At 70.8% G+C, this 90683-nt stretch carries 79 protein-coding genes, 1 tRNA gene, 5 pseudogenes and 1 riboswitch; of the genes and pseudogenes, 48 read left to right on the top strand and 37 right to left on the bottom strand.

The window, feature by feature from the left end:
* Window positions 1-189 precede the first annotated feature (189 nt).
* Entirely contained in the window at window positions 190-594 is a 405-nt protein-coding gene (locus C3488_RS13790) for a tautomerase family protein (protein ID WP_103839693.1), read from the top strand.
* Between the two features lie 238 nt (window positions 595-832).
* On the opposite strand, the gene C3488_RS13795 is transcribed toward C3488_RS13790, so the two are convergent.
* Window positions 833-1378, bottom strand: coding sequence for a hypothetical protein (locus C3488_RS13795; RefSeq protein ID WP_258053408.1), 546 nt, complete (start codon window positions 1376-1378; stop codon window positions 833-835).
* Between the two features lie 368 nt (window positions 1379-1746).
* Between C3488_RS13795 and C3488_RS13800 the strand changes: the two genes are divergently transcribed.
* Both C3488_RS13800 and C3488_RS13810 read left to right on the top strand, forming a co-directional pair.
* Window positions 1747-3324: a serine/threonine-protein kinase gene (locus C3488_RS13800; RefSeq protein ID WP_258053409.1), complete on the top strand. Its 1578-nt coding sequence runs from the start codon at window positions 1747-1749 to the stop codon at window positions 3322-3324.
* A 611-nt stretch (window positions 3325-3935) separates the two neighbouring features.
* Window positions 3936-4973: a YihY/virulence factor BrkB family protein gene (locus tag C3488_RS13810; RefSeq protein WP_103839696.1), complete on the top strand. Its 1038-nt coding sequence runs from the start codon at window positions 3936-3938 to the stop codon at window positions 4971-4973.
* A 106-nt stretch (window positions 4974-5079) separates the two neighbouring features.
* Here C3488_RS13810 and C3488_RS13815 read toward each other — a convergent pair whose 3' ends face one another.
* Window positions 5080-6102: a Gfo/Idh/MocA family protein gene (locus tag C3488_RS13815; protein WP_103839697.1), complete on the bottom strand. Its 1023-nt coding sequence runs from the start codon at window positions 6100-6102 to the stop codon at window positions 5080-5082.
* 471 nt (window positions 6103-6573) lie between these two features.
* On the opposite strand from C3488_RS13815, the gene C3488_RS13820 reads away from it, so the two are divergent.
* Window positions 6574-7578 carry a substrate-binding domain-containing protein gene (locus C3488_RS13820; protein ID WP_103839698.1) on the top strand — a complete coding sequence of 335 codons (1005 nt, stop codon included), beginning with the start codon at window positions 6574-6576 and terminating at the stop codon, window positions 7576-7578.
* A gap of 118 nt (window positions 7579-7696) precedes the next feature.
* Here the strand turns inward: C3488_RS13820 and C3488_RS13825 are convergent, their stop codons facing one another.
* Window positions 7697-8698 (bottom strand): LacI family DNA-binding transcriptional regulator, encoded by a 1002-nt coding sequence (locus C3488_RS13825; protein ID WP_103839699.1) that lies wholly within the window; start codon window positions 8696-8698, stop codon window positions 7697-7699.
* A 216-nt stretch (window positions 8699-8914) separates the two neighbouring features.
* On the opposite strand from C3488_RS13825, the pseudogene C3488_RS13830 reads away from it, so the two are divergent.
* The 8 genes and pseudogenes from C3488_RS13830 to C3488_RS13865 all read left to right on the top strand — a co-directional run.
* Window positions 8915-9136 (top strand): annotated as a pseudogene (locus tag C3488_RS13830) (PfkB family carbohydrate kinase); the annotation flags it as partial.
* Between the two features lie 47 nt (window positions 9137-9183).
* Window positions 9184-9453 (top strand): annotated as a pseudogene (locus C3488_RS13835) (5-deoxy-glucuronate isomerase); the annotation flags it as partial.
* Window positions 9453-10919 (top strand): thiamine pyrophosphate-binding protein, encoded by a 1467-nt coding sequence (locus tag C3488_RS13840; RefSeq protein ID WP_103839701.1) that lies wholly within the window; start codon window positions 9453-9455, stop codon window positions 10917-10919. The pseudogene C3488_RS13835 and the gene C3488_RS13840, both read left to right, overlap by 1 nt.
* A 29-nt stretch (window positions 10920-10948) precedes the next feature.
* Complete coding sequence (locus C3488_RS13845; protein WP_103839702.1) at window positions 10949-12448, top strand: CoA-acylating methylmalonate-semialdehyde dehydrogenase; 1500 nt, start codon at window positions 10949-10951, stop codon at window positions 12446-12448.
* Between the two features lie 28 nt (window positions 12449-12476).
* On the top strand, window positions 12477-13427 hold the full coding sequence (locus C3488_RS13850) for a TIM barrel protein (RefSeq protein ID WP_103839703.1): 951 nt from the start codon (window positions 12477-12479) through the stop codon (window positions 13425-13427).
* Window positions 13428-13436: 9 nt separating this feature from the next.
* Window positions 13437-14858, top strand: coding sequence for a sugar porter family MFS transporter (locus tag C3488_RS13855; RefSeq protein ID WP_103839704.1), 1422 nt, complete (start codon window positions 13437-13439; stop codon window positions 14856-14858).
* A gap of 31 nt (window positions 14859-14889) precedes the next feature.
* Window positions 14890-15909 carry a Gfo/Idh/MocA family protein gene (locus C3488_RS13860; RefSeq protein WP_103839705.1) on the top strand — a complete coding sequence of 340 codons (1020 nt, stop codon included), beginning with the start codon at window positions 14890-14892 and terminating at the stop codon, window positions 15907-15909.
* A complete protein-coding gene (locus tag C3488_RS13865) occupies window positions 15906-16772 on the top strand; it encodes a sugar phosphate isomerase/epimerase family protein (protein ID WP_103839706.1) in 867 nt (288 codons plus the stop codon). Before C3488_RS13860 ends, C3488_RS13865 begins: the two co-directional genes overlap by 4 nt.
* 97 nt (window positions 16773-16869) lie before the next feature.
* Here C3488_RS13865 and C3488_RS13870 read toward each other — a convergent pair whose 3' ends face one another.
* From C3488_RS13870 to C3488_RS13880, 3 genes are all read right to left on the bottom strand, one after another.
* Complete coding sequence (locus tag C3488_RS13870) at window positions 16870-17553, bottom strand: OsmC family protein (protein WP_258053410.1); 684 nt, start codon at window positions 17551-17553, stop codon at window positions 16870-16872.
* Between the two features lie 201 nt (window positions 17554-17754).
* Entirely contained in the window at window positions 17755-18591 is an 837-nt protein-coding gene (locus C3488_RS13875; RefSeq protein WP_103839707.1) for a universal stress protein, read from the bottom strand.
* A gap of 132 nt (window positions 18592-18723) precedes the next feature.
* The gene (locus C3488_RS13880) at window positions 18724-19824 is read right to left on the bottom strand and encodes a hypothetical protein (RefSeq protein WP_103839708.1); all 1101 of its coding nucleotides are present in this window, start codon (window positions 19822-19824) and stop codon (window positions 18724-18726) included.
* A 264-nt stretch (window positions 19825-20088) separates the two neighbouring features.
* Between C3488_RS13880 and C3488_RS13885 the strand changes: the two genes are divergently transcribed.
* The 3 genes from C3488_RS13885 (at window position 20089) to C3488_RS13895 (ending at window position 22237) form a co-directional block, all read left to right on the top strand.
* Entirely contained in the window at window positions 20089-20979 is an 891-nt protein-coding gene (locus C3488_RS13885; protein ID WP_103839709.1) for an LLM class F420-dependent oxidoreductase, read from the top strand.
* Between the two features lie 94 nt (window positions 20980-21073).
* On the top strand, window positions 21074-21640 hold the full coding sequence (locus C3488_RS13890) for a cysteine hydrolase family protein (protein WP_103839710.1): 567 nt from the start codon (window positions 21074-21076) through the stop codon (window positions 21638-21640).
* A 129-nt stretch (window positions 21641-21769) separates the two neighbouring features.
* Window positions 21770-22237, top strand: coding sequence for a hypothetical protein (locus tag C3488_RS13895; RefSeq protein WP_103839711.1), 468 nt, complete (start codon window positions 21770-21772; stop codon window positions 22235-22237).
* 16 nt (window positions 22238-22253) lie between these two features.
* On the opposite strand, the gene C3488_RS13900 is transcribed toward C3488_RS13895, so the two are convergent.
* Window positions 22254-23132: a hypothetical protein gene (locus C3488_RS13900; RefSeq protein WP_103839712.1), complete on the bottom strand. Its 879-nt coding sequence runs from the start codon at window positions 23130-23132 to the stop codon at window positions 22254-22256.
* Between the two features lie 205 nt (window positions 23133-23337).
* Between C3488_RS13900 and C3488_RS13905 the strand changes: the two genes are divergently transcribed.
* Window positions 23338-23511: a CsbD family protein gene (locus C3488_RS13905; protein WP_103839713.1), complete on the top strand. Its 174-nt coding sequence runs from the start codon at window positions 23338-23340 to the stop codon at window positions 23509-23511.
* A gap of 67 nt (window positions 23512-23578) precedes the next feature.
* Here the strand turns inward: C3488_RS13905 and C3488_RS13910 are convergent, their stop codons facing one another.
* From C3488_RS13910 to C3488_RS13920, 3 genes are all read right to left on the bottom strand, one after another.
* A complete protein-coding gene (locus C3488_RS13910) occupies window positions 23579-24031 on the bottom strand; it encodes a DUF6098 family protein (protein ID WP_103839714.1) in 453 nt (150 codons plus the stop codon).
* Between the two features lie 162 nt (window positions 24032-24193).
* Complete coding sequence (locus tag C3488_RS13915) at window positions 24194-25183, bottom strand: aldo/keto reductase (protein ID WP_103839715.1); 990 nt, start codon at window positions 25181-25183, stop codon at window positions 24194-24196.
* Between the two features lie 361 nt (window positions 25184-25544).
* Window positions 25545-26357 (bottom strand): SAM-dependent methyltransferase, encoded by an 813-nt coding sequence (locus tag C3488_RS13920; RefSeq protein WP_258053411.1) that lies wholly within the window; start codon window positions 26355-26357, stop codon window positions 25545-25547.
* 250 nt (window positions 26358-26607) lie between these two features.
* On the opposite strand from C3488_RS13920, the gene C3488_RS13925 reads away from it, so the two are divergent.
* The 6 genes from C3488_RS13925 to C3488_RS13955 all read left to right on the top strand — a co-directional run bounded on the left by C3488_RS13925 (window position 26608) and on the right by C3488_RS13955 (window position 33631).
* Window positions 26608-27846: a PP2C family protein-serine/threonine phosphatase gene (locus C3488_RS13925; RefSeq protein ID WP_374955417.1), complete on the top strand. Its 1239-nt coding sequence runs from the start codon at window positions 26608-26610 to the stop codon at window positions 27844-27846.
* Between the two features lie 100 nt (window positions 27847-27946).
* A complete protein-coding gene (locus C3488_RS13930; protein ID WP_103839761.1) occupies window positions 27947-28906 on the top strand; it encodes a LysR family transcriptional regulator in 960 nt (319 codons plus the stop codon).
* An 841-nt stretch (window positions 28907-29747) separates the two neighbouring features.
* Window positions 29748-30680 carry an ATP-binding cassette domain-containing protein gene (locus C3488_RS13940; protein ID WP_031116491.1) on the top strand — a complete coding sequence of 311 codons (933 nt, stop codon included), beginning with the start codon at window positions 29748-29750 and terminating at the stop codon, window positions 30678-30680.
* Complete coding sequence (locus C3488_RS13945) at window positions 30680-31528, top strand: hypothetical protein (protein ID WP_103839719.1); 849 nt, start codon at window positions 30680-30682, stop codon at window positions 31526-31528. Before C3488_RS13940 ends, C3488_RS13945 begins: the two co-directional genes overlap by 1 nt.
* Before the next feature lie 136 nt (window positions 31529-31664).
* Entirely contained in the window at window positions 31665-32963 is a 1299-nt protein-coding gene (locus C3488_RS13950) for a sensor histidine kinase (protein WP_103839720.1), read from the top strand.
* Window positions 32960-33631 carry a response regulator transcription factor gene (locus tag C3488_RS13955; RefSeq protein ID WP_103839721.1) on the top strand — a complete coding sequence of 224 codons (672 nt, stop codon included), beginning with the start codon at window positions 32960-32962 and terminating at the stop codon, window positions 33629-33631. The genes C3488_RS13950 and C3488_RS13955 overlap by 4 nt, the downstream gene beginning before the upstream one ends.
* A 303-nt stretch (window positions 33632-33934) precedes the next feature.
* Here the strand turns inward: C3488_RS13955 and C3488_RS42570 are convergent.
* From C3488_RS42570 to C3488_RS13975, 4 genes and pseudogenes are all read right to left on the bottom strand, one after another.
* Window positions 33935-34096 (bottom strand): annotated as a pseudogene (locus tag C3488_RS42570) (lipocalin-like domain-containing protein); the annotation flags it as partial.
* 31 nt (window positions 34097-34127) lie between these two features.
* On the bottom strand, window positions 34128-35066 hold the full coding sequence (locus C3488_RS13965) for an NAD(P)H-dependent oxidoreductase (protein ID WP_103839722.1): 939 nt from the start codon (window positions 35064-35066) through the stop codon (window positions 34128-34130).
* 91 nt (window positions 35067-35157) lie between these two features.
* A complete protein-coding gene (locus C3488_RS13970) occupies window positions 35158-36051 on the bottom strand; it encodes an alpha/beta hydrolase (RefSeq protein ID WP_103839723.1) in 894 nt (297 codons plus the stop codon).
* Window positions 36052-36091: 40 nt separating this feature from the next.
* Window positions 36092-37312, bottom strand: coding sequence for an NAD(P)/FAD-dependent oxidoreductase (locus C3488_RS13975; RefSeq protein WP_103839724.1), 1221 nt, complete (start codon window positions 37310-37312; stop codon window positions 36092-36094).
* A 202-nt stretch (window positions 37313-37514) separates the two neighbouring features.
* On the opposite strand from C3488_RS13975, the gene C3488_RS13980 reads away from it, so the two are divergent.
* Both C3488_RS13980 and C3488_RS40490 read left to right on the top strand, forming a co-directional pair.
* Window positions 37515-38429: a LysR family transcriptional regulator gene (locus tag C3488_RS13980; protein WP_258053412.1), complete on the top strand. Its 915-nt coding sequence runs from the start codon at window positions 37515-37517 to the stop codon at window positions 38427-38429.
* A 535-nt stretch (window positions 38430-38964) separates the two neighbouring features.
* On the top strand, window positions 38965-39126 hold the full coding sequence (locus C3488_RS40490; protein WP_181139010.1) for a hypothetical protein: 162 nt from the start codon (window positions 38965-38967) through the stop codon (window positions 39124-39126).
* Between the two features lie 111 nt (window positions 39127-39237).
* Here the strand turns inward: C3488_RS40490 and C3488_RS13990 are convergent, their stop codons facing one another.
* From C3488_RS13990 to C3488_RS14005, 4 genes are read right to left on the bottom strand one after another with little or no spacing between them, the layout of a single operon-like run.
* Complete coding sequence (locus C3488_RS13990) at window positions 39238-39645, bottom strand: hypothetical protein (RefSeq protein ID WP_258053413.1); 408 nt, start codon at window positions 39643-39645, stop codon at window positions 39238-39240.
* The gene (locus tag C3488_RS41540) at window positions 39642-41732 is read right to left on the bottom strand and encodes an integrase (RefSeq protein WP_103839763.1); all 2091 of its coding nucleotides are present in this window, start codon (window positions 41730-41732) and stop codon (window positions 39642-39644) included. Before C3488_RS41540 ends, C3488_RS13990 begins: the two co-directional genes overlap by 4 nt.
* A gap of 41 nt (window positions 41733-41773) precedes the next feature.
* A complete protein-coding gene (locus tag C3488_RS14000; protein ID WP_103839726.1) occupies window positions 41774-43507 on the bottom strand; it encodes a hypothetical protein in 1734 nt (577 codons plus the stop codon).
* The gene (locus tag C3488_RS14005) at window positions 43504-45036 is read right to left on the bottom strand and encodes a site-specific integrase (protein ID WP_103839727.1); all 1533 of its coding nucleotides are present in this window, start codon (window positions 45034-45036) and stop codon (window positions 43504-43506) included. The genes C3488_RS14000 and C3488_RS14005 overlap by 4 nt, the downstream gene beginning before the upstream one ends.
* A 44-nt stretch (window positions 45037-45080) precedes the next feature.
* Between C3488_RS14005 and C3488_RS14010 the strand changes: the two genes are divergently transcribed.
* Complete coding sequence (locus tag C3488_RS14010) at window positions 45081-46700, top strand: collagenase (protein ID WP_258053414.1); 1620 nt, start codon at window positions 45081-45083, stop codon at window positions 46698-46700.
* Between the two features lie 87 nt (window positions 46701-46787).
* On the opposite strand, the gene C3488_RS14015 is transcribed toward C3488_RS14010, so the two are convergent.
* The 4 genes from C3488_RS14015 to C3488_RS14030 all read right to left on the bottom strand — a co-directional run bounded on the left by C3488_RS14015 (window position 46788) and on the right by C3488_RS14030 (window position 49262).
* A complete protein-coding gene (locus tag C3488_RS14015) occupies window positions 46788-47576 on the bottom strand; it encodes a DUF429 domain-containing protein (RefSeq protein WP_181139011.1) in 789 nt (262 codons plus the stop codon).
* Between the two features lie 43 nt (window positions 47577-47619).
* On the bottom strand, window positions 47620-47997 hold the full coding sequence (locus tag C3488_RS14020; RefSeq protein ID WP_103839729.1) for a DUF3566 domain-containing protein: 378 nt from the start codon (window positions 47995-47997) through the stop codon (window positions 47620-47622).
* A gap of 29 nt (window positions 47998-48026) precedes the next feature.
* Complete coding sequence (locus tag C3488_RS14025; protein ID WP_103839730.1) at window positions 48027-48569, bottom strand: hypothetical protein; 543 nt, start codon at window positions 48567-48569, stop codon at window positions 48027-48029.
* Between the two features lie 282 nt (window positions 48570-48851).
* Window positions 48852-49262, bottom strand: coding sequence for a four-helix bundle copper-binding protein (locus tag C3488_RS14030; protein ID WP_103839731.1), 411 nt, complete (start codon window positions 49260-49262; stop codon window positions 48852-48854).
* 417 nt (window positions 49263-49679) lie between these two features.
* On the opposite strand from C3488_RS14030, the gene C3488_RS14035 reads away from it, so the two are divergent.
* Window positions 49680-50279 carry a TetR/AcrR family transcriptional regulator gene (locus C3488_RS14035; RefSeq protein ID WP_103839732.1) on the top strand — a complete coding sequence of 200 codons (600 nt, stop codon included), beginning with the start codon at window positions 49680-49682 and terminating at the stop codon, window positions 50277-50279.
* Window positions 50276-51259, top strand: a complete 984-nt coding sequence (locus tag C3488_RS14040) for a GNAT family N-acetyltransferase (protein ID WP_103839733.1) — start codon at window positions 50276-50278, stop codon at window positions 51257-51259. The genes C3488_RS14035 and C3488_RS14040 overlap by 4 nt, the downstream gene beginning before the upstream one ends.
* 222 nt (window positions 51260-51481) lie before the next feature.
* On the opposite strand, the gene araD is transcribed toward C3488_RS14040, so the two are convergent.
* The 7 genes from araD to C3488_RS14075 all read right to left on the bottom strand — a co-directional run bounded on the left by araD (window position 51482) and on the right by C3488_RS14075 (window position 60942).
* Window positions 51482-52210 (bottom strand): L-ribulose-5-phosphate 4-epimerase AraD, encoded by a 729-nt coding sequence (araD, locus tag C3488_RS14045; protein WP_103839734.1) that lies wholly within the window; start codon window positions 52208-52210, stop codon window positions 51482-51484.
* 28 nt (window positions 52211-52238) lie between these two features.
* Window positions 52239-53756 carry an L-arabinose isomerase gene (gene araA / locus C3488_RS14050; protein WP_103839735.1) on the bottom strand — a complete coding sequence of 506 codons (1518 nt, stop codon included), beginning with the start codon at window positions 53754-53756 and terminating at the stop codon, window positions 52239-52241.
* A 55-nt stretch (window positions 53757-53811) separates the two neighbouring features.
* The gene (gene araB, locus C3488_RS14055) at window positions 53812-55494 is read right to left on the bottom strand and encodes a ribulokinase (protein ID WP_103839765.1); all 1683 of its coding nucleotides are present in this window, start codon (window positions 55492-55494) and stop codon (window positions 53812-53814) included.
* 214 nt (window positions 55495-55708) lie between these two features.
* Window positions 55709-56728, bottom strand: coding sequence for an ABC transporter permease (locus tag C3488_RS14060; RefSeq protein ID WP_103839736.1), 1020 nt, complete (start codon window positions 56726-56728; stop codon window positions 55709-55711).
* A complete protein-coding gene (locus C3488_RS14065; RefSeq protein ID WP_258053415.1) occupies window positions 56725-58320 on the bottom strand; it encodes a sugar ABC transporter ATP-binding protein in 1596 nt (531 codons plus the stop codon). The genes C3488_RS14060 and C3488_RS14065 overlap by 4 nt, the downstream gene beginning before the upstream one ends.
* A gap of 2 nt (window positions 58321-58322) precedes the next feature.
* A complete protein-coding gene (locus tag C3488_RS14070; protein ID WP_258053416.1) occupies window positions 58323-59447 on the bottom strand; it encodes a substrate-binding domain-containing protein in 1125 nt (374 codons plus the stop codon).
* A gap of 487 nt (window positions 59448-59934) precedes the next feature.
* Window positions 59935-60942, bottom strand: a complete 1008-nt coding sequence (locus C3488_RS14075; RefSeq protein ID WP_103839738.1) for a substrate-binding domain-containing protein — start codon at window positions 60940-60942, stop codon at window positions 59935-59937.
* Between the two features lie 708 nt (window positions 60943-61650).
* On the opposite strand from C3488_RS14075, the gene C3488_RS14080 reads away from it, so the two are divergent.
* Window positions 61651-63147, top strand: a complete 1497-nt coding sequence (locus C3488_RS14080; RefSeq protein ID WP_374955418.1) for an arabinofuranosidase catalytic domain-containing protein — start codon at window positions 61651-61653, stop codon at window positions 63145-63147.
* 229 nt (window positions 63148-63376) lie between these two features.
* Here the strand turns inward: C3488_RS14080 and C3488_RS14085 are convergent.
* Window positions 63377-63450: transfer RNA gene (locus tag C3488_RS14085), tRNA-Pro, on the bottom strand.
* Between the two features lie 99 nt (window positions 63451-63549).
* On the opposite strand from C3488_RS14085, the gene C3488_RS14090 reads away from it, so the two are divergent.
* The 3 genes and pseudogenes from C3488_RS14090 to C3488_RS14100 form a co-directional block, all read left to right on the top strand.
* A complete protein-coding gene (locus C3488_RS14090; protein ID WP_103839739.1) occupies window positions 63550-64074 on the top strand; it encodes a DUF309 domain-containing protein in 525 nt (174 codons plus the stop codon).
* A gap of 47 nt (window positions 64075-64121) precedes the next feature.
* Complete coding sequence (cobF, locus tag C3488_RS14095; RefSeq protein ID WP_103839767.1) at window positions 64122-64892, top strand: precorrin-6A synthase (deacetylating); 771 nt, start codon at window positions 64122-64124, stop codon at window positions 64890-64892.
* A gap of 29 nt (window positions 64893-64921) precedes the next feature.
* Window positions 64922-65143 (top strand): annotated as a pseudogene (locus C3488_RS14100) (HIT family hydrolase); the annotation flags it as partial.
* 18 nt (window positions 65144-65161) lie between these two features.
* On the opposite strand, the gene C3488_RS14105 reads toward C3488_RS14100, so the two are convergent.
* Window positions 65162-65899 (bottom strand): cobalt-precorrin-6A reductase, encoded by a 738-nt coding sequence (locus C3488_RS14105; protein WP_103839768.1) that lies wholly within the window; start codon window positions 65897-65899, stop codon window positions 65162-65164.
* Window positions 65900-66002: 103 nt separating this feature from the next.
* Here C3488_RS14105 and C3488_RS14110 point away from each other — a divergent pair, with 103 nt between their 5' ends.
* Window positions 66003-66782 (top strand): HAD-IIA family hydrolase, encoded by a 780-nt coding sequence (locus C3488_RS14110; protein WP_181139012.1) that lies wholly within the window; start codon window positions 66003-66005, stop codon window positions 66780-66782.
* 1 nt (window position 66783) lies between these two features.
* Here the strand turns inward: C3488_RS14110 and C3488_RS14115 are convergent, their stop codons facing one another.
* Both C3488_RS14115 and C3488_RS14120 read right to left on the bottom strand, forming a co-directional pair.
* On the bottom strand, window positions 66784-67557 hold the full coding sequence (locus tag C3488_RS14115; protein ID WP_103839740.1) for a sulfite exporter TauE/SafE family protein: 774 nt from the start codon (window positions 67555-67557) through the stop codon (window positions 66784-66786).
* 171 nt (window positions 67558-67728) lie between these two features.
* Window positions 67729-68922: a thiolase family protein gene (locus tag C3488_RS14120; RefSeq protein ID WP_103839741.1), complete on the bottom strand. Its 1194-nt coding sequence runs from the start codon at window positions 68920-68922 to the stop codon at window positions 67729-67731.
* Between the two features lie 168 nt (window positions 68923-69090).
* On the opposite strand from C3488_RS14120, the gene C3488_RS14125 reads away from it, so the two are divergent.
* The 11 genes from C3488_RS14125 to C3488_RS14175 all read left to right on the top strand — a co-directional run bounded on the left by C3488_RS14125 (window position 69091) and on the right by C3488_RS14175 (window position 79567).
* On the top strand, window positions 69091-69348 hold the full coding sequence (locus tag C3488_RS14125) for a WhiB family transcriptional regulator (protein WP_103839742.1): 258 nt from the start codon (window positions 69091-69093) through the stop codon (window positions 69346-69348).
* Complete coding sequence (locus C3488_RS14130; RefSeq protein WP_103839743.1) at window positions 69345-69827, top strand: Dps family protein; 483 nt, start codon at window positions 69345-69347, stop codon at window positions 69825-69827. Before C3488_RS14125 ends, C3488_RS14130 begins: the two co-directional genes overlap by 4 nt.
* Before the next feature lie 43 nt (window positions 69828-69870).
* A complete protein-coding gene (locus C3488_RS14135) occupies window positions 69871-70209 on the top strand; it encodes a DUF3140 domain-containing protein (RefSeq protein WP_103839744.1) in 339 nt (112 codons plus the stop codon).
* Window positions 70210-70216: 7 nt separating this feature from the next.
* Window positions 70217-70873 carry an endonuclease gene (locus C3488_RS14140; protein ID WP_103839745.1) on the top strand — a complete coding sequence of 219 codons (657 nt, stop codon included), beginning with the start codon at window positions 70217-70219 and terminating at the stop codon, window positions 70871-70873.
* Between the two features lie 226 nt (window positions 70874-71099).
* Complete coding sequence (locus C3488_RS14145) at window positions 71100-72431, top strand: jacalin-like lectin (RefSeq protein ID WP_103839746.1); 1332 nt, start codon at window positions 71100-71102, stop codon at window positions 72429-72431.
* Between the two features lie 91 nt (window positions 72432-72522).
* Window positions 72523-72617, top strand: a riboswitch (TPP riboswitch).
* Window positions 72609-74024 carry a cytosine permease gene (locus tag C3488_RS14150; protein WP_103839747.1) on the top strand — a complete coding sequence of 472 codons (1416 nt, stop codon included), beginning with the start codon at window positions 72609-72611 and terminating at the stop codon, window positions 74022-74024. Its footprint overlaps the riboswitch before it by 9 nt.
* Window positions 74021-74818 carry a bifunctional hydroxymethylpyrimidine kinase/phosphomethylpyrimidine kinase gene (gene thiD, locus C3488_RS14155; protein ID WP_103839748.1) on the top strand — a complete coding sequence of 266 codons (798 nt, stop codon included), beginning with the start codon at window positions 74021-74023 and terminating at the stop codon, window positions 74816-74818. Before C3488_RS14150 ends, thiD begins: the two co-directional genes overlap by 4 nt.
* A 111-nt stretch (window positions 74819-74929) precedes the next feature.
* Window positions 74930-76186: an arsenic transporter gene (locus C3488_RS14160; protein ID WP_103839749.1), complete on the top strand. Its 1257-nt coding sequence runs from the start codon at window positions 74930-74932 to the stop codon at window positions 76184-76186.
* 159 nt (window positions 76187-76345) lie between these two features.
* Window positions 76346-77788, top strand: coding sequence for an NADP-dependent phosphogluconate dehydrogenase (gene gndA, locus C3488_RS14165; RefSeq protein WP_103839750.1), 1443 nt, complete (start codon window positions 76346-76348; stop codon window positions 77786-77788).
* A 139-nt stretch (window positions 77789-77927) separates the two neighbouring features.
* Window positions 77928-79325, top strand: a complete 1398-nt coding sequence (gene lpdA, locus C3488_RS14170; protein ID WP_103839751.1) for a dihydrolipoyl dehydrogenase — start codon at window positions 77928-77930, stop codon at window positions 79323-79325.
* Window positions 79322-79567, top strand: a complete 246-nt coding sequence (locus C3488_RS14175; RefSeq protein WP_308460667.1) for a hypothetical protein — start codon at window positions 79322-79324, stop codon at window positions 79565-79567. Before lpdA ends, C3488_RS14175 begins: the two co-directional genes overlap by 4 nt.
* Here C3488_RS14175 and C3488_RS40100 read toward each other — a convergent pair.
* Window positions 79520-79831: a hypothetical protein gene (locus C3488_RS40100; protein WP_146067862.1), complete on the bottom strand. Its 312-nt coding sequence runs from the start codon at window positions 79829-79831 to the stop codon at window positions 79520-79522. The genes C3488_RS14175 and C3488_RS40100 overlap by 48 nt on opposite strands.
* Before the next feature lie 675 nt (window positions 79832-80506).
* Between C3488_RS40100 and C3488_RS40495 the strand changes: the two genes are divergently transcribed.
* The 5 genes from C3488_RS40495 to C3488_RS14200 all read left to right on the top strand — a co-directional run bounded on the left by C3488_RS40495 (window position 80507) and on the right by C3488_RS14200 (window position 88572).
* A complete protein-coding gene (locus C3488_RS40495; RefSeq protein WP_181139013.1) occupies window positions 80507-80674 on the top strand; it encodes a hypothetical protein in 168 nt (55 codons plus the stop codon).
* Between the two features lie 120 nt (window positions 80675-80794).
* The gene (locus tag C3488_RS14185; protein WP_103839753.1) at window positions 80795-82846 is read left to right on the top strand and encodes a family 43 glycosylhydrolase; all 2052 of its coding nucleotides are present in this window, start codon (window positions 80795-80797) and stop codon (window positions 82844-82846) included.
* 157 nt (window positions 82847-83003) lie between these two features.
* Window positions 83004-85313, top strand: coding sequence for a beta-L-arabinofuranosidase domain-containing protein (locus C3488_RS14190; RefSeq protein ID WP_103839754.1), 2310 nt, complete (start codon window positions 83004-83006; stop codon window positions 85311-85313).
* A 94-nt stretch (window positions 85314-85407) separates the two neighbouring features.
* Window positions 85408-86832, top strand: coding sequence for a non-reducing end alpha-L-arabinofuranosidase family hydrolase (locus tag C3488_RS14195; RefSeq protein ID WP_103839755.1), 1425 nt, complete (start codon window positions 85408-85410; stop codon window positions 86830-86832).
* Between the two features lie 93 nt (window positions 86833-86925).
* A complete protein-coding gene (locus tag C3488_RS14200; protein WP_103839756.1) occupies window positions 86926-88572 on the top strand; it encodes an RICIN domain-containing protein in 1647 nt (548 codons plus the stop codon).
* Window positions 88573-89194: 622 nt separating this feature from the next.
* On the opposite strand, the gene C3488_RS14210 is transcribed toward C3488_RS14200, so the two are convergent.
* The 3 genes and pseudogenes from C3488_RS14210 to C3488_RS41545 all read right to left on the bottom strand — a co-directional run bounded on the left by C3488_RS14210 (window position 89195) and on the right by C3488_RS41545 (window position 90639).
* A complete protein-coding gene (locus C3488_RS14210; RefSeq protein WP_103839757.1) occupies window positions 89195-90301 on the bottom strand; it encodes a ricin-type beta-trefoil lectin domain protein in 1107 nt (368 codons plus the stop codon).
* A 126-nt stretch (window positions 90302-90427) separates the two neighbouring features.
* Window positions 90428-90553 (bottom strand): annotated as a pseudogene (locus tag C3488_RS14215) (Beta-galactosidase C-terminal domain); the annotation flags it as partial.
* The gene (locus C3488_RS41545) at window positions 90529-90639 is read right to left on the bottom strand and encodes a beta-galactosidase (protein WP_258053419.1); all 111 of its coding nucleotides are present in this window, start codon (window positions 90637-90639) and stop codon (window positions 90529-90531) included. The pseudogene C3488_RS14215 and the gene C3488_RS41545, both read right to left, overlap by 25 nt.
* Between the last annotated feature and the right edge of the window lie 44 nt (window positions 90640-90683).

A 90683-nucleotide genomic window follows, 5' to 3' on the forward strand; every position in this document is an offset into this window, starting at 1 on the left:
ACTACGACGGCTGGGTCCACTTCTCCGAAGGACTGCCGGAGATCCAACTGGCCTTCCACGAGGCCGGCCTGTCCTCACTGCTACGGGTCGCGCCCCACGGCGCATGGGTGCCGCTGCTGCCCCGTTGAACCTCCGCACCGACCGGCGAGACAGCGACCGCCGAGTACAGACAAGCAAGGAACGAAACGCATGCCACTCGTACGCATCGATCTCATCCGCGGACGCCGTCCCGACGACGTCACGGCCATCGCCGACGCCGTGCACCGAGCGCTGGTGGACGTGCTGGAGATCCCCCAGCGGGACAGGTTCCAGATCATCTCGGAGCACGACGCGGACCATGTCATCGCCCTCGACGCCGGTCTGGGCTTCGAGCGGACCGATCGACTGGTGATGATCCAGATCTTCACGCAGTCGGGGCGCGCCACCGAGGTCAAGCAACTCGTCTACCGGACCATCGCCAAGCAGCTGGAACCCCTCGCCATCGCCGGCGAGGACGTCTTCATCAGCATCATGGAGAACGGCCCTCAGGACTGGTCCTTCGGCCACGGGCGTGCCCAGTACACGGAGGGTCTCCTGCCCGTCCCCGGCAGCTGACGACGGCGGCGGCTGACGGTGTCCGCCGAGGACGCCTCTGCCCGCCGATGATCGGAGGCTGCCTCGTCACGGCCGCCATGCCGGCCGGCCGGTCGCGCGACCGGCCGGCGTCAGGCGCCGAGCGCGGCGCGGAGGGTGCCGGCCATCGGATCGAGGGCCTGCAGGAGACAGGAGCCGACCCGCCGCGTGCCGAACGGCACGCGGCGGGTCGCAGAGGTCTGCCCGGGGGACGCGCCCGTCAGCAGCCGCCGCAGTTGTAGTAGAGGACGTCCCAGTGACTGCCCTCGTCGGTGTAGACGTTGCCCGAACCGGACGTCCACATCGGGTAACCGTCGCCGCGCAGGCCGGAATAGCCGAAGTAGGTCTTGATGTAGTTGCCGATGCAGGTGTACTTGCTGTAGTCGAGCTTGTAGCCGTTCCAGTGCGAGTACGTGCCGCTGGCGTGGCCGGTCTCGGTGCCGCCCGTGATGTTGAGCGCGCAGCCGCTGGCCTTCTTCAGGGTGACGGCGCCCTGAGCGGTGGCGAGGTTGAGCTGCTCGAACGACGTACAGGTGGAGTTGTAGCGGTTCGTGCAGTTGCCGGACGAGGACCAGGTGATGCCGGCACTGCGGAACATGCTCTCCGCCTGGGCCTGGGTCAACTTGGTGACGGCGTACGCGTTGTCCGAGGAGGCCAGGCCCACTCCGGGCGCGAAGAGCACCGTCAGGACGAGGGCCAGGAGGCCCGCCACGACCCGGGCTCGCGGTTGCAGCCGAGGGCGGAACTGGGCGGCGTGACTGCTCATTCGGATTCCTCCTGCTGATGCCGACGACGGTGTGCAGGTGGCGCATCAGGGAGTGTGCCGGAGTCTACACGCGTCCACCAGTAGGCGTACGTGTACGCGTCAACAGAGGGTCGACAGTGGACACGCCCGGGACGGCCCCGGCCCACTGCTGCCGCCTCCTCCTGCGGTCCACCGGAGCGCACAGCGCCAGCAGCGGTCGCGGCGCTGCACCCCGCGGCGGGCGGCGACGCACGAGACGCCGCTCGAAGAAGCGGTCCGTCGGCTGTCCGGACAGCGGGTTCTCACCTGCAGCCGTGCGGGATCGCACAGATCCGCGCGTTATTGTGACGGCCGAATCGAAGGTGGACCGATCTGGCGGAGGGCACACAGTGTCGGACGAGGGGCGGCTGGTCGCCGGCCGGTACCGGCTCACCGAGCGGATCGGGCGTGGCGGCATGGGCACCGTGTGGCGCGCCGAGGACGAGGTCCTGGGCCGGCAGGTCGCGCTCAAGCAGCTGCACGAGCCGCCCCACCTGTCCCCCGACGAGGTCACGACCCTGTACGAGCGCACCCGCCGCGAGGCCCGCATCGCGGCCCGCGTCGTTCACCCCAACGTGGTCGTCGTCCATGACGTCGTGGAGGACGACGGGCGGCCCTGCATCGTCATGGAGTACGTTCCGGCGCTCACGCTCGGCGAGCTGCTCAGGGACGGCCGTACGGTCTCGCCCGAGGAAGCCGCCCGCATCGGACTGGGCATGATCGCCGCCCTGAGGGCCGCGCACGCGGCCGGTGTGCTGCACCGTGACGTCAAGCCGGGCAATGTCCTGCTCGGTGCCGAGGGCCGGGTGGTCCTCACCGACTTCGGGATCGCCACGACGGCCGGTACGTCGACGCTGACGAGGACCGGCGAGATGGTCGGGTCCATCGATTTCATGGCCCCGGAGCGGATCCGCGGACAGAAGCCCGGCGCGGCGTCCGACCTGTGGTCGCTGGGCGCGACGCTGTACCAGGCGGTGGAGGGACGACCGCCGTTCCGCCGGGACACCGCAGTGGAGACGGCGTACTCCATCGCCGTGGACCCCTTGGAGCCCATGAAGCACGCCGGAGCTCTGGAGCCGCTGATCCAGGCCCTGCTGTTCAAGGAGCCCGGTGAGCGGCCGTCGGCGGAGCAGACGGAGAGAGCACTGCGCACCGCCCTGTCCGGGGCGCCGGCCGACGTGGTGCCGGCGGCGCCGGCGGAGAGGCACACGGGCAGGACGGCTGCCGTCGCCGCCTCATCCGGCGGCCATGAGCGCGACGCGGACCCGACGGCCGGGGTGGCCTCCGCCGGGCCGACGTCCACCCGGTCCGGCAGCGTCGAGCGGTCCCGGGGCCGGACGGGCAAAGTTCTCGTGGCCGTGGCCCTGGCCGTGGCGTCGGTGGGCGCGGCCGTGCTCTACGCGACCTCGCAGCACGCCTCGGACGCGCCCGACGCCCGAAAGACCCGCCGCGCCGCCACCGCGACCGATGCCCCGTCGCCCGTGCCAGAGGGCTACCACCAGGTCAGTGACGAACGACTCGGCGTCTCTCTCCCCGTCCCGGACGGCTGGAGGGCCGGCCCGCGCACCGGTGACGAGGTCACCTACACCGACCCGACGGGTCTGGCCGGCATCACGATCGGCACGGTGGACCCCGCGGGGGCGAACCCCGAAGCACACTTCCTGGACATCGAGACGAACACGAAGGGTAACTATCCGACGTACCGGAGGCTGCGGATGCAGCAGACGACGTTCCGCGGGGAGCCGGCGGCCGTCTGGGAGTTCACCTTCAAAGGCCGCGTCCGCGCTTTCCGCGCCGTCGATCTCGGTTACGGCCGGGAAGGCGGCCGGGAGTACGACATATATCTCTCGGCCCCGGAGGCGAAGTGGGACGCCTACCGACCCGTCTTCGACCACGCTCGAGACGGATTCGCCGCCACCGGTTCCTGAATTCACGACCGGCCACGGAGTGCCTGGATGTCAGGGCGTCGGCGTGACCGCGGCGGAAGGCGCGAACAACGCCAGCTGATCAATGATCCACGGGTCGGAAACAGCCAGCTGGTCCGCGATCCACGGGTCAAGGGGACGACCGTCCGTCCGAGGCTCCCCGACATGACGGTGGCCTTCACTCCGGTCTCGGGATCCGTCGTGGACGGCGACGGCGTTCAGATCCTGGACGGCAACCGTCCTGACGGTGGAGCGGCCGTCCACCTGGGGGGTGGCCGCGGCAGCCGGTCCCCCGACGGCGAGGAGAGCGCTTCCGACGAATATCACGGAAACACCTCCGGTCCCGATACGCCGCATGAGCTTTCCCATGGTCTCTCTCCTTGCACAGTCCGCTGGTATGCGACTGCTCACGATCAAATGTGCCGGGTTTCGGCGTCACCCAAGCTACGCACCTCGACATAGTTGAACAATAAACGAGAGCGTGAAACACCTCACCGGAACGCCTGGGAATAGACGGCGGGGCCAGCCCGGCAATCACCGGCTTCGCGAGTCGAAAAGTGCCGACCGAGACCGCGTACGCGGGTGAATCGCCGGGCTCGGGATACCCGGCGGGTATGGCTCGGCTACCGAAGTTGCGACACAGGGGTCACATGGATCGCGGCGAGGAGCGGTTCGGGCCGGGGCCCGAGGTGGAGCGTCGGGCCCCGGACGCGCCGACGAAGCTGCCCCGGCGGTCGTGGGGCGCGGTGCTGAAGGGCTCGCTGCGGGAGTTCAAGAACGACGAGCTGACCGACCGGGCGGCGGCGTTGACCTACTACGGGGTGCTCTCACTGTTCCCGGCGCTGCTGGTGCTGGTGTCGATGCTGGGTCTGACCGGCGGGTCGACCACCGACCAGGTGCTGGCCAATGTCAAACAGTTCGCCCCCGGCCCGGTGCGCGACATCCTCACCCGGGCCGTACAGCAACTGCAGGGCAGCACCGGCACCGGTTCGGTGATGGCGGTCGTCGGTGTGGTGCTGGCGGTGTGGTCGGCGTCCGGCTACGTGGCCGCCTTCATCCGTGCGGCGAACGCCGTCTACGACGTGCCGGAGGGCCGCCCGGCCTGGAAGGTCCTCCCGGTGCGAGTGGGGGTGACAGTGGTGCTGCTGGTGCTGGCCGTGGTCAGCGCCGTGATCGTGGTGTTCACCGGTGGTGTGGCCCGTCAGGCGGGGGCCGCACTCGGGATCGGTGGCACCGCGCTGACGGCGTGGTCGATCGCCAAGTGGCCCGTGCTGCTCCTGCTGGTCACCCTGATGATCGCCATCCTGTACTGGGCGAGCCCGAACGCGCGGGTGACGGGGTGGCGGTGGCTCACCCCGGGAAGCTTCCTGGCCCTGGTGATCTGGATGATCGCCTCGGCCGGGTTCGCGTTCTACGTGGCCAACTTCGCCTCCTACAACAAGACCTACGGCACGATGGCGGGCGTGATCGTCTTCCTGGTCTGGTTGTGGATCACCAATCTGGCGATCCTGCTGGGCCTGGAGTTCGATGCGGAGGTCGCGCGGCAGCGGGCCGTCGCCGGCGGCTACCCGCCCGAGGCGGAGCCGTACGCCCGGCCTCGTGACACCCGGAAGTGGGACGAGGAGGACCGGCGCCGCCTGGAGGGGTCCTGAGCCGCCCGCAGCCGCGAGGACTCACGTGTGCGCACGGGGCCGGCGAACCCTCGCGCTGCTTGCGTGTCACGCTCGGCCCGTGGGCGCCGGTACGCCCCTCGCGCGTTCAAGTTCGCGCGACCAAGGGTCCGGTGGTCTCTTCGGGGTAGCGGACACCGATGCGGTCCCGTATCGCGTCGAGGGTCCGCATCACGGCCAGCGTGCCGTCCAGAGGGACGAGCGGAGACTCGGTCTCACCGGCGCGGAGGGCGCGCATGACCTCGACGGCCTCGTGACGCAGGCTGTTGACGGGGCCGTCGGCCGGGTCGGCCCGGAACTCCTCGGCCGCGTGGCCGTCGCGATGCAGCACGAAGCGGTCGGGATGGAAGAAGGTGTGCGGAATGTCGATGCGGCCGCGGGAACCGGTCACCGTCGCGGTCCTGGGAGACTCACCGATGATGGAGCAGTGCACCAGAGCCTGAGCACCGCCCTCCCAGGAGAGCAGCGCTCCCGTCTGCAGATCGACGCCCTCCTGCGAGAGCACCGCTCGGGCAGCCACGTCCGAGGGCTCACCGAGCAGCAACTGCGCGAACGAGACCGGATACACGCCCAGGTCGAGCAGCGCACCCCCGCCCTGCGCCGGGTCCCGCAGCCGGTGGGACGGCGGGAAGTCCCCAGTGATGCCGAAGTCCGCCTGCACCGAGCGCACTTCACCGATCGCGCCATCGCGCACCAGGTCGGCCACGCGCCGGATCAACGGGTTGCAGTACATCCACATGGCCTCCATGAGGAAGGCCCCGCGGCGCCTCGCCAACGCCACCAGTTCCTCGGCCTCGCGCACGTTCAGCGTGAACGGCTTCTCGCACAGCACGCTCCGACCCGCCTCCAGGCACAGCCCGGCAGCGGCCCGGTGGGCCGAGTGCGGAGTGGCGACGTACACGACATCGATGTCGTCGTCCGCCGCGAGGGCGCCCCAGTCGCCGTACGCCCTGGGTATCCCGAACCGTCCCGCGAAGTTCTCGGCCGACTCCGTGCTCCGCGACGCCACCGCCACGACCTTCGCGTCCGGCAGGTCCATCAGATCCGCCGTGAACGCGGCCGCGATCCCTCCGGTCGCGAGAATTCCCCACCGCACGGGTTCGCCGACCATGCCCCACCCCTTGTTCCGTGACCGACACACGTCATTCGAACCGAGAGCATAAGCGTCGGCTGCACGGAGGGAGGCGCACGGGCCCGAGCACGCCGGCCGGCCCGAACGCCGTGTCCCATCGGCTCGGCTCCGCGCCGCGCGGCACCCCCGGGGGCGACCCGTGCTGTGCGACGCCGTTGACATCCCCTGCCGGCCGCCCCATAGTACCTGTCACTAGAGCGCGCTAGTGCAGCGCTCCAGTGACACCAGGGCGGTCTCACCCCCGGCCGCCGGACACAGCATCTCCGCCGTCACCCGAGCACCCGCAGTCCGCCCGCGCCCGGGCCCGTCTCGCCACACCCAGCGAGGCCACCCTCGCCGAGCGCGGCCCGGTCCTCACACTCGGGGCCCGCACGCCCCCCGACGTGACAGCCGGATCCTCCTCCACCCAGACCCGATCTCCACCCGACCGCACAGCGAGGTGCAAGGGACATGCACAGACACAAGCGAGCCGCCGCCCTGACCGCCACCGTGCTCGCCGGCGCCCTGTTCGCCGCCGGGTGCTCCAGCAACTCCGGCGGCAAGAAGGCCGAACAGGCCGGCACGAACGTGTCGGCCGGCAAGGCCGCCACGCCGCGCATGACCGTGGCCATGGTGACCCACGCCGCCCCCGGCGACACCTTCTGGGACCTGATCCGCAAGGGCGCCCAGGCCGCGGCCGCCAAGGACGACATCAAACTCGTCTACTCCAGCGACCCCAACGCGGGCAGCCAGGCCAACCTGGTGCAGAACGCCATCGACCAGAAGGTCGACGGCATAGCGCTCACCGCGGCCAAGCCCGACGCCATGAAGGCGGTGGTGGCCAAGGCCAAGGCCGCCGGCATCCCGGTCGTCGGCTTCAACTCCGGTCTGGACGACTGGAAGAGCCTAGGCATGCTCGAGTACTTCGGGCAGGACGAGAACATCGCCGGCCAGGCCTTCGGCCGGCGGCTCGACCAACTGGGCGCCAAGCACGCCGTGTGCGTGATCCAGGAGCAGGGACAGGTCGCCCTCGAGTCCCGGTGCGCGGGCCTGAAGAAGGGGTTCGAGGGGAAGACGGACACGATCTACGTCAACGGCACCGACATGCCGTCGGTGAAGTCCACGCTCACCGCCAAGCTCCAGCAGGACTCCTCCATCGACCAGGTCGTCACCCTCGGCGCCCCGTTCGCCCTCACGGCCGTACAGTCGGTGAAGGACGCGGGCAGCAAGGCCGCGGTCGCGACCTTCGACCTCAACAAGGACCTGGTGAAGGCGGTTCAGGACGGGCAGGTCGAGTTCGCGGTCGACCAGCAGCCGTATCTGCAGGGCTACCTCGCCGTGGACGCGCTGTGGCTCTACAAGACCAACGGCAACTTCAGCGGCGGCGGCACCGCCCCGGTGCTGACCGGTCCGGCCTTCGTGACCAAGGACAACGTCGACACCATCGCCAAGTTCGCCGCCAACGGGACACGCTGAGGCCGCCACGACCGGCTTCCGCGCGGAATGAGGGCCGTCCGGGCGGCATGATCCATACCAGAGGGCCCGAGGGCCCGGACCTCGGTCCGGGCCCTCGCCGCACACTGTCGAGGCCCCGTCAGACCGGCGCCTCGGGCGGCGGCCCGCTGGTCCCCCTCACCACCAGCTTGGGGTCGAGCACCGCCTCACGCGGCTCCCGCTCCGGGGTCTCCAGCCGCTCCACGGCGAAGCGCACCGCATGTTCCGCCATGAGCACCGCGTCCTGCCGGACCGTCGTCAGCCCGATGGGCATCAGGTGGGAGAGGTGGCTGTCGTCGTACCCGACCACGGACAGGTCCCGAGGCACCTCGACACCGGCCCGCACCAGCGACATCAGCAGGCCCATCGCACACCGGTCGTTGCCCGCGAGGACCGCCGTCGGCAGGGGCCGACCGCTCGCCTGCTCTTCCAGCAGCAGACGGCCGGCCTCGATGCCGGACCGCTCGGTGTGGTCGCCGGGGATCACCCGCAGCTCCGGCTCGAGCCCGTGGCGGCGCATCGCGGCACGGTAGGCGCGCCGTCGCTCCGCGGAGCCGGGGCCGCGGCCGCCGTCGATGTGCACGATCCGGCGGTGCCCGAGCTCGACGAGGTGGTCCATCGCCTGCCGTATGCCCTTGCCCTCGGCGGTGTGGACGCTGTCCACCCGCACATGGGGCACGCGGCGGCCGACCGAGACGGTGACCGTGCGCTGCCCGAGCGCGTCGAGGTCGGCGGGATCGGCGTCGGGGCCCAGCAGGATCACCGCCTCGCAGCGGTGGCCGAGCAGCGCCTCGACCGCCTTCCTCTCGCCGCGCCCCTCGGCGGTGGCGGACAGCAGGACCTCGTAACCGAGTCGCTCGGCCTCGGGGTAGATGCCCTCGACCAGGTCGGCGTGGAAGGTCTGGTGGACGGTGAACATCACGCCGAGCGTGCGGCTGCGCCCGCGGGCCAGCAGACGGGCCGCGCTGTCGGGGCGGTAGCCGATCTCGTCGGCGACGCGGAGCACGCGCTGCCTGGTCTCCTCGCTCGCCCCCGGCTGGTTGCGGAACACGATGGAGACGAGCGCCCGGGAGACGCCCGCCTTCTCGGCGACGTCCGCCATCGTGGGGCGCTGCCTGCCCGACGCATCCACCAGTGATCCCACCCTCCGACGGCGCCCACCTTATCGGGCGAGCTGAAATCTCCCGGCAACAAGCTATTGACATGACATTTGGACAGGGGTCATCGTACTCGCACTAGAGCGCGCTAGTAGAGCGCGCCAGTCGCATTCTCCCGTGACCACCCCCGGGATCTTCCGGAGCGAAGGGACACCAGCGTGATGCCGCTCGAAGTGCTGACCATGGGCCGCGTCGGAGTGGACGTGTATCCGCTCCAGACAGGCGTGGGGTTGGCGGAGGTCACCTCGTTCGGCAAGCACCTCGGCGGCAGCCCCGTCGATGTCGCCGTCGCCGCCGCCCGCTACGGGCGCGCCTCGGCCGTGATCACGAAGACCGGCCGTGACCCGTTCGGGGACTTCGTCCGCTCTGCCCTGGACGGGTACGCGGGTTCGGCTGCCCGGGGGTGCCCCCGCGCGAGCGAGGCCGAGCGCGGGGGAGGGTGTACGGCACCGCCGTCCGGCCCGTCGACGTGCTCGCGGAGGTCACCTCCGGCGGCACCGCCCTCATCCTGCACGGCCGGCGCGGCCCCTCGATCGCCGCACCCGGCTACGACCTCCACCACCTCGACGTCATGGCCGGCGCCGGGAAGGACCGCGCCCGGCTGATCTGCGACGACCCCGCGCACAGCTGGGTACGCGCGCCCTGGCAGTCCCAGGACGCCGACGACCGCCTGCCCTTCGGGGCCGAGGAGAACGCGTGATGGAAACGATCAGGCTGACCACCGCCCAGGCCCTCGTCCGCTTCCTGGCCGGCCAGTACAGCGAACGCGACGGCCAGGAGCAGCGGCTGATCCCCGGCGTGTGGGGCATCTTCGGACACGGCAACGTGGCCGGCCTCGGCCAGGCGCTTCTCCAGGCCGCGGTCACCGGCGAGGCCGACCTGCCCTACTACCTGGCCCGCAACGAACAGGGCATGGTGCATGCCTCGGTCGCGTATGCCGAGATGCGCGACCGGCTGGCCACCTTCGCCTGCACCGCCTCGACCGGCCCCGGCTCGACGAACATGATCGCGGGCGCGGCGCTGGCGACGACCAACCGCATCCCGGTCCTGCTGCTGCCCAGCGACATGTTCGCCACCCGCGTCGCCGACCCGGTCCTTCAGCAGCTGGAGGACACCCGCGGCGGGGACGTCACCGTCAACGACGCCTTCCGGGCCGTGTCGAAGTACTTCGACCGTTTCTCCCGCCCCGAGCAGCTGATCCCGGCCGCGCCGGCGGCCATGCGGGTACTGACCGACCCGGTCGAGACCGGCGCCGTCACGCTCGCCCTGCCGCAGGACGTGCAGGCGGAAGCGTACGACTGGCCGGTCTCCTTCTTCCGGCGCCGGGTCTGGCACGTGGGCCGCCCGGTACCGGAGCCGGCCGCCGTCGAGCGGGCCGCGCACCTGCTGCGCGGCGCCCGCAGGCCGCTGATCGTGGCCGGCGGCGGAGCGGTCTACTCCGGCGCCGAGACGCACCTGCGGGCGTTCGCGGAGGCCACCGGCATCCCGGTCGCCGACACGCACGCCGGCAAGGGCTCGGTACCGTGGGACCACCCCTGCGCGGTCGGCGGCATCGGCTCGACGGGGGCGTACGCCGCCAACGAACTGGCGAAGGACGCCGACGTCGTCCTCGGCATCGGAACCCGCTACAGCGACTTCACCACCGCCAGCCACACCGTCTTCGGCAACCCCGGCGTCACGTTCGTCAACCTCAACGTGGCCCGTTTGGACGCCGTCAAGCACTCCGCCGACCCCCTGGTGGCCGACGCCCGGCTGGGCATCGAGGCCCTGGCCGACGCTCTGACCGGCTGGCAGACCGCACCGGAGTACCGGGCCCGCACCCGCGAACTGATCACTCGTACCCGGGAGATCGTCCGCTACCGCAACGGCGATTCCGGGCAGCTGGACGGCGACGTCCTCCCGGTTGATCTCGCCGCGAACGCGTCCTCGCTCGGCGCGGACGTCCTGCACGCCACGTCCGTCGAGGAGTTCCGTGCGGCGATGGAGAAGGCCAAGGCCGCCACCCGCACCACCGTCGTCCACGCCGAGACCGACCTGTACGGCCCGAACCCGCCCGGCCACGGCTGGTGGGACGTGCCGGTCAGCCAGACCTCCGCCCTCGAGTCCACGCGGGCCGCGTACGAGACCTACGCCGCCCACAAGCAGGCCCAGCGCCACTACCTGTAACTCCCGCTCCGGCAAAGGAATCCCGCACCGTGAAGACCATCGAGCACTGGATCGACGGCTCCCCCGCCCCCGGCGCCGATCCGTCCCGTACCGCCCCCGTGTTCAACCCGGCCACCGGCGCCGAGCAGGCCCAGGTCGTCCTCGGCGGAGCCGCCGACGTGAACGCCGCCGTCACCGCGGCCGCCCGCGCCTTCGAGAGCTGGTCGGAGTCGTCGCTGACCCAGCGCACCCAGGTGATGTTCGCCTTCCGCCAGCTGCTGGTGGAGCACGAGGAGGAGCTGGGCCGGATCATCTCCGCCGAGCACGGCAAGACCGTCGACGACGCCCGCGGTGAGATCACCCGCGGCCGCGAGGTCGTCGAGTTCGCCTGCGGCCTCGGCGACGTACTCAAGGGCGGCTTCTCCGACCAGGTCTCCCGCGGCGTCGACGTGCACGACTTCCGCCAGCCCCTCGGCGTCGTCGCGGGCATCACCCCGTTCAACTTCCCGGCAATGGTGCCGCTGTGGATGCACCCGATCGCCATCGCGACCGGCAACTCCTTCGTCCTCAAGCCCAGCGAACGCGACCCCTCCGCCGCGAACTTCGTCGCCCGGCTGTACAAGAAGGCCGGCCTCCCGGACGGCGTCTTCAACGTCGTCCACGGCGGCAAGGACGCCGTCGACGCCATCCTCGCCCACCCGGGCATCCAGGCCGTCTCCTTCGTCGGCTCCACCCCCATCGCCAGGTACGTCCACGAACAGGCCACCGCCCACGGCAAGCGCGTCCAGGCCCTCGGCGGCGCCAAGAACCACGCCGTCGTCCTGCCCGACGCCGACCTCGAGTTCGCCGCCGACCACATCACGGCAGGCGCCTACGGCTCCGCAGGCGAGCGCTGCATGGCCCTCTCGGTGGCCGTCGCGGTCGGTTCCGCCGCCGACGGGCTGGTGGAGGTGCTTCAGCGCAAGGCCCGCGAGGTCGAGGTCGGCCCCGGCGACGCCCCCGGCACCGACATGGGCCCGCTGGTCACCAAGGCCGCCCAGGAACGCGTCGAGAGCGCCGTCGGCACCGCCGCCGACCAGGGCGCCACCGTCGTCGTCGACGGCCGAGGACTGAAGATCGACGGACACGAGAACGGCTTCTTCACCGGTCCCTCCCTCCTCGACCACGTCACCACCGAGATGGACGCCTACAAGGAGGAACTCTTCGGGCCCGTCCTCGCCGTCGTCCGCGTCGACACCCTGGACGAGGCCATCGCCCTGATCAACGCCAATCCCTACGGCAACGGCACCGCCCTGTTCACCGCGTCCGGCGAAGCCGCCCGCCGCTTCCAGCGCGGCCTCAAGGTCGGCATGATCGGGATCAACGTGCCGGTGCCCGTACCGATGTCCTACTACTCCTTCGGCGGCTGGAAGGACTCCCTCATCGGCGACTCCCCCATCCACGGCCCCGAGGGCATCCGCTTCTACACCCGCCCGAAGGTCGTCACCTCCCGCTGGCCCCAGCCCAAGCAGCAGGTCACCGCGGGCTTCACCTTCCCCACCTCCCACTGAATCCGTCCCCTTCCCCGAAGGACACGTCATGGCAACGGCGCCCACACCACTCCGCCCGATCGCGGGAAACCTGTGCCTCGGCTCCGCCCCCGACTCGTGGGGCATCTGGTTCCCCGAGGACGACCATCAGGTCCCCTACACCCGCTTCCTCGACGAGCTGGCCGAGGCGGGCTACCAGTGGCTGGAGCTCGGACCGTACGGCTACCTGCCCACCGCCCCGGAGCGCCTGAAGGAGGAACTGGACGCCCGCGGCCTCAAGGTCTCCGGCGGCACCGCCTTCGGTGCCCTGCACCGGCCCGAGGCCTGGGACGCCATGCTCGCCCACGTCCGCCGGGTGGCCGCACTGACCGCTGCCGCGGGCGCCCACCACCTCGTCCTCATCCCGCCCATGTACCGGGACGAGAAGACCGGCGCGTTCACCGAGTCGCCCGAGCTGACCGCCGAGCAGTGGGCGGGCTTCGGGCGGGCCGCCGACCGGCTGGGCAGGCTCCTGCTGGACGACTACGACGTCCGGCTGGTCATCCATCCGCACGCCGACAGCCACATCCAGACGCAGCCCGAGATCGAACGGCTGCTCGACGAGTCCGACAGCCGCTACACCAACCTGTGCCTGGACACGGGGCACGTGGCCTACGGCGGCGGCGACAACCTGGACCTGATCCGCCGCTTCGGCGAGCGCGTCGGCTACGTCCACATCAAGCAGATGGACCCCGGGATCCTCGCTCAGGTCGCCGCCGAGAACCTGTCCTTCGGCGAGGCCGTCAAGCGCGGCGTGTGCGTGTCCCCGCCCGCCGGTGTGCCGAATCCGGCCGACGTGGTGGCCGAACTCGCCAGGCTGGACGCCGAGTTGTTCGTGATCGTCGAGCAGGACCTGTACCCGTGCGCTCCGGAGGTGCCGCTGCCGATCGCGGTGCGCACCCGGGAGCACCTGGCCGGCTGCGGCCTTTCCGGAACCCGACGCCCGAACATCAACCGGTAGGAGGCGGCCATGGACGTCAGGGACGACGCGACTCAGGCCCCCGCAGTCACGGCCGACGCCCCGCCCGCCGTCTCCCGGCGGCTGCGGCTCATCACCGTCATCGCCACCTTCGGCGGCCTGCTCTTCGGCTACGACACCGGTGTCATCAACGGCGCCCTGCCCTACATGAGCAAGGACCTCGGTCTGACCCCGTTCACCGAGGGCATGGTCACCAGCTCGCTCCTGCTCGGCGCCGCACTCGGCGCGGTCGCCGGCGGCCGCCTGTCGGACGCCCGCGGCAGGCGCCGTACGATCCTCACGCTCGCGGTGCTGTTCTTCGTCGGTGCGCTCGGGGCCACCCTCGCACCGACCACCGCGGTCATGTTCGTGGCCCGCTTCGTGCTCGGCCTCGCGGTCGGCGGCGCTTCGGTGACCGTGCCGGTCTACCTCGCGGAGATCTCCCCGGCCGAACGGCGCGGCGCGCTGGTGACCCGCAACGAACTGATGATCGTCAGCGGGCAGTTGCTGGCCTTCACCTCCAACGCGATCATCGCGAACGTCGGGAGCGAGTCCGGCGGCATCTGGCGCTGGATGCTGGTCATCGCCACCGTCCCGGCCGTCGTGCTCTGGTTCGGCATGCTGGTCATGCCGGAGAGCCCCCGCTGGCTGGCCTCGAAGACCCGGTTCAACGAGGCCCTGGAAGTCCTCAAGCAGGTGCGCTCCCAGCAGCGGGCCGAGGCCGAACTCGCCGAGGTCTCCGCACTCGCCGTGAAGGAGGAGCAGGAGAAGCTCGGCGGCTGGCAGGACATGAGGTCCACCCCGTGGGTGCGCAAGCTGATGTTCGTCGGCTTCGGCATCGCCATCGTGCAGCAGATCACCGGCGTCAACACGATCATGTACTACGGCACCCAGATCCTCACCGACGCGGGCTTCGCCGCCGACAGCGCCCTGACGGCGAACATCGCCAACGGCGTGATCTCGGTCCTCGCCACCTTCGTCGGCATCTGGCTGCTCGGCCGCCTCAACCGCCGTCCGATGCTGATGACCGGTCAGCTCGGCACCACTGCCGCGCTGTTGCTGATCGGCGTCTTCTCCCTGGTGCTGCCCTCCGGCGACGGCCGCGCCTACGCCGTCCTCGCCATGACCGTCACGTTCCTCGCCTTCCAGCAGGGCGCCATCTCGCCGGTGACCTGGCTGATGCTGTCGGAGATCTTCCCGATGCGGATGCGGGGGTTCGGCATGGGCGTGGCAGCGGTGGTGCTGTGGCTGACCAACTTCGTGATCGGCCTGGTCTTCCCGTCCCTGGTCTCCGGGATCGGGATCTCCAGCACCTTCTTCCTGTTCGTCCTGGCGGGCGTCCTCTCCCTCACCTTCGTCAAGCTCTACGTCCCCGAGACCAAGGGCCGCACTCTCGAGACCCTCGAGGCCGAACTCCGCACGCGCTTCTCCTGACCTGCCCCGCCCTCTTGTGAAGGAATCGACCATGACCGTACGTGTAGGCGTCATCGGCGCCGGAATGATCGGCCAGGACCACATACGACGCCTGACCGAGGTCGTCACCGGGGCCGCCGTGACGGCCGTGACCGACATCGACGCCACCCGTGCGGCGGAGGTCGCCGCCCGCGCCGGCGCGACCGCCCTGCCCACCGGCACCGATCTGATCGGCTCCCCCGACGTGGACGCCGTCCTCGTCACCTCCTGGGGCCCCACCCACGCCGAGCACGTCCTGAACGCGATCGCGGCCGGAAAGCCGGTGTTCTGCGAGAAGCCGCTCGCCACCACCGCCGAGGACTGCCTGCGCATCGTCGACGCCGAACGCGCCCACGGCCGCCGTCTCGTCCAGGTCGGCTTCATGCGCCGCTTCGACGCCGGCTACCGCCAGATGAAGGAGGTCATCGCCTCCGGCTCCCTCGGCGCCCCGCTGATCGTGCACTGCGCCCACCGCAACCCGACCGTCCCGGACTCCTACACCTCCGCCATGGCCGCGCAGGACACGGCCGTGCACGAGATCGACGTGCTGCGCTGGCTGCTGGACGACGAGATCGTCTCCGCCCAGGTGATCACCCCGCGCGCCACGGGCAAGCGGTTCGACCACCTGAAGGACCCGCAGATCATGTACTTCGACACGGCGAACGGGGTCCGCATCGACCTGGAGGTCTTCGTCAACTGCCAGTACGGCTACGACATCCAGTGCGAGACCGTCGGAGAGGAGGGCCTCATCCGGCTGCCCGACCCCGCCGCCGTCGGCGTCCGCACCGCCGGGCGGCACGGCACGGCCGTCCTGCAGGACTGGAAGGGCCGGTTCGCCGAGGCCTTCGACACCGAGTTGCGCGAGTGGGTCGAGGCCGTCGCGGCCGGCACCGAGCCCACCGGCCCGTCCGCCTGGGACGGCTACGCCGCCACCGTCATCACCGACGCCGCCGTCCGTTCCCTGGAGACGGGCGGCCAGGTCGTCACCGTCGACATGAAGCCCCGCCCGGCCTTCTACGGAGGCACCGCATGAAAATCGCCCTCGACCCGTACATGTTCCGCGCCCTGCCGATGGACGACATGGTGCGCACGGTCGCCGAACTCGGCTACGAGTACATCGAGTTGTCGCCACGCGACGACTTCATGCCGTTCTTCCTGCACCCGCGCGCGGACGACGAGCGCGTCGCACAACTGAAGAACTCCCTGCGTACGCACGGCGTCCAGCTGTCCTCCGTGCTGCCGCTGTACAAGTGGTCCTCCCCCGACGAGACCGAGCGGCAGGCCGCGGTCCGCTACTGGAGGCGGATGATCGAGATCACCGCGGACCTCGGATGCCCCCTGATGAACTCGGAGTTCAACGGCCGCCCGGAGCGCGCCGCCGAGAGCGAGGCCGCGTTCTGGCGCTCGATGGAGGAACTCCTCCCGGTCTTCGAACGCGAGGGCATCGCCCTCAACCTGGAGGCCCACCCGGACGACTTCTGCGAGGAGAACACCCCGGCGGTCGACCTCGTCCGCGCGATCAACAAGCCCTGGGTGAACTACCTGTACTGCGCCCCGCACTCCTTCCACCTCTCGGGCACCGACCCGAAGGCGGACATCGCGACGATGCTGCGCTACGCCGGTGACAAGCTCCAGCACGTGCACATCGCCGACTCCTTCAACCACAAGGGGTCCTCGGGCCTGCGCTACATCCTCAACCCTCCCGGCACCCCGGCCCGCGTCCACCAGCACCTCGACATCGGTCAGGGCGAGGTCGACTGGGACGCCTTCTTCGGCACCCTGCGCGAGCTGAACTTCGACGGCGTCGCCACCGCCTGTGTCTTCGCCTGGGAGGAACGCGCCCGTGAGTCCTCCGCCTTTATGCTGGACCGTATCCGCAAGGAACTCACCGTGTGAGCCTCGCGGCCGGCGGCCGTGCCTCCCCGGGCGCGGCCGCCCGGAGTCCCGATCCCGGCGGCATACCTGCCGGTGTCCGGCACCGGAACCTCCCCGGTCATCGGCGCCCGTCTGCCGCACTGCCCGGCGCAGGCCCTCCGATCCCGTCGTCGGTCAGGGCGATGACGATCTCCGGCGGTGTGACCAGGGTGTTCCTGACCGTGCAGCGGGACACCGCCGCCCGCAGGGCGTCCCGTCGCCCGGCGGGGAGCGTGGGGGCGCGCACCCGCAGGCGGACCGAACTCACGCGGGGCGCCCGGCCGGACGCCGTACGGAAGTCGGTCTCTATCCGCAGCCCCTCACGGCTGAGGTCGTGGCGCTCGAGGAACCGGCCGGCACAGTGCGCGACGCACGCGGTCAGCGACGCCACGAGGAGCTCCACGGGAGTGGGGGCCGCGTCGGTACCGCCGTCCGGCACCGGCTGGTCCACGGCCAGTATGTGACCGCGCAGCCGCACTTCGTACGCGTCCGCGGCGATCGGCACGGCGTCCGCGTGGCCCGGCGGCCCCGGGACCCGCGGGGCGAAGGAGGCTGCCTGGTGGAGCAGCAGTCCGGCGACACGCCGGGCCTCCTCTGGCGTCAGCGAGGCCAGGGTCTCGCCCCGGTCGTGGGGTTCACAGGTGATGCCGAGGACGACACGCGCCATGTTCGGGGGCATTCCCTCGGGCGTGAACCCGGAGACGGTGACCGTACGACCGCGCCGGGTGCGTACGCCGTCCGCGAGCCGTTGCCTTGCGTTCACGATGTCACCGTCCAGACTCGGCGCGCGGCGCCGGCGGGCGATCACGCGCCGTGTTCCACTTCCATGTGCCGGCCCTGCGCCTTCCGTGTCTGCTCCGGGTGCGCTCGCTTGTCCCGACACCTCCAGTGCACCGCACCCGCGCCCCCGCCGCTGAGGCCGAACAGCCCATGCCGGGGGACCCGAACGTCCCTGCCCCACCCTTCAGCGCGACTCCGGTACGACGGCCACCGGGCACTCGGCGTGGTGCAGCAGCGTGTGGGCCACCCGGCCCAGGTGGAGTGCCCGGCGGTCGTGGCCGCGCCGGACACCGATGATCACGAGGTCGGCGGCGGCCGAGCGGTGCAGCAGCACCCTGCGGGCGGTGCCCTCGACCGTGGAGCGGTGCACCCGTACGTCCGGATGGTCGGCCACGGCGTCCTGGAGCAGGGCGTCGATCAGGGTGGCCGCCCGCTCCTGGCAGCACAGGGCCGGGTCCCCGGCCAGCAGGGGGTGTTCCACGGGCCGGTGCGCGGGGCGGTGCCAGACACGGACGACGTCGAGGACGCAGCGCCGCACCTGTGCCTCCCGGAGGGCGAACCGCACCGCGGCGCCACTCGTGCCGGGCTCGCCCGCGCCGAGCAGGATCCGCTCGTGCGTGCCCTCGAGGCCGGCCCGGTCTCCGCGCACCACGACCACCGGCCCACGGGCACGGCCCGCGACAGTGAGGCTGACCGAGCCGAGGAGCAGCCCCGCCAGACGGCCGCGGCCACGGCTGCCCGTCACCACGGCAGAGGCGTGGTGCACCGCGCGCAGCAACGCGTCGACCGGGTCCTCGGGCAGGACGTCGGCGGTGACCTCCACCTCCGGGTTGCGGCGCCGGGCGCGTTCCGTGGCGGTGGCGACGACGTCCGGCGGCACGTCGTCCTCGTCCTGCTCACCCCCGGAGGCGTACAGCAGCCGCAGGGGCAGCCCGTGCCGGGCCGCCTCGTCGGTCGCCCAGTCCACCGCCACCAGGCTGCACTCCGATCCGTCGACACCCACGACCAGCGGCGGCTTCATGCTTCCCACCACCTTTCGTCCGGCTCCGGAACCACGCCGCGGCCGGCTCCGGAGCGGCCCACCTTCACCGTCACACCGGTCGCGGAGCGGTGAGAGGGGCACTTCGGCCCCTCGTGAAGGACCTTCGGCCCCCTACCGTGCCGGGAGGGCCTTGCGGAGGGTCTCGATGCAGGCGCTGATCGCCGTCTGAAGCTCCTCCAGGCGCTGGAGCATGTCGTCCTCGTACAGGTCGTCGAGGTCGTCGGCGTCGTCCAGGGTGAGCTCCTCGAAGACCCTCGTCGCGCGCTGGAGGCTGCTGTAGAACTTCGTCCGTCGCTCCTGGCGGCGCAGTTCGGGATCGGACTCGACGGTGCGGGCGACGAGATCCCTCACCGTGTCGTACGCCTCCGCCGCCCACGGTCCGGCCTCTTCTCCCTCATCGAGTTCGTCGAGGAGGGACAGATGGCGCTCGGCCTCCGCGCGGAGGTCGGCGGGCGCGTCGATCGTCTGCCCGGCCGGGGTCTTGACCTGGCCGTTCTCGACGATCTGGCGCACGTAGCCGATGCGGTCCGCCACCCGGCTCTCGCCGGCCACCGCCTTCTTCAGCTCGTCGGTGCGGACGACGTCACGGGCCAGTTCGGTCTGCAGGGCCGGGTCCTCCTTCAGCCGGTCCAGCAGCGCGGCCCGAGCGGTCCGGGCGGTGGCGGGGTCGGCGAGGATCGCGGCACGCAGCGCGGTGGGGTTCTCGGCGACCTCCAGCGCCTTGGTGGGGCGGATGCCCTCGGCCTCGGCCGCCGCCGCGATGGCGGTACCGCGCTCGGAGGACGCGCTGGAGCGGGGGCTGTAGTAGGAGTGCCATGCGTCGGAGTCCGGCAGGTCGATCTCCTGGCCGGGGACGAGGATCTCGAAGTGCGGGACGAGCCCGTCGTCGGCGGCCTTGTCCCACGCCCTGTAGTACCGCATGACCCGCTCCGCGGAGCATCCCGCCAGCTCGGCGAACCGCTGGGCGGAGATCTTCGGGGTCTCCCCCGCCGGCTGTCCGCCGGGCCGTACGCTGCGCGCCACCTTCAGCGCGAACGCCCAGCCACCGGTCCGCGCGTACACCCCGAACTCGCGGGCGTCACGCGCCACCGCCTCGGCGACCTCCGGTTCCGCGAGGGCCGGGGCCGCTCCCGGCTCGACCCAGAACTCTTCGCCTGCTGCGTCTGCCGCCGCTGCCGCCTCTGCTGCGGACGGGACGATCGGTACGGTCACGGGGAACTCTCCCGGGCACTCGCGGACTGTGGAAACGAAGCGAGCAGCCTATAGGAGCGCGTTGCCGCCGAGGTCCGGCCGCGTCGGGGCGACGTGAAGGCGCCGCCCCCGGTCGGTCGGCCCATCCGTCCGATCGGTCCGTCCGGGCGTCGCTTCTTGAGGGACACGGCGTGGAATACGCGGCGTCGGGCGGCCGTTGGGCTCTGCTGTGATCAAGTGGTGCGTGGGCAGCGCACCGTACCGGGCACGGAGGGATCGGGACCGATGGGCGATGTCATCAGCACGGACAGCGTGGGCTCGCTGAAGGAGACCGTCGGGCGGTACGGCATCTGGAGTGCCGGACTGCGTTCGGAGGATCCGGCCAGGCGCGGTGAACTGGCCGACGCGGCTGCCGAACTGCAGGAACTCGGCTTCGGCGCGGTCTGGTTGGGCGGCAGCAGCGCGGTGCGCCACGCGGTGCCGCTGATCGAGGCGACCTCGCGGCTCGTCGTGGCGACCGGCATCCAGAGCATCTGGCAGTACGAGGCCGGCGACACGGCGGCGAGCGTCGTGGAGCTGGAGCGGACCCACCCCGGGCGCTTCCTGCTCGGGCTCGGCGTGAGCCATGCGAAGCTGGCGGACCAGTACCGCCGCCCGTACTCGGCCATGGTGGGCTATCTGGACGAGCTCGACGCCGCCGGGGTACCGGCGGGGCACCGTGTGCTGGCCGCGCTCGGGCCGAAGATGCTGGAGCTGTCCCGCGACCGTGCCGTGGGCTCGCACCCGTACCTGGTGACCACCGACCATACGGCCGAGGCCCGCGCGATCCTCGGTGACGGCCCACTGCTGGCTCCTGAGACGAAGGTGGTCCTGGAGACGGACCCGGACCGCGCCCGGGCGACGGCCCGCGGCAGCCTCGCCGTCTACCTCGGACTGCCCAACTACACCAAGGCGCTGGCCCGGTTCGGCTTCACCGACGACGACTTCGCGGGTGGCGGCAGCGACCGGCTGGTCGACGCGCTGTTCGCCTGGGGCGACGACGACCGGATCCGGGAACGGATCGAGGCCCATCTGGCCGCGGGCGCGGACCATGTGGCCCTCCAGGTGGTGGACGACCAGCCCCGCGACTCGCTTCCCCGGGAAGGCTGGCGCCGCCTGGCCGCACTGCTGAACTGACGGACGCGCAGATCCGGGGCCCGTTGTCAGTGCCCCGTCCTACTGTGGTCGTCGGCACAGGAGCACGGACCACCGACGAGACGATGGAGTCCCCATGACGACCCTGCCCGACCGGCCGAACACCGCGCTGCTCGTCATCGACGTCCAGAAGGGGGTGATGGCCGGCACGCCGCGTCGCGACAGCGTGATCGCGAACATCGGCACGCTGGTGGACAGGGCCCGCGAGGAGGACGTGCCCGTGGTGTGGGTGCAGCACTCCGACGACCAGCTCAAGCGAGGCAGCGAGAGCTGGGAGTACGTGCCGGAGCTGGTGCGCCGCGACGAGGAGCCCCTGATCCACAAGCTCTACTTCGACTCGTTCGAGGACACCGAGCTGGAGACGGTGCTCGCCGAGCGCGGAGTGGGCCGGCTCGTCGTCACCGGTGCCCAGACCGACGGTTGCGTACGCTCCACCCTGCACGGCGCCTTCGTCCGCGGCTACGACGTGACGCTGGTCGGTGACGCGCACACCACGGAGGACCTGACGGAGTACGGCGCGCCGTCCCCGGAGCAGGTGATCGCGCACACCAACCTCTACTGGAACTGGCACAGCGCCCCCGGGCGCCGCGGCGGGACGGTCGGCACGGCGGAGGTGACGTTCGCACCGGCCGACGGGGGATGAACCGGGACCGGCCGGTCCGTTCGGGTACGGCGTTCCGACATCCGAGGCGTCCTGCGTCCAAGTGGTGCGACCCCCTGGCACGGTCGTAGCGTGGCACGGGAGTCCGGAGACAGACGGGCGGGAGCGGACATGCGCAATCACACCATCACCAAGGCGGTCGTGCTCGGTGCCGTCGCATCGCTGGCAGCAGTCATGGCAACGGCATCCGCCGCCCCGGCCACGGTGCCGTCGGCCGCGCACACCGTGCCACGGCAGTCCGGGCGCCCCGTCGTCGTCGACTGTTTCTGGCAGCCGGAGGTGCGCCCCGGCGCCTTCGTGATCGCCTGCGGTGACGGAAACAGCCTCCTGTCCTCGGTCCACTGGTCGCAGTGGGGGCCAAGCTCGGCCGTGGGCGAGGCCGTCAACATGGTCAACGACTGCAAGCCGTACTGCGCGGCGGGCAGGTTCCACTCGTATCCGGTCACCGTGCGGCTCGACCACCCGCAGCCGTGGAAGAAGCGCCCTCAGCTGCAGCACTACACCCGGATGACCCTCACCTACACCGACGGCAGGCCGGACGGGTTCGGACGCGTGGTGACGTACCCCCTCTGGGACTGATCCCGTTCCTCCCGGATCAGGCGGGACCGGGCAGCCCGGCGCCGGTGACCCCGACCGGGTTGCCGGACGGAATCACTCCTGAGGCCACCACCGTCCGGGCCAGCGGGGCGAGCAGTTCGGCCAGTCGCATGGTGGCATCGCGGCCGAGCGCCCGCCACGGCCCCTCCGCGGCGGCGTCGGTGGCCTCTTCGATCGCGGCGCGCTCGGCCGCTCCCGCTTCGGTCAGACGCCCCCGGCCGTCGATCCACCCGCGCTCCCGCAACAGCGCCTCGGCGCCCTCCCAGGTGGCGGAGTCCCATTTCCGGCCCTCCCGCAGCAACGCGCCGTCCGACTCCCCCGAGGCGGCCTTGAGCACCATCGCCTCGACCGGACCGATGCCCCGGCTCACCAGCACGGCGACATGCCCGTCACCGCGGTGTTCGCGGAGCGTGGTCGCCGCCTGCCAGAGCCGTACGTGCGGCTGGGCAGGGCGTTCCAGCGCCTGGTTGGCCGCGCCGAGCACCCGTCCCGCGGTGTCGGCCGCCTGGGCCGCGTCCCAGGCGAGGTCCGCCGCCTCCGCCATCAGCCCGCCGTGTACAGCCGCGTCCCCGTACAGCCGCCGCATGGCGCGGTCCACTGCCCGCTCCCTGGCCGCCAGCAGATCCGACGGTGCCGCGTACCGCCACGCGTCGGGCAGCGCCCGCGCCACCCGGTCGGGATGGAACACGTAGAAGCTGCCGGTCACGACCGCCGCGGGAACAGGACCGAGCGGCGCGGCACGCAGACCGAAGTAGCCCATCCAGAAGCCGCGCATCCCGGCCTCGTCGGCGGCCTGGCGCGCCTCCGGTGCGAAGTACACAAGGTCGTGCACCGGCTCCGAGAGCTCCCACATCAGCCGGGAAGAAACGTCTCTCACGCTGCCCCCTCGTCTCCTGCGACCCGCATCCGATCAGCCGGCTATGACAGCGGTCATAGCACACATGATGACAGCCGTCATAGGGGGAGCAGCGCAGACGCGTCGGCACTGTGCCGATCGGCCCGGCCATGTTTGGGTGCCGCACCACCGATCACTCGACGTAGTGGGTGACCCCCCAGTCGACATGCGACGTGGAGGAGCAACGGTGGCTGGAGAACAGAAGGCCAAGGCGAAGTTCGAACAGGCCAAGGGCAAGATCAAGGAGACGTTCGGCCGCGCGCTCGGCAATGAGTCGATGACGGCCGAAGGTCGAGGCAAGAAGTCGAAGGGCGACATGCGCCAGATGAAGGAGAAGGCGAAGGACATCTTCAAGCGCTGACGCAGAACGCGCCCATGGGCGGGCCCCCGGTCCACCGGACCGGGGGCCGCGCCGTGTGTCAGGCCGCTCAGCGTCCGTCGTCGCGGCGCAGCGGCCCCCAGGAGCCGGACTGGCGGTCGACCTCGGTCTGAGCCTCCCTGATGACCTTCTCGTCGACCCAGCCGACCGGCACGACGTCCCGTACGAGCGGCTCGTTGTCGGGCCCGCGACCCTCGACGCGGCCCCGCAGAACCCAGGGACGCACACCCTCCCCCTTCTCGCGGGGCAGATGCGAGTAGTCGTGCAGCCGCCGGGCCACCCACAGCTCGACGGGCCGGTCCCCCCACCAGGGCTCGACCCCGAGGGGGTTGGCCGACAGCCCCGGCATCGGGACGCCGGTGAGGTCGTCCCTGCTCTTCGCGTTCCCCAGATCGGCGGAGGGTCCGCGCGACCAGCGGACGTAGAGGTCGCAGTCGCGGCCCACCAGAGCCCCCAGCTCGCCGAGGGTCCGCACAACGGGAAGGTCGTCCGTGGCGTTCATACGGTCGCTCCTCCTCACGGTCGCCCATGCCCCGGTGGCGGCTGGGCCACCGGTTCCCCACCACGACGGCACGGATGCGCTCCCGCACCTGCGGTCACCACCGGGTACCCCTGTGCCGAGGGGCAATCCCTGAGGTGGTCAGGGAGATCCACGGCCGCCGTTCTAGAGATCGACGGCCGCCATCCCGGCCTCGTCGTAGCGGTCGCCCGCCGGCTCCGGGAGTTCCGCGTCGATCCGGGCGAGGTCGTCCTTCGTCAGCTCGACGTCGACCGCGGCGGCGTTCTGTTCGAGGTAGGTGCGGCGCTTGGTGCCCGGGATCGGAACCAGGTCCTCACCCTGTGCGAGCACCCAGGCGAGAGCGAGCTGCGCCGGGGTCACGCCCTTCTCGGTGGCGATCTCCTTCACCTTCTCGGTCAGCCTGAGGTTCGCCTTCAGGTTCTCGCCGGTGAAGCGGGGGCCGTTGCGCCTGAAGTCGCCCTCGTCGAGTTCGTCCGGCGAGGTGAACCGGCCCGCGAGGAAGCCGCGCCCCAGGGGCGAGTAGGGGACGAACCCGATCCCCAGCTCACGGCAGGTGGGCAGCACCGCGGCCTCCGGGTCGCGCGACCACAGCGAGTACTCGGTCTGCACCGCGGTGATCGGGTGGACGGCGTTCGCGCGGCGCAGCGTCTGCGCCCCCGCCTCGCTGAGGCCGATGTGGCGTACCTTGCCCTCCGCGACCAGCTCAGCCATCGCCCCCACCGTCTCCTCGATCGGCACGTTCGGGTCGACGCGGTGCTGGTAGTACAGGTCGATGTAGTCGGTCCCGAGCCGCTTGAGCGAGCCATGGACGGAGCTGCGCACATGCTCGGCCGAGCCGTCCTGCCGCCCGACGGTGCTGATGTCCCCGGGGACGGCGTCGTCCATCCGGTAGTTGAACTTGGTCGCGATCACGTACTCGTCGCGGTGTCCCTTGATCGCACGGCCGATCAGCGTCTCGTTCGTGAGTGGGCCGTAGAGCTGTGCGGTGTCCAGGAACGTCACGCCCAGCTCGAGGGCGCGCCGGATGGTCCTGATGCCCTCGTCCTCGTCGGCGGTGCCGTAGAAGGCGGACATCCCCATGCAGCCGAGACCGATGGCGGAAACCTCCAGGTCCCGAAGCCTGCGCTGCTTCATGTGCGTCTCAGCCCTTCCTTGCGATGCTGTCCTTCGCTTCGCGGGTGCGTGCGAAGCGGGAGGCTCACCGTGCCCGCGGCCTCGCGGCCTCACCGGCCGGACTCACCGGCCTCCTCAACTCCATGGAGCAGCGAATCCGCCGCAGCGGCATCCCGGGGTCCGCACGCGGCACAGTCCGGCAGGCGGCAGAGTCCGGCAGGCGGTGGAGAGTCCGCAGTGCGCCGAGATCCGGCGCGCGACCATGTGACGAGTCGGCCGCCCGGCGCCCGCCGCCCCATGGCCTGTTCCCGGTGAGCCATGCCGTGCACGCTAGATCTTCGCGTGCACTCGAAGTCAAGGCGACGGCCGCAGCGTGGGTCCCTCAGCGGTCCTTGCGGCCCACGCCCGCGTACACCCAGTACTCCCGCGGGTTGTCCGGCACCGGGTCCTCCGGGTCCGGGCGCCACAGCGGTACGTGGACCAGGCCGGGCTCCACCAGATCGAATCCGTCGAACAGGGTGAGGATCTCGTCGCGGGAACGTGCGGTGACCGGCGATGTCGCCCGGGACCGGTACAGCTTGCCCACGGCGGCGGCCGTGTCCGGCCGGTCCTCGTTCGTGGCATGGCTCATCGCCAGCCAGCTGCCCTCGGGGACGGCGTCCCGGAAGGCGGCCACGAGACCGGCCGGGTCCTCCTCCGGCGTGATGAAGTGCAGGATCGTGATCATCAGTACGGCGACCGGCTGCTCGAAGTCGATCAGTTTCCGCACCTGCGGCGAGGACAGGATGTCCCGCGGCCTTCGGATGTCGGCGTCGACGATGTCCGCGTGCGGGTTGTCGGCGAGCAGGGAAGCGCTGTGGGCCACGGCCACCGGGTCGTTGTCCACGTAGATCACCCGCGCTCCGGGGCTGGCCTCCTGCGCCACCTCGTGGACGTTGCCCTGGGTGGGAATGCCAGAGCCGAGGTCGATGAACTGCCGCACCCCGGCCCCTATCAGGAAGCGCACGGCCCGCCGGAGAAAGGCGCGGTTGGCCCGCGCCAGGGTGCGGACCTGGGGGTCGATGGCGGTGAACGCCGCCAGCGCCTCCCGGTCGATCGCGAAGTTGTGCTGCCCGCCCAGCATGGCGTCGTACATCCGGGCGACGCTCGCCTTGTCGGGATCGACGCCCTGCGGGAGACCCTCGTGACCCGGCACCACAACTCCCCGAATCGGCACTGATCTTGATGCTCCATCATATAGTTGTCAGCGACCACTCGGCGAGGCGATCCCCCGCCGCCGGCCGCACCCGGCCACCAACCGGAAAGGCACGACCCTGCGGAACGAAGCGCGCAGCCACTTCGAGGAAGCACCGGCGGCCGCAAGCTCGCCCCGTCGGCTTCCCTTCTCCCCGGCGGCAGACGTCATCGGCTCCGAGCTCGACCTGCACCTGACCGGCAGTCACATCGTGCACGCGCTGACACCCGGGTTCTGCGACGCGGCATCGGTGTACCTGCTCCAGCGCTGGCTCGTCGAGGAGAACGCCTATGCCGTCGCGGACCCGCCGCAGATCGAGGCCCGCCGGCTCGCGCTGCGCGTCGGAACGGACGCGGCGGAGGACTGGGAGGGCATACTGCCGGTCGGCGAGGTGATCGTCTTTCCACGGGAGACGCCCTACGCGCGCGCCCTGGCCACCCGGCGCACGCAACTGCTCGACGCGGTCGACGCCCACACCACTGAACGCCTCACCGCCTCCGGCGGCGACACGGCCCGGATCAACCGCCTCCTGCAGACGGTTTCCTTCCTCGTGGTGCCGCTGCATCTGCGCGGCACCGCCGTCGGTTTCATCGTCGGCAGTCGTGGCCCGCACCGGGCGCGCTTCCGCCTCGACGAGGCCGCGGCCGTGGAGTCACTGGCCGCGCGGGCCTGCGTGGCCCTGGACAACGCACGCCGGTACGAGCGTGAGCGCCGCACCGCTCTGGCCATCCGGCGAAGCCTGCTGCCCGCCACCGCACAGGAGTTCGACGGCTGCCGCATCGCCCACGGCTATCTTCCCGCCGGACACGACAACATCATCGGGGGCGACTGGTTCGACGTGTTGTCCCGGCCGGGCGGCCGTATCGGTCTGGTCGTCGGGGACGCCATGGGGCACGGCCCGGAGTCGGCGGTCGCCATGATCCAACTGCGTACCGCCGTGCGCACTCTGGCGGGCCTCGACATAGCCCCGGCGGAGCTGATGCGCCGGCTCGACGCACTCGCCTGCGACACCCCCGGCGCCTCCTTCGCCACCTGCATGTACGCCGAGTGGGACGCGCAACGGCGTACCTGCACGTTCGTCGGCGCAGGTCACCCTCCGCCGTTGATCCGGGGCCCGGACGGACGAGCCGCACCGGTCTCGCTCACCAGCGCCGGCCTGCCGCTCGGCCTCGGCACGGGCACCTACGAGCCGACCGTGCTGCACGTGCCCGAACCCGCGCTGCTGCTGCTCTACAGCGACGGCCTGGTGGAGTCCCGCCACACCGACATCGACCAGGGCATCGCCGCCCTCGCCGGCCTCCTGGACTCCCGCGCCGTCGCGCCCGCGGACTCCACCGGCTTGGGCGCCCTGCAGGCGCTGGGCCGGCGGCTGTTGCACGACACACCAGCCACGGACGGCACGGACGACCGCACCGTCCTCCTCGCCGAACTGAAGCCCGTGCGGCAGTGAACGACTCGGCTGATGACCGCCTTGTGGGCGGGACGGCGCGATGGAACGCTTCCCCTCCGCCGGGTACCACCCGGGGTCGGAGAAGCGGAGGCGAGCGCCGATGGAATTGGAGCTCCGGCACCTGCGGGTGTTGTGCGCGATCGCCGAGGCGGGAAGCGTCGGCCGGGCCGCGGCGGACCTGGGGTACTCGCAACCGGCCATGAGCACCCAGCTCCAGCGCATCGAGCGCCACTTCGGTGAGCAGCTGTTCGAGCGCGGCGCCTCAGGTGTGCGGCTCACCAGATACGGTGCGGAGATCGTGTCGCGGGCGCGGGATGTCCTCGCCCGCGTGGAGGCGATCGGGTGCCCTCCGTGCGGGAGCACGTCGAGGGCGCGCCGGACCCTGCGCGTCGCCGCGACCAACTCGCCGATTCTGCCGGGCATGGTGGTCGGGATCCGGCGCCGGCTGCCGGACGTGTCGCTCACGGTGAGCAGCGTGTACGCGTCCTCCCGGATCGTCGAGCTCCTTCAGGAGGGCGTGGTGGATGCGGCGATCGCCACGGACTACCCGGGCAGGGAGTTGCGCCATTCGGCCGCGGTGGCACATCGGGGGATCGTCACCGAGCCGACGTTCGTGGCTCTGCCGGCGTGTCACCGGCTCAGACACCAGCCCCAGGTCGCGCTCGCCGACCTGGCGGACGAGGCGTGGTTCGTGACACCCGACGACGGGGCGGGCTGGCCGGGAGTGTTCTACACGGCATGCGAGGCGGACGGTTTCTCACCTGCGGTGGTGCACGAGTTCCTCGGCGACCAGACGCAGTTGCAGCACATGATCGCCGACGGTCTCGGGGTGTCCCTGGTGCAGGCGACACTCCGGCCGACGCCGGGCGTGCTGGTCAAACCACTGATGGGCACACCGTTGTGGTGCCGCTACGTGCTGACCTGGCGGCGCGAGAGGGTTCCCGAGGAACTGGCCGAGACGCTCTGCGTCTCCGCCACCACGGCCTACCAGGACCTCGTCGCCCGCTCTCCGCACCTGAGGACCTGGGCCTCGCGGACGTGGCGCGTGACCGTGACGTAGCTACGACGGGCATCCGGCCTGATGCCATGCCAGATGTTATGGCCCTCGGTGTGCAATGTGCTATGTCACACGCCATTGTGAGGACCACCGGCCGTTGAGAAGGTGCCTCTCACGCCTCATCACCGCTTCCGAGGCGCATCTATCCGTGAAGGAGCCCAGATGCGCTACCACTTCGCCCTGCCCAGACGCGTGGCCGGCGCCCTCGCCGTCGGTGCCGCCGTCGTCGGCCTCCTGACGACACCGGCCCTCGCCCCCCGCCCCCGGCCGGCACCGACGCGGTCACCGCATCCCGGACCACGACGCCTCCGGTGCCTCCCACCGGCTCGGACCTCGGCGCCTCGGACCGGACCGTGCAGGGACGACGGGTCGCTCCGGACCGGCTCCCGCCCCTACGGGCGGAGTCGACCGCGCTTCCACCCTCCGCCGGCACCGGGCCGAAGACCAAGTGGGAGTCGAGGCACTGCGCCCCCTCCGACTTCGGCGGCCTGAGCGGGTCCGCACTCGCGGCCTTCGTCGCGTTCCCCGTCAAGTTCAGCTGTTCAGCCTCCTGAAGGTCTTGAGCTCTTACCGGACGGTCGAACCGGCCTGCATGCCCGGCAGCGCCTGGCTCTTCCAGAGCACAGCCCCGACAGCCCCTGGATCGCGCAGCGGCAACTGCGACGCGGTGGCGGCGGATCTCGCCGGTGGTGGGGTCAACGTTGTGCGACCCCAGTGGTACCGAGGTACCACGGCGATGCCGAAGTGTCCCCCCTGGTCCCAGGGACGCGGCCCGTTCCGTACCTAGCTTTGAGACACGCGCTCCGGACCGGCCGGAGCGGCGGGAGTGGATCGGGATCAACCCATGATCGAAGTACGAGAGTTGACCAAACGATATGGGGACAAGACCGCGGTGGACCGGCTGAGCTTCAGCGTGAAGCCAGGCCAGGTCACCGGTTTCCTCGGTCCCAACGGAGCCGGCAAGTCCACCACGATGCGCGTGATCATCGGCCTGGACGCGCCCACCAGCGGCTCGGCGATGGTGAACGGCCGCCGCTACGCCCGGCACGCCGCGCCGCTGCAGGAGATCGGTTCGCTGCTGGAGGCCAGGTCCGTCCACCCGGGCCGCACCGCCTTCACCCACCTGATGGCCCTCGCCCGTACTCACGGGATCCCGCGTCGCCGCGTCGACGAGGTCATCGACCTGGCCGGGCTGCACAGTGTGGCTCACAAGCGGGCCGGGGCCTTCTCCCTGGGTATGGGCCAGCGGCTCGGCATCGCGGCGGCGCTGCTCGGCGACCCGGAGATCATCATGCTCGACGAGCCGGTCAACGGTCTGGACCCGGAGGGCGTGCTGTGGGTGCGCCAGTTGCTGGCGGGGCTGGCCGCCGAGGGACGGACGGTGATGCTGTCCTCGCATCTGATGAGTGAGACGGCGCTGATCGCCGACCATCTGGTCGTCGTCGGCCGGGGCCGGCTGCTGGCGGACACCACGGTCGACGGCCTGATCCAGGAGGTCGGAGGCAGGGGCGTGAAGGTCGCCACCACCGAGCCGGAACAACTGCGCTCGCTGCTGTCGGGGCCGGGCGTCAGCGTCACGTCCTCGACCGCGGAGGAACTGGTCGTCCTGGGTGTGGACGCGCGTGGCATCGGCGCGATCGCCGCGCAACACGGGATTCCGCTGTACGAGCTCACCCCGCAGACCGTTTCCTTGGAGGAGGCGTTCATGGACATCACCAGCGACGCGGTGGAGTACCACAGCGTTCCCGCCGACACTGCCGCCCGGAGGGCCGCCTGATGACCATCACCATCACGCCGGTGGCCGCGGACGCCGCACCTGCCCGCCCCGACCGGCCCGCCTACCGGGTCACGGCGCTCGGGGTGCTTCGCTCGGAGTGGGGCAAGTTCTGGTCGCTGCGGTCCAGTTGGATCACCCTGGGCGTGTCCCTGTTCCTGCTGACCGCCATCGGTGCGATCGCCGCCGCCACATACAGCCCGGGCAGCAACGGCGGCGGTCCGCCCGGATCGTCCTCCGGCCCCGAGGACGCAGTCAGCGTGGCCCTGACGGGCCTGACGTTCGCCTCACTGGCCGTTGGCGTCCTGGGGGTCCTGATGTCAGCCGGTGAGTACAGTACGGGCATGATCCGCTCCACGCTGGCGGCGGTGCCCAGGCGGCTGCCGGTCCTGTGGTCGAAGAGCGTCGTCACCGGCGTTCTCGTTGTGCCCGTGGTCGTCATCGGCGCGCTGGCCGCGTTCGGGCTGGGTGTTGCGTCCCTGGACGGCGAGAGCATCTCGATGTCCTTCGGGGACGACGGGGTGCTGCGTTCCCTGATCGGAGCGGGCCTCTATCTGGGACTGGTGGGTGTGTGGGGTGTGGCCCTGGGCTCGCTGTTGCGCTCCACCGCGAGCGGCATCACCGTGCTGGTGAGCAGCCTGCTGATCCTGCCGGGCCTGACCTCGCTGCTGCCCGCGTCCTGGAAGGACGACATCACGCCGTATCTGCCTAGCAACGCCGGCCAAGCGGTGACGCACCTGCACCAGGCCACCGACTCGCTCGGCCCCTGGGCGGGCCTGGCGGTGTTCGCCGGATGGGTGGCGCTGACACTGACCGGGGCGGCGTACCGGCTTGTCCGTACGGACGTCTGACCGATTGGGCGAGAGCATGCCTGCGACGGGTACGACAGGAGGGGCGGAGGCCGGGAGCGCGGGCCGCCGCCCCTGTTCCGGCCGGCCGGCCCTCGCGCCGCCTCCCGGCTTGGAGGCGGCCTGGTCGCATCCGCTCATGGGGCGTCTGCTGCGCGCGCAGCGGCACCTGAAGTGGGGCGGCCGCCGGCATCCGTGGCTGTTCGACTCGGCGATCGTGCTGGTCGTCGCCGCTGTGACGGTGTTCCGCTCCCCGGGCGAGCACGGCCCGTTCGGCGAGATCCGGGCGCTCGCCGACCTGCCGTTCGGCCTCGAGACGGCCTTGTCCGCCATGCTCGTCGTGCCTCTGTGGTGGCGGCGCAGGGCGCCGACGGCCGTCTTCACGGTGATCGCGGTGTGCGCCCCGGCCCTCATCGCGCTCGGCCTGCTGCTGCCGGCGGGCGGGTGTCTGCTCATCGCCCTGTTCAACCTGGCACTGAACGGCCCCCTGCGCAGGCTTGGCTGGGCGGCCGCCGCGACGACCGTCGAGCTGAGCGCGGCGGTGTGGTTCCTCGCACCCGCCGACCGGCTGTGGCAGGGCCTGCTGACGGTGGCGAGCCAGGAGATCGCCGCGATCGCCCTGGGCCTGGCCCTGCGCACCCGGCGGGTGTACCTCGCGGCGCTGGAGGACCGGGCGGCCCGACTGGAGATCGAGCGTGAGCAGCGCGAGAGGCTGACCGCCGCCGCCGAACGCTCCCGGGTGGCCCGCGAGATGCACGACATCGTCGGCCACAACCTGTCTGTCATGGTGGGACTCGCGGACGGCGCCGCCACCCTCGCCTCCAGCACGGGTGAGAGGTCCGAAGAGGCCCTGCGCATGATCGGGGACACGGGACGGCAGGCGATGAGCGAACTGCGGCGCGTCCTGGGTGTCCTGGGCGACGAATCCGACGACCAGGCCGAGCGGCTCAGCCCGCAGCCCGGCGTCCGCGATCTGGATCCGCTGCTGGCCCGGGTCCGTGCGGCCGGTGTGAATGTCACCTGCCGGACGTCCGGAGACATCGGCGCCCTCGGCAGCGGGGTGCAACTGACCGTCTACCGCGTCGTCCAGGAAGCCCTGACCAACACCCTCAAGCACGCCGGCACCGGCTCGGCAGCGAACGTCACCGTCACCGCCGGGAACGGAGACATCCGGATCAGCGTCTCCGACACCGGGCCGCCCCCCGGCGCCCGGACATCTGCGCGGCCCCTGGCAGAGGCCGACGGTCCGGGACACGGACTGGTCGGTATCCGGCAGCGGACCGCAATGTACGGCGGCACCGTCACCGCGGGGCCGCGTGACGACCGGTCCGGCTGGACCGTGGACGTGACACTCACCGATCCGCCGGCGTCTGCCCCGTCCCCCGCACAAGGCCCCGCCCCAGGAGGCCCGCAGCCCCAGGGAGAGCAGATCCCATGACCACCGTGCTGATCGCCGACGACCAGCCTCTGCAACGCCTCGGCTTCCGCATGCTTCTCCAGGGCACCCCGGGCATGGAGTGCGTGGGCGAGGCCGGACACGGCGCCGAAGCCGTCCGCATCGCCGCCGAACTGCGCCCGGACGTCGTCCTCATGGACGTCCGCATGCCCGGCATGGACGGCATCGAGGCCACCCGGCGGATCGTCGCCGCCGGCGGCCGTACCCGCGTGCTGATCGTCACCACCTTCGACCTGGACGAGTACGCGTACGAGGGGCTGCGCGCCGGAGCGAGCGGCTTCCTGCTCAAGGACGCCCGCCCCGAGGAAGTCGTCGCCGGGATCCATGCCGTGGCGACGGGCGACGCGGTCGTCGCTCCCAGACTGACCAGACGCCTGCTGGACGCCCACGCCCATCGGGTGCTCTCTCCCGCCTCCCCCGCAGAGCCGCACACCGATCCCAGGCTGCGGACGCTGAGCGAGCGCGAGCACGAGGTCCTGGTGGCGATCGGCAAAGGCTGGACCAACGCGGAGATAGCCGAGCGGCTGGTCCTCACGGAATCCACCGTCAAGAAACACGTCGGCCGGGTCCTCGCGAAGATCGGTGCGCGCGACCGCATTCAAGCCGTGATCATGGCCTATGACGCCGGGCTGGTCACGCCCCGCTCCTGATCCGCCGCAACCCCGGCTCGCAAGGGGTTCGGCGGCCGCCAGTTCGGTGGTGACAGCCGAGTTCCTCCAGTCCTCAGGCGGACGGCTTGCCGGGCATCGGCCCGCTACGGGGCGCGGCCCTCGAACGGGCCGTTGCGGACGGACTCCGGCTCGGTGTCCAGATCCCAGGCGGCGACCTGGCGGTCCCCAGGGCCCGGGTGCAGGCCGCCAGCAGGGCGACGTCACCTGGGGCCGGCCCGTGGAGCTGAGGTTCATCCAGGTCCAGCGCATCGAGGGGGACGCTGGCACCCGGCCCCACTGCCGGTCGAGCCAGCTCTCACCGGAGACCCTGTGTGACCTGCCCCGGACCGAGAGGGTGCCGGTGGTCCTCATGGACGGCAGCGCGAACTCGTACTGGATCTCGCCGAGCATGTCCCACACGCCGGTGCATCCTGGGGCCGACCGGTCCGCTGACGGCCCCGGCATCGTCGGTGCCTGAGAGCCCGCGAACGGTCGTCTACGGCCGCGGTGGGCGCAGGACGGGGACGCTGTCGCGGAACGCGGCGGCGTGCTTGTCGATCTCCTGGGGGTCCGGCTCCAGTGAGGCGGCGCTCAACAGTTCCCGGTAGTGCTCCTCCAGCTCCGTGAGAGTGTGGACGGAGGAAGCGGTGCCGGCGGGGGAGAAGTCGACCCGGACGTTGCCGTCCTCGACGACGAAACGGCCCGCGGCCCCGCACGTGCCGCATTCGGCGCGGCCGCCGCGCAGCACGATCAGGTCGAGGTGGCACATCGGGCAGGTGCCGGGCTCCCCCAGGAACCGGACCTCGTCGTGGGGCAGACCGAGCTGCCGGGCAACCGCGCCGCCCAGCCGCTCGGCGCGCAGCACAGCTGCCGGGTCGGTGGCTATGCCGCCCAGGCCGCCGGGGGTGGGGACTTCCATCTGGTCGGCGACGGCCATGTGCAGGGGGAAGGCCAGGGCGTGCAGAGTGGGCAGCGTCAGCGTGCGCCAGTGGGGTGACGGGCAGCCGCCCACGGCGATGAAGCCGGCCACGCGCGGCTTGAGGACCCGCGGGTCGGGGGCCGTGTCGACGCCCAGAAGGCCGCGAGTCTCCTTCTGCTCGGCCGGGCCGTGTTCGCGGCGGGCGAAAGCTTTACGGACGAAGACCACGTCCGTGCGCGGACCGAAGGCGCGGTCGATGAGGAGCTTCAACGCGCCCGGTGCGCTGCGGGTGTAGGTGGGGGAGCTGACGATCACGCCGTCCGCGTCGAGCAGCCGGTCGCAGAACCAGGCCGCGTCGTCCCCGGCGTCCGCGGTGGCGGCGGTCACCAGGGACATGTCGGTCAGCCGTACCATCTCGACGGCTGTCCCCTCGCGCGCGGCCGCGGTGAGCGCGGCCTTCAGCAGTACCTCGGCACTGCCGTCCTCCTGCCCGCAGGCAAGTCCGAGCAGACGCATCGACGACACCTCTCTGTGTTCGGGGGATGGGGGGCGGTCCGCCGGGCCACGCGGGCTCCGGCGGACCGGACGGGAGCGGATGGCGGGGCGGTCAGCCGCGCAGGGTGGCGGCCAGCCAGCCGGCGCTGCGGGTGACGATCTCGGGGAAGTGGTTCGAGAGGATCTCGTAGTGCTGGCCCGGGTACTCGATGACCTCCTTCGGGCCGGGGATCCGCTCGTACATCTCGCGGGCCTCCTCGACGGGGGCGACGGTGTCCTTGGAGGCGAGGATCATCAGGACCGGGGCGGTGATGCGTTCGGCGTAGGCGCGCACCTCCATCTCGAAGATGCGGTCGAGGGTCGAGGTGGTGATCTCGTTCCGGAAGCTGGGCAGTCCGTGGATCATGTTCTCGACGAATTCCAGACCCTCCTGGTCGCTGAACATGACCGGGTCCCCGGGTTCCGGGACGCCGTGCAGGCGGATGCTCGCGGCCGGCTCGCCGCGCAGCTGGGCCTGACGGTCGGCGGGGATGAGGGCTTCCAGCTCCGCGAGCGTGTCGGCCGGTTGGAGCGTGCGTGCGCTCCAGCCGCTGACCGGGGGGATGATGCTGACGACCGCTTTGACCCGACGATCGGTGGCCGCCGTGAAGAGGGAGTTGGCGCCACCGATGCTGATGCCCCACAGGGCGATGCGGTCGGGGTCGACGTCCTCGCGCAGGGTCAGATGGGTGATGACGTCGCGCAGGTCCCGGCACTGCTGCCAGGGATCGAACTGCTGACGGGGTTCGCCGTCGCTGTAGCCGGTGTTGCGGTGGTCGTAGATCAGGCAGGCCAGACCGGCGTCGGTGAAGCCCCGGGCCATGGCGAACATGGATTCCGCGGGACCGCCCAGGCCGCCCTGGAGGATGGCGACGGGCAGGCGTTCGGGACCGTCGGTCGGGCGGAACAGTTTGCCCCGCAGGGTCAGTTCCGACACTCGGAACTCGATGTCTTCGGTGACGGGCATGGTTCTCCTCGTGGTGCGGCTCGTGTCGGGAAGTCGGCGATCAGGTGCGGCTGACGGGGAGGTCGTCGGGCAGGAAGTCGATGTCGGCGGCCCGCGGGTCGGCCGAGGCGCGCAGGATGGGGAAGACCTCGGCGCGCATCTCGGTCTCGTACTCGGCCACGGCCTCCGCCACGGGTGTGTCGCCGTGGGCGGCGCGCTCCAGGGCCCGGGCGAGAGCCGCGGCGTCGCGCAGTGCCGTGTTGGCACCGGAGCCGAACGAGGGAGGCATGGCGTGGATCGCGTCACCGAGCAGGGTGACACGGCCGGCCGGCCAGGGATCTGCCGGCTGTAGGTGACGCGTGGACACCGGGAAGATCGTCGACGCGTCGACGTGCTCGACGAGATCGGCCAGGGCGGGATCCCAGCCCCGTACCGCGGTGCGCATCAGCGCGTGCAGGGTTTCGGCGGAGCTGTGCCACAGGTCGGGAGCCCCGGCGGCGACAGGGCTGCCGGGCGGAAGGCCGAGGTTGACCATAATGTAGGGATCGACGGGATCGACGGGGGCGCCGGGCGCCAGTTCGGCCAACGCCTCGGCGACCGGCCTGCGCGGCCGGTACACGCCGTAGGCGAACATCGCGCCGTTCGGCCCCGTGGCGACGGCGAAACCGTCGAACAGTGCCTCGGGCAGGCGCGCTGCCAGATCGTCGGTCAGCGGTGCGATGGAGTACAGGCCGCGCATTCCGGTGTCCACGACCGGAACGTCGGGCAGCAACTGCCTGCGCACGACGGAGTTGATGCCGTCGGCGCCCACCAGTATGTCCCCGGTCGCGCTCGTGCCGTCGTCGAGCAGCACCCGCACCTTCTCGCCGTCCGTCTCGAAGCCGGTGACGGTGCTGTCGTAGCGGACGATGTCCTCCAGGCCCAGGCCCATGATCTGGCGCAGCGTGCGCCTGTTGACCGCTGTGTGGGGCCGCCGCGGGTCGTTGGGCGGGCCGATGTGGGGACGGGCGCCGAGTTCGCGGGCCTGGTGGTCGAGCATGACCATGACCTCACGGCGAGGCGTCTCGCGCGAGGTCTGCATGTATAGCTCGAAGAGGTTGTCCGGAAGGCACTGCTGGAGAGCGCGGCCACCCGCACCGTTCATGTGCAGGCGGTAGCCGGCCCGCCCGATGCCCGGCGCGCTCTCGTAGACGGTGCAACTGATGCCCGCGCAGCGAAGACCCTGCGCCAGACAGAGCCCTCCGATGCCTCCGCCGGCGATCAGGACATGGAACGACGGCATTGTCGCCTCCTTGATGGGCTCGGAACACCTGCATCGATCGGTGCAGGCCCGAGAATGCGAACGTCTGGGTGTGGTGGCGGTCCGTGTGACACGGGGTCCCGCCGAGCCGTGTCACCACTCTTGCGTCCGCCCTGGGATCAGGGAAGCCGAAATCCCTTATGCTCGGCATAGACAGAGCTGATGATCATTCGAGGTGGGTGCCGTGACTCTGGACCTCAACCTGCTGCCGCCGCTGGACGCGCTCCTCCAGGAGCGCAGTGTGACGCGGGCCGCAGAACGGCTCGGTCTGAGCCAGCCCTCGCTGAGCGCAGCCCTGGCCCGGCTGCGTCGGCACTACGGCGACGAACTCCTCGTCAGGGTGGGCAACAGCTACGAGCTGACCCCCCTGGCGGAACGACTGGTGGAACACACCGAGCAGGCCCTGAACTGGGCGGACCGGGTCCTCCAGACGCGCCCCGACTTCGATCCCGCGCAGGCCCGGCACGAGTTCACCGTGATCATGGCCGACTGCCAACTGCCCACGTTCGGGCGGGCCTTGGCCGACCTGGTCCGCACCGCCGCGCCGAACGTGCGGCTGCGCTTCCAGCACAGTACCGAACGGGTCGTGCAGCAGGCGCTGGACAACCTGCGCACGGTGGACGCCCTCGTCCTGCCCCAGGGCATCCTGTCGAACATCCCCACCTTCGACCTGTACAAGGACCGTTGGGTGTGCGTGATGTCCGCCGACCGCGCCCCGGCCGTCCTCGGGCGGGAGGAACTGGCGGGACACCCTTGGGTGTTGCCCTACCGTCACCCGTCGCCGGTCTTCTCCCCCCTGAACCGCCTGCACGCCGAGGGCATCGAACCGCACGCGGAGATCGTCACGGAGAACTTCCTGGCCATTCCCCACCTGGTCGCGAGGACCGACCGGATCGGCCTGATGCCCGAACGGGTCGCGATCCCCGCCCTCTCCGGACAACCGATCACCGTCGTCCAACCCGCCTTCGAGATCGGCCACTTGGTGGAGTCCCTGTGGTGGCATCCCCTCCATGAGCGGGAACCGGCCCACATATGGCTGCGTCGCATGGCCGCTCAGGCCGGCAAGACCGTAGATAGCGGCCCCATAACATCGTGCTAGGTCCGGATGTCCAACTTTGGACGTCACTTCCCGTCGCATGCCTCCAGAGGGCTCAGTGCCTGGCGCTAACCATCGCCGCAGGTGGTCGTAGTCGTATCCCTTGTCGGCGTGGAGCTTGCCCGGCTTGCGCCGCCGTCGGCCGCGGCGAGAGCCGGATCGACGGTATGCCCTACTTTCTTGATCGTGGTTCGAACTGGTCACTCGTAAGATCAGCAGGACCCCGGGGGCTCTGGGTATGACTGTCAGCGGTTCGCCATGAGATGGCTGGAAAGGCTTGGCCGCCCGGAGCCCCGCGACGACTCGTCGGAGTTGGCGGCATAAGCGGCATAAGTAGTCCGGGGGCTAGTCGGGCGGTGGCTGTGGTCATTGTGCGGGGTTGGCGTCCGTTTCCTTTGGGGTCCGGCTGTGAGGAGTTTCGGGAGGTAGCGGACGGAGAGTCCGGTCTCCGCCGGGTGTCGCAACGCTGTGTCGAGGTTAGTCCCTCGGTCGAGGCGAGGGACGTGGGCCGTGGAGTGGTGACCAGGATCAGCGGCACATGGACTACATGATCAGCCCTGGCCTGTGGGGGCAGATCGACGAGGTGCTCGCCGGAGGCACCAGGGCTTCCCGGCGGGCCGCGCTGAGTGATGTCGTGTTGGTGCTGGCGTTTGTGCCGCAGTCGCTGCTGCGGATCCTGGAGATGACGGGCGCCGATTAAGGTCCTGCAGGTCTGTGACACCGTCGCGGAGGCCGAAGCAGCGTTCAGCGACCGCGAGGATGCGGCTGGAAGCCTCCTTTGAGGCGCATCGCCAGCCGCCGGCGGCGGCCGTCACGTTGGTGGTCGGTGTAGCGGCACGACGTTGTCGGCGGCAGTTGAACCCGTCTGCTGATCGTCGTCGTGGATGAGCACGGCGCTGGCGAGGGTGAGTCTGGCCACCAGATGGCGGAGCTCTTCGATCTCGGCTTTCTGTCGGGCGACGGTCTCCTTGAGCTTGGTGACGGTTTCCCGCAGGCGTCTTTCGGGCTCCGGGACCTGCCGGGTCTCGGTGCGCACCCGCTCGTAGAACACGTTCTTCAGGTCGGTGTGCCGTCTGAGGAGGGCCATGCGGTGCACGCCTGCTTCGGCGGCGAGGGCGACCACGGTGAGACTGCCGTTGGAGGCGGTGGCCTGTCCGGCCAGGAGCCGGTCCATGGCATGGCGGATGCGGGCGCGCTCGTCCTGGTGCTGATCGTTCACGTGAGGGCCTCGGCGGGCTGGGCGGTGGCGTCATGCGTGGCGGCGGTGGCCCGGAGCCGGTTGGCGTTGGCGCGTAGGCGTTGGCCGATGGGGTGTGGTGCGTGGTTGGCGAGCTGGTCGATCTCGTCGGCGCGTTCGCTCAGGAGACGGGCGTGGGTGTCGGTGCGCACGGTGTTGCCGCAGCCGGGCCGGCAGTCGTACTGCCTGGGGGCTGTGGCTCCGGGCTCCGGCTCACACAGAGCGTTGTCGTGCTTGAACGCGCAGATCGGGAACGCGTCGGGGTTGTCGTAGAGCACGATGCCGTCCCGAGCAAGGAAGGCGCTGGCCTTCTTCGCGAAGGTGCGGGGGACATGGCGGCCCTCGAAGCGCGGGGCGTGAGCGGCGGCGGTCAGGGCCCTGCGGGCGGCAGGACCGGAGATCTTCTCGCCGGCCGCGGCACGGTCCCGCAACCGCGCGGCGGTGTCGGCGGCGGCCAGTGCCGTTTCGACGTCGAGGACGGCGTGAATGCCGCGGCGGCTGCGGGAGCCGTAGCCGCTGGAGGTGCGTGCGTCCAAGACGGTGCGCATGTGGCCGTACTGGATGGCGAGGGCGATCAGACCTCCGGGGCGCCGTGCGATGTGCCAGGCCAGGGTGCGTCTGAACCGGCCCATTCTGATCGGACCGTGCGGGTCCTCGGGGATGGTCTGGTCGGGCAGCCCGTGGGTCTGGGCTTCGCGGTTGGCCCAGTCCACGAAGGACTCGATCCGCTTGGTCAGTGTCTCCTTCTTCAGTGCGCCCTGTTTGCCGCAGGTGCCGTGGTGGGCAGCGCTGAGCAGGAGTTCCCCCGGCGGCACCATCCGCTCCAGCACGCGGATCGCGTGGACCACCGGTGTGATCGCGACCCAGGGGACGCGGCGGACCTCGCCGGCGGAGATGTGGTTGCCGTCGTCGTCGGTGACGTTCTTGTAGTGGCGGCTGCGGATCAGGTGGCGTCCTCGGGTGCCGTCAGCGGTGGGTTCTGGCTCGGGGCAGCAGCCGGAGCGCAGGCCTTGTACTTCCTGCGGGCGCATGCCGGTCAGGTACAAGCAGATGATCGCGGCGGCGGTGCTCAGGTGCCGCATCAGTTCCTCTGCCTCGTGGAAGTCGAGGTGCTCGCGCCAGGGCCTGCCGTTGATCCGACCGGTAACCGGAACATCCAGGGGACACGGCCCCGGCCGCTTCGCTGCTACCCGATGCAGGTCGTGGCGTTGGATGAACCTCGCGGTCTGCGGGACGCTGGCGCCGGTGAGAGCGGCGACGTAGCTGCGGGCCGCCCGGAAGGTGTTCCCCACCGGGCTGGCGGGCAGCGGGCCACCAGCCTGCGCCAGTGGCAGCAGCCACCGCTCAAGCGCCGCCAACGTCTGAGGCGTGGCCGTGTTGGCGGCGGCCTGGTTGGCCAGGCAGCACCGTTGGGTCCATGCCGCCAGGATGTCGTCGGCGAAGTCGTCGACGACCCGGATCGCCCAGGTCAACAACGGCCCGAGCACCAGCGGGTCCAGCGGCTCCGTCGCATTCTCGCCCTGGCCCGCGGTATCGGCGGCGGGAAGGAAGTCGTCCACCCCATCGGTCTCCCAGGGAGGCCGGCTGATGCCGGAGGGGCGGGCACTGAGCTGGTCGAATGCCCACAGGTCCGTCAAGCGGGTACAGAGGATCGCAGCGGAGTCGCGGGACACCTGGCCCAGGCGCTCGCCGGCATAGGCCCGCCGTTCGGCTTCGGTGCAGGCCCCCAGGCTCATGATCTGGCGCTTGTGCAGCCAGCGGGCCAGCCGCATCCACTCCCAGCAGCTGGCACGCATGTGCGGCGCGGACGTGCGGCCCCGGGCCTGGACTCCTCGGGTCTGGAGGTAGGTGGGCCGACGCTGACCGTTGATCATGGTCCACGCCACCAGCTTCACCTCGTCCCGCAAAGGTTCGGGGCAGTTCTTCCAGTGGATCTTGCCCATGCCCGTGCCAGGGTTGTCGATGAGCGGGGCCACGGACCAGATGGGGTCCTGGTAGCGGGAGTTCGGGTGCGTGTTGCCCGGGCTGATCCACTCAGGCAGCACCACGGGGCTGTCCGGGGTGGGCATGGCCAGCACGTACGGGTCGAGCTCGGCAGTGGCGCCGTTGGTCACGGGGTAAGTTCTCCCTTCACCAGGAGGTGGACCAGAGTGCGGTCAGCGTCGTCCACCCGGGCCAGGGCCGCTGTCCAGGCCGTCGGCCCGACCTTGTCGCGCAGGTCATCGAGCCGTAGTGCGTGCTCGCTCCATCGTTCCTGCCACGTGCCATCGGGCAGAGGGGATCGCAGGCTCTGTAGCACCTGGTGCAGGTGGGCGAGCCGGGGATGATGCCCCGGGTGGACACGGGCGTTGGGGCAGGCCAGGCAGAGCAGAAAGTCTGCGGCGCAGCCGCCCTCCGGGCCGGGCCAGGGGCTGGACGTCTCGTCCGCGCAGTCCGCGGTCACCGTCTGCTGGTGGGCAGGATCCTGCGCGCCCGCGACGTGGCCGGCGAACACTACGGCCCGGGCCTGGTCGAGGGCCTCGCGGGCTCCGGCCTCGAAGACGCTCTGTGAGGCGCGTTGCACCTGCCCGTCGGGGAGCACGTAGACACTTTGATGCGTGCCCGGGGAGTGCTGAAGGGGACGGCCCTCGCGGGTCACGGTCGTGCGTCGGGTGCGCCTGAACGGAGCTCCGTCCAGCCCGTGCCGTTGCGCCCACCACTGCGCATCGCCATGGCCGACACCGAGGGCCAGAGGGCCCACCGGCCGGGGCCGCTCGGTGTGCTGGTGCCGGCGCGTGGGGTAGTGCATCCGCGCGACCATCAGCAGCCCTATGCCTGGATCGAGGCGGGCGGCCAGTGCACGGCCGTGCGCGGTGGCCTCCAGCGCCTGGGTGATCAGCCGCCCCGGGGAGTCGGCCCCGCAGTCGGTGATGTTCTCCGTGGAGAACCAGTGGCCGCGGCCCTTGCGGCGCTTTTCGATCTGCAGCTGGTAGGTCACCGAGGCTGTCTCGCCGACCGACGGCGCCCGGGTCGGGGCCGGCAGGCAGTCGTAGACGGACAGATTCCACCCGAACCGGTCGGTCAGCAGCACCGCCAGTGCCGTGAGCTCCGAGCGCGACAAGAACAGCCGTCCCCATGTGGCCTCCGCTCCGCTGCCTCCCAGCAACACGCGGTTTTTCACGCAGTGATGCCCGCGCGCAGTGATCGTGGTGGGCACCTCGCCGGTGCGCGCGAGGTGATCGAGAATCTGGCCGATCTTCCATTCCCGGCTGCCTTCCGCCAGCTCGCCGGCGCGCCAGCTCTCCAGCAGGCGGGTGTTCTCCCGGATCCGCAGCAGCGCGGACCGGAACTGCCGCTGCGCGGCCAGCACCACCCGCTCCCGCTCCTGCTTGTCATAGGACTTCTCATACGGCCTCGGGCTGGGGATGCGCCGGGCGAGTTCGTCCGCGACCAACCCGCTGGCCAGCCGCGGATCTGGCGTCAGCAACGGCCTGACCTGCCGCAGCACGCTCTTGCCGGTGTTGGTGGCGATGTGCCGGGCGCGCCAGCGCTTGAGCTGCGCGGTGGTCAGATCCCCCAGGTCCTTGGGAGGCTGGTCCAGTTCGGCGACGAACCGGGCGAACGCGTTCAGCGCGACCCAGTAGCCCTGGGCGGTCGCGTGGCTGGTCCATCCCGGCGCCCGGGCGGCGAACACCGTCGCCAGCGACCGCTGCATCGGCTCGGCGACCGGCAGCTCAGCGAAGTCGAACGCCTTCGTGTATCCCGCGTTGTTAACGACCCTCACTACCACCCCGTCTGGGGCCAGGAGCGGCTCGGTGCGGTGGTCGGCCGGAGGCAGGACGGCCCGCCGTCCCCGCCCGGTCACGAGCCCGCCTCCAGCAGCATCTCGATGTCCTGGATGCCCTGCGACTCCCGGGCCAGCCGTGCGAACACGCCCTCCAGGTCCTCGACTTGTTGCTCCTGGTCGTCGCCGGTGGCTGCGGCCGCGAGGATCGACTCCAGCTGCAGGTGCGCGACCGGCGCGAGGTAGTGCCGTTTCGTGATCTCCACGTCTGCGTGCCCGAGGAGCGTCTTCACCAGCCACCAGGGGTCACCGAACAGCAGGGCGAAGTCCCGCCGGTCCGCGGCGGTGAGCCCGTAGCGGGACTCCATCAGCTGGTTCAGCACCACCAACATGTACAGGGCGTACGAGTGCCGCGCGGCGTGCGGGGTGGCGTACGGGCTCTTCCCGCGGACCTCCGCCAGCCGGAAATCCCGGCTGATCTGCCGCTCTTCCTCGGTGACCAGGACCTCCTCGCAGCGCTGGTTCGCGGCCCTGAACACGCCGTTCCACCGGTCCGGGACCATGGGCAGACCCTGCTCGGTCAGCCACAACCATGCAGGCTCCGGCCCGTCGGGCCCCTCGAGGAACAGCCACTGCCGCTCGCGCCAGTCCAGGCGGCCAAGTTCCTGACCGCCGACGACACCGTCGGCGTCGACCCACTCGATCCGCGGCTTCAGCCCGCGGGTCACCTTCGTGACCAGCCGCATCATGGGCAGCTTCTCGTAGCGGCCCGCCGCCTGGGCGCGCTGCACCGCCCAGGCCCGCTCCGACTCCACGTAAGCCTCGACCTGGCCGACCGCGTCGATGGACGCGTAGAAGACCCGGCCCTGTTTCGCCCGGGTGAGCGACGCGGCGACGTGCCCGTGGCAGTAGCGGCCAAACCGCAGGCGTCGGCTGGGCAACTCGAAGGTGAGCAGCGCGCCGCCCTCCTGCCGCCGCAGACCGGAGCTGAGCAGCAGCTGCACGAAGCTGGTGTTGCGCAGCTCCGTCCGCGCCTCCCACCCCGGTGCCGGAAACCCGGCGCGGGTGTGGCCGCGCAGCCCGATGTCCGACCACAAGCCCCAGGTCCGCGGCGTCAGCCACAGCACCCGCGAGCTCACCGAGTCCGCAGCCCGGTCCTCGCGCCGCGAAACGTCCACCGGCAGCGGGTAGACCTTCGCCCACCGGAACAGCTTGGTGAACGCGGACGCCTCCCGGTCCCACTTCGTCCCGCCGATCCGGCCCGGATTCTCCGCCGCCCGGCACCTCCAGTGCCGGTAATCCGCCAGGTCCTGCCGCGTCGCCCTCCGCCACGGCACTCCCCGCGAAGACAGAAAGGTCAGCAGCGGGCGGATATCCGTCGCGTAGTTCCGCTTCGTCTCCCGCTCCAGGTTCCGAAAGTCATGAGAGCGGACGAAGTCCAGCAGATCCCGGTCGACCGTGCCGTCCGGCGCCACGAACACCGGATCACCCGGCCGCAGACCGATCCGGGCGACTGCCGCCGGCAAGTCCTGTACCCCCAGAACCCCCTCAGGCGGCAGCGTCCCCCAGCGTCCGGGATCCGGTACACGCACCACATGCCACTCGTTCAACCAACGCCTCCCCTGACGCTTGAACTCGCTTAATCATCAGGGAAGTGGCGACCTCGACCGTGGAGTGCGTCAACAGCCTGTTCGCCGTCACCGGTGAGGACGCACGCGCGATCTTCCGTGAGCTGCAGATGGTCACCGTCGCCCACGCCTTCACGCACGCGGCGCGGCGATACGGCGGCGACAACTCGGCCGGCATATGGCAACTCGTCCTGTTCCTGCGTGCCGGCTACTACGTGCAGTTCAACAACCCGTCCGACGTCGGTCCCTACGGCACCGCCCTGACCATCGCCACGACCCGGGGCCTGGACGCCTTCTTCGCCCGCCGGCACGCCAGGGACGTCACCTCCGCGAACGGCGAGGTCCTCGGCGACGTCATCGTCCTCACCGATAGTGCCGACCTGCAGGGGCGTTACCTGAACGTCTACCGCAGGGTGCTGAGCGGTTACAACAGCTCCTATGACGCCGTCGCCGGCATGGTGGCAGCCGTCAACGACGTCTACACACCCCTGTGGCGCGGAAACTGGAACACCGCCTACATCGACGCGGTCACCGCCGACCCACGCATCCTCGACACGCTCCACACGTTCGCTCTCGACCACCGGAACCTGCTGGGGACCGATCGTGCCCACCTGGAATCCAACGCGGGCATGGTCCTGGCCCGCCACATCGGGCATCCCGGCCTCCGGGCCACGGTCCGCCCGCTGGTCAAGGGCCTTTTGAAGGCATCGCGGATCACCGGGCCCACAGCCGGGCTGTGGGTCGCGGTCGCGACCCAGCTGGACTCCTACGACAAGGCCCACTGCTCGTACTACGGCGTCTGCGACCTCGCCGGCAGACTGGCGAAGGCGGCACTGCCCCTCACCCACACCTGCGACGCGACCCACACCATCCGGGCGCAGGCCCTGACCGCCGCCGAACTCGACGCCACGTGCGCGAGCCTGGTCGGCCAGGACCCGTACTTCCACGCCCTCGTCAAGGACGACGGACCGATACCCGGGCAGTACGAATCGACCGTCCAGCTCGTCGTGTTCGCCGACCGCGACGCCTACCGGACCTATGCCGGGACGATCTTCGGCGTCAGCACGGACAACGGCGGCATCAGCCTGGTGGGAGATCCGGCCGACCCCCGCAACCAGCCCCTCTCGATCATGTACCAGAAGGGGTACGACGACGGCTTCACCGCCCGGATCTGGAACCTCAACCACGAGTACACGCACTACCTGGACGCCCGCGACGACATGAAGGGCGACTTCTCCCAGCAGACGGCCGTGCCGGACGTCTGGTGGATCGAGGGCCTGGCCGAATACGTCTCCTACGGCTACCGCGGCATGACCGACGACCAGGCGGTCGCCGAGGCGGGCAGGCACACCTACACACTGAGCACGCTGTTCCAGAACACCTACGGCAACAGCGACGTGACGCGCACCTACCCGTGGGGCTATCTCGCGGTCCGCTACATGTTCGAAAAGCACCCGGAGGACATCCACCGGATGCTCGCCCACTTCAGGGTCGGCGACTACCCGGGCGGCTACGCCGTGTACGACGGCGTCGGCGCCCGCTACGACGCCGACTTCGACGCCTGGCTCACCGCGTGTGCCGCGGGCGCCTGCGCCGGCCCCGGCCCGGGCGGCCTCCGGCACGGCGACGCGCCTCCGCGGCGGTAGTCCGCCCGACAGGCCGACCGGCCGCACGGCGGCCGGCCGGCCTCCTCGATGCGATCGGGCGGAAGGGCGGACGGCGACACCGCCGGCTCAGCGGTGGAGCGCGGCGAGGTCCGTCTGCGGCAGGTGGATCCAGCCCTCCCGTGCCGCCGCGGCGCGCTCGTCCGCGGTACGCGGCCCCACGGTGTCCCCGACCAGGACGGCGCGGGCGACCAGGGCGCAGACCAGGGCGTCGAGGTGGTCGTGACTGTCGGCGCACCGCTTCCGGACGTCCCCGGGCAGGGGCGCCTCCAGCCCGGCCTCGAGCGAGCCGATGATGTGCTCGCGGACGGCCCGCGCCTCGGGCGCCGCTCTCTTGTAGCTGCCGGCGGGGCGGATCCCCCAGCGCCGCAGCGCGGCAGCCGGGTAGACCTCGGCGACCGGTCCGGAGCCGTCCCGGGGAACCTCCACCCCCGTCGCCGCGAGGGCGTCCAGCAGCCGCGCCGCCCGCAGCGCCACCACACCCAGCAGATCGGTGGACACCGACAGCGGGGGCCGCATGGCGGTCGCCTTCCAGGTGATGTCGTCGGTCAGCCGGAACCGCAGCGGGTCGAGGCCCGGCCTTCCGTCCGCGTGTCTCCCGTACCCGGCGGGAGGCGGCAGCCGTTCACCCCGGTGATGCGCCCCGACCGTCGCCACGAAGCTCGACGGCCAGCCGAGAGGACAGTCCAGACCGGCCTTGTCGGCCGACCGGATCACGGCCAGCAGGCCGTCGTCCCCCTCCCGCTGGAGGAACTCCACCGTCACGCCTGGCCCGCCGCCCCACTTCATGCGGCACACAGCGGTGCGCCGGGCGCTCGCGGCGAGGTCGACGCCGACCGTCACCGTCTGTCGTCGCATCACGCCCGGAATGCTGCCGCAGCACGCCGGCCGGTTCCACCCACTACTCGTCCTCGGTCACGGTCAGTTCGACGCCACCCATGAGGCCGGCCGACATGTTGTAGACGAAGGCGCCCAGGGTCGCCAGTGCCGTGGTCAGCGCGACCTCGAGCACCGCGACGCCGGAGGTGAGGGCGAGCGCCCAGCCCAGCGACCGCCAGGCCACCGCTCCGATCACGGTCAGCAGCACCCACAGCAGAGCGACGGTCACGATCGAGCAGACCCCCAGGGTGAGGGATATCAGGAAGCTGGTCGTCATGACCGACCAGGGATCGGCCCCCGACAGCCGCAGTCGTGCGCGAGGTCTGCGGGCGGCGGGACGGCCTCCGTCCCGCCGCCCGCCGGAGCCTGTGCCGTCCGTAGCGTCCGGGGTCGCGCCCATGGAGTCCTCCTCACGCCTCGGGAAGCCGCTCAGATGGCCGCCGACACGCCCCGCTCGGCCGTCGAGGCGATGCGGTGCCGCGTGATCCGGCCGACCTCGTGCCAGAAGGGTTTGGCGGTCAGGTAGGTGCCGAGCGCGGAAAGAAAGCCGATGGAGGCGTCGACGCTGATCCGGCCCTGCTTGGCCCAGTAGACGTCCTGCAGGTCCAGCAGCAGGGCGAACTCGTCGAGGATCAGTGCGGTCCCGCACCCGTAGGCGGCCGCGACGGCGGGGTGCCCGATGGCCCGCTCGTCACCGCGTACGGCGATCAGGCCCACGCCGGCGAGGGTGGCGATGCCGAAGTTGTAGTGGTGCAGGTGCTCGCCGCCCGCGGAGATGTTCCCCCAGGGCAGCCATCCGCCGCGAATGCCGTGCGTGATGATCCGCACCGTGCCGAAGGTCGCTCCGAAGGAGATCCACGTCACCAGCAACGACCGCTGGAGCGGCGTCAGATGCCGGTCCGCCGCCTGCCGCCAGCGCCGCACGAGCGGCGAGCCATGCCGACGGCCGTGCCGCTCGGTGACAGATCCCATGACCGACCTCCCACACCGAACGGGCACCCGCTGTGCGATGCCGACGCTATGTGCGGGAATGCCCGCACGCATCCCGGACTGCCGCCGCGAGCAGTCCTTCCACGCCGTGGACAGCGCGGGAAGACCTTGCGAACAGGGCCGATACGGCGGGGCGGGGGCGGGCGGTACCAGGGAGGCTGTTCGGGTGACGGATCGGAAGCCGAACTCCGGGCCGTCCGGAGAGGGCCGCGCAGGACGACCACGGCTGCGGACAGCCCCAGCGGGCTCCTGAAGGGCGGGCTCTCAGCCGAGCTTGGCGAGGAGTTCGTTGCAGGCCTGCTCACAGCTTCGGCATGCCTCGGCGCAGATGCGGCAGTGTTCGTGCATGTCCGCGTGGCGGCCGCACTCCTCCGCGCAGGCCCTGCAGGCGGTGGCGCACGCCTGGAGTATCGCCCGGCTGATGTTCGCGTCGTAGCCGGTGTGTCGGGAGAGAACCGATGCCGTGGTGTTGCAGATGTCGGCGCAGTCCATGTTGGTGCGGATGCACTTGGTCAGCTCCTCGACCATGCCTTCGGACAGGCACGCGTCTGCGCACGCGGTACACGCCTGCGCGCACGCGATGCATTCCTGGATGCACTTCGCCATCGCCTCGCGGTCCACGCCGCCCAGATCAGCGGGGTAGGTGTCCAGCATTTCCTTGACGGACGTCGTCATGGTTCATCGCCTCGCAATCAGTCTCTGTCGGCGCGGCGCCGCCCGCGCCGGCTGCAGGATTACGAGTTTCACCGCGGTCGGCCGTGAAACGGGACTTACCGCCCGCCAGCGAGCCGACCTGGACCGCGACGGCAGGGCCGCACCCGCCCCGGATTCGCCCCCAAGCTCCCCCTGGCTACGGACATGATCGCGCCCGGTCGCCACGAAGCGGTGGCAGGCCCCACACAGAACCGGCGCCCCTCGCCCCGTTCAAGCGCCGCAACCCGCAGACGCAGCCGCCGCATTCGGTGCCACTGCCTGCAACGACGCACCCCGAGCAGTAGACCGCCCGGGGCGCACCCTTCCGGCAACTAAAGAAGCGGCGGCGTGGTACCGTAACAACGGTTACGCAACAGATGTTATGCAAAGAGGTGGGCGATGCCCCGGCAGGTGGACCACGAAGAGCGGCGGGAGTCGATCTCGCAGGCGGTTTGGCAGGTCGTCGCGGACAGTGGCCTGGAGGGTCTGACGCTCCGCGCGGTCGCGACCGCTGCGGGCTGCACCACAGGAATGGTCACGCACTACTTCGCCGGCAAGAAGGAGTTGCTCGCCCACGCCCGCACCGAGATGCACCGTCGGATGGCGGCTCGTATCGACGCCATGCCCGCCGGCGAGAGTGCCCGCGACGTCCTCTACACCGTGGCCGAGCAGGCCCTGCCGCTGGACGACGAGCGGCACCTGGAAGCCGTCGTCTGGTCCCAGTTCCTCCTCAGCACCCGCAACGATCCCGCACTGCTCGCCGAGCACACCCGCAGTCACGCCTCCTGGATCGACCGCCTCACCGCCCTGGTGCGGGCCGCCTGCCCGGACCGTCCGGAACCCGCGGAGCTCGACATCCGGGTGCGCAGCCTCGTGGCGTGTCTCGACGGTCTCGCGCTGAACGCCGTGACCGATCCGGACGCCTATCCCCCCGGCCTCCAGCGGCGCGTCCTGGAGACCCAGCTCGACCTGATCCTCGAAGGGAACCGCACCCTGTGAACTCCCACGACCCGATCATCACCGCCGTCGCAGCCGACGACCCGAGGATCCTGCGCCTGGTGCGCGACCTCGACACCGACCTCGCGGCCCGTTACCCGGACGAACCGTGCACCGGCGGTGCCCACATACACCCCGGGATCCGCTTCCTGCTCGCCGAAGTCGAGGGTCGGCCGGTCGGCTGCTGTGCCGTACAGCCCTTCCCGTCCCCAGACACGGCCGCCGAACTGAAGCGCATGTACGTCGCGCCACAGGCTCGCGGCAGGGGCATCGCCGCTCGTCTCCTGGCCCGGGCGGAACACACTGCCACCGCCCTCGGCCACGGCGAGATGCGCCTGGAGACGGCCGTCCACCAGCCCGAAGCCATCGCGCTGTACACCCGCGCCGGCTACACGCCGATCCCCAACTACCCGCCCTACCAGCACAAGACGCTGAGCCGTTGCTACGCCAAGCCCCTGCCGCTGCCCGAGGCGGGGCCCGAGGACAGGGAGGAGCTCACGGCCTTCCTCGCTGGCCAGGGGCTCTCGTCCCAGGACGTCCTCGCACCCGGCACCCGGTACTGGCTCACCAGGGATGCGGCCGGCCCGGCTGTGGCGGTGGGCCTGGAACGGCAGGGCCATTGCGTGCTGCTGCGCAGCGTCGCGGTCCGCCCCGATCTTCGGGGACGCGGAGCCGCCCGGCGGCTGGCCGAACACGTCCTCGAGGAAGCGGCCGCACAGGGCGCGCGTACGGCGTATCTGTTCTCCACTGGCGCCGGGCCCTGGTGGGAGAGACTCGGCTTCCGCTCCGTGCCGGTCACCGAAGCCGCCCAGGCCCTGTCCGATGCGCCGCAGGTCCGCCGCTATCGGCAGGCCGGAGCGCTGGCCGAGGAAGCCGCATGGCGCCGGGACCTCATCGACATCGGGACAAGCAACCTCCCACCCACGCGCGCGGACGGCTCCACGGCCGACGCCCTGCGCACAGCCTCGGCCAGCCGCAGATGAGACAGACCGTTTCCGGGCTGCCGCGGCCTGTCTGGTGGTTGTGGACGAGCAGTCTGACGTGGCCGCGCTGTTCGGAGCCGGCGGCGCGGTGGCCTCGCATGACCAGCGTTCAGGCCATGGATGTGCACCTGCCGCCTCCTGACGGACCGGGACATGGCCCGGCCGGCGAGTCGGGCTGTACGCCGGGTACAGCCCGACCGCACCGCGGCGGACGTGCGCCGGTCATCCGGAGGTCGTTGTCATGTCCGGATTGCCGTAGTACGCGTCGGGACCGTGCTTGCGGGTGTAGTGGCGAGCGAGCAGGTGGCTGGGCGGAGGGGCGGAGGGGGCGAGGCTGAGGGTGTGGAGGGCGATGTCGGCGACCGCCTCGCAGATGATCGCGTGTTCCAGGGACTTGCGGGCGGTGGCGCCCCAGGCGAAGGGACCGTGGTTGGCGACGAGGGCGGCGGGGACCTCCACGGCCTTCTGGTCGTCCTCCTCGAGCATGTCCACGACGACGCGGCCGGTGTTGTACTCGTAGTCCTTCGCGCATTCCTCCGGGGTGAGGTCGCGGGTGACGGGGATGGGGCCGTTGAACGTGTCGGCGTGCGTGGTGCCGAGGACGGGTATGTCGCGGCGGGCCTGGGCGAAGGCGACCGCGTGGGTGGAGTGGGTGTGGGTGACACCTCCGATGGAGGGGAACGCCAGGTACAGGCAGCGGTGGGTCTCGGTGTCGGTGGAGGGACGCAGATCGCCGTCGACGACCGCGCCGTCGGACAGGCGTACCGTCACCAGGTGGTCGATGCCGAGGTCCTCGTAGGGGACTCCGGAGGGCTTGATGACGAACACGCCCGCCTCCCGGTCGACTCCGCTGACGTTGCCCCAGGTCAGGGTCGCCAGGCCGACCTGGGGGATGGCGAGGTTCGCCCGCAGGACCTCCTGCCGCAGGCCGTCGCGCACAGCTACGGTCATCGCTCGTCTCCTTCGGTGCGGTCGTGGGTCACAGGGCCTGGGCGAGTCGGTGGTAGGCGGCGTTCCAGCGGATTTCCTTGGCGAGCTGCTCGACGGTGGTGTCCGCGCCGATGGTGAGCAGTTCGACACCGGTCATGGCGGCGAAGTCGGTCAGTGTCTCGGCGTCGACGGCGGAGCTGAGCACGGTGTGGTGCGGGGCGCCGGCGAGCAGCCAGCTCTCGGCGGACTCGGCCAGTGAGGGACGCGGCTTCCACACGGCCCGGGCCACCGGGAGGTGGGGCAGGGGCTCGCTGGGGCCGACGACGTCGACCTCGTTGGCGGTCAGCCGGAAGCGGTCACCCAGGTCCGCCAGGCCGACGACCAGAGCCGGGCCGGGGGCGGCGTCGAAAACGAGGCGCACAGGGTCCTCACGGCCGCCGATGGACAGCGGATGGATCTCGCAGCGGGGGCGGTCGGCGGCCACCGACGGGCAGACCTCCAGCATGTGCGCACCGAGGATGCGGGGCGTGCCGGGGCCGAGGTGGTAGGTGTAGTCCTCCATGAAGGTGGTGCCGCCGGGTTGCCCCTGTCCCATGACCTTCATCACGCGCAGCAGCGCGGAGGTCTTCCAGTCGCCCTCGCCGCCGAAGCCGAAGCCGTCCGCCATCAGGCGCTGGACGGCCAGGCCGGGGAGCTGGCGCAGCCCGCCCAGGTCCTCGAAGTTGGTGGTGAAGGCGGTGAATCCGCCCTCGGTGAGGAAGGTGCGCAGACCGAGTTCCTGCCGGGCGGCGTACAGCAGCGAGTCGTGGCGGATGCCGCCGGGGCGCAGGGCCGGGACCACGTTGTAGGACTCGACGTACTCCTCGGCGAGTTCGGCGGCCTTCTTGTCCTCGACGGCGTCGACGACGGCGACGAGGTCGTTGACCGCGTAGGTGTTCACGGAGAACCCGAACCGCATCTGCGCCTCGACCTTGTCGCCCTCGGTCACGGCCACGTCCCGCATGTTGTCGCCGAAACGCGCCAGGCGCAGGGTGCGCGCCGCGTGGCGGCCGGCGGCGGCCCGCGCCCAGGCGGCGACCCGGTGGATCACGCGCGGGTCGGTGGCGTGTCCGGCGACGATCTTGCGTTCGATACCGAGCCGGGCTTCGATGTGGGCGAACTCCCGGTCGCCGTGGGCGGCCTGGTTGAGGTTCATGAAGTCCATGTCGATGCTCGACCAGGGCAGCGACAGGTTGTACTGGGTGTGCAGGTGCAGCACCGGCCGGTCCAGCGCGCTCAGTCCGGCGATCCACATCTTCGCCGGGGAGAAGGTGTGCATCCACACGATCACCCCCACGCAGTCGTCGGAGGTCGTTGCCTCCTGGCACAGCCGGCGGATCGCCTCCGCGTCGGTGAGGACGGGCTTCCACACGATCCGCAGCGGGATCGGGTCGGCCGCGTCGAGTCTTTCGGCGATCATCCGGGACTGATAGGCGACCTGGAGCAGCACGTCCTCGCCGTACAGGCCCTGGCTACCGGTGAGAAACCAGATCTCCTGGCCGGCGGACGGCTTTTCGGGTGCGGTCATGACGGTGATTCCTTTCGGATGGAGCGCGACGTGCGGGCGGGGGTGGTGGGGCGGCTCAGGCGCATGCCTCCGCGCGGATGCGGCGCAGGCGGTGCATGACGTCGTTGGTGCCGCGGCCGAAGTAGTCGTGCAGCAGCCGGTACTCCTCGTACAAGCGGTCGTAGGCGGCGGCGCGGTCCGGGTCCGGCCGGTACACGCCCCGGTCGGCCTTGCCCATGGACCGGGCGGCGGCCTGGATGTCGGGATAGGCCCCGGCCGCCACTGCCGCGTGCATCGCCGCACCGAGGGCGGGCCCCTGTGCGGAGCCGATGACGCCGAGGGGACGGCGGGTGACGTCCGCGTAGATCTGCATCAGCAGCGCGTTCTTCGTCAGTCCGCCCGCGATGATCAGCTCGTCGACCGGCACCCCGGACGACTCGAAGGCCTCGATGATGGTCCGGGTGCCGAACGCGGTGGCCTCCAGCAGCGCCCGGTAGACGTCCTCCGGCCGGGTCGACAGTGTCAGCCCCACGACCACACCGCTCAGTTCGTGATCGACCAGCACCGAGCGGTTGCCGCTGTGCCAGTCCAGCGCGATCAGACCGTGTTCACCCACCTGCTGTCCGGCCGCCAGCGCCGTCAGATGCTCGTGCGCGTCGCGGCCCAGCGCGGCGGCCTGTTCGACGTACTCGGCAGGCAGGCCGGTGCGCACGAACCAGCCGAAGATGTCGCCGACGCCGCTCTGCCCGGCCTCATAGCCCCACAGGCCGGGCAGGATGCCTCCGTCGACGACACCACACATGCCCGGCACCGTGCCGTGCTGGTCGGAGCTCATCACGTGGCAGGTGGACGTGCCCATGATGGCCACCATCTGGCCCGGCTCCACCGCGCCGGCGGCGGGCGCCGTCACATGGGCGTCGACGTTGCCCACGCACACCGCGATGCCCTCGGGCAGGCCCGTCCACGACGCCGCCTCGGCCGTCAGGTGCCCCGCCTTCGCTCCCAACGCGCCGATCGGGTGCTCGAGTTTCTCCGTCACGAAGTCGGCGAAGCCGGGGTTCAGTGCTTCCAGATAGGCACGGGAGGGGTAGGCGCCGTCCTGGTACTGGCCCTTGTAACCGGCGGTGCAGGCGTTGCGGACGTACGTCCCGCACAGCTGCCAGACGATCCAGTCCGCCGCCTCCAGCCACCGCTCGGTGCGGTGGTAGATCTCCGGGTCCTCCTCCAGCACCTGCAGTGCCTTGGCGAACTCCCACTCCGAAGAGATCTTCCCGCCGTACCGCTCCAGCCACGGTTCCTTGCGCTCGGCGGCCAGCGCCGTGATCCGGTCGGCCTGGGCCTGGGCGGCGTGGTGCTTCCAGAGCTTGACGTAGGCGTGCGGACGGCCGGTGTACTCGCGCAGCTCGCACAGCGGTGTGCCGTCCGCGAGCACCGGCAGCACCGTGCACGCGGTGAAGTCCGTGCCGATGCCGATGACCTGCTCCGGCCGCACACCGGCGGCTGCGAGCGCCGCCGGCACCGCGTGGCGCAGCACGTCGACGTAGTCCGACGGCACCTGCAGGGCCCAGTCGGGAGGCAGCCGGGTACCGTCCGGCAGCTCCCGGTCAAGGACCGCGTGCCGGTACTCGTGCTCGGCCGTCCCCAACTCGGCGCCGTCGCACACCCGGACCACCACGGCCCGTCCGGACAGCGTTCCGAAGTCGACTCCCACGACGCAGGGTTCCGGGTTCCCCGCCGTCTCGTCTCCGGCGTTCGTCATCAGCCTCTCCCACACACGAAGGTTTTCGATATACCGATCACTGTTCGATCTCCTGAAGACGCCGAGGGCACCTACGACCGGTCCGCGGCGTCGACCGACGTGCTGAGCGGGTCCGCCCGAGTCCGCGGCGGCACCAGCGACCGAGGGACGCGGGGAGCCGCGCGACCTGCCGGGGACGGCCCGCGGTTTTCGAACTGCGCTTCCGGCGGAGCGCTCAGCCCCGGCTCCTGCCGAAGTAGCGTGCGCGCACCCGGTCCAGCAGGATGGCGACGCCGAGGACCGCTCCCTGCACCACCTGCTGGTCGTACGGGCTGACCTTGAGCGCGAGCAGGCCGTTGGTGATGAACTCCAGCAGGATCGCGCCGGCCGCGATACCGGCGATACGGCCCTCGCCACCGGAGAGCGACATCCCGCCGACCACCGCGGCGGCGATCGCCGTCAGTTCCCACCCCGCGCCGACCGAGGGGTCGGCCACATTCATGCGTCCGATCACCAGGATGCCGACCACACCGGCCAGCGCGGCGCTGGCGACGTAGGTGGACGTGATCCGGCGGGCGGTGGGGATGCCGGCCAGCCGGGCGGCTTCCTTGTTGCCGCCGACCGCGTAGATCTGCCGGCCCACGTAGGTGCGCTCCAGCACGAACCAGGCGATGACGGCCGCTCCCACGAAGAACAGCGCGGGGACCGGCACTCGACCGATGTAGTACTGGCTCAGGTTGCTGAACAGCGGGTCGAGGTTGTTGATGGGCGAGCCGCTGGTGATGGCGAGCGCCAGGCCCTGCGCAACGGTGTAGGTGACCAGGGTGATCACGAAGGGCGGCACGTTCAGGCGGGTGACCATGATGCCGTGCCAGAGACCGACCCCGGCGCTGATCACCAGCGTGAGCAGGATCGCGAGGGGGGCGGGCATGCCCTCGCTCACGTTCATCCAGGCGGCCAGGATGCCGGCCAGGCCGGCCAGCGCGCCCACCGACAGGTCGATGCCGCCGGTCAGGATGACCAGTGACTCGCCGATCGCCAGGATGCCGACCTGCGCGAGGTCGCGGCCCATCACCTGGAGGTTGCCCACCGCGGTGTACGTCTCCGCGTTGGCCGCGATCCCGGCGAACACCAGCACGCAGGCGATGATGACACCGGCCTCCGGGGAGGCGGCGAGCTTGCGGGCGAGGCTCGATACGGCCGGGCGGGAACGCGGCGCGACCTCGTCGGGTGCGAGCGTGCTCTGCGCGCTCATGCTGTGGCTCCGTTCGTCAGTTGTTCCTGGTCGGGCTGTTCCTGGTCCGCTGTTTCCCGGCTGAGGGCGGAGGTGCCGGCCGCGGCCGTCATGATCCGTTCCTTGGTGGCGTCGGCCCGGTCGATGACCGTGACGACCCGCCCGTGGTTCATCACCGCGATGCGGTGGCAGATCCACAGCAGTTCCTCCAGTTCGGAGGAGGCGACCACCAGCGCCATGCCCTGCTCCGCCGCCCGGTCGATCAGCTTGTAGATCTCCGCCTTCGCGCCCACGTCCACGCCGCGTGTCGGCTCGTCGAGCAGGAGCAGGCGTGGTTCGGCGGCGAAGGCGCGCCCGAAGATGGCGCGCTGCTGGTTGCCGCCGGACAGCGAGCCGATCGGCTGCTCCACCGACTGCATCCGCACGTTGACGTTCTCGGTGATCCTCCGAGCCTCGGCGCGTTCCCGGCCCGGCCCGAGCAGCCCCCGGCTGCTGATCCGCTTGAGCACCGAGACGACGACGTTCGCCCGGATCGACGCGAACAGCACCAGCGACTGCTCCTTGCGGTCCTCGGGGATCAGCGCGATCCCCGCCGCCACACCGTCGCCCGCGCCCCGCGGCTGGTAGGGCTCGCCGCCCAGCCGCATCCGGCCGCCCGTCGAGGGCTGCGCGCCGGCGATCGTGTGGACCAGGCGGCTGCGGCCCGAGCCCATCAGCCCGGCCACGCCCAGGATCTCGCCCTCGCGCACCTCCAGGTCGACGGGGCCGAGACCGTCCGCGGTCAGGCCCTCGACCTGCAGCAGGACCGGGCTCGTCGCCGGCGGCGCCTTCGGCTCGCCCTGCGCGACCTCGCCGCCGACCATCTCCCGGATCAGCCGCTCCTCGGTGGCCTCCGCCGGTTCGAGGTCGGCCACCAGCCTGCCGTTGCGCAACACCAGAACGCGGTCGCTGATGTCGCGGACCTCGTCCAGACGGTGCCCGATGAACAGCACGGTGCCACCGCGTTCGGCCAGCTGCCGGGCCAGGCCCAGCACCATCTCGGCCTCGACCGGCCCCAGTGAGGAGGTCGGCTCGTCCAGGATCAGCAGCTTGGGCTCACGGCCCCATGCCTTGGCGATCTCGATCATCTGCCGGGTCGGCACCGGAAGGGTGCGCACCTCCCGGCTGACCGGGATCGTCTCGGCGGACAGCCCGATCTCCGCCAGCATCGCCTCGGCCTCGGCCCGCTGCGCTGAACGGTCCACCAGGAACCGCCGCTTCGACTTCCGCGGACGGCGGCCCAGCAGCAGGTTCTCCGCCACCGAGAGCTGTCCGACCAGGGGGAACTCCTGGGAGACCATGGCGATACCGAGTTGTCCCGCCGCCTCGGTGGACCCCGCGACGAGGGGCTCGCCGTCGATCAGGATCTCGCCGCCGTCCCGGTGGACCGACCCGGCCAGCGTCCCCATCAGGGTGGACTTCCCGGCGCCGTTCTCGCCGACCACGCCGATCACCTGCCCTGCGTACAGGTCGAGTTCCGGCAGGTCGAGGACGCGCACCGGCCCGTAGGACTTGTGCACCCCCCGCAGCCGCGCGGTGATCGCGCGGCCCGGGGCGTTCTTCGTGGCCGTCATGCTCAGCCGATCCCGAGCTGGGACTCGAGGGACTGGTAGGCGCTCAGGTCGGACTGGGTGACCAGGCCCACGCCGGAGCTGAGGGTCGAACCGTCCTTCTCCAGGTAGGGCTTGACGATCGCCATCGTCTTGTCCTTGCCCAGCACCTTCTCAGCGGCCAGGATGTACGCCCCCGTGTAGCCCTGCTGGTACGGCATCTGCACCACGGTGCCGGAGATGACGCCGGACTGGATGAACTTCAGCGTCTGGGCGTCCGAGTCGTCCGACACGATGTGCACCGAAGAGGTCTTGCCGGCCGAGGTCACCGCCTGCGCCAGCGCGGGACCGTCGTAGGAGTAGACCCCGTACAGGCCGTTGACGTCGGGGTTGTTGGCCAGGATGGTCTCCGCGTCGGAGGTGGCGGTGCTGGCCTGGAGGTTGTCGTTGACCTTCTGGGCGACGGTGATCTGGGTGCCCTTGAGCGCGTCCTCGAAGCCCTGGATGCGCTGGGTGGCGTTCGACGCGGTGAGCGAGCCGACCAGGATCGCCACCTTGCCCTTGCCGCCCAGCACCTGCTTCATCGCGGTGCCGGCCTGGTATCCGGCGGTGTAGTTCGGGGTGCCCAGGTAGAGGGAGGCGGCGTCGGTGCCCGGCAGCGGCGAGTCGATCGCCAGGACGTCGATGCCCTTCTGGACGTCGGTGTGGATGGTCCCGGCGGCCGAGGTCGGGTCGATCGCCGAGATCGAGTAGCCGGTGACGCCCTGCGAGCGCAGGGTCTCCAGCTCCGAGTTCTGCTCCGTCAACTTGCCGTTGGGCGGGGCGAAGTAGGTGCACTTGCTCTTCGCGATGCCGAGGTCGGAGCAGCCCTTGAGGAAGCCGACCTGACCGGCCTTCCAGTAGTCGGCGGCCACGTTCACGACCATCGCGATGTCGACCTTGGACAGGTCCTTGCCGGCCAGCGCGGACTTCAGCGCCGCGTCGAGCTTGGCGAGGTTCGCCTGGTTGAAGGTGACCGAACCGGCGAGCGCGACCGGGGCCGCGGCGCCCGCCGAGCCGGAGGCGGCCGGGGTGGAGGCCTCGGAGCCGGTGGCGTTCTTGGAGCAGCCGGCAGCGGCGAGCGAGATGAGCACCGCGGTCGCGGCAGCCACAGTGCGGGATCGTCTCGTACGGATCATCGTTGATCAGCGCCTTTCTGGGCGTTCGGGGTGGGGAAGAGTCCACGGCCGAACGCGGATGTGAGGGGGCAGGGGGATGACTGGATCGAGGACGCGTCCACGGCCCGCCGAGGCATGCCGGTCCTTCGAGGCGGGGGGGTGCGTGGTGGTCCGCAGCACAGCGGTACGTGGCGGAAGGTCGGTTGTCGCCGAGTGGGGGCCGGCCGCGGTGATCGCGGCGGGGGCGGACGGACGGCGATGCGTGAATGCCTGGCGGTGCGTCAGGACTTCAGGGCCGATCGCTCTGGCGGTGGCCTGGGTGAACCGGTCGCGACCGGCGGGCGTCGCCGCGGGTCGTTCGCGGCCGGCACGTCACTGGTAACGGCCCCTGGCCATCGGGGCGTCGGTGAAGCGGTGCGGGGTCACGGCCGGATCGCCGGCCGTCACACTAACTGGCATCAGTCCATCGGGGACTTCCTTTTCACTGTCGGGGGCGGGTCGCCGACGTTCGCACCACAAGGCTGGGCGGGATGACGATGTGAGGTGTCTCGTCGGCTGCGGGGATCCCCGCGTCGGGGTCACCGACGATCTCGATCAGCGCGAGCAGGGCACGTCGGCCGAGTTCGTCGAAATCCTGGCGGACGCTGGTCAGTGACGGTCCGAAGTACTCGGTCTCCGGCATGTCGTCGAAGCCGACGACGCTGATGTCCTCGGGTACCCGGCGCCCGGCTTGTTGCAGTGCCCTCAGCAGGCCGAGGGCCATGTGGTCGTTGGCGCAGAACACCGCGGTGACATCGGGGTCGGCGGCGACCCGTTGACCGAGCTCGTATCCGGTGCGGGCCGTCCAGTCGGCGCCGGCCGGCGGTTCGGTCACCGGAGCACCCCGCTTCTCCAGGGCGCCGCGCCAACCGGCCTCACGTTCCTGGGCGTCGAGCCAGGAACGCGGCCCGACCAGGTGGTGCACCGTTCGATGGCCGAGGTCGAGCAGGTAGTTGGTGGCGAGTTCGGCACCCGCCTCGTTGTCCACGGCGACCGAGGCCAGCGCGGTGTGGGTGCCGCAGCCGACGGCGACCAGGGGGACGTCCGCCGGTACGTTCGCCAGTGCGCCGACCGCGGCGGTCTGCGGCGCGATGACGATGATTCCCTCGACGCCCTGGGCACGCAGCCGCTCGACGGCGTCCAGCACCGAACGCCGATCGAGCGTGCCGACCGCGGCCACGGTGACGAAGTACTCGTGCTGTCTGGCCGCCTGCTCGATGCCGTAGAGCATGCAGGCCGGCCCGTACAGCGTGGTGTTGAAGCTGATCACCCCCAGGGTGCGGGTGCGGCGCGTCGCCAGGGTGCGGGCGGCGGCGTTGGGGCGGTAGCCGAGTTCACGAACGGCGGCAAGCACCCGCTCCCGGGTTGCCGGTCGCACGTTCGGGTGCTCGTTGAGGACCCGCGAGACGGTCTGGTGCGAGACACCCGCGATCCGGGCCACGTCCGCCATCACCGGTGCACGATCCCCGTCCACGCTTCCACCTCCTCCCTCACGCGCCTTGAATGTTTCCGATCGGGTGCTTCTCCGGTGGGAGCCAGCTCGCCGTGAGGAATTGTTAGCGCACACATTTCTGCGGGGTCAAGGCTCTCCGACTGCCCGCTCGGGGAATTCCCGACAGCGTTGCCAGGCACTGCACGACCCGTCTGACCTGCTCATTCAAACCCCGCAACAGCTCCGCTGGGCACATGGCCGCACACCGAAGCGAACGAAGTTCACAGCTTCTGTTTCCACACTCTTGACTATTCGACACTGTTGACCGTCTGTTCATCCGAGCGTAAAAAGGCGGAGTCGCGAGACCGGTCGATCACCCCACGACCGCACGAGAACGGCACCAGTACCAACACCCGGTCCGGGACGGCCGCGGTTCTGACCTGCTGTGTCACGCCCGGCACCAGCGATCGGACAGAGCAGCACGCACTCCTGCCGTACCCACTGCCCCCATTCCCCCCGAGCTCGGATGAGTGACGGCATCCGACAGTCTCGTTTGTTAGCGCCCACATTCCCCTGCCGAGCGGGGGACGAGATCGCGTCCAGCGCGGACGCCGTGCCCCTGCGGCAGACCCGGAAGCGCAACACGCATACCGGAGGCCCCCCTTGCCTTGCCCCTGCGCACCTGGCGCCGGGCCGGAGAAGAACGCAAGACGGAAGAGGTTCACAGTGATCGTCAGACACCTGAGAGGTCTCCGGCTGAGGGTGGTGGGCGCGGTTCTCGCACTCGTCGCCGGCATCCTGGGCGGGGTCATCGCCACCACGGGCACCGCCCAGGCCGCCTCGTCCCTGCCGTGCGACATCTACGCAGCCGCGGGGACACCCTGTGTCGCCGCCCACAGCACCACGCGGGCGCTGTACGCCTCGTACAGCGGCGCGCTTTACCAGGTCAAGCGCCTCTCCGACAACACCACGCTGAACATCGGGACGCTCAGCGCCGGCGGCTACGCCAATGCCGCGGCCCAGGATTCCTTCTGCTCCGGCACCGAGTGCATCATCACCGAGATCTTCGACCAGAGCGGCAAGGGCAACCACCTCACCATCGAGGGGCCGGGCGGCAACGGCGGGCAGGACGTCGGCGCCATCGCCAACGCCCTGCCCGTCACGGCCGGCGGCCAGCACGTCTACGGCGTGTCCATCCAGGCCGGCGTGGGCTACCGCGACAACAGCACCAACGGCGTCGCCACCGGCAGCCAGCCGGAGGGCACCTACATGGTCACCAGCGGCCACCACGTCGACGGCAACTGCTGCTTCGACTACGGCAACGCCGAAACGAGCAGCACGGACACGGGCAACGGCCACATGGACGCTGTCAACTTCGGCACCGAGTGCTGGTTCTCGCCCTGCTCCGGCTCCGGCCCCTGGGTCATGGCGGACCTGGAGAACGGCCTGTTCGCCGGCGGCAACGGCACCAACAGCAACAACACCGGCAACTCGAGCACGTTCGTCACGGCGCTGATGAAGAACAACGGCACCACCACCTACGCCATCAAGGACGGCAACGCCCAGTCCGGCGCTCTCAAGACCGACTACAACGGCAGCCTGCCGACCACCGCCGGCTACATGCCGATGCACAAGGAAGGCGCCATCGTCCTCGGCACCGGCGGTGACGACAGCAACTGGTCCGACGGGTCGTTCTTCGAGGGTGTCATGACCGCGGGCTACCCGACCGACGCGGCCGACAACGCCGTGCAGGCCAACGTCGTCTCGGTCGGCTACACCCAGGCCGCCCAGACCTTCCCGGTCACCGGCACCGCCTACCGGCTGACCAACCCCAACAGCGGCAAGGTGCTGGACGCCGTGAACTGCGGCACCGCCAACGGCACCTCGATCGACATCTGGTCCTCGCTCGGCAACACCTGCCAGCAGTGGAAGTTCGCGAGCGCCGGCAACGGCCACTACACCATCACCAACGTGAACAGCGGCACGGTCCTCGACGACAAGAACTGCGGCATCAACAACGGCACCGCCGTGCAACTCTGGTCGTCACTCGGGAACACCTGCCAGGAGTGGGACGTCACCCCCGCCGGCAGCCACTACACGATCACCAACGTCAACAGCGGCATGACGCTCGACGTGGCGAACTGCGGCACGGGCAACGGCACGGCCGTCCGCCAGTGGGCGCAGCTGGACAACGCCTGCCAGCAGTGGGACATCGCGCCCTGACCGTTCCGACCGCAGCACCGATGGCCCGTCGCCCCTCCCCACAGGCGGGCCATCGGCCCGTCCGACGGCACGGGGCGGGAGCGGCGGGGCCAGAGTCCGAGCGGCAGACGAACGGGGCCGTGCACCCGGACAGCTCACCCGCGGCTGTCGGCCCCAGCGCCCGGAGAAAACGACGAAACCCCCGAACCCGCAGGTTCGAGGGTTTCCGATGTCCTGAGACATCACACTGTCGGGACGACAGGATTTGAACCTGCGACCCCTTGACCCCCAGTCAAGTGCGCTACCAAGCTGCGCCACGTCCCGGTGCGTCTCCAGCGGTCTCCCGCGTGATCACGCGGACAGAACTTTACCCCACGACGGGCCCTGCCCCGAAAGGGGCCGGCGAGGCGGGACAATCGGGGTATGAGCGACGCATCGGGAGTTCGGGCCGGCCGGGGACGCGACCGGGACGCAGAGGGGCGGGCCCGCAACGCGCGGCCGCGGGACGGCCTGGGACGGCCGCTGCCGTACGGCGCGGAGGGCGTGGCACGCCAGCCGGAGGGCGTCGTGCGCACCCCGGAGGAGACCGTCGCCGAGGCGCAGGCGCTGCTGGACGCCGGAAAGCCGTTCCACGCGCACGAGGTCTTCGAGGACGCCTGGAAGTCGGGGCCCGAGGAGGAGGAGGCCCTGTGGCGCGGGCTCGCGCAGCTGGCGGTGGGTCTCACGCACGCGGCCCGGGGCAATGTGACCGGGGGCGTCCGGCTGCTGCGGCGCGGCGCCGGGGCCGTCGAGGCGTGGGCGTCGGGGGCGGGACAGGACCGGCCCTACGGCCTTCAGGTGGCCGACCTGGTCGGTTGGGCCCGGGAATTGGCGGCGGTGGTGGAGCGGGATGCGGCCATCGTCGACGCGCGGGCGTGGGCGCCCCGGCTGCGCGGGAGGCGGTCGTAGGGGGGCGGGCCGCGGAGACCGTCGGTGGCGTAAGGCAGACTCTGGGCGTGCGAAAGATTCATGTCATCGGCATCGGGGCGGGCGACCCCGACCAGCTGACCCTGCAGGCGGTGAAGGCGCTGAAGAGCACGGATGTGTTCTTCCTCCTCGACAAGGGCGAGGTGAAGTCCGACCTGGTGCAGCTGCGCCGTGACATCCTCGACGCACACCTGCCCCAGGGGTCGTACCGCCTGGTCGAGGCGCGCGATCCCGAGCGGGACCGGGCCGCGGGCGGCGCCGCCTACTCCCCCGCGGTCGGGGACTGGCGCTCGGCCCGCGCCGGGATCTACGAGCGGCTCATCGCCGAGGAGCTGGGCGAGGACGAGAGCGGGGCGTTCCTGGTGTGGGGCGACCCCGCGCTGTACGACAGCACCCTCGGGATCCTCGAGGAGGTCCTCGAGCGGGGCAGGGTGACGTTCTCGTACGAGGTCGTGCCGGGCGTCAGCAGCGTCTCGGCGCTGGTGGCGAAGCACCGCACGGGACTGAACCGGGTCGCCGGGCCGGTGCAGATCACCACCGGCCGCCGCCTCGCGGAGGGCTTCCCGGAGGGGGTCGACGACGTGGTGGTGATGCTGGACGCGCACCAGACGTTCCGGAAGTACGCGGACCAGGACATCGACATCTACTGGGGCGCGTACATCGGCACGCCGGACGAGATACTCGTCTCCGGCCCTCTCGCCCGGACGGCCGAGCGCATCGAGCGGCTGCGTGCCGAGGCGCGGGAGCGCAAGGGCTGGATCATGGACACGTATCTGCTGCGCAGGCGCCCCCGGGAGTAGCGGTGGCGGGTGGCCGCGACCGCGCGCCCATGACGAGTGAGCCGGAGCAGCAGATCGGAGTGGGGACGCAGGACGCGTTCCAGCGCCTGTGGACGCCCCACCGGATGGCCTACATCCGGGGCGAGAACAAGCCGACCGGTCCGGGGGCCGACGACGGCTGTCCGTTCTGCTCCATCCCGGCCAAGTCGGACGAGGACGGGCTGATCGTCAAGCGGGGGGAGCAGGTGTACGCGGTGGAGACCCGGGTGCCGACCGTGCCCGCGCCCTCGTCATGACCCCAGCCTGGCCAGCACGCCCGCCACGTCGGGCACCGCCGTCACGCCCTGCGGCAGCGGCGGGCGGCGTACGACGACGACCGGCAGGCCGAGTTCCCGGGCGGCCGTCAGCTTCGCGGCGGTCGCCCCTCCCCCGCTGTCCTTGGTCACGAGCACGTCGATGCGGTGCTCGCGCAGGAGCACCGTCTCCTCCTCGACCGTGAACGGTCCGCGCGCGAGCAGTACCCGCGTGTCCGGCGGCATCGGCGGCTCGGGGGGGTCCACCGACCGCAGGAGGAAGTGCAGGCCGGTCAGGTGCGCGAAGGCGGCGAGGCCCCCTCGGCCGGTGGTCAGGAAGACGCGCCGGCCGAGCCCCGGCAGACGGTCCGCCGCGTCGGTGAGCGAGGCCGCCTCGTGCCAGCGGTCGCCGGGTCCGGCGCTCCAGCCGGGCCTGCGGAGGACCACCGCGGGGACGCCGGTGGCCGCGGCGGCGCGTGCCGTGTTGGCGGTGATGCCCGTGGCGAACGGGTGCGTGGCGTCGACCACGGCGTCCACGCGGTGCTCACGCAGCCAGGCGGCCAGTCCCTCCGCGCCGCCGAAACCCCCGACGCGTACCTCGCCGTCGACGGTCCCCGGCCGGGACACCCGTCCGGCCAGGGACGTGGTCACGCGGACGCCGGGACGGGACGCCAGCGCCGCGGCGAGTTCGCGTGCCTCGGTGGTGCCGCCGAGGATCAGGACGTGCGGGGACATGACGACGAGGGTACGGCTGCGTCGGATCATGTCGTGCGGGAACCGTCCCGCATGCCGTACGGCCTTCCCGCACCCTGCTCGTTATCGTCCTGGCATGCCCGACATCGACGCAGTGCGTGCCGTCCTCATCGACATCGACGGCGTCCTCACCGTCTCGTGGCAGCCGCTGCCGGGCGCGGTCGAGGCACTGCGGGAGATCCGTGACTCCGGATACGCGGTCGCCCTGGTCACCAACACGACGTCCCGCACCCGCGCCTCGATCGCCGGGACCCTGTCCGCGGCCGGCTTCCCCGTGGCCGCCGAGGACATCCTCACCGCGCCGGCGGTCACCGCCGCGTACCTCGCCGAGCACTGCCCGGGTGCGCGGTGCTCGCTGCTCACCAGCGGTGACATCCGCGAGGACCTGGCGGACCTGTGTCTCGTCGACGACGAGGACACCGTCCCGGACGTGGTGATCCTCGGTGGCGCCGGTCCCGAGTTCGACTACGCGGCGCTCAACCGGGCCTTCGGCCACCTTCAGCGGGGCGCGCGGCTGGTCGCCATGCACCGCAACCTGTACTGGCGCACCGACCGCGGGCTGCAACTCGATTCCGGGGCGTTCCTGCTCGGCCTGGAGAAGGCCGCGCACACGGAGGCCGAGGTCACCGGCAAGCCGTCGCCGGCCTTCTTCGAGGCCGCGCTGACCCGCCTCGGGATGGGTGCCGGCCAGGCGCTCATGGTGGGCGACGACATCGAGTCCGACGTGCTCGCGGCCCAGCGCGCCGGGCTCACCGGAGTCCTGGTGAAGACCGGCAAGTACCTGCCGGAGACCCACCGCGACGCCGGCGGCGCGCCCCACCACGTCCTGGACTCCTTCGCGGACCTGCCCGCGCTGCTCCGATAGCTCAGCGCAGCAGGAGCTGCAGGGCGCCCACCACGGTCGCCGCGATCACCAGCTGCTCGAACAGGCGCTGGTTGATCCGGTCCACCGCCCACCTGCCGATGACGGCGCCCGGCAGCACGAACACCGCGAGCGCCGCGTCCAGCAGCAGGGAGCGGCCGTCGATCAGGCCGAGGCCGGCGCTGAAGGGCACCTTGGAGACGTTGACGATGAGGAAGAAGAAGGCCGAGGTGCCGAGGAAGCCCAGTTTGCGGAAGCCCGCGGAGAGCAGGTACATCGACATCACCGGGCCGCCGGCGTTCGCGACCATCGTGGTGAAGCCGCCGAGGACGCCGTAGGAGCGGGCCTTCATGCGGCCGGCGCGTGTGGTCACCGCGTCGGGTTCGTCGTCCCGGTCGGCGTGTCGGCGGCGCCACACCGTGACCGCCGCCATCAGCAGCAGGATCGCGCCGATCGAGGTCCGCACGACCGCGTCGTCGGCCCAGACCAGGAACAGCGTGCCTACGACGACGCCCGCGGCGACCGCCGGGAACAGGCGCCACAGGGTGGGCCAGTGGGCGTGGCGGCGGTAGGTGAGGACGGCGAGGACGTCGCCGACGATCAGGATCGGCAGCAGGACGCCGGTCGAGGCCCGGGCGGGAAGGACGGCGGCGAAGATGGCGAGGCTGACCGTGTTGGCGCCGCTCACGGCGGTCTTGGAGAAGCCGACGAGCAGCGCGGCGGCGGCCAGCGCGGCGAACCCCCACGGCGATATGTCCCACAGCGTCATCGTGTTCATGCGGGGACCGATGCTATGTCCACGCATCTGGCCACGTCAGGGGCGTCTCGCCAGATGGGCCCTCGGCGAGGCGCCCCCTGAACGACCCTGCGCCGCGCCCGTGTCTCCTACTCCCGTTTCTGCTGCACCCGCTTCTGCTGCACTCGTTTCTCCCACACCCGCGGACGTCTCCTACACCCGCGGACGCTCGACGAGCACCGTGCTGCCCTGCCCCACGCCCACGCACATCGTCGCGAGCCCCCTGGCGGCTCCGGTGCGGCGCATGCGGTGCAGGAGGGTGGTCAGGATGCGGGCGCCCGAGCAGCCGAGCGGGTGGCCGAGGGCGATGGCGCCGCCGGTCGGGTTGACCAGCTCCGGGTCGAGTCCGAGCCGGTCGGCGCAGGCGAGGGCCTGGGCGGCGAACGCCTCGTTGAGCTCGGCCTCCTGGACGTCGCCGATCGTCCAGCCCACCCGTGCCAGGGCCTTCTCGGTGGCGGGGACGGGGCCGATGCCCATGACGTCCGGGTGCACGCCGGCCGAGGCCCCGGCCACGTACCGGCCGAGGGAGTCGAGGCCCAGCTCGTCGAGCACTTCCTCGCTGACGAGGAGCAGGCCGGCGGCGCCGTCGTTCATGGGCGAGGCGTTGCCCGCCGTGACGGTGCCGCCCTGGCGGAACACCGGCTTGAGGCGGGCGAGTTTCTCGTACGACGTGTCCTCACGGACGCTTTCGTCGGCGGTGACGACGACACCGTCGGGTCGGGTCACGGGCAGGAGTTCGGCGTCGAAGAGCCCGTTCTTGCGGGCCTCGGCCGCCCGCAGGTGACTGCGCAGCGCGAAGTGGTCCTGGCGTTCGCGCGGGACGCCGTACCGTTCGGCGACCTCCTCGGCGGTCTCCCCCATGGACAGCAACCCGTGCAGGTCCTTCATCGCCGGGTTGACCAGCCGCCAGCCGAGGCGGGTGTCGGCGGTCTCGATGCGCTGCGGCAGGGCCTCGTCGGGGCGGGGCAGCACGAAGGGGGCCCGGCTCATGGACTCCGAGCCGCCCGCGAGCACGATGTCGGCCTCGCCCGCGGCGATGGCGCGGGCGGCCGTCGTCACCGCCTCCAGGCCGGAGGCGCACAGCCGGTTGACCGTGGCTCCCGGGACGGACTCCGGCAGGCCGGCGAGGAGGGCGGCCATGCGGGCGACGTTGCGGTTGTCCTCGCCGGCCTGGTTGGCGGCGCCCCAGTAGACGTCGTCGATACGGGCCGGGTCCAGCGCGGGCACGTCCGCGACCAGGCCGCGGATCACGGTGGCCGCGAGGTCGTCGGGCCGCACGGCGGACAGTGCGCCGCGCAGCCTGCCGATGGGGGTGCGGCGGGCTGCCGCGAAGTGGACGGTACGCACGACGGAACTCCTGATCGGCATCGGCGACGGAACGGGGCCGGTTAATTAGCGCCGCTAGTTTTGAACTATAGACCGCCGGACGGTCGCCGGGAAGCTCACCGGTCTCCGCGTGAAGGGGGTGCGCTCCCGCCGGGTTTCACCCGATCGGTCCTGGGGACCCGGGCGCGCATGGAGTGGTTGCGGCAAGCGGCGTGCGTGGGTGAGGACCCCGAGCTGTTCTTCCCCGTCGGGACGGCGGGGCCGGCCGTCGAGGAGACCGCCGCCGCCAAGCGCGTCTGCCGCCGCTGCCCCGTCCTGGGCGAGTGCCTGGACTGGGCGTTGGGCAGCGGGCAGACGGCGGGCGTGTGGGGCGGCACCGGCGAGCAGGAGCGTGCCGAACTGCTCCGTGCAGCAAGAGACCGACCGACAAGGAGAAGCGCGCGATGACCGTGGTGCACAGCACGCTGCCCGAGCCCGCACGCCGGGTCACCGGGGAGGCCCTGCAGGAGACCCTGGTGGATCTGCTCGGGCTGTCCCTGATCGGGAAGCAGGCCCACTGGAACATCGTCGGACCCAGGTTCCGTTCGATCCACCTCCAGCTCGACGAGGTCGTCGGCACGGCACGCTCGTACGCCGACACGGTGGCCGAGCGTGCGTCCGCACTCGGTGTGCCGCCGGACGGCCGCCCGGAGACCATCGCGTCCGCCTACGGCCTGCCCGGCACGAAGGAGGGCTGGCTGCGGGACACCGAGGTCGTGGGTCTGATGGTGGAGTCGCTGGAAGCGGCGATCGGGCGGCTGCGCAAGCGGATCGACGCCACCGCGGAGGCGGATCCCGTCACCCAGGACCTGCTGATCGGGATCACCGCGGAGCTGGAGAAGCAGCGCTGGATGTTCGAGGCCGAGAACTGGCCGCGCGAGGAGTGAGACCGAGCAGAACCCGACCACCGAGGGTGGAGAGGAGTACGCCATGACCGACGCCCTGGAGATGGACGCGCTGTGGGAGGACTTCCACCGCGTGGTGAACATGACCTCCCAGGAACTGGCGGCCTGGCTGCGGGTCCGGGACGCCGACGAGGAGAGCGAGCCACTGCCGGAGGAGGCGGGCACGCCCACCGGGCGGCACGTCCTGTCGATTCTGCAGAAGCGGCGCACCGATCTCACCGACGACGACGTCCGGGTGATGCGCAAGGTGGTGGACACGGTCGCCTCCGAGGTGGACGTGGAGAACGAGCCGGAGGCCGAGGACGAGCACCGGCGCCACCGGCTCATGACGCTGGGGCACGACCCGCTCAAGGCGTCGAGGTGAGGCCGCCATGGGCCGGGACGACAGAGCCGCCGAGGCGATCCGGGAACTCGTCGGCGAGCACGGGCAGACCTACGCGGAGGAGGCGGGGATCCGGCTCAAGGACGCCCCGCAGCCGCTGTACCGGCTGCTGTTGATGGCCCTGCTGCTCAGCGCCCGCATCCGCTCCTCGATCGCCCTGGCCACGGTGCGGGCGCTTCAGGAGGCGGGCCTGAAGGACCCGCGCCACATGGCGCAGGCAGACTGGCAGGAGCGGGTCGACGCGCTGGGGCGGGGCGGCTACCGGCGCTACGACGAGCGGACGGCGACCCAACTGGGCGACGGGGCCGAGTTGCTGACGGAACGTTGGGGCGGAGATCTGCGGCGGCTGCGGAAGGAGGCCGACGGCGACGTCTCCGCCCTGCGCCGGCTGTTGCAGGAGGTACCTGGGATCGGACCGGCCGGCGCGGACATCTTCCTGCGCGAGGTGCAGCGCGTGTGGCCCGAGGTGGCTCCCTACCTGGACGCGAAGGCACTGTCGGGTGCGGAGCGATTGGGGCTGCCGAAGGACCCGGAGAAGCTGCTGAAGCTGGCGAAGGACACCGAACCGGCGGTGCTGGCAGCGGCGTTGGTGCGCGCCGCGCTCGACAAGAAGCTGGCGGAAGAGGTACGGGCGCACGCGGCATGAGGGCGGGCTCGGGGTGGGCGGCCCTGTGCAGGCGGGACGAGTCGCCCCGCGGCGCCCGCGGCCCTCGGCGCACGGGCGGCGGCGCCCCGGCTCACCGACACCACGGCGGCCGGCCGGTGAAATATTCACCGGGAGCGGAGAAAGCGCGTTCCCCCACGGACTCACCCCCGCTACGTTTTGACATGCACGCAACACTCTCTCCGTCACCCCCCAGGAGCCGTTCCCCATGCGCAGACTCCTCGCCGCCCTCGCGGCGGCCACCGCCGCGCTCGGCGGACTCACGGTCACCACGCCCACCGCCGCGGCGGCCGACTCTGGCACGTTCCGCGTGCTCGGCTACAACGTCGCCGGTCTCCCCGAGGGCATCTCCAGCGCCCCGACACCGCGCCAGTCGAGCACCACGACGATCGGCTCACGCCTCGGCCCGTACGACATCGTCCAGGTCCAGGAGGACTTCAACTACCACGCGTACCTGTACGCCTCGGACTCCCACCCGTACCGCACGCCCACCAGCGGCGGCGCCGGCGTCGGCAGCGGGCTCAACACGCTGTCCGCGATCCCGTACGACACCGACGACTTCGAGCGCGTGCACTGGAACTCGTGCCAGTACGACTCGGGCGACTGCCTCACCCCCAAGGGCTTCACGTTCATGCGGGAGCGCCTGGCCGAGGGCGTCTACGTCGACTTCTACAACCTGCACACCAACGCCGGGACGAACGACGGCGACCTGGCCTCGCGCGCGGACAACCTCAACCAGCTGACCGCCTTCATCAAGGCCCACTCCGCGGGCAACGCCGTCGTCGTCATGGGCGACACCAACACCCGCTACACGCGCTCGGGTGACACGATCGCCGAGTTCGCCGCCGCGAACGGCCTCACCGACGCGTGGGTCAAGCTGGTACGCGGTGGCACCCCGCCCGCCAAGGGCAGCGACCCGCTGCTCTGCGACGAGAACGCGGTCACCAACAGCTGCGAGGTCGTCGACAAGATCCTCTATCGGGGCGGCAAACTGGTCTCGCTCAGCGCCACGGCGTACAACAACGAACACGCCGAGTTCCTCACCGACGACGGCAAGATGCTCTCCGACCACGACCCGATCACCGCGACGTTCAGCTGGGCACGCAACTCCGCCTTCCAGCTCAGCGACCAGTTCGGCGGGCCGCACGGCGACTATTACAACGACATCGACGGCGTCCCGGCCGGCGCCCGTGCGACCGGCATCTCGCTGCGCAGCGGCTCCCGTGTCGACCAGGTCGGCGTGACCCTGGCGGGCGGCACCACGCTCGCCCACGGCGGCACGGGCGGCACGGCGACCTCGCTGACACTGGGCAGCGACGAGTACGTGACAAGTGCGCAGCTCTGCGAGGGCCGGTACGGCGGCCGCACGAGGATCTTCTCCGCCACGTTCACGACCAACCTGGGCCGCAGCCTGGCGGGCGGCACCACGACGTCCGACTGCGTGACCCGTACGGCGCCCGCCGGCTGGCAGATCGCGGGGTTCCACGGGCGCTCCGGTGACGAGGTCGACAAGATCGGCTTCATCTACACCCGGCGCTGACGCGCCGCGACGACACCTCGAGGGCCGCTGACCGACCCGGCAGCGGCCCTCACGTATGGCTGATTCCCGTCCTCGGGTTAGTCTTGCCGCCGTACCGGACACGGGGTGCCCCATCCGCGGGCTGAGATCACACCCGTCGAACCTGAACCAGTTCGTACTGGCGGAGGGATGTCTTTCATGCCATCGGCGCATGTCTCGGGCGGGCTGCCCACGGGCGGCGGGAGCACCGTCTTCGACGGGCGGATGCCCACCGCTCCCGGCGACCTCAGGGTCGAGGGCCACGGCATCGAGCCGGTCCCCGAGACGAATCGTTACGGCGGGGCGGGCCGGCTCTTCACCGTGTGGTTCGCTCCCAATCTGACCATGACCGGCGTGTTCACCGGGACCATCGGCATCGCGCTCGGCCTGGACTTCACCACCGCGCTCGCCGCCGTCGTCCTCGGCACCCTGCTGGGCGCGGTGCCCACCGCCTATCTGAGCACCTGGGGCAGCCGTACCGGAGCCGGCCAGCTGCCGCTCGCCCGGCTGGCGTTCGGGCGCGCGGTGGTGCTCCCCGGGGTGCTGCAGTGGCTGTCCTCGATCGCCTGGGACGCGCTGATCGGGCTGTTCGGCGGCGATGCGCTGGCGCGGCTCGCCGGCTGGCCCTTCTGGCTGGGCGTCCTGGTGGTGATGCTCGCCCAAGGAGCCCTCGGGGTCCTCGGCTACGAGGCGATCCACCGGCTGCAGCTCGTCATGACGTTCGTCCTGGCGGCCGCCTTCGCCCTGATCGCCCTGCGCATGGCGGGCAGCGTGCGCCCCGCCTGGACGGGCACCGCGCACGGCGCGGACCGGGTGGGCGCCTTCGTGCTGACCAGCACCATCGCGCTCAGCCTGTCGCTGTCCTGGGCGCCGTACGCCAGCGACTTCAGCCGCTATCTGCCGCGCGGCACCTCACGGTCCCGGATGTTCTGGTGCACGCTGCTCGGTCTCGTGGTGTCCTTCGTGGCGGTGCAGGCCCTCGGGCTGTGGGGCGCCTCGGTGCTGACCGACCAGACGGCCGCGGGCGTGGACCGTGTGCTGGGCGGGGGCGCGGCCGGTGCCTTCGGGCTGCTGGCCGTCGCGCTGGCGGCGCTCGCCAGCAACGCGATGAACGACTACAGCGGCTCGCTGGCGTTGCAGACCGTCGGGGTGCGCCTGCCGCGTCCGCTGGCCGCCGCCCTCGCGGTGGTGCTGGGCTTCCCGCTGGTGCTGTGGATGCACGCGGCGAACACCACCGCCCGCTTCCAGAACGTCCTTCTGTTCGTGAGCTACTGGATCCCCGGATTCGTGGCGATCGTGGTCGTCGACTGGCTCGCACGGCGCGGCACCGCCGTCGACCTCGCCGCCGGGACCGCCCGGCTCCCGGTGTGGCCGCCGCTGCTGGCGTTCGTCGGCGCCTTCGCCGCGGCGGTGCCGTTCATGGACACCGGCCTGTACGTGGGCCCGGCCGCCCACGCGCTGCACGGCGCCGACGTCTCCTACTACGTGGCGTTCCTGGTCGCCCTCGCGCTCTACGCCCCGCTGCGCGTCCGGGAAAAGAGTCCCGCGCTCGTCCGAGAGGGAGGTCACGCATGACCGCGCCGCCCCGCGTCCTGACCATCGCAGGCTCCGACTCCGGCGGCGGCGCCGGGATCCAGGCCGACCTGAAGACCATGCTGGCGCTCGGCGCCCACGGGATGAGCGTGATCACCGCGGTCACCGCGCAGAACTCCGTGGGCGTGCAGGGGGCGTGGGAACTGCCCGTGGAGGCGGTGCGCGCCCAGTACCGCAGCGTCGTCGACGACATCGGCGTACAGGCGGTCAAGACGGGCATGCTCGCCTCGCCCGCGCTGGTCCAGGCGGTGGCCGACCTGCTCACGGACGTGCCGGCGCCGGTCGTCGTGGACCCGGTGAGCGTGTCCAAGCACGGCGACCGGCTGCTCGCCGACGACGCCCTGGACGCGGTACGGACCAGGCTGCTGCCGCTCGCCACGGTGACCACGCCGAACCTGGACGAGGTCGCGGAGCTGACCGGCGTCACGGTGACCGACGAGGCGGGCATGCGCCGCGCGGCCGACCGTCTGCTGTCGTACGGGCCCCGGTGGGTGCTCGTGAAGGGCGGCCACCTGCCCGGCGAGGCCACCGACCTGCTCACCGACGGCCGGCAGGAGCACTGGCTGCGCGCTCCGCGCCACGACAACCGCCACACCCACGGCACGGGCTGCACCCTCGCCTCCGCCGTCGCGGTCGGTCTCGCGCAGGGCCTCGCGGTGCCGGATGCGGTGCGCCGGGCCAAGGAGTACGTCACGGAGGCGATCGCGGCGGGCTTCGCGCTCGGCGCCGGCATCGGACCGGTGGACCACGGCTGGAGGCTGCGTGCGCGCACGTGACGGCGGCCGGGGAGGTGCCCGCCTTCATGAGGGTGCCTCGGGTCAAGGCGTCACAGGCGGATCTGGTGTGATGGACGGGCACCGCCGATCCTTTCGCGGAAGGACCGAACCCTGAACACCCCGCTCGCCGAGGCTCTCTCCGTCGTCCTGCTCGTCGCCGTCCTGGCCGGCGCGGTGGTGCGTCCCTTCAAGCTGCCGGAGGCCGTCTGGGCGGTTCCGGCCGCCGGGATCGCCATCCTGACGGGTGCCATCTCCCTGGACCACGCACGGGCCGAGGTGGAGCGCCTGGGCCCTGTGGTCGGCTTCCTGGCGGCCGTGCTGGTGCTGGCCCACTTCTGTGACGTCGAGGGGCTGTTCCAGGCCTGTGGCGCGTGGATGGCGCGCTGGGCGGCGGGCCGTCCCGGGCGGCTGCTGACCGCGGTGTTCGCGCTCGCCTCGGTGATCACCGCGGTGCTCAGCCTGGACGCCACCGTCGTGCTGCTCACGCCCGTCGTGTTCGCCACCGCGGCCCGCATGGGCGCCCGCCCGAAGCCGCATCTGTACGCCTGCACCCATCTGTCGAACACGGCCTCGCTGCTGCTGCCGGTCTCCAATCTCACCAACCTGCTCGCGTTCGGCGCGGCCGGGCTGAGCTTCACCCGTTTCGCCGCGCTGATGGCTCTGCCGTGGCTGGTGGCGGTGGCCGCCGAGTACGCCGTCTTCCGTCGTTTCTTCCGCCACGACCTGGACGCGGGAGCCACCGAGGAGGACCACGGCGAGCCGCCGAAGCTGCCGCTGTTCGCGCTGGTCACGGTCGCGTGCACGCTCGCGGGGTTCGTGGTGGCGTCCGCGTTCGGCGTCGACCCGGCGTGGTCGGCGGCGGCCGGGGCGCTGGTGCTGGCCGTGCGCGGAATCCTCCGGCGCCGGGCCACCCCGCTGACAGTGGTGCGCGCGGCGGCACCGTCCTTCCTGGCGTTCGTCCTGGCGCTGGGCGTCGTGGTGCGCGCGGTCGTCGACAACGGCCTCGCGAGCGCTCTCGGCCAGGTGATCCCCGGTGGCACCGGCCTGCCCGCGCTGCTCGGGGTCGCGGCCCTGGCGGCCGTGCTGGCCAACCTGATCAACAATCTGCCGGCGGTGCTGGTGCTGCTGCCGCTGGCCGCCCCGTCCGGTCCCGGAGCGGTGCTCGCCGTCCTGCTCGGCGTGAACATCGGCCCCAACCTCACCTACGCCGGTTCGCTGGCCACGCTGCTGTGGCGCCGGATCGTCCACCAGCACGACCACGGCGTCGACCTCAAGGAGTTCACGCGCCTCGGCGCGATCGCCGTGCCGACCGCCCTGGCGGCCGCGGTGGTGGCGCTGTGGGCCTCCCTCCACGTCGTCGGGACCTGACCACGCTCCGGATCCCGCACGCTTCGGCTCCCGAGCGGTGAGCAACTCCCGCCCCGCCGTCCGTAACTGATCGGTACAGCGGTACCAGCCGCACCGAGCGACATCCGTCGCGCCCGACCGACACGCGGGCGCGACGGATCCGGACCCAAGGAGCACAGCATGCAGGCGACCGCGCACATCGGCGTCACCGGGCTCGCGGTGATGGGCCGCAACCTGGCCCGGAACTTCGCGCGCAACGGGTACACCGTCGCCGTGCACAACCGCACCCCGGCCAGGACCAAGGCGCTGATCGAGGACTTCGGGCACGAGGGCACGTTCGTGGCCGCCGAGACGGCCGAGGAGTTCGTGGCGGCGCTGGAGCGACCCCGCCGCCTGATGATCATGGTGCAGGCGGGGGCGGCGACCGATGCCGTGATCGAGGAGTTCGCCCCGCTCCTCGAGCCCGGCGACATGATCATCGACGGTGGCAACGCGCACTTCGCCGACACCCGGCGCCGTGAGCGGGCGCTGCGCGAGCGTGGCCTCCACTTCGTCGGCGTGGGTGTCTCCGGCGGCGAGGAGGGAGCGCTCCACGGGCCGAGCATCATGCCCGGCGGCTCACCGGAGTCGTACGCCGCGCTCGGCCCCATGTTCGAGAAGATCAGCGCCAAGGTGGACGGCGAACCGTGCGCGACCCATGTCGGCACCGACGGCGCCGGGCACTTCGTCAAGATGGTCCACAACGGCATCGAGTACGCCGACATGCAGCTGATCGGCGAGGCCTACGACCTGCTGCGCCAGGTGGCCGGCTTCTCCCCCGCCACGATCGCGGAGATCTTCCGCCAGTGGAACAAGGGGCGCCTGGACTCGTACCTGACCGAGATCACGGCAGAGGTGCTGTCCCATGTGGACGCGGCGACCGGCAGACCGTTCGTGGACGTCGTCGCCGACGCGGCCGGGCAGAAGGGCACCGGGCGCTGGACCGTGCAGACCGCGCTGGAACTGGGCTCCCCGGTGACAGCGATCGCCCAGGCCACGTTCGCCCGCGCCGCCTCCGGCCAGTCCGCGCTGCGCGCCGCGTACCGGGGGCTGCCCGGCGGCACGAACTGGGACCTGACCCCGTACGAGGCCGAGCGCTTCACCGCGCAGGTGGAGCAGGCCCTGTACGCCTCCAAGCTGATCGCCTACGACCAGGGCTGGAAGATGATCCTGGACGCGGCCAAGGAGTTCGGCTGGAAGATCGACCTGGGGGCCGTCGCGAAGATCTGGCGCGGCGGCTGCATCATCCGGGCCGCCTTCCTGGACCGCATACGTGCCGCCTACGCGGCCGATCCGCGCCTGGTCAGCCTGCTGTCGGACGCGGGTTTCGCCTCGGAGATCGCCGAGGCCCAGGTGCCGTGGCGCGAGGCGATCGCCACCGCGGCCCGCCGGGGTGTGCCGGTGCCCGCGTTCTCCGCCGCGCTGTCGTACTACGACTCCCTGCGCGCCGACCGCCTGCCGGCCGCGCTCACCCAGGGGCAGCGCGACTACTTCGGCGCCCACACCTACCGGCGCGTCGACCGCGAGGGCAGCTACCACACCCTCTGGGGCACGCCGGGCCGCACGGAGACGGAGGTCATCTGAGACCGGCAACACCGCCGGGCTCCCCGAGCGGGAGCCCGCCCCGGACGGCGACATGCCGAACCGGCGGGCTCCGGTCCGGGCCGGGCGAAGCCGTTGCGATCAACCGGGCGAAAACATGATTCGACGGTAAGGTCGATCCATGAACGCAGAGTTCGATGTCGTGGTCCTGGGGGCGGGTCCCGGTGGTTATGTGGCAGCCGTTCGCGCCGCCCAACTCGGCCTGAGGACCGCCGTCGTCGAAGGACGGTTCTGGGGCGGCATCTGTCTGAACATCGGGTGCATCCCTGCGAAGTCGCTGTTGAGGAACGCGGAACTGGCGCACCTCGTCGTCCACGAAGCGGACGCCTACGGCCTGAAGTTCGACGGGCAGGTCGGCCTCGACTACCGGACGGCGTACCTCAGGAGCCGCAAGGTGGCCGACGGGCGGGCCAAAGGCGTCGGCTACCTCATGCGCAAGAACGGCATCGCGCAGTTCGAGGGCCAGGGGTCGTTCATCGACCCGCACACGATGAACGTCCGGATGTCCGCTGAGGAGGCCACCCTCACCTTCGCCCACTGCATCATCGCCACCGGCTCGACCGTGAAGCTCCTGCCGGGCACACGTCTCGGCAAGCGCGTCGTGACCTACGAGGAGCAGATCCTCTCCGACAGCCTCCCTGCCAGCATCGTCATCGCGGGCGCCGGAGCCATCGGGGTGGAGTTCGCCTACCTGCTGCGGGCCTACGGCGTCCAGGTCACCCTGGTCGAGTTCCTCGACCGGATCGCTCCCCTGGAGGACGAGGAGGTCTCGGCGGAGCTCGCCCGTCAGTTCCGCCGCCAGGGAATCACGGTCATGACCTCCACCCGCGTGGAGTCCATGGAGGAGACCGCGGACGGCGTCCGCGTCGTCGTCTCGCAGGACGGCCAGGAAAAGACACTGGAAGCGGAGAAGGTGCTCCAGGCCACGGGCTTTCAGCCCCGCACGGCCGGATACGGGCTGGCGAACGCGGGCGTCCGGCTCACGGATCGCGGCGCGATCGACGTCGACGGCCGGTGCCGCACCAGCCAGCCGCACATCTTCGCCATCGGGGACGTGACGGCGAAACTGATGCTCGCGCACACGGCGGAGGCCATGGGCGTCATCGCCGCGGAGACCATCGCGGGCGCCGAGACGATGGAACTCGACTACCGCATGATTCCCCGCGCCACCTTCTGCCGGCCCCAGATCGCGAGCTTCGGCTGGACCGAGGCGGAGGCCAGGAGGGAGGGGTTCGACGTCCGCGTCGCGAAGTTCCCCTTCACCGCGAACGCCAAGGCGCACGGATTCGGCGAAACGGCCGGTTTCGTGAAGCTCATCAGCGATGCCCGCCACGGCGAACTCCTGGGGGGCCACCTGATCGGGCCGGACGTCACGGAACTGCTCCCGGAACTGACGCTCGCGCAGAAGTGGGACCTGACGGTGACCGAACTCGTGCGGAACGTGCACGCGCATCCCACACTGAGCGAGGCCGTCCAGGACGCGTTGCACGGTCTGGCCGGGCACATGATCAACCTGTGAGGGACCGGCCCGCACACGGCTCGCTGCGGCCGGCGTCAAGCTCTGCGGCCGGCGCCAAGCTCGCGATCGTCTGCCACTCGTCCACCGGCACGATCGCCGAGATCGCGCAGGAACCGCACGAGGCCGCCATCAAGGCCGGGGCGGAAGTCCACCTGCTGAAGGCCGCGGAACTGGCCCCCCGAAGCACCATCGACTCAAGCCCCGTGGGGAACGTCTGGTTCGCCGGGCCGTTGCAGCTGTAATGGATGACGGCGACGCCGTCGGCCGTGGAGGCACCCGGGACATCCAGGCCACTTGCCGCTGCGCTGGGCCATCGCGACGGTGGAGACGGCGGTGTACGACGGCGAGAGCAGGGTGGCCGTGCAGCCGTCCACGGAGTCCGTCCGCGGGACGGTGAGGGACGCGGAGTTGCCGCTGGCGGTCAGGGGCTGCTCGGAGACGGTGACCGGGCCGGTCGCGGCGCCGTTGCCGTTGCCGTTGCCGTTGCCGGGAACGTGCTGGACCATCGGGCGGACCCGGCCGTTCTCCGCCGCGGAGGTGGTGTCGAGACGGTGCCACCCTCACTCACCGGAGACATGGGATGTCCATAGATGTTGTTGGGTGTCGTTGTCCAGGCCTGAGAGGGAACTCTTCCGGTCAGCCGTGCGATTTGTCAGGCAGTCATCCTCTGCGGTCACCGCAAACGACTTCAGATTGCTCCCATCAATGATGCTGAATCGTAATGCGTCGGCGGCTGCGCGAGGGGCGCTGCGGTTTCGGCCGTCCGTTCGCCCGCGCTCCGGCCGGTCGGAGCTGTTCGGGTGGCGGCCTCACTAGACATGCGATGTCTAACGACGGGCGAATCGCACTATTGCTGCCAGTAACAGGCAAAGCGACTCCCCATGGGTGACGTTTCATCCCTGCACACCCGTTGACATGGACGGGCTACATAGCCGAAGTTCGTGCGTAACATCCGGCACCCAGGAGTACAGCGCCACTCGCGGGTTCTCCCCCTGAAGGGACGCCCTCGAGCCCGAGTCGTGGGGCGTGCGACTTCGCTCCCGCGAACGAGGGAAGCGGTTTCCCGCTGCTGTAGGCGCCGAATCCCCTGGACGTAGGAGTGAGCCCATGTCGTCAGGAAGACCGTCCGTCGCACGCTGCTGGGTGCCGCGGGCGCCGCTGTGGCCGCGACCGCGCTGCCCGTGATCCCCGCGTTGTCGCCTCTGTCGGCAAAGGCGGCCGCCGCGGCCCCCCAGACCCACCTGGAAACCCTGGTGAACATGCGGCTCGGCATGTTCAACCACTTCAGCCTGGGCACGTTCGCCAACCAGGAGTGGGCTGCCCCGAACCGGGACCCCGGCGCCGTCTGACGATCCCGACGACGAGCGACGCCTTCACCGACGCGACGGCCGCCCATCCATGCGACCGCTGTATGCGTGGCCGTCGCGGCTTGGCAGAACACGCCTCAGGACCCTGACAAAGGACGGTTCGTGGACATCACCAGACGACAGCTCGGCCGGCTTGGCGCGGTGGGCGCCGGGGCGCTCGTGTTGCCGGGTCTGCTGCCAGCCGCCAGGGCGGCGGCAGCCTCACCTCCGGCGGGTACGTGGGGCGACCAGGGCGACGGCACCTACGTCAACCCCATCCTCCCGGGCGACTTCAGCGACTGGGACTGCATCCGGGTCGGCGCCGACTACTACGGCATCACCAGTACGTTCGGGTACTCGCCCGGCGTGGCCGTCCTGCACTCGAAGGACCTGGTCAACTGGCGGACGCTCGGCGGTGCGGTCGACGATGTCACCCGTATCGGACCGGAGTTGAACTGGGACCGGATGAACCGCTACGGCCGTGGTGTGTGGGCCGGGGCCATCCGCTACCACGCGGGGCGGTACTGGGTGTACTTCAACACGCCCGACGAGGGCTTCTTCATGACGTCGGCCCCGTCGCCGACCGGGCCCTGGGAGCCGTTGACGGCAGTGTGGCGGACCTCCGGCTGGGACGACCCGTGCCCGTTCTGGGACGACGACGGACAGGGCTACCTGGTCACCACGCACTACTCGGACGGCTACAAGATCCATCTGTTCAAGCTGTCCGAGGACGGGAAGTCACTGGTCGGCCCGTCCACGGTCATCCACCAGTCACCGGGCAGCGAGGCCAACAAGCTGTACAAGATCAACGGCCTCTACTACCACCTGTACAGCGAGGTGAGGTCCGAGGGCCGGGTGCTGATGATGAACCGCGGCACCAGCCTCTACGGCCCGTTCGAGACCCGGCAGTTGGAGCATGTCAACGTCTCTGTGGACCGCGAGCCCAACCAGGGCGGGCTGGTGCAGGCCCCGGACGGCGCCTGGTACTTCGTGACCCATCACGGCCACGGCGCCTGGGAGGGGCGGCCGCTGTCCCTGCTACCGGTGACCTGGGTGGACGGCTGGCCGATCCTGGGCCAGGTGGGCGCGGACGGCATCGGCACCATGGTGTGGACGGGCCAGGTGCCCGCCGGCGGCACGCCCGGTGCGCCCGCCGACGCGCTGCCCGCCGTGGTGACCAGCGACTTGTTCACCGACACCCGCCTGAGGCCGCAGTGGGAGTGGTACTACCAGCCCCGCGCGGACCACTGGTCGCTGACCGAACGCCCCGGCTACCTGCGGCTGAAGGCGTTCGCACCGCTGGCGGCCGACAATCTGACCAAGGTCGGCAACACCCTCACCCAACGGGTGCTGCGCACCGCGGGCGGCGCGACGGTGACCGTCCGCCTCGAACTGGCCGGCCTCGCCGACGGCCAGCACGCCGGGCTGTGCCACTACGCGTCCACCTACGCGGGGTTGGGTGTCCGGCGCTCCGGGACCACCACCACGATCGCGCACAATGCCGGCGGCAGCCTGACCTACGGGCCGGTGATCACGCAGAACGCCGTGTGGCTGCGCACCTCGTGGGACGTGGGCGGGGTCAGCCAGTTCTCCTACAGCCTCGACGGCAGCGCGTTCACCTCCTTCGGCGGCGCCTACCAGCTCACCTGGGGCGGTTACCGCGGTGACCGGGTCGGCATCTACACCTACAACCCGAACGGCACCGGCTACGTCGACGTGGACTCGGTGCAGTACACCATCGCACCCACCAGGGCCTATCGGTGCGTCAGCGTGCGCAGCGGCAAGGTCGCCGACGTCTACCGCGCGTCGCAGGCGGACGGAGCCGCCGTGATCCAATGGCCCGACACCGGACAGCCGAACCAGCACTGGGCCTTCCAGTCCACAGCGGACGGCTACCACATCATCACCTGCGTCGGCAGCGGCAAGGTGCTCGACGTGGCGGGGTCCTCGACGGCGGACGGCGCGCGGGTCGTGCAGGCGACCGCAGACGGCAGGGCGAGCCAGCAGTGGCAGCTGCGCCCACAGACCGGCGGCGCATTCGTCCTGGTCAACCGCAACAGCGGCAAGGTGCTCGACGTCAGCGGAGGCAGTACGGCCGACGGCGTCGCGCTGATCCAGTACCGCGACGTCGGAAGCTCCAACCAGCGATGGACCTTCCGGCACGTCACCGGCTAGGGACGTCGAAGGGGCCTTGCGCGCTCGAGCAGGGACCCCCATCGCCGGGTCGTGCGGCGTCAGACCACGCGACGAAGACGTGACGGCTGCACCCGACCGCTGTGAGCCGACACACCAACGACCAAGCAATCACTCTGTCGCCATCGAAAGGTGCAAGATGTCTTCCTTCGTCAGCAGACGGCGCCTCCTGCAAGCGGCCGGGGCCACCGCCGCAGCCTCTGCCACCGGATCCTTCATGGGCGTGTCTGCCGCCCACGCGGCCGTCCCTCCCTCAAGGGCCGACATCGGAGTCTTTGCGCACCCCTTCGAACTCGGCCAAGTCCGGCTCACCGCGAGCCGATGGCTGGACAACCAGAACCGTACGCAGAACTACCTGCGGTTCGTCGACGTCGACCGGCTGCTGTACAACTTCCGTGCCAACCACCGGCTGTCCACCAACGGCGCCGCTGCCACCGGCGGCTGGGACGCGCCGACGTTCCCCTTCCGCACCCACGTCCAAGGGCACTTCCTCACGGCGTGGGCACAGCTGTACGCCGTGACCGGGGACACCACGTGCCGGGACAAGGCCACATATATGGTGGCTGAGTTGGCCAAATGCCAAGCCAACAACAGCGCCGCCGGTTTCAGCGCCGGGTACCTCTCCGGCTACCCCGAGTCCGACTTCACCGCTCTCGAGCAGCGGACCCTGAACAACGGCAACGTGCCGTACTACACCATCCACAAGACCCTCGCCGGTCTGCTGGACGTATGGCGCCACATCGGCAGCACACAAGCCCGGGACGTGCTGCTCGCCCTGGCGGGATGGGTCGACTGGCGCACCGGCCGGCTGAGCGGCCAGCAGATGCAGACCATGCTGCAAACCGAGTTCGGAGGCATGAACACCGTGCTGACCGATCTCTACCAGCAGACAGGCGACGCGCGGTGGCTCACCGTCGCCCAACGGTTCGACCACGCCGCGGTGTTCGACCCCCTGGCGTCGGGCCAGGACCAGCTGGGCGGACTGCACGCCAACACCCAGGTACCCAAGTGGATCGGGGCCGCCCGGGAGTACAAGGCCACCGGTACCACCCGCTACCGGGACATCGCCAACAACGCCTGGAACTTCACCGTCAACGCGCACACCTACGCCATCGGCGGCAACAGCCAGGCGGAGCACTTCCGCGCCCCGAACGCCATCGCCGGCTACCTGAACAAGGACACGTGCGAAAGCTGCAACACCATCAACATGCTCACCCTCACCCGGGAGCTGTTCGCGCTGGACCCGAACCGGGCCGCGCTGTTCGACTACTACGAGAGGGCGTGGCTGAACCAGATCATCGGCCAGCAGAACCCGGCCGACGACCACGGCCACGTCACCTACTTCACCCCGCTCAACCCGGGAGGCCGGCGTGGTGTGGGCCCGGCGTGGGGCGGCGGCACCTGGAGCACCGACTACGGCACCTTCTGGTGCTGCCAGGGCACGGGCATGGAGATGCACACCAGGCTGATGGACTCGATCTACTTCCGCAGTGACAACACCCTGATCGTGAACCTGTTCGTGCCCTCGGTGCTCAACTGGTCGGAGCGCGGAATCACGGTCACCCAGACCACCTCGTACCCCGTCAGCGACACCACGACCCTGCAGGTCACCGGCAACGTCAGCGGCACCTGGGCGATGCGCATCCGCATCCCGGGCTGGACGACCGGGGCCACCGTCAGCGTCAACGGCGTCGCGCAGAACATCACCACCACCCCCGGCAGCTACGCCACCCTGAGCCGCTCGTGGACCTCCGGCGACACCGTCACCGTCCGCCTGCCCATGCGGCTCGGCATCCGACCGGCCAACGACAACGCGAACGTCGCCGCGATCACCTACGGCCCGGTGGTCCTGGCTGGCAACTACGGTGACTCCTCGCTCAGTTCCCTTCCGTCGCTGACCACGTCCTCGATCACCCGGACCAGCGGCAGTTCGCTCGCCTTCACCGCCACCGCCAACGGCTCCACCGTCAGCCTGGGCCCGTTCCACGACGCGCACGGCTTCAACTACACCGTCTACTGGAACACCACCGGCAATACCGTCCGTCTCGCCAACGTGGGCAGCGGTCTCGTGCTGGGCATCCAGAACATGTCCACGGCCGACGGTGGCCGCGCTCTGCAGTGGACCGACTCGGGCACCGCCGACCACAACTGGCAAATGATCACCGACGGAAGCGCGGTCCGCTTCCGCAACGCCAACAGCGGCAAGGTGCTCGGCGTCCTGAACATGTCCACAGCGGACGGCGCGACCGTCCTGCAGTGGTCGGACAACGGCACCGCCGACCACAAGTGGACGCTGCTCGACCAGGGAGACGGGACCTACAAGATCCGCAACGTGAACAGCGGCAAGTTGCTCGCCATCGCGAACAACTCCACCGCCGTGGGCGCGTTCGCGGTCCAGGACGCGGACGACGGCACCGCCGACAATCGGTGGCGCATCTTGCCGAACTAGGTCTTTCGCGAACTCGATCGTCTCCGTCCTCCCTTTTGCTCGACCTTCCGACCATCGTTCGGCATACCGAACGCTCCAGAATCACGAGGTCCCCATGCGCAGACCACCTTTCAGCCGCAGACATCCGTCTGCGGTGCTCGCCGCCGCGATCGCGGCCCTGGCCGCGGTGGCGGCGATGCTCGTCGCCAGTCCGGCTGCTCAGGCGGCCACCACCGGCGCCTTGAAGGGTGTCGGCTCCGGCCGGTGTCTCGACGTGCCGGGCGCCAGCCAGACCGACGGCACGAACCTGCAGATCTGGGACTGCCACGGCGGGACCAACCAGCAGTGGACGCTGACGGACGGCAACCAGCTGACCGTCTACGGCAACAAGTGCCTGGACGTCCCGGGCCACGCCACCACGGCCGGTACCCGGCCGGTGATCTGGTCCTGCAACGGCGGTACGAACCAGCAGTGGCGGGTGAACGCCGACGGCACGGTCGTCGCCGTGGAGTCCGGGCTGTGCCTGGACGTCTCGGGCGGCGCCACGGCCAACGGCACGGCGGTGCAGCTCTGGAACTGCACCGGCGCCGGCAACCAGAAGTGGACCGGCCTGTCCGGCACGACCAACTCCTGTGCTCTTCCGTCGACATACAAGTGGACCTCGACCGGTCCGCTGGCGCAGCCGGCGAACGGATGGTACTCGCTGAAGGACTTCACCACCACGACGTACAACGGCAAGCACCTGGTCTACGCGACGTACTCCGACGGCAACTGGCACTCGATGGGCTTCGCTCCCTTCACGAACTGGTCGGACATGGCGTCGGCCCCCCAGACCGGCATGAGCCAGTCCGCGGTGGCGCCCAAACTGTTCTACTTCGCGCCCAAGAACATCTGGGTGCTGGCCTCAAACGGATGGGGTACCAACTGGCCCTTCGTCTACCGCACGTCGAGCGACCCGACCAACCCCAACGGCTGGTCCGCGGCGCAGCCGCTGTTCACCGGCAGCCTCCCCGTCGGCGGCCCGATCGACCCGACCCTGATCGCCGACGGCCAGAACATGTACCTGTTCTTCGCCAACGACAAGGGCGGCATCTTCAAGTCGACCATGCCGATCGGGAACTTCCCGAGCAGCTTCGGCTCGTCGTACACGACGGTCATGAGCGACACGGAGAAGAACCTGTTCGAGGCGCCGGAGGTCTACAAGGTCCAGGGCCAGAACCAGTACCTCATGATCGTCGAGGCTCGCGGTGTGAATGAGGACCGCTTCTTCCGCTCGTTCACGGCCACCAGCCTCGACGGTCCGTGGACCCCGCAGGCCGCCACCGAGTCCAACCCCTTCGCGGGCAAGGCCAACAGCGGTGCCACCTGGACCAACAGCATCAGCCACGGTGACCTGGTCCGCAACAACCCCGACCAGACCATGACCATCGACGCCTGCAACCTGCAGTTCCTCTACCAGGGCCTGGACCCCAACACACCGCAGGGCACCCCCTACCAGAACCTGCCGTACCGGCCGGGCCTCCTCACCCTGCAGCGCTGACCCGCGCGCACCCGACCACAAGCTGGTGACCGTGCCCGACAGGCACGGTCACCAGCGGCTTCCGCTTTGTCTCCCCCCAGGAAGGAATCCTGCATGGCTCTCCTGCACAGACGACTGCTGCGTCTCCTCACAGCCACCGCGCTCACGCTCTCCGCCTGTGTCACCGCCTCCGCCGGCACGACCGCCCAGGCTGCACCGGGCAGCCCCGCGCTCACCCCGCCGTTGGGCTGGAACAGCTGGAACAGCTTCGGATGCGGTGTCGACGAGACACAGGTCCGCCAGGCCGCCGACGCGATGGTGTCCTCGGGCATGAAGGACGCGGGCTACCAGTACGTCGTCGTCGACGACTGCTGGTTCGACCCGCAGCGTGACAGCGCGGGCAACCTGCGGGCCAACGCGACCAAGTTCCCCAGCGGCATGAAGGCGCTCGGGGACTACATCCACAGCAAGGGCCTGAAGTTCGGCATCTACGAGGCACCCAACGAGAAGACGTGCGCGCAGGGCGTGGGCACCTACCCCGGCTCCACCGGCAGCAAGGGCCACGAGGTCCAGGACGCCAACACGTTCGCCTCCTGGGGCGTGGACTACCTCAAGTACGACTGGTGTTCCGGCAGCGGCACCCTGGCCGATCAGGTCGCGCAGTTCACCACCATGCGCGACGCCCTGCGCGCCACCGGCCGCCCGATCGTCTACAGCATCAACCCCAACAGCTTCCACCCCATCACCGGCGCCACCTACAACTGGGGTCAGGTCGCCGACCTGTGGCGGACGACCGAGGACCTGCTCGACATCTGGCAGAACGGCAACACCAACAGCTACCCGATGGGCGTCGGCAACGTCCTCGACATCGACGCGCCGCTGGCCGCCCAGTCGGGTCCGGGCCACTGGAACGATCCCGACATGCTGGTCGTCGGCCGTCCCGGTCTATCGCTGACCGAGTCCCGCTCCCACTTCGCCCTGTGGGCACTGCTCTCGGCCCCCCTCATCGCGGGCAACGACATCCGCACCATGTCCGCCGACGTGAGCGCGATCCTGCGCAACCCCCGCCTGCTGGCGGTGAACCAGGACAAGCTGGGCGCAGGCGGGCGCCGGGTCCGCGACGACGGCGACACCGAGGTGTACGCCAAGCCCCTGTCCGACGGCTCGGTCGCGGTCGGCCTGTTCAACCGGGGCAGCGGCACCGCGACCATCAGCGCCACGGCCGCGCAGGTCGGCCTCACCGGCGGGCCGTTCACCCTCACCGACCTGTGGACCGGCGGCACGTCGACCACCTCCGGGCAGATCTCGGCGAGCGTCCCCGCGCACGGGGTCGCCGTGTTCAAGGTGACCGGCGGCAGCCCGCTGGCCTCGACCACCGCACGCCTGCGCGGTACCGGGTCCGGCCGCTGCCTGGACGTGGACGGCGCCTCCACCGCGGCCGGGGCGAAGACGCTGATCTGGGACTGCCACAGCGCCGCCAACCAGCTGTGGACCACGTGGGCCGGAGGCGAGATCCGGGTCTACGGCGACAAGTGCCTGGACGCCTCCAACCAGGGCACCACCAACGGCACGCCGGTCATCATCTGGCCCTGCAACGGCCAGGACAACCAGAAGTGGACCACTCAGGCCGACGGGTCGATCCGCAACGTCCGCGCCGGGCTGTGCCTCGACGTCAACGGGGCCGGCACCGCCAACGGGACTCCGGTCATCCTGTGGACCTGCAACGGCCAGAACAACCAGAAGTGGACCACGCTCCCGTAACCCGCCACCCCTGCCCGCGCAGGGAGATTCCCGATCGGTAGAGGGCAGTCCCACGGCAGCAGGCCGAGCTGCGGGGACTGCCCTCCTGCACCGGTACCGGGACTTCCAGCCCATCGTCGCAGGCACCGGCCAGGCACTCCGCGCCTGACGCGGAGATCCTGCTGGGCGGCAACGGCAACACCGGCAACGTCACCGTCGACCTCAACTGCCTCGGCACCACGTCTGTGGTGGAGAACAGCCGGGTGCGCGCGATCGTCCAGCGCGTACCGAACAGCGGCGACGGTGCGGTGACGGGGTCGGTGACGGTCTCCGACCAGGCTCTGACCGGTCAGCGGCAACTCGGCCTCGGTGTGCGTGCCGTGGACGAATGCCGCCGACGGCTGCACGGTCACCGTGCTCTTGCCGTCCGACACCACCGTCTCCCCGGCCGCGGTGGTACAGCACAGCGGTCAGTGCCCCCTGGTCGAGCGCGCCGAGATCGGACTCTGCGACAGCCGTACGACGTTTGTCCTCGCTGCCCTGCCACGTATGAGCCGGCCACAGCGGGGGCCGTCCCCGTTGGTGCCCGGCACCGATGGTCTCCCGGGACCGGAGCCCGAAGGGGCGGTCCCGGGAGTGGGGGTCATCCGGCGGTCAGAGTGGTCCACTTCTGGTTGGAGCCGCCGTTGCAGTCCCACAGCACGAGCTGCGTGCCGTCGGTCGTGGAGGAGCCGGGATCGTCGAGGCAGCGGCCGGAGGCGGGGTTGCGGTAGCCGCCGTTGTAGGGCTGCCAGATCTGGTTGGCGCCGCCGTGGCAGGCCCAGATCTGCACCTTGGTGCCGTTGGCGGTGGCCCCGCCGGCGGCGTCCAGGCACTTGCCCATGGAGCGCAGGGTGCCGTCGGTGTAGAGCGACCAGAGCTGGTTGGCAGCGCCGTTGCAGCTCCAGATCTGGACGGCGGTCCCGTCGGCGGTGCCGGCGCCGCTGACGTCCATGCACTTGCCGGCGATGCCGGACTGCACGGGTGCGGGGGCGGGTGCGGGGTTCCTCAGCCACCCGGCGCTGTCCGCGGACTGGATGCCACGGTGGAAGGCGTCGGCCATCTTCTGGTAGCCCGAGTCGTTGGGGTGCAGTGCGTCGGCCAGGTCGGCCGTGGTCAGGCTGCTCATGTCGACGTAGGCGACGTGCTTGCCCGCGGCCTGTGCGTCGCTCACGATCTGGGGGATGGCCTGGTTGTACGCGGCCCGGTACTGCTCCTCCGAGCCGCTGGTGGACACGACCAGGGAGGCCACGAGGACGGTTGCGTCGGGGACGTCGGCGGTGATCTGGTTGACCAGCGACCTCAGCCGGGCGGTGGCCGTGGAGACCTGGTAGGACTGGTTGAGGTCGTTGGTACCGATGTGCAGCGTGACGACGTTGGGCCGGTAGCGGGTCAGCGAGGCGTCGGCGAGTGCGGCGATCTGGTCGATGCGGTATCCGGAGTGGCCTTCGTTGTCGGGGTCGGACATCGAACCGTTCCGTCCCGTGCCGACGAAGTCCAGCGGATGGCCGTCCGCCGCAAGCTCGTTCCACAGCGGACCCCGGTACCCGTTACCCGTACTGCTTCCCACCCCCCAGGTGATCGAGTCACCCAACGGCATGACCCGCAAGGGCGTGTTGGAGGCAGCGGAGGCAGGGGTCACACCTGCCGCCGTCACCCCGAGCGCGGCGGCGACAAGCGTGACCAGGGATAGAATCCAGGACTTTCTCATGAAGTCTCCTCTCTTTTACGAATGATCACTGGATCAGCGGGGCTGATCGACGCCCGGCCGTACCAGGGTGTGACGCGTGACGACGCCTCTCTCGGCTTCCGGCTCTCCGAACACCAGGGCGCCTGGTCATGGCTGGAGCACCGCCACGCCGTAGCGGCCGAGGGTCACCCCGTCGGTGACGGTCCCCGCTGTCAGCAGGTCGTGGCGGGTGCCGGGCACCTCGACGGTCACCGGCTCGCGGCCGTGGTCCACTGGAAGCAGCAGACGGCATCGGTGCCCCGGGTCACGGCCTGCAGGGACCACAGCCGGTTGAGGCCATGGGGCTTGGGGCGGTTCACGCCCGCCAGGTGACCGGCCCGGCCACCTGCTTCATGACCATCGG

This window comes from Streptomyces sp. Ru72 (assembly GCF_002920635.1).
Taxonomy (GTDB): domain Bacteria; phylum Actinomycetota; class Actinomycetes; order Streptomycetales; family Streptomycetaceae; genus Streptomyces.

Excerpts from the sequence above, each read along its gene's own strand:
- C3488_RS13790 (WP_103839693.1), top strand. The coding sequence starts at position 190 with ATGCCACTCGTACGCATCGATCTCATCCGCGGACGCCGTCCCGACGAC.
- C3488_RS13795 (WP_258053408.1), bottom strand. The coding sequence starts at position 1,378 with ATGAGCAGTCACGCCGCCCAGTTCCGCCCTCGGCTGCAACCGCGAGCC.
- C3488_RS13810 (WP_103839696.1), top strand. The coding sequence starts at position 3,936 with ATGGCTCGGCTACCGAAGTTGCGACACAGGGGTCACATGGATCGCGGC.
- C3488_RS13815 (WP_103839697.1), bottom strand. The coding sequence starts at position 6,102 with ATGGTCGGCGAACCCGTGCGGTGGGGAATTCTCGCGACCGGAGGGATC.
- C3488_RS13820 (WP_103839698.1), top strand. The coding sequence starts at position 6,574 with ATGCACAGACACAAGCGAGCCGCCGCCCTGACCGCCACCGTGCTCGCC.
- C3488_RS13825 (WP_103839699.1), bottom strand. The coding sequence starts at position 8,698 with ATGGCGGACGTCGCCGAGAAGGCGGGCGTCTCCCGGGCGCTCGTCTCC.
- C3488_RS13840 (WP_103839701.1), top strand. The coding sequence starts at position 9,453 with ATGGAAACGATCAGGCTGACCACCGCCCAGGCCCTCGTCCGCTTCCTG.
- C3488_RS13850 (WP_103839703.1), top strand. The coding sequence starts at position 12,477 with ATGGCAACGGCGCCCACACCACTCCGCCCGATCGCGGGAAACCTGTGC.
- C3488_RS13855 (WP_103839704.1), top strand. The coding sequence starts at position 13,437 with ATGGACGTCAGGGACGACGCGACTCAGGCCCCCGCAGTCACGGCCGAC.
- C3488_RS13860 (WP_103839705.1), top strand. The coding sequence starts at position 14,890 with ATGACCGTACGTGTAGGCGTCATCGGCGCCGGAATGATCGGCCAGGAC.
- C3488_RS13865 (WP_103839706.1), top strand. The coding sequence starts at position 15,906 with ATGAAAATCGCCCTCGACCCGTACATGTTCCGCGCCCTGCCGATGGAC.
- C3488_RS13875 (WP_103839707.1), bottom strand. The coding sequence starts at position 18,591 with ATGAAGCCGCCGCTGGTCGTGGGTGTCGACGGATCGGAGTGCAGCCTG.
- C3488_RS13885 (WP_103839709.1), top strand. The coding sequence starts at position 20,089 with ATGGGCGATGTCATCAGCACGGACAGCGTGGGCTCGCTGAAGGAGACC.
- C3488_RS13890 (WP_103839710.1), top strand. The coding sequence starts at position 21,074 with ATGACGACCCTGCCCGACCGGCCGAACACCGCGCTGCTCGTCATCGAC.
- C3488_RS13895 (WP_103839711.1), top strand. The coding sequence starts at position 21,770 with ATGCGCAATCACACCATCACCAAGGCGGTCGTGCTCGGTGCCGTCGCA.
- C3488_RS13910 (WP_103839714.1), bottom strand. The coding sequence starts at position 24,031 with ATGAACGCCACGGACGACCTTCCCGTTGTGCGGACCCTCGGCGAGCTG.
- C3488_RS13915 (WP_103839715.1), bottom strand. The coding sequence starts at position 25,183 with ATGAAGCAGCGCAGGCTTCGGGACCTGGAGGTTTCCGCCATCGGTCTC.
- C3488_RS13930 (WP_103839761.1), top strand. The coding sequence starts at position 27,947 with ATGGAATTGGAGCTCCGGCACCTGCGGGTGTTGTGCGCGATCGCCGAG.
- C3488_RS13940 (WP_031116491.1), top strand. The coding sequence starts at position 29,748 with ATGATCGAAGTACGAGAGTTGACCAAACGATATGGGGACAAGACCGCG.
- C3488_RS13945 (WP_103839719.1), top strand. The coding sequence starts at position 30,680 with ATGACCATCACCATCACGCCGGTGGCCGCGGACGCCGCACCTGCCCGC.
- C3488_RS13950 (WP_103839720.1), top strand. The coding sequence starts at position 31,665 with ATGGGGCGTCTGCTGCGCGCGCAGCGGCACCTGAAGTGGGGCGGCCGC.
- C3488_RS13955 (WP_103839721.1), top strand. The coding sequence starts at position 32,960 with ATGACCACCGTGCTGATCGCCGACGACCAGCCTCTGCAACGCCTCGGC.
- C3488_RS13965 (WP_103839722.1), bottom strand. The coding sequence starts at position 35,066 with ATGCGTCTGCTCGGACTTGCCTGCGGGCAGGAGGACGGCAGTGCCGAG.
- C3488_RS13970 (WP_103839723.1), bottom strand. The coding sequence starts at position 36,051 with ATGCCCGTCACCGAAGACATCGAGTTCCGAGTGTCGGAACTGACCCTG.
- C3488_RS13975 (WP_103839724.1), bottom strand. The coding sequence starts at position 37,312 with ATGCCGTCGTTCCATGTCCTGATCGCCGGCGGAGGCATCGGAGGGCTC.
- C3488_RS40490 (WP_181139010.1), top strand. The coding sequence starts at position 38,965 with ATGGACTACATGATCAGCCCTGGCCTGTGGGGGCAGATCGACGAGGTG.
- C3488_RS41540 (WP_103839763.1), bottom strand. The coding sequence starts at position 41,732 with ATGCCCACCCCGGACAGCCCCGTGGTGCTGCCTGAGTGGATCAGCCCG.
- C3488_RS14015 (WP_181139011.1), bottom strand. The coding sequence starts at position 47,576 with ATGCGACGACAGACGGTGACGGTCGGCGTCGACCTCGCCGCGAGCGCC.
- C3488_RS14020 (WP_103839729.1), bottom strand. The coding sequence starts at position 47,997 with ATGGGCGCGACCCCGGACGCTACGGACGGCACAGGCTCCGGCGGGCGG.
- C3488_RS14025 (WP_103839730.1), bottom strand. The coding sequence starts at position 48,569 with ATGGGATCTGTCACCGAGCGGCACGGCCGTCGGCATGGCTCGCCGCTC.
- C3488_RS14030 (WP_103839731.1), bottom strand. The coding sequence starts at position 49,262 with ATGACGACGTCCGTCAAGGAAATGCTGGACACCTACCCCGCTGATCTG.
- C3488_RS14035 (WP_103839732.1), top strand. The coding sequence starts at position 49,680 with ATGCCCCGGCAGGTGGACCACGAAGAGCGGCGGGAGTCGATCTCGCAG.
- araD (WP_103839734.1), bottom strand. The coding sequence starts at position 52,210 with ATGACCGTAGCTGTGCGCGACGGCCTGCGGCAGGAGGTCCTGCGGGCG.
- araA (WP_103839735.1), bottom strand. The coding sequence starts at position 53,756 with ATGACCGCACCCGAAAAGCCGTCCGCCGGCCAGGAGATCTGGTTTCTC.
- araB (WP_103839765.1), bottom strand. The coding sequence starts at position 55,494 with ATGACGAACGCCGGAGACGAGACGGCGGGGAACCCGGAACCCTGCGTC.
- C3488_RS14060 (WP_103839736.1), bottom strand. The coding sequence starts at position 56,728 with ATGAGCGCGCAGAGCACGCTCGCACCCGACGAGGTCGCGCCGCGTTCC.
- C3488_RS14065 (WP_258053415.1), bottom strand. The coding sequence starts at position 58,320 with ATGACGGCCACGAAGAACGCCCCGGGCCGCGCGATCACCGCGCGGCTG.
- C3488_RS14075 (WP_103839738.1), bottom strand. The coding sequence starts at position 60,942 with ATGGCGGACGTGGCCCGGATCGCGGGTGTCTCGCACCAGACCGTCTCG.
- C3488_RS14090 (WP_103839739.1), top strand. The coding sequence starts at position 63,550 with ATGAGCGACGCATCGGGAGTTCGGGCCGGCCGGGGACGCGACCGGGAC.
- C3488_RS14105 (WP_103839768.1), bottom strand. The coding sequence starts at position 65,899 with ATGTCCCCGCACGTCCTGATCCTCGGCGGCACCACCGAGGCACGCGAA.
- C3488_RS14115 (WP_103839740.1), bottom strand. The coding sequence starts at position 67,557 with ATGAACACGATGACGCTGTGGGACATATCGCCGTGGGGGTTCGCCGCG.
- C3488_RS14125 (WP_103839742.1), top strand. The coding sequence starts at position 69,091 with ATGGAGTGGTTGCGGCAAGCGGCGTGCGTGGGTGAGGACCCCGAGCTG.
- C3488_RS14130 (WP_103839743.1), top strand. The coding sequence starts at position 69,345 with ATGACCGTGGTGCACAGCACGCTGCCCGAGCCCGCACGCCGGGTCACC.
- C3488_RS14135 (WP_103839744.1), top strand. The coding sequence starts at position 69,871 with ATGACCGACGCCCTGGAGATGGACGCGCTGTGGGAGGACTTCCACCGC.
- C3488_RS14140 (WP_103839745.1), top strand. The coding sequence starts at position 70,217 with ATGGGCCGGGACGACAGAGCCGCCGAGGCGATCCGGGAACTCGTCGGC.
- C3488_RS14145 (WP_103839746.1), top strand. The coding sequence starts at position 71,100 with ATGCGCAGACTCCTCGCCGCCCTCGCGGCGGCCACCGCCGCGCTCGGC.
- C3488_RS14150 (WP_103839747.1), top strand. The coding sequence starts at position 72,609 with ATGCCATCGGCGCATGTCTCGGGCGGGCTGCCCACGGGCGGCGGGAGC.
- thiD (WP_103839748.1), top strand. The coding sequence starts at position 74,021 with ATGACCGCGCCGCCCCGCGTCCTGACCATCGCAGGCTCCGACTCCGGC.
- gndA (WP_103839750.1), top strand. The coding sequence starts at position 76,346 with ATGCAGGCGACCGCGCACATCGGCGTCACCGGGCTCGCGGTGATGGGC.
- lpdA (WP_103839751.1), top strand. The coding sequence starts at position 77,928 with ATGAACGCAGAGTTCGATGTCGTGGTCCTGGGGGCGGGTCCCGGTGGT.
- C3488_RS40100 (WP_146067862.1), bottom strand. The coding sequence starts at position 79,831 with ATGGTCCAGCACGTTCCCGGCAACGGCAACGGCAACGGCAACGGCGCC.
- C3488_RS14190 (WP_103839754.1), top strand. The coding sequence starts at position 83,004 with ATGTCTTCCTTCGTCAGCAGACGGCGCCTCCTGCAAGCGGCCGGGGCC.
- C3488_RS14195 (WP_103839755.1), top strand. The coding sequence starts at position 85,408 with ATGCGCAGACCACCTTTCAGCCGCAGACATCCGTCTGCGGTGCTCGCC.
- C3488_RS14200 (WP_103839756.1), top strand. The coding sequence starts at position 86,926 with ATGGCTCTCCTGCACAGACGACTGCTGCGTCTCCTCACAGCCACCGCG.
- C3488_RS14210 (WP_103839757.1), bottom strand. The coding sequence starts at position 90,301 with ATGAGAAAGTCCTGGATTCTATCCCTGGTCACGCTTGTCGCCGCCGCG.